Raw genomic sequence first — 110,404 nt, 5'->3', positions numbered from 1 at the left:
GAGAATGTGGATGTGAAGCCGACGTTAGCCGAACAGCTCGCCGAGGCCTTCGCCGCCGTCGCCCTCGTCTTCGTCGTCGCCTTCGTCTTCGGCTTCTTCCTCTTCGGCCTCGTCCTCGCCGCCTTCGTCGGCGGCCTCCTCGTCGGCTGCGCCGCCCGCTGCGGCACCGCCGCTACCGCCGGCGCCGCCCGCGGGGACGGCCGCGGCCGTCTCGACGGCTTCCTCGATGTCGACGTCCTCCAGCGCGGCGACGAGCGCCTTGACGCGGGATTCCTCGACGTCGACGCCCGCTGCCTCGAGGACGTCCGTCAGGTTGTCTTCGTTGATCTCTTCGTCGGTCTCGTGCAGGATGAGTGCTGCGTAAACGTATTCCATTGTGTGTCACCCGAACATGTCGCCGAGCGCGTCGCCGCCGTCCTCACCGTCGTCGGTGTCGTCGGCGTCGTCGGCCTCGGCATCGCTTTCGTCAGTCGCTTCCGATTCGTCGTCTGCGTCGTCTGCGTCCGCCTCGGCAGTCGCGTCTGCGGGCTCGCTACTCGAGCCAGCGGGCTCGCCCTCGACGCCGCGGAGCTCCTCGGGGAGGGCCTCCTCGTCGTCGATGACGGCCGCGAGCGCGCGGACCTGCGAGTCGGCCTTCGCCACGAGGTCGTCGGCGAGATCGGGGCTCTCCACGGCTGCGGAGACGCCCACGGACTTGGCCTCGCCGGCGGCCTTCGCGAGCATCGACGGCACCGTCTGGGCCGTCGGGTACTCGGCGTTGATCGAGAGGTTCTGGGCCGCCGCGACCGCGGACTTGACGTCCGCGCGGTAGTCCTCGACGTCGATGTCCAGCTCCTCCGGCGAGAACAGCACGCCGTCGGAGAAGACGCTGCGGAGGTCGAGGCCGACCTCCTTCGGCTCGATGCCGAGCTCGCTGAGGACGTTCGCCAGGTCCGCGGAGACCTCCTCGCCGGCCTCCAGGACCGTCGAGTCCTCGACGACCTGGATGGAGCCGCCCTCGATGCGGGCGTTCGCGCCGACCTGCTGGAGCTCGCCGACGAACGGCCCCGGGTCGACGCCGGTGTCACCCTCGGGGATGACGACGTCGTTGGGGGCGACCTCGCCGGCGTTGATCGGCGCCGGCGTCTTCGAGGCCTCCAGCTGCTGGTAGAGCCCGAAGGGGTTGTCGTTCGTGCCGATGAGGCCGACCTGGCCCTCGATGTGCTCGGTCAGGTCCTCGAGGCCCTCGTCGACCTCCTCCAGGGCCCGCTCCATGAGGGTGTTCCGCGAGACGCGCAGGGCTGCGGTGCCGTGCAGTTCGCGGCGCATGTCCTGCAGCTGGCGGCTCGGGATGCCCGTGACGTCGACGACGCCGACGGACTCGAAGCGCTCCAGGAAGTCGACGATGTCGGCGACCTCCTCTTGCTTCCACTCCGGGATGGTCTCGGTCTTCCGTTCGGATTCGGCTTCGGCGCTCATGCGGGCACCTCCACGGCCGGACCCATCGTCGTCTTCACGTACACCGCGTCGATGTTCTGGGGCCCCTTCTCGAGGTCCGTGAACAGGCGGCGCAGGATGACGTCGATGTTGTCCGAGATGTCGTCGGCCGACATGTCCTCGGCGCCGACGCGCGTGTGGAACGTCTTCCGGTCACGAGACCGGACCTGGACGGTGTTCTTCATGCGGTTGACCGTCTCGACGACGTCGTCGTCGGGCTGCAGGGGCGTCGGCATCTTCCCGCGGGGACCGAGGACGGTCCCGAGGTAGCGGCCGATGTCCTGCATCATGCTGGCCTCCGCGATGAAGAAGTTCGTCTCATCAGCGAGGTCTTTCGCCGCGTTGTCGTCGTCACCGAGGTCCTCGAGGTCGTCGCTGTCCAGCACGTCGTCGGCGACGTCCTGGGCGCGAATTGCGGTCTCGCCCTCGGCGAACACGACGATACGCGTGTCCTGGCCCGTACCCGACGGTAGGACGATACTCTCGTCTACCCGGTTGTTGGGGTCGTCTAGGTCTAGGTCGCGCAGATTGATCGCGAGGTCCACCGTCTCACGGAAGTTCCGCTCGGGGGCCTCCTCGATCGCGCGAGATACTGCTTCCTGTATCGAATCTGCCATCGTTCACCTCCGTAGTCGCAGCCACTGTGGGCTACTACGGTGTGAAACAGGCGGTGCCTGTCTCGTTTCCGACGAGGTGGATGACGCACTTAAGGCCGTCGAACCGGAGTGCACGCCCCAGACCGGTCACGGCGGCCCGCAGTTGTACTCGCAGCGCCCCCACTGCGTGTCGCTCTCGGGGAGCGGGCCGGAGACGTAGGGGACGTTGACGTGGGAGGGGTGGTCGGCGGTCCGCTGGACCTGGTAGGTGCCGACGACGTCGTCGAGGTCCTTCGCCAGGGGCGTCGCCCACGACGACGAGGTCCGGATGGCGAGTCTGAGGCGGTGGTCGGCCGGGAGCCTGGCGAACACCGGGTCCATCGTGATGTCGTAGCGCTCGACGACGCCGGGTTCGACGGGTTCCTCTTCGGCCCGCGTGAACCCGCGATACGGCCGGATCAGCTTCCCCTCGTCGGTCTCGACGCCGTCTGGAGTCTTCGCCTGCGGCGGGAAGTCGGGGCGGTAGCCGGGGTCGCTGTCCTCGGGATCGACGTACCAGGAGCGGTCCTCGTCGAGGCCGCGGAAGGAACCGAGCAGTTGGCCCTTCGAGATGAGCGTCGAACTCCCGTCGGGGGCGACGACGCTGAGGGTGGTGACCCAGGCGGTGTTCGTGTTCTGGGTGCTGGCGAAGAGACTCGCCGCGATGGGGCCCGCGATGTTCCGGTCGTCGCTGAACGGCGGCGTCGTGTACACGAGGGTGCCCGTCTCGAACCCGTGGTTGCTCTCGGTACACCGCGTGCTGGGCGCGAGCCCGAAGGTCCCCTCCTCGTTGGTGCCCTGGTTGCAGGGGTTGTGGAGCCGCCAGGGGAGCGGGTCGCTGGCTGTTTCTCTGCCGCCCGGCGTGGGGTTGAGGAGGCCGTCGTTGACCGAGTGCGGCGCCGTCCCGGTCCGGCCGGCCTGGAGGTAGTACGTCTCGACGAATCGATCGCCGTATTCCGGGAGCGGCCAGGTCTGGGCGTCGACCCACCGGTCGCCGAACACCTGGTAGAGGTGCAGGGGCGTGTCGGTTTCGTCGATACCGTTGCGTTCGCCCTTCAGGAAGCGGTCGAACCACTGCCGCGCCCACCCGAACTCCAGGTCGCCGAAGCTCGAACTGTGGAAGTACGGCCCCTGGACGCACTGGTAGCGGCCGGTCACGGGCTGGTCGGGATCCATCGGGGCGAACTGGTCGCGGTCGGCCCAGAGGTTCTGCAGTTGCGTGTACGGGAGGGTGTTGCCGGGCTGGAAGATGTCGTACCACCCCTGGATGGTGAACGCGGGGATGTCCTGGCCGACAACGTTCGGGAGGTCCGGCTCCCGGGAGCTCTCGAGGTCGCGGTAGGCCTGCTCGCCGCCGAGATGGGAGCCGATGATCGACGCCAGCGGCCCCTCGAAGGCGCCCTGGATGTGGTCCTGGTTGAGGTCGAGCCACTCGACGGTGTCCATCTCGTCGAGCGACAGCGCGCTGGCCGCCAGCGGCGACCCCGCGACGAGGCCCAGCCAGAACGTCGCGAAGACCGTATCGTACATCCCGCCGTTCCAGAGGACGTCGCGGTAGCCGTCGACCCCGGTGACGATGGGGAACAGCGCCTGCAGGGGCTGTTCGGGCCGGTCGACCCGTGCGACGCCCGTCGCGGCCATCCACTGGTTGAGCCCACGGTAGGAGACGCCGTAGAGGCCGACGTCGCCGGTCGTCTTCGCGTGGTCGTGCAGCCAGTAGACGAGTTCGCCGTAGTCCAGGCGCTCGCGGTCGTCGCCGAGCCTGAACTTCCCCTCGCTGCTGCCGGTGCCGCGGACCTCGAACTCGGCGCGGATGTACCCCGCCTCGACGAGCTGGTCGGTCCCGCGGGGCTTCGGCGGGCCGCTCACGGTATCGCTGCCGTTCCGATACGGTTCGAACGTCGCGACCGCCGGGAACTGGCCGTCTGCCTTGTCGCCGCTGCCGTCGTCGGGGAAGAAGAGTCGTCCCCTGATGGTCACGCCGTCGCTCATCTCGACGGACACTTCCTCGACGACCGGATCCGCGGCGACGGAATCGGCCGCCGCGAACGCCACCGACGTCGCCGCCGCTGCGCTGGCACCCTTCAGCAACGACCGCCGGCTCACACCGTTCGCGTCGTCGGGAGCACCTCGACCGTCACGACCACGTGGGTTGTTAGCCATCAACAATATTTTTCGAGACGATAGCGTATAGTTTCTGTGCCGCGTGCCCCGACATTGACGTCCAAAAATGGGTGCGGAGATGGGATTCCACGGTGCCGACCATCCGCCTTAGAAGAGTCTCGCTATCTCGTCCTAGGTGTCCGCCGAGGTGCCTGGAAACGGTGGTGCGTCTCAGCTAATCGAGAAATCGGTCCTGGACCTCCGGCGACGGCATCATGCAGGAGTCCTTCTTGCCGAAGATCCGATACCGGTTGTTCGCGACGACGTCGTAGGCGCTATCGCGGACGAGTTCCGGGACGGCCACGAGCGGGTACAGCGCCGAGTACGGCAGCCCGAGCCGCTTCGCCACGTGGAGGGCGGCCGTTGACTGAGTGTAGTAGTCGTCGCCGTCCACGAGGACGATGGAATCGATGTACTCTTCCGGCAACCCCAGTTCTGCCAGGAGGGTCTGGCCGGCGTCGGACTGCAGGGACGCGAACCGGAACTGCCCCTCCGGGTCACGCTCGATGATCCACTGGACCGACCCGGTACAGAGGTTGCAGACCCCGTCGAACAGCAGGACTGGCCGATCGGTCGGGACGTCGACCTCGGTTTCAGTCTCTGTTTCACCGGGGGCGTCGGACTGGCTGCTCACGCCTACAACTACTGGTCCTGAACGGATAGGTCCGACGGCTCCAGCACCCCGGCTGCACAGCTATCGGACGTAGTCGAGTGGCAAGCCGCAGAGAAATCGGTTCGGTGAGTTACGCCGCCGGCTCGGACTGCGCGAAGGTGTCGTCGAACTCGCCGTTGTCGAGCCGCTGGTTGAACGTGCGGGCGTCCTCGCCCTCGATGGTGACGCCGAGGGAGACGCAGGTGCCCGCGACCTCCTTGGCGGCGTTGCGGACGTCGTAGGCCAGCAGGTCCGGGAGCTTCTGTTCGGCGACGGTCTTCAGCTGCTCGGCGGACATGTCGGCGACGAAGTCCTCGTTGGGGACGCCGGAGCCGGTGTCGAAGCCGAGCTCGTCCTTGATGAGCGCGGCCGTCGGCGGGACACCGACGTCGATGCTGAACGAGCCGTCGTCGTCGTAGTCGACGGTGACCGGGACCTCCGTCCCGTCGAACGCCGCCGTCTGCTCGTTGATCTCGTTGACGACCGCCTGCACGTCCACCGGGGTCGGGCCGAGCTCCGGGCCGAGCGGCGGGCCGGGGTTGGCCTGGCCACCGGGGACGAGTACTTCGATAGTTCCAGCCATGTTGGATGGAATACGTTCGGCGGCTTTAAGCGTTTATAACGAGGCTGGCCCATGGTTGTCACCGACACGGGAATGCCATTATTCCAGTCTATGCTTTAAATACGATTACGAGACAGAATTTCAGTGTGGAGCAGACATACAAGTACCGAGTGTATCCTTCTGAAGCGGTAGCTAACGAAGCTCGGAGGCACATCGATATCTGTAGGCAGGTATATAATCACTCACTCGGTCAACATCGCGCTGCTCCCAATGATGAGAAGCCCTCGTACACTACCCTACAGAACCGTTTACCGACGTGGAAGAAACGATGGCCGGAATGCAGTGATGTGTACTCGAAAAGCCTCCAAATGGCTGTTCGGCGTCTGTTCAACAGCAGAAAGGCCCTCAGAGGGCTCCAGTCGAATGGCTATGGCGTTGGTGAGCTAAAATGGAAATCCCCGAGTGAATATAGCAGGTGAGTAGTCGTGCAACACAACGTCCTAACCACGGTGCGGGTTAAACTCCACTCGCTGACCAACAGGAAAGCCGACCTCCTTGACCGTGAGTATCAGGCATTCCAGAGCGAGGTTCACGGCGGAGACGCCGACCTCTACTCTGCGACTGCCCAACAAGCGTCGAAAGTCCAGCGGCAGAAAGACCCGAACCCTGACACCGAACAACCCGTCGTTCTTCGCAACGATGTGTTCGACGTGGCCTACGACGAGGATACCGTTCTTTCGTCGTGGTGGGTGAAAGTCCCGGTCTACGACCCCGAGCGCGGGCAGGGGAACTCCATCTGGTGTCCTGCCCACGTCCCACACAAAGACGAACAACTCGTTCGCGAGGGCGACATTCGGGACAGCGAACTGGTGCGCCGTAATGGTGACTGGTACGTCCATCTCGTCGTCAAGCGGTCTGTGACCGTTCAAGACGAGTACGACGACGTGCTGGCCATCGATATGGGTGCACGCTGGATCGCCACTTGCTCGTTCCTCTCCGACCGGAAAACCACCTTCTATGGCGAGGAAGTCCGTTGTATCCGCGAACACTACAAGCAACTTCGCAAGTCCATCGGGAAGGCAAAACCCCGACAGGGAACGCAGGTTGTCGAACGAATCGGTGACGCCGAAGCTCGAAAAATAGGCGACCGCCTCCACAAGATTGCACGACAAATCGTGGAGGATGCCGAGGAACGGAACGCGGTGATCGTCGTGGGTGATCTTGGTGGTATCCGTAAGGACAACGACAAGGGGCGGTACGTCAACGACAAGACCCACAAGATGCCGTTCGCCCGACTGCTCAACTACATTGAGTACAAAGCCCACGGCGCAGGCATCAACGTACAGTTGGTTGAAGAATACGACACGTCAAATACGTGCAATCGCTGTGCTTGCGATGGTGTCCGAGAGACGCAGGGACGCTTTGAGTGTCCCGTGTGTGGATTGGACGATAGCGCGGACAAGAACGGTGCGCTGAACATCGGCAAACGAGCCTTGGGCAAGTTCTCGAAACCACTGTCCAAGGTGGGGGCTGTACTGGCACAGCCCGAAACGCAGGTCATCGTCCAACGTGACGACGAACCTGCGAACCTCTCCGTTTCCGTGGGTTCCACCCCCAGTGGGGGAACCCCACGGCTTTAGCTGTGGGAGGATGTCAGGGCAGCGAGACGCCGTGGCGCGCGAGGAAGTCGCTGACCTCCTTGATCACGAGGGGGCTGCCGATGATGCGGGCCTTGCATCCCTCGTCGTGGACCGTCACCGTGAACTCCGACTCCAGTTCGCCGTGGATGGGGTCCAGCGTCTCCCACGGGAGCACAATCTGGGTGCTGTCACGGAAGCTGGAGGGGGTCGCCATCACCGTAGAGTTTCTTGTAAGGGGGTATTAAACTGTTGAAACCCTGTGTGCATATCAAACAACCGCAAGTAACCGGTCATGCATTTATGAGTAGCAGGCCGAAGAGCGCCGCCGCGATGATGAGGCCGCCGACCTGCCGGAAGCCGTAGTCAAAGATTGTCGAGAAGACGACGTGGAAGACGCCGACGAAAGCGAGGCCTACGCAGGCGATGTTGTAGGCGAGGCGCTTCTTCGAGTCCATAGATGACGTTGGTAGCGGCAGGTGATAACGGTCGGTGATTCGGTGTCTGTACTGCCTTGGCGCATTCCCGGCTCGATCTTCTCGGTCCTCCAGCCTCCCCGGAACTACAGAGAGTGGCTCATCCGCAAGAATACGCCCGGTAGATCGCTGTAGTTGGTGTCGAACGAGGCTATCAGGAAACCTGGATCGTGTAAGATGAGTATCGCCGCGAGAGCAGCGAGCGGTGACGGTAACCGGCGATATCCGCTATACAGAGGGCTGGGTTCAGTACCTCCTGTTCAGGGGCAAAAGACGGCAGTTTGCGGTGACAGCCGCGAGATGGGGTGGAAATGTACTACACCGACTCGCCCGCCTGCGGTTTTCAGCACCGGATACCACGGTTCGACGCTCGACGTCCGGATGGACGAATCCGGACGGAGACGACCTCTCGGCGACGGAAATAGCCGAACCGGGCGAATCAGCGGTTCGGTCAAACCTATTTAGAATCATAGATATCCGGTCTTCAGAGCCCGAGTATGAGGAACTACAGGGACGTGCCGTCCGGGGATTTCTGGTTTGGAGAGATATCACTCAGTATTCGTATGTGTATCATTCGCCGTCGGACGCATGGCCGTCAGTAGTGCTCTCCCGGGAGATTCGCACGCACCTGGATTCGGGTCGCAGGACTCGAGTATCTGGTGTCCGTTGCCGTGAGGTTCAGACCGCAGGTACAGTACTTCTTGCGGGCGAACAGTCGCTGTAGTTCATCGACGGGTATCTGGCCCAGCCTGTAGGGACTCTGGAGGGGTACCCGGGTGGCCGCCGAACGAGGACAACCGAACGGCTTTTTCGGCATCGGCGAATGGGTTCTCGTAATGGGGCTCAAAGAGGACATCGAGGCGATCGAAGAGGAGATCGCCGAGACGCCCTACAACAAGTCGACCGAACAGCACATCGGTCGGTTGAAGGCCAAGCTCTCGGAGAAGAAGGAGGAACTGGAGCGCCGGCAGTCCTCTGGCGGTGGGAGCGGTGGCTACGCCGTCGAGAAGCACGGCGACGCGACGGTCGCGCTCGTCGGGTTCCCCTCGGTCGGCAAGTCGACGCTCCTCAACGCCCTGACGAACGCCGAGAGCGAGACGGGCTCCTACGAGTTCACGACCCTCGACGTCAACCCCGGAATGCTGGAGTATCGCGGCGCGAACATCCAGCTGCTGGACGTCCCCGGGCTCATCGAGGGCGCCGCCGAGAACCGCGGCGGCGGGCAGGCTGTCCTCTCTGTCGTCCGAACTGCGGACCTCGTGTTGTTCGTGTTGTCGGCCTTCGAGATCGACCAGTACCAGCGGCTCTACGACGAACTCTACAAGAACAAGGTCCGGCTGGACGAGGAGCCCGTCCAGGTGAACATCCGCAAGAAGCACAAGGGCGGCATCAACCTCACGACTTCCGACCGGGTGAGCCTTGACGACGAGACGATCATGGGCGTCCTCCGGGAGTACGACTTCGTCAACGCCGACGTCACCATCCGCGAGGACCTCACTATCGACCAGCTGGTCGACTCCCTGCAGGACAACCGTGAGTACCTCCCCTCCGCGGTCTGTGTCAACAAGGTCGACCTCATCGAACCCGACTACATGGAGACGGTCAAGGAGAACCTCCGTGACCACGATATCGACCCAGAGGAGACCGTCTTCATCAGCGCCGAGGAGGAGAAGGGTCTCGAGTCGCTGAAGGAGACTATCTGGGAGCGACTGGGCCTGATCCGCATCTACATGGACAAGCCGGGCCGCGGCGTCGACCGCGAGGAGCCGCTCGTCCTCACCGAGGAGGACAACACCGTCGAGGACGCCCTCCAGAAGCTCGGCGGGAGCTTCGACGACCGGTTCCGGTTCGCTCGCGTGACCGGCCCCTCCGCGAAACACGACGAACAGCAGGTCGGCCGCGACCACGAACTGCAGGACGAGGACGTCCTCCGCATCGTCGCCCGGAAGTGACGATGCGGGCAAGGGGAGGCTCGTGACCTCGCCACGCCGTCGCCTGCTGGCCGTCCTCCTCGTGGGACTCTTGCCGTGGACCGTCGTCGTGCTGCAGGACGGCGCCAGTCTCGTCTTCTCGTTCGGCCTCGTGAATACGGGTCCGTTCAACGTCGTCCACCTCTACGACTACCTGTTCGTCTACACTGCAGGGCTTCCGCGCCGTCTTGAGGCCTGGCCGCTTGGGGTAGTACTCCACGCGGGCGCGCTCGCGTGCGCGGTGGGAAGTATATGGGGCTACGAGGACCCGCGGCTCACAGCCGGGTTGCTCTTCCTCGCTGGCATCGCGCACGCGCAGGTGGCCTACGGGCTGTATCAGGTCTACGGGAGCGCGGGCCCACTCGTGATTCCACTGGGTGCGCTAGCGACGTGGGTCGTCGTCTGGTGGTACTACTGGCCCCTCGTGAAGGAGCAGGGGCTGGTCGCTCGGGCAGGGTGAGCGGTCCACAGATTGAATTGACGTCATGCCTCCGACGTGGTCCCATCCTCGAAATCGGTCTTCTCGATAGATCCGGTGCGGAGAGAACGGCTCAAGAGAGTAACTGGGAGGCGGCGTCACCGACTGCCGGTGGTAGCAGGGTTTTCGTATGCGCCGCCCGTCGGTGCGGGTATGCAAGCGACGCTCGACCACACGATGATGCGCGTCCACGACCTCGCCGAGTCGATGGAGTGGTACACGGAGTACCTCGACTACGAGGAGAAGGGCCGCTGGGAGGCCGACACGTTCACGAACGTCTTCCTCGGCCCCGAGGACGTCCACGAGGAGGGCGCACTGCTCGAACTCACGTACAACCACGACGACCGCGAGTACACGATGGGCGACGCGTGGGGCCACATCGCCGTCCGCGTCGAGGATGTCTACGACGCCTACGAGGAACTGATGGACGCGGGCGTCGAGGACTACCGCGACCCCGACTCCTGTGGTGGATCGTACGCGTTCGTGAAGGACCCGGACGGCCACGAGGTCGAGATCGTCGAGAGGGACCACGGCGCGAAGTGGTCGCTCGACCACACGATGATCCGCGTCGAGGACGCCGACGAAGCGTTGGGCTTCTGGACCCGGAAGTTCGAGTACGAGCACACCGGCCGCTGGGAGTCGGATTCGTTCGCGAACTACTTCATGAAGCCCGAGGGGGCAGCTGAGGAGGCGATGTCGATGGAGTTGACCTACAACTACGACGGCCGCACCTACGAACTGGGGGATGCGTGGGGGCACGTCGCGGTGCGATGTACCGACCTGCAGGAGACCTGGGAGCAATTGCTGGAGCGCGGGGCGGAGGACTACCGCGACCCAGAGTCCTGTGACAACCGCTACGCGTTCACGAAGGACCAGGACAGCCACGAGATCGAGATTGTGACGCGATAGGGTTCAGGCGAGGGCTTCCGGGTGGAGTCGGTCGACGATCCCGTCGAAGTCGTCGTCGAAGCTGAGCACGGCATCGATATCGTGGGCCTGGACGAGGGCGATCGTCGTCGCGTCGGTGAAGCTGAGGTCGTGATCGGAGTATCGTTCGAAGACGTCGTGACTTCGATCGAGATACCGTTCATCGACGAAGAGTAGCTTGATTGGCGCGACACTCTCGACACCGATGATTCGGTTGCTGACTGTTTCCGCATCCTCAAAGGTTCCCATTCGATTTCGCACCAGTGTGACGGCCTCGTCGTGAACGTAATCACTTGTGTATAGCCTGCCGGACTCGCTGCCGCGTGTCTCCATAAGCGCTCGCGTGACGATGTCGTGCCGGCTGGCGTCTTCGTTCTGTTGGGCATAGAAACAGCCCGGTGGCGATGATCAGACTTGTTCAGACTGCTCTTCGTCGTCCAATACATCGTCGATATCCTCCTCCGCGACAGGATTGCCACTTGAGGAGGTGTCAGACAGGAATACCCCGATTTCTGCTTCGGAGAGCGCCACCCTATCGTCATGGAACGAATCGATCAGGTCGGCCCTCGTTTCGTGGGCAACGTCGATTATCCGGCCGAGGAGCTCCTATTGAGTCACTTTCTTGCTGGTCTCCAGTTCGATCTCGGCCTGGAGCCCCTCCAGCCGAGCTTTCTGTTCTTTAGCCACCTTCACAGAGGTCGACATAGCATCTAGTAGGGCTTTCTATGGGGTCTATCTCATCACACCACAGGATCTCAGGCGGCATATTGACGAATGAAAGTGGCCCGATGAGGAATCGACGCCGTCACGATGCGTCCGTCGAAAGTCGATGGGGCGTTGTAAGCTCTTATTTTCACCGTTCATTTCGAGTAGTCTGGTTTGTGATTAGACTTTCGTGACGAGGATGCAAATGAGTAACATTTACTAGAACGATGATAGGAAAGGAAATCTGTGTGCCAGCAGAGCGGTTTTTTCACCTCGAAAGCCGATCCGGTTGAACGGTATCTCATATATAGCAACAGCCGGATAACGCGGTATAGGGAGCCATTACGTACGGATGCTAGACGCTACGCACCTCAGCTAGTTTATATACGCAAGACCAGCGTCAGACGCGTGTGATACAATCACACATATGGCCTCTACCGCCTGTATTTCACCGAGGGAAACCGTCTCACGAAAGTCGACATCCCCACAAAGCATTTATAGGGAGCGATTGTTGTCTTGGGTGTACCCCTACCCATGGTGGCAGTACGGAGAATCTGTGTGGGCCGGACGACGCGCCCCACAGATCTCGACGCTCTGTCGCCGTTGCGGATGCAGAACAAACATGACACGAAACAATAACAAGCTGCGTGCGGCCTTCTTTGCCGCGCTGATGGTTCTCTGGGTCTTCTCAGGTGCCGTCGCGTTCGGTGGAAGTGCTGTTGCGCAAGGCAACTTGGACGACGCGAGTGACCAGGCCGATGATACCTGGGAAACTCAGTCCGGGAAGTGGCAGGGTCAGTCCCTGTACTTCGAACCGGCAGATGACCCGACAACGACTACTTACACCATCCGAGAATACGACTCTCAATCCTCGGAGCCCGTTGGACAGGCCGTCCGAAGGGTGGCCTTCAGTCAAACGGACGACACGAATGAGTACTATGCTCACATCGATACGAGTGATTTCGAGGGTGAGTATGTGATCACCAAGGATGGACGAAGTAACGAAGATGTTGTCGAAACTGGGGCCGACGGTGCTGAATCCGGCCTTAACACGGACGATACCAACGAGGCTATTGAGTTCCTCGTTCAGGATCTTGATGCATCCTGGTCGCCGGATGCTGTCTCCCAGGAGGGGACTTCCGAGCTTGAACTCAGCACTGGCCGTTCCGCTGAGCACAATCTCGAGATCTCCTCTGACAACCTGAGCGTCGGTCAGCTCCAGAATCTCTTCAACAACGCGGACTACGAGGAAACGGACGATGGCATCATCGTCCCGACCACCTCTGATGACCTGACGGCTAACGTCGGTCAGGCTGACATTGAACCTGGTGACTACGTCTTCAACGTTGATGTCACAGACACCTCCGCGAGCGACACCGCTACCCTCACCGTAGATGAGGATATCGACGCGGACGCTGACTTCACCCAGCCTGTCTTCGAAGAGGCTCGAGGTGACAACGCTACGATTTCCCTGGAATCCCAGGAACTCGAAACGTTCAATGTGACGGTTGGTAACTCGGACGACGTCTCGTACGAGGCCAATCTCGTCGTCTCTCCGAACGAGGACGGCGAGGTCGTCATTAACATGAACACCTACGAGGCCGGCGGCTGGAATGATGCCGCTCTGGAAGAGGTCTTCACTGCTGAAGAAGGTACGATTGAGACCGATCACCGAGCTACGGAACGTGTGGACGGTACGGAGAACCCCCTCGAGATGGGTCTCTACGATATCGTCGCCAGCAACCCTGCTGACAACGAAGAATACGACGTTGCTGCGCTGGACATTCAGGAGCGTTCGACCGACGGTCTGACGGTCCACACTGCACCTGATTACAGCGAACTTAGCTCGGCAGCTGAGATCCGAGAGGGTCAGGAAGACGGTAGTGTCACTGAATCCAGTGACATCGCGATGCAGGATGCGCTCCTCGTGGAGGTCGAAGCATCCGGTATCTACGGTCTGTTCGGTGCGCAGATGGATAATCCCGAGCAGTTCCTTGCTACCGAGAACGGACTCGACCTGACCATCGAGCAGACTAACCCTGGTACGAACCAGGCTCCCACTACTGTCAATCTCGAGGACTCGACGACGCGCGTCATTCAGGACGCGGACAACGACACGTTCTACGTGGCCATCGATACGGCTGGCCTGCAGCCGGACGGTGACATCAGTGAAGGTGACGAGTTCAACGCCTCCTTCGATGTCACGAGTGAATACGAGTACATCGAGAGCTCGGATGACGTTGAGTCGGTCAACGATGACTTCGGTCTCGTCGAGCGAAGCGCTGAGTTCGACACCGAGGGCGACGAGGTAGTCGTCTCGGCGTCCGAGAACGCAGAGATCTCCGGTGAGACGTCCGTCGCACCCGGTACGGAATTCAACATCCGTGCCCGAGCGACTGGTGAGAACCCGTTCCTCAAGACCGCTACCGCAACGGTCGGTGAAGACGGCACCTTCTCCGGTGAGTTCGACTTCTCGGACGTTGAGTCTGAGCAGGAGTTCCAGGTGACGATCCCCAACGAGAACTTCGACTCTGAGACGCCCGGTCGCGTCGGTGAAGCGGCACAGGCCTCCGTCTCCCTCAGCGACGTTGAAGCAGAGGGCGACGAGGTCAGCTCGGTCACTGTTGACAGCGTCGACGTCCCGCAGGGCGGCTTCGTGGCTATCCACGACTCCTCGCTCGAGGACGGCGCCGCCTTCGACAGCTACCTGGGCTCCAGCGAGTACCTCAGTGAGGGTGAGAACTCTGACGTCGAGGTTCAGCTGGACGAGCCGATCACGGAAGAGACGGACCTCTTCGCTGTGGTCTACCAGGACACCAACGACAACCAGGAGTTCGACTTCGTCGACTCCGAGGGTGACGACGACTCCGAGTACACGGACGAGGACGGGGAAGCTATCTCCGACTCCGCCTCCGTGACGTTCTCGGACGACACCAACAACGGCACGGAGACTCCGACCGGTACGGAGGAGGCTCCGGGCGGTGACGACACCGAGACCGCTACCGACGACAGTGGTAGCGACGACGGCGGAGAGGACCAGGCTGGCTTCGGCGCGGTCATCGCGCTGATCGCCCTCCTCGGTGCGGCGCTCCTCGCTGCCCGACGCAACGACTTCTAACTAACCGGAACCGGGCCGGTCTTCGCGGTTTGCGGTTCCATTCTTTCGCGTGCTATACCGAGAGCGACGCGACCGTCGACAGGTGTGCAGTCACACTGTTCGCCCGGCTGTCGTGGCGTCAATCCACTGACTGGACAACAAGACATATACTCGTCCTGCTGTAGAATTCGGTAATGAACGTCCCCGAATGGCTGACCGAGCCGGTGGTCATCCCGATCACCGATGTCCTCGCCTGGGTCGTCATCGGGGCCTTCCTCGCGGGCGCGCTAGCGGAGTGGACCGACCGCCGCGAGATTGCTCGCCGAACGACCGTCGGCGCGTGGTGGCTGTTCGCGCTGTTCTGGTTGCTGTTGATCCAGCACTTCGCGTTCGTCCATCGCAGCATCGTCGAGACGCTGCTGCTGTTCGTCGCCGTGCCTGGCTGTCTGTACGTTGGCTGGCTCCTCCTGCAGGGTCGTGACTCGCTGCTGGTGCTCTCACGCGGAATCGCGTATATGGGTCTCATCTACATGCCGTTCCTGATGTCGGCGTGGGCCCGCGGCCTGCTCATCGAGGTCGTCGCCCAGCAGTCGTACTTCTTCATCGACGCGCTCGGTTTCGACCGCATCACCCTCACAGAGGGGCAGGGCGAGCTGGGCGGCACGCTGACGAACACCTTCGACAATGACGTCGCGGGCGTCAACGACACCCGCGTCGTCTTCGCCTGTACGGGCATCGAGAGCATGGCGATGTTCGGGGGGCTCATCGCTGCGGTGCAAGCGCCGCTACGGCGCAAGGCTGTCGGCGTCGCTGTCTCCGTCGGCGTCATCTGGGTGCTCAACATCTTCCGGAACGTCTTCATCGCAGTGGCGAACGCCTACCAGTGGTTCACCGTCTCCTGGATCGAAGGCCCCGTGATAGCCGCCTTCGGGTTGTCTGATCCCGCGCGGGTGTCGTTCTTCTTCGCGGACCGAGTCCTCTCACAGAGCCTCGCCGTCGTCGCACTCGTCGGCGTCGCCTGGTTGATCTCGCGGTGGGTCCCAGAGATTCTCGACATCGCCGAGGAACTCCTCTACCTGCTCACCGGGAGTGAGGTCGAGCTCCGATCGAGAGCTCCGAGCGTCGAAGACCCCGACGCGACACACAGTGATTGAGTGATTACCAATCAGTAACTCAGGAAAGCCTGCACCGAGATGTCTACCGTGATGGAGAGAAACTCCAGTCGGAAGTGGTTTCCCCGCCGATGCCCGTAAACGATGGCTTCGATGCCGTCGAAGAAGATTTACACGAGAACGTCGAACGATTTTTCAAGAGGTACGAGACATGGCACGAAGTGAAAGACAGGAGCGTCCTGTGAGTGAGGGGGAGTTCGAATCGATGCCCGACCGCATCAGTGAACACTTCGACCGGATCCGTGATCTGCTGGAGCAGGAGGCAGACAACTCCGACGCCTGAAACCCGACCCTCAATTTAGCTAATACGGATAGCAATCCTTCACGTAATCTGAATACGATGAGGACAGTAACGACTCGTCTCTCGGAGGCCGACGCAGAGACGCTTGCAGAACTCGAGGCAGAATGGGATGTGGATCGCACGGTGGTCCTTCGACGTCTTATCCGAGATGGATTGGCTAACTGGCAGACCGAGCGGGCATTAGAGCAGCTTGCTGATTATAGCGTCTCGATTCGGAAAGCAGCCGAGACAGCCGACGTCTCGTACGTAGAGATGGTTACGCTCGCCGCCGAGGAAGGGATCGATGTTGGCTACAGCACCCAGGACCTGGAACGAGACCTCGATCGGATCTAGATGTACGTCGGCTTGTTCCAGAACATGTCGGTCGTCCGGTGGCCGTCGGTGTAGGCGTTCGGGTCGTCGCCGATTAGCCGCGTCACCCCGAAGCTGTGGGCCGTCGTCGTCGGCGTGTAATCGAGGAACGTGAGCAGGAGCGTGAGCTGTCCATCGTTCTCCCGCGTGACCGTCGCGAGCCCCGTGTAGGCGTGTTTGTGCCGCGAGTCGCGGACGTACGCACCGACGACCGGGATGGTCTGCTCGGCGGCTGGGACCGCGTGGAACGCCTCGAGGGAGCGGTAGACGAAGTCGTAGCAGAAGAAGCCCGCGTTCTCCCCCTCGAGAAGCGTCTCGAAGTCCGTCGGCTGGTCGAATGGCTCACGGAGCTCGACGGTCTTCCTGAGGACGTTGTCCTCGATGGCGCCCGCGACATACCGCGGGGCGTCGTAGAAGGTGTGCTCGCGGAAGGCGTCGACGAACCCGTAAGCCATCTCGCGTGGATCCGCTGGGTCGACGTCAGCGAACGCTTCGACGACCTTGGGAGAGACATCCCTGATTCGCGGGCCGCGGAGCGCCTCGACGGTCTCAGGGCGCGTTTCCGAGGCGGCTGCACGGTCGAAGAAGGTCTCGGCCTTCACGGGTTCGACGACGTGGTCCTCCGCCCAGAGCGTCGGGATGTCGGCGACCAGTCCGGCGAGAGTCCCCGACTCGATCCCCTGGTCCTGCTCCACCTGTTCGATCTCATCGGCATCTGCAGCCCACGACAGCGAGTCGTCGCTGACATCGAGTCGATCATCGTGGATGCCGACGGTCGTTCCGTCGAGTTGGAGCGTCCGGCCCTCGACCGGGCCGAGTCGCTCGTTGGCTTTCGCGGCCAGGTCCTGTTCGGTGAGGTTGGTCCCGGAGACTGTCCCGTAGCCGAGCATGACGTTGTCCACGGCGACGCCGCCGACGAGGGCTGCGGCCCCGCCGCCGGCGAGTCCGAGGAAGCGTCGCCGTCGCATATCCCGGCGTTGTCGGTCGGTCGGCAAAGCCTTTCTCCCTCGCTCACCGCCCCGAGTTCCCAGCTGTGGGGGCCGACAAGAACTTTACTCGACCAGTCCATCGGTCGAACAGACATCGATGCTCCCGTTCGACGTCCTGGCCGTGACGGACCCGCTAGCGTGGCTCCTCGTCGCGCTGTTCGGCGGCGGCGCTCTCGCCGAGCGGCGCTTCCCCGAGGCCGCACGCTACGTCGTCGGGGGCGGATGGGTGCTGTTCGCCGCCTTCTGGCTGCTGCTCGCGCCTCATTTCTTCTTCGCCCAGAACAGCTTCGTCGAGGCCATCCTCGCACTCGTCGGCGTCCCGGCCTGCATCTATGCCGGCTACCTCGTCGCGGGCGGCCGCGACTCGCTGTTCGTCCTCACGCGTGCAGTCGCCGTGATGGGCCTGATTTACCTGCCCGCAGAGACCATCCCGATCGTCCGCCAGGTGCTCGTCGAGCACGTCGCCAACCAGACCGCGACGACGATGGATCTCCTCGGTTACGAGCCGACCCGCCGACCGATCAGCGCCGACCGCGAAGCCTACGCCGGCTTCGACGCCGCGTTCTTCTTCCCGACCGCGGATCCCAGTCATGGCGGCATCGTCTACAACATCGTGATGGCCTGCACCGCACTGGGCAGTATGGCCATCTTCGCCGGCTGTATCGCCGCGGTCCGTGCGCCGTGGCGCCGGAAATTTAGGGCACTCGCCATCGCCATCCCGATCATCTACCTCCTCAACATCGTCCGGACGACGTTCATCGGACTGGCGTTCGGTCGCCAGTGGTTCGACGGCTGGTATGCGCCCTACCTGATGGACCTCTTCGGCGCCTCCGACCCCTACATGGTCTCCCACATCGTCGCCGAGGGCGTCATCAGCCAGACGCTCTCCGTCGTCGCGCTCGTCGGCATCGCGTGGTTCGTCATCCGGGAACTCCCGGAGCTGCTGGTCATCATCGACGACGTCGCGTTCATGGTCACCGGCGAGGAACGCGACACGGCCGCCGAGATCGGCCTGCTGCCGGACGTCGACATGGACGAGGAGGCGTCGGGCGAACCGACGCCAACCGACGACTGAGCTCATTGCAGGGTCGTCACTGGGTGCTCAGACCGGGAAGCCGCCCCAGCGCAGATACACCATATCGAGGATTAACAGTAGCTGAACAAGCCCCTGGACGCCGCCCAGCGCGGCATTCTGCTTGCCGATGGCCGCGATGGCCGACGAGTCCGGGTCGGCCGACTGCATCTCGCGGTACATCCGGATCTCGCCGGGCAACAGGAATCCGAACCCCTGGACGGAGAGGATGGTGACGAGCGCGAGCGCGACGACGACGCCCGGCGTCGTCGTCGAGATGCAGCGTGGAAACTTGCGAATTTTTGCCTTGGAAGGAAGCACATACGCTATAGTACACACCCCACTGACGATAGTGAGACCAGCTACCTAGTACGGAATCCCAGCCATTGGACCTGCGGATAAGCGCCACGATACTGGACAACCGCTATCTGGTGGTCGGGTCGGAATCCAATTCCTTCTGAGCATGGAGTAGCATTCCTTTCCACGTAAGCCCGTGGTGTTTCTTCGTCTCTCTCAGACTCTTGTATTGCGATTCGTCATCGAACTCTATCTTGACGTATTTCACAACTAATGTTACATCAATGTTACATTTATGAGTGCCGGTAGCCTAATGGGTAGTGTGTCCGAGACGGTGACCAAGACGCTACAGGCCACGCTCGCTACGCCCACCACGGGCAAAGAGCAACGCCTACAGCGGCTGTTGGATATCTACCGTCAAGCACTCCACGACGCCTTCGACAACGGGGCGGACACAATGTCTGCTGTCAATGAAGTTGTGACGCCCTACAAACTACCGTACCAAGCCAAAGATGCGCTCAAATCCTACGTCCCGAAACTATGTTCCACGTTCAATGCCGAGGAGTTGGACGAGGAGCATCCGATTAGACTCGTCAACCGGGCCGCGAAGTTTGACTACTCCGAAGAGCGCGAACACGGTTACGTCTGGCAAGTCCCGCAACCCGGTCGCGGGACGAACTTTTGGATCCCGCTTCGGATTAACCCGGAGCAGGAATCCTTATGGTTCGACCTGCTCTCCGAGGGTGCAAATGCGGGCGAACTCCGTCTACAGCGTCACCGCACGTCATGGGAGTTGCACGTCACCGTCGAATACTCGGTCGAGGGACCGACTGACTCGGACGATACTGACGAAACCCCTGTCGGCTTCGACATAGGCGAGAGCGCGTTGATCACGGGCTGTGCCCTCAAACGCGACGCGCCACGGAAACCCCTGCTCGTCAGCGGCAGTCGAGCGCAACAGCTTCGCAAAGAGATGTTCACTACACTTCGGCGGCTTCAGTCCCGAGATGCCGCCGAGTGGCGCTTGGACGAACGATTCAACCACTACCAAAACGCCCTCACAGATATTGTCGAGAAGGCGTCTCGACAAGCCATTGAGTATGCCCAGCAGTTCAAGAATCCGGTTATTGTCCTAGAAGACCTGTCGTACATCCGGGAACGGCTGGATTACGGCAAATTCATGAACCGGCGGCTTCATGCGTGGGCGTTCGCCCGGCTACAAGGCCGAATCGAAGACAAAGCAACCGAGGCAGGCATTCGCGTTGAGTACGTCAATGCGGCGTACACCTCGCAGACGTGCCATGCCTGTAACCGTCTCGGTCGGCGGAGTCAGCAAGCGGAGTTCGTGTGTTCGAACGACGACTGCCACGTATCGGGATTCCAAGCGGATATTAACGCGGCGGCGAATATCGCCAGTCGCGTCAACCCGTGGGGAGAGAGCGTCCGTTGGGAACCCGGACGCGATGACTCGCCACAGGACGGGTGCGCCTGTGACAGCGCCACAGTCCACTGAGAGACGAGTCCGAGAACCGGACAGATGACTCTCTCGGCGTATTCGGACTGAAACCTGCCACGCCGGATTCCCACTGTGTGGGGACCCCGCTGTTTACAGCGGGGAGGATGTCACGAAGATGTCGATGCCCGTCCAGAGCACCCCTGCCATGACGTGGACGTAGATGTGACCCTGGATGGACGAGACCGTCACCGCATAGCCCAGTGCTGCCAACGGTACCAGGATCACCGCCATCGCGAAGGCTGGATTCGCTCGCCGCCCCATACCCCCGATCGTCCCGCGAACCGTCTGCGTCGACATGGAGGGTCTGTATTTCGGTGATGAGTTACTGGTAACTATCGTCGCAACGGTCGTCGATGTGATTACAGCGGGTCCGGGAGGACCTCGTCGGCGGCCCCGCCGATCGAAGCCAGTGCGTCCCGCTCGATGACGTGCAGATCACCGGGGATGACGAGCAGGTGCAACGGGTCGCCGAACTCCCGCTCGCCCAGCGCCGACAAGGCGTCGGCGGCCACCACTGGGTCCGGACTCCCGGCCCTGGCCACGACGACTCCCACCGTATCGAGATCCTCGGCAAGGAGTCCGGCCGCGTAGTCGGCAGTCATGTACTCCTCGTGGTCAGGATCTGGTCCCTTCGGCCCAGTACCGACCTTGATGTCGAGATAGACGAGCGTGTGGAGGCCACGCTCGCGATTGTCCTCGATGGTATCGACGACGCTTCTCGGGACACCGTCAGCGCCGTGGGCATAGGGGAACGGCAACGTCGTCGCCTTCCCGAAGCGGTAGTTCTGGAGGCCGGTCAGCGACGCGGCGGCCGCCTCGGCGGTCGTCCCGTGGACGATTCGAGTGTCGATGCCTCGCTTTGCCGCACGGAGCCGGAGGTCGACGTGCGTCGTCGAGATCATCGTATCGCCAGCGGTCAGGAAGACGACGTCCTCGGACTCGGCGGCCTGGAGGATCGGGTCGGGCTCCTGCTCGACGCCTGCGCGGTCGCGGACCTCGATCTCGACGTCGTGGAACGCCTCGACGTCGTCGACGGTCGCACCGGCGAGCTTGCTGGTGTAGAACTCCGCGAAGACGCGGTCGGCCGCCTCGAGCGCGTCCCGACCCTCCAGGGTGATCGAGCGCTCGTCGTAGAGGCCGAGTCCGACGAAGGTGAGCATACCCGCTCTCGACGCGCCGCCGGGAAAAGCACCGCGTTCGGAATCGGCGGCAACGTACGCAGCGGAACGCCGACCGTCAGCCTTACCGCCCGGCCGCGCCGACTCCCCCCAATGTCGGTGCCCTGCGTCCGCGTTCCCCGCGAGGAGGGGGAGGCGACCCGAAAGCGACTCGCCGAGCGGGACGTCGTCTCGGACCTCCACGAGATCGACGTCGTCGACGGGGACATCTACATCCCGCTCGCTGCGGACGCCGACCTGGCAGCGCTCCGCGAGGAGTTTGAGGTCGTGGACCGCGAGGCGACCGAACGAGAGACACAGACCCTCCCCGAGGATATCCTCGGCTTCGAGCCGTCCTACGAGCGCCTCGGCGACATCGTCATCGTCGACGAAGACGACGCCGAACGGGCAACAGCCATCACCGACGCTCTGATCGCCTCAGACATCCCCGTGGAGACGGTCGTCAATCGCGCCTCGCCCATCGAGGGCGAACTCCGGGTCCGCGAGTGGGACGTCCTCGCCGGCGACGACACCGAAACCGTCCACCGCGAGTACGGCTGTGCGTTCGAACTCGACATCGAGCGCGTGTACTTCTCGCCGCGACTGGCCACCGAACGCCGCCGTGTCATAGAGCAGGTCGAGTCGGGCGAACAGTTCTTCGACATGTTCGCCGGCGTCGGGCCGTTCGTGATCCCCGCGGCGAAACGGGGCGCCGAGTGCGTCGGCGTCGACCTCAACGAGGCCGCCATCGAGTACCTCGAACGGAACGCCGAGCGGAACAAGGTGGGCAGCCGCGTGACGGCCATCCACGGTGACGTCCGTGAGGTCGAGGGCTACGACGACTGGGCCGACCGGATCGTGATGAACCTCCCCCACAGCGCCGACGAGTTCCTCGAGACCGCCGTCGAACTGGCCGGCGACGACAGCGTGCTCCACTACTACGACATCCAGCACGACTCCGACCCGTTCGGGCCGGGAGAGGCGGCAATCCGGGCTGCTGCCGAACCCGAGTACGACGTCTCGGTGGAGACCCAACGGGAGGTCAGATCCTACGCGCCGCACGAACTGAACGTCTGTCTGGACGTGCGACTGACGCGGTGACGAGTAGCGATACAGGCAACTAACAGAAGTAGGCCGGTTTACCATTCTGGCGGAGTTCATCACGGTTGGTCTCAATGATCTCCACGGACCGATGTCCCGATTCATATACGGTAGCGTGACGGTTGCAGTTGCTACTGGTGGGTGTCTAAGTTGAATGAAGGCGGTTTTATCAACTGATAGCTTCTACTCAGTCGTATGATTTCCAAGACGGTTGAGCGACCCTACGTGTCAGTCAGTCTTGCCGTCATAGCGGTCATCTTCTTGCTAATCGCAGTGGTGGGCTTCATTCGTGCGATTACCGGACAATATATCACGGGCTTTCGGACCACTATTGGATTCGCCCTGGCCGGAGTACTTCTCCTGGCGTCTGCCTTTGAGTTTCGTCCCAGAAGGTAGTGGTGGTTCGCTCCATACCAACGTCCGTTTCATCCGACTGTAGTCGTATCATATTCGCTCTCCGTTCGGCGGAGGTGCTTGGCGAGTACACGTAGAACCCTCGAAGGTACTTTGTACACGATTCGTACCGGACTGAATCCAGAAAGAATCGAATTCCGCTCGGCTGGCTGATTTTGTCACGTCTTCTAACACGCTGACTTAAGCGCCCGGGCATCTCTCGCAATGTCCAGTTAGTTGTAGATATTTTGTATTCGTTTGGACGCGTTTGCCAGAATCCCTTTTGTGGGGTTCGGGAAATGCTCGGTCAAGACAGAGCCGACGCGGCTGGGTGAACCACGAACCATGACAAACGAAACAACTGACAAACTACGAGCCCTCCTGCTCGCGGCGATCATGATCATCTCGGTCGTCGGTAGCAGCGCAGCTGCCGTCGGAACGATCGCTGCGGACGACGGGAGCCTCGTGGGCGAAACAGTCGACCAGACGACCAATACCGTCGACGACACGACCGATACTGTCGACGAGACCACCAGTACGATCGACGATTCGACCGGCACCCTCGACGGGACGACCGACACCGTCGATGATACGACCGATACCATCGACGACACCACGGATACGATCGACGACACGACGGAGTCGATTACCGATGATGGGAGCGATTCGACCTCGGCAGAGTCGACGGTCGACCCCACGACGGTCGTCGAACGGCTCGAGGGGCTGGAGGATCCGGATTCGCCGGTCGCCAGTGCACTCGCCGACGAACTGGAGAGTCCTGAAGAACTCGACCAACTCACCGACTCCGAACTGGTGAGTCTCCTCGCCGGTTTCGACGGCGTCTCGCCGGACGAGGCCGTCGAACTGGTCCACGGGAACATCACGGACGATTCCAGTGGCTTCGAACTCGAAGCCTCCGACGGCGCCGGCTACGAGGACCAGTTCCGTGATAGCGTAGAGGAGCAACAGCCCACTACGGAACCGGGGAACACCTCGCGTCTCTTCGAGGACTTCGACGGGCAGCTCCCTGAAGGGGCGGTCAGCGGCGACGACACCCTCCAGCTAGAAGCGGTCGGCGACGAACCGCTTCCCGATCAGTTCCGGCTCTACCTGACGATCGACGGCGACGACGTCGCCTTCGATACAGACCAGAATAATCTGGCTGATTTCGACGTCAAGGTCTACGGGAGCAACGTCGTCATGGAGGACGACGAGCTGGCGGGGTCCAACGACATCCGCGTCGACCAGGTCAGCGAGGACGTAGTGGCCCTCTCGTTCAACTTCGAGGATGGAACTAGCAATGTGACGACGCCGCCGGAAGCTGAGGGCGTCAGGATCACCAACCTCACCTTCGACGCCGCCGAGGTCGACGACACCTCGACCGACACCCTCCAGTGGAGCCTCACCGAGATTCGCGGCGACCGTACCTCTGGCAGCGCCGCCTACAACCTCGACGTCGTGAACTTCGATCCCGTCTTCGACTTCCACGACGAGTTCGGCGGCGAGAACGGTGCGCTGACCGCCGGCGCCGACAACCAGCGACTCTACGGCGCACAGAACGCTGCAGACCCGTCGGCCAACGAACGCGCCCAGAACGTCAGCGTCACGGTCAACGAGTCGAGTGAGTTCCCCGACCGCTTCACGTTCAACCTCTCGCTTTCGGACGGGTCCGGAATCACGTTCGCCGACAAACTGTCCGAGGAGGACGTCAACGTCACGTCGGCCGACGAGAACGTCACGACGGACGTCGTTCATCTCGGGTCGGATCGAATCGAGGTCGCGGTGCGTGGCTTCCAGGCGGACGATGGATCGGCATCCGACCTCGAAGGCCAGCTCCAAGGCGACGCCGACTTCACCGTCGAGGGGCTGCGCTTCGACGCGACGCCCGATGCGACCACGACGAACCTCACCTGGGAGATTGGCGGTGAGGAAGACAGCTACTCCATCGAACCCGAACGGCTGAACTTCGCGGTTACATCCGACGAACCCCTCCCGCGTGGCGCGGCGAACGCCGGGAACGTCTCCGTGACTGTCGACAACTCCGACACTCAATCGGGGTCGTTCTACGAAGCCGGCAACGAGATGCAGATCACCATCCCGGAGGCGTACAGCGACGACCTCTCGTTCGACCGGAGCGCGGCTATCCAGAGCGACGACGTCGAGAACGTGAGCATCACCGAGAACGAAATCGCCTTCACCGTCGGCCAGGACATCGGCAACGACGATGCGAGCATCGTTGAGTTCGTCGGTGACCAGTTCCAGAACCCGTACTTCGACGTGCCCGACGAGTTCACATCGGGCACCGAGATCGAGCTCTCCGGCATCCAGTTCAACGTCTCGGGAGTCGACGAGACGAAGGGTGAGGACGCTGAACTGACGAGCGGTCTGACGTTCCAGTACGAGAGTGGCCTCAACGGTGGCGACGAGATCACCGTCGAATCTGACGGAACACCGATCGAGACCCTCGTCCCGGCCGTGACCACTACCCCGGAAGGGCCCGCGGTGTTGTCCCCCAACGAGGACAACCAGTCGGCTTCTGTGCCGGTGAACGTCACCATCCAGGACACCGAGGGCGGACAGATCAACGCGACGGAAGACATCGTCGTCGGCATCGATGGTGCCGTCTCCTTCAACGACTCCCAGGAGCTCGCAACGAAGGGTAATATCCCCGTCAAGGACGTCACCGTCAACGACAACCAGATCGTCGTAGATGTCGACGAGTTCTTCCTCGATTCGACCACTGCGGGTGACTCACTCACCCTCTACAGCGAGGACGGCGACGGTATCGCGTTCGACGCTGCCGAGAGTGGCTCGGGAACGCTGACTGTCCAGACCAGTCCCGGTGATGAAGCGGTCGTCCAGACTACGGAGACCGAACTACTGGTGACTGACCAGGAGATGGTCGTCGACACCGACGCGATCTCCGCCGGTGTCGACACCAACGTGAGCGTCACCGTCGTCGATGAGAACGGTAACGCCGTCGACGATGGGACAGTCAGTGTTGACGGACCTGGAGTCAGTGACGAGAGCCAGACCAACGAGAACGGCGTCGCCGAGTTCACGCTCAACCCCGACGGCGCTGGAGAAATTACGTTCACCTACGAGGATGACACCGGTGAACCCATCGAACAGAAGAAGATTGATTCGACGGTTAGCATCGATGTCCAGCCACAGCGGGTGCCGGTCGACCAGGAGTCCTCGGTGACGGTCACGCTCAACGGTGCCGCCAACGAATCGCTTGAGGGGGTTACGCTTGACGTCGATGCCGATGAGGGAATCGGCTACAATGACGCCAAATCCGACGATGCGACAGACGAGGACGGTCAAGCCGAGCTCGTGTTCGAGCCGACCGACAACGACTCTCTGGCGACTATCAGCTTCACGACCCTCGAGACGAACGTGACGGTCGAAGCCAGCGAGACCGGTCTCGCTGTCGACACCGATTACGTCGAAGTCGGTGAGACCCAGCCTGTCGAAGTGACCGTGATCGGAGGTGCCTCGGATTCGGTTCCCGTGACCGCCTCCGGGAGCGCACTCGAGGATTCGGAGCAACAGGACATCGACGTCGGTGAGACCGGGACGTTCCAGGTGAGTCCCGAGTTCCGCGGCGAAATCAATTTCACACGAGACGACATCGAGAACGCATCGGAGACCGTCGAGACCGTCGACATGGAGGTCCCGGACGAAATCGATGTCGGCGAGACGACCAACGTCACGGTCGAGGTCTTCGAGGGCAGATCGCCTGCAGACGACCTCGAAACCGTCGAGGCGTCTGGAAACGCGAGTGACACCAATGAGAGTGTCCAGAACGGAGCGGCTACGCTCAGCCTTGCACCGGACGATGAAGGTTCGATCGAGGTCACGGCAACCGGAAACGGCTACGAGATCAACGATACCATCTCCGCGTCTCTTCCGAAGCTGGTCGTCGAACCGAACACTGTGACAGTCGGTAGTAAGACGAACGTCACCGTCACGATCGAAGAGGTCGACGACGACGTCGTCTCCAACGAGCCGATATCGGTCGAGGATCCGAACGGGATTCTCACCAACGACTCCGAGGTGCAGAGCGAGACGGGCACGGACGGTGAAGCCTACCTCACACTCGAGGCGACCGAAGCGGGCTCGGTCACGATCGATGCGCCCGATACGCAGGTCGAACCGGCCACGGTGACCTTCGAAGAGAACAGTTCCAACGAAAGCCCGCCCAGTGAGGGCGACGAGGAAGAAGAACCCGACACCGGTGGCGATACCGGAGGCGGTATCGGTGGCGGTGGTGGAGGCGGTGGCGGTGCTGCCCCCGTGCCATCCCCCGACTTCAACGTCACCGACGTCACCCTCGCCGTGAACGAGATCGAGTGTGGCGAGACGGTAGACGTCACCGTCACGGTCGCCAACGAGGGCGACGCCGACGGCGAGTACGACGTCCGCGTCAAGGCCAACACCGTCACCGTCGAGAACGAGACGGTCGGGGTCGCCGCGGGCGAGACGGTCGAGGTCACTATCCCGGTGACCTTCTACCACACCGGCAAGCGAACCATCTCGGTCGACGGCGTCAAGGGCGGCAAGCTCGTCGTCCAGAAGATCGAGCCCGAGGACGTCCCGGACTCGACCGTCGACGCGGACGCACAGCCGGTCGTCGACATGGACGACGACGTCAACGGGACGGTCGTCGAGTTCGACGAGAACGTCACCGTCGACGCGCTCGTCTTCCCGAACGCTTCGAACGGCACGGCGACGGTCGCCGACCTCGAGGAACTGCCGGCGAACCTCTCGGTGGCGCCCGGCGTGCTCGTCCAGGCGATGGAGATCACCGTCCCCGAGGAACTGGAGAACCAATCGGCGACGATCCGGCTGTCGCTGAGCGCCGAGCAGTACGACGGTGACCCCGACCGTATCCACCTGGCACGCTTCAACGACGACAGCTGGCAGGTACTCGAGCCGACGTCGGTCGAGGAGTCCGACGGCGAGCTCGTCTACGAGTTCCAGACCCCCGGGTTCTCGACCTTCGCGGTCTTCGCCCAGGAGCCAGACGACACCCAGTCGACGACAACGCAGTCGACAGCGACCGATACCGGAGGTGCTGCAGAAGAGGCCGGCATGGGCACCTTCAGTATCGTCGCGTTCGCGGTCGTCGCGGTGATCGCGGCGCTCCTGGCTGTCGCCGGCGCCAGGATCTACCGGCAGAACTAACGCTGGCCAGGCCTCTCGTTTTTGCCTTCCAGCGACTCGGGATTCAGCCCAGTTCGCAACCCTTATTGCGATTATCCTCCCAGTGTCGGATGCACTCCCCGCCGGCGTAGCTCAGCTGGCAGAGCGAATCCTTCGTAAGGATTAGGTCGAGGGTTCAAATCCCTCCGCCGGCTTTCATTTCTCGGTTTACAGATGGGCAGTGTGTTCCGTCTCCGATTATCTGTCATCAGCTATTTCCCCGCTGACAGTAACAGGGATGTAAATGGGTTCGGGGCCGGCCGATGACGAATCACAGGGAGTGACGATCCAGCCCTCTGCGGTCATCGGGCTGTTGATCGCGCTCGTCGTGCTCGGAGTCGGCGTGTTCTTTCCGACCCCCGACGGCGTCTCGCCGTCGGCACAGCGCGCGCTTGCCGTGTTCCTCACCGCGCTGATTCTCTGGCTCACCAGACCGCTGCCGTACGTCGTCTCCAGTATCTTCTGTGTCGTGCTCCTGTTCGGCCTGGGGACCGTCGATTCGTTCGCCGCGGCGGCGACCGGCTACACCTCCACACTCGTCTTCTTCCTCCTGCTGTTGCTGTTGCTCGCCAACACCATCTCCAGTGTCGGGCTGGACGTTCGACTGGCCGAGCGCCTCCTCGTCGCGGAGCGATCGCCCGCCCGGACCTTCCGCTCTATCGCGGGAAGCGTGCTGGCGCTGGCGCTCGTGATGCCCTCGGCGATGGCTCGTGCCGTCACGTTCATCCCCGTCGTCGAGCGCCTCACTACCAGGTTCGGGCCGAGCGAGGGGTTCGAACGCGGGTCGTACCTCCTCCTGGGACACGTCAACCCGATCGCCTCGATGGCCCTGATGACGGGCGGCGGGATGGCGCTCGTGACCTCCGAGATCGTCAACGAGTCCGTCCGGACGGTGACGTGGGTCGAGTGGGCCGTGATGATGCTCCCGCCGACGGTCGGCCTGTACGGACTCACGACGGTCGCTGCAGGCCTGTTCGCGGACATCGACGATGCGAAGCGGGCGGAGACGGTCGGGTCGCCTTCCACCGACGAAGAGCCGGAGCCGGTGACTCGCGATCAGTACATCGTCGGCGGGGTAACGGTCGGTGCCGTCCTCGGCTGGGTCGTCGGGTCGTTCGTCGGCTTGCCGACGATCGTCCCTGCAATCGTCGCCGTGGCGGTGCTCGCGCTCCCGGGCGTCGAGATCATCACGGCCGAGGACATCGCTGAGGTTAGCTGGGGCATAATCTTCCTCATCGGTGCGATGCTGTCGATCCTCGACGTGATGGAGGCGACGGGAGCGATCACCCTCGTCGTCGACATACTGACTCGATGGATTCCGTTCGCCGCCCTGACACAGTGGCAGGTCGTCCTCGCGTTGCTCACGATCGCAGTCGGCATCCGAATCCTGTTCTCGACCGGCTCGGCCGCTATCGTCGTGATACTGCCAATCGTTCTGGAGTTCGGCGGTGTGTTCGGCGTCGATCGGCTCCACCTCGCACTGTCCGTGCTGCTCGTGGTCGGTTCGACGACGATCCTGCCGTTCAACACGACCGCCGTCTTGGTCTCCATGGATCGGGGGCCGCTGTCTCATCACGACGTCGCCAGGTTCGGCGTCCTGACGATGCTGCTCTCCCTGGTCGTGGTCGCCGTCTCGTGGCTGGTCTACTGGCCGCTGGTCTCGTAGTCTCGGTCGTGAGACATATGTTCGAGCGGTCTGTACGAACGCGGAGTGAGTCGCCATCCTCCGTATCGAGTTCACCACGATGACGACCGGGATCATGGCGGAGCTAGCCAAGCGACTGCCGGCACTCCGGAGCATCGAACTCGATAACGCGTTCTACGTTGAGGACGGGGCCTGGATCGAATCGCTGACCATCGTCTCCGAGGAGCCCTTCGACCCTCAGGCGATTGTCGACGATATCTCCGGGGTGTCGCTGTACTACACCAGCGAGATCCCCACCGAATCGAGCGACGTGGAGATCCGCCGGATCACCGTCCTGGCGAAGGAGTCGTACCCGTTCATCCTCGGACTGGTCCTGCGACAGGAAGCCATCCCGAACCGAATTGTCCTCCAGAACGGGGTCTTCGAGGTCGTCGCGACGACGCGGGACTGGGACCAGTTCCGGTCGCTGGCCGACGAGATTCAGGCGACCCTCGGCGAGTTCGAACTGCTGTCGGTCACACAGGACGAGGAGCCGGGCGAGCTACTCGACAGCGGCCGACTGACCGAGGTCCTCGTCTCGAAGCTGACCACCGAACAGCTGGCGATACTGGAGATGGCCTACAATCACGGCTACTTCTCGGTCCCGCGGGAGATCTCGGAGACGGAACTGGCCGCCGAACTCGACATCGCGCAGTCGACGGTCAGCGAGCGGTTGCGAACTGCGGAAGGCGCGCTCCTCGAACTCATCTACGGGCCCCGCGAGTAGTGGCCGAGGCCGAGCACCTACTGGCCGTCTACTTATGAGTTGGTCCAACCGCTCTGCTGCCAGATTCCGCCCGGCCCTACTTAAAGTTCGATAGGTATCGCCCCGGATAGGGAATAGACCGATTCTATACAACCCAATATAGTGGGGCAGGATGGCACACCAGAACCAGGACTCGACCCGTGGTCCTTCTCCTCGGCTCACCCGCCGTCGCTACGTGGCGTCGGCGGCCGCGGTCGGCGCTGCTGCGCTGGCGGGGTGCAGCGGCGGCGACCGGAATGCCGAAGACCTCACCCCGGAGGTGCCGGAGGGGACGCCGGAGACGGTCGAAACGCAGTACTGGCGCGACTGGGAGACGATCGACGCGGAGTCACCGCCGCTCGACTACAGCGCGACGGCCGGGGCCGTCCTGGACCGACTGCCGGTCGAGTTCTCGCGGGAGGACGACCCCTGGATGCGCGAGCACGCGTTGATGGTGAAGCGAGGACTCAACGACCTGGGCATCAGCGTCGACTTCAACGATAGGCCGCTGAACCAGCTGTACGCCCAGAGCTGGTCGACCGCCGGCCTCGAGGCAGTCATCTCGATGAGCACCCACGGGCCGGACCCTCAGCGGGGACTCGACCCCAATCCCCTCCTGATGCGCAGAACCGAGGGGAACCTCTCGAACTACGATAACTACTACCACCCCGAGTTACAGGAACTGCTGATCGAACAGGCTCAGGAAACTGACCGGGAACGCCGAGAGGAACTGGTCGACCAGGCTCAGGAGATCTTCGCGGAGGACGTCGGCGCGCTCATCACGCTCTTCTCCGACATCGTCACGGCCGTGAACTCCGAGCGGTGGAGCGGCTACGTCCGGACGCCGGGGAACGGGCCCACGGGCGACTCCTTCCAGTGGACCGAGGTGAACCTGCAACCCGAGACCGACGACCGGACCTACGTCAAGGGCGTCACGACCTCGATGAACTCCCTGAACCTGCCCTGGGCGGCCGGCGGCGCCGAGGAGAAGCGCCTCTCGTTCATCTACGACGGGCTCTTCGACGCGACGCCCGATCTGGGCGTCGTCCCCGCGCTCGCGTCGGGCGGCGGCTTCGTCGACGACACGACCGTCGAGCTGTCGCTCCGGGAGGGCGTCGAGTGGCACGACGGCGAGCCGTTCACGGCCGAGGACGTGAAGTTCACCGTCGACTACTACCAGGAGTACTCGGCGTCGAGCCAGACGCCGTTCTACGAGCCGATCGACTCCGTCGAGGTCCTCGGCGACCACGAGGTCCGGTTCAACCTCACGAACCCCGACGCCTCGTTCATGACCCAGCGGGTGGTCCGCAGCGTCATCATCCCGAAGCACCGATGGGAGGACGTCGACTCCCCCTCACAGCACAACCCCGACCCCCCAGTCGGGACCGGTCCCTTCGTCTTCGAGAACTGGGAGCAGGGGACGCGCTTCGAGGCTTCGCGGAACGACGGCCACTGGATGTTCGACGACGAGTGGCGGGCCGACGTGCTGGGCGACCAGGCCGAGCGCGGCGACGGTATCGAGGGGGTCGTCTGGATCAACATCGGCAACATCGACGCCCTGCTCGGGTCGCTGGAGGGCGGCGAGATCGACGCCGTCGGCACGACGCTCTCGAACAGCCAGGCAGATCGGGCCTCCGATACCGACGGCATCGAGACCATCGTGACCGGGAACTTCGCGCCGCTCGATAACAAGCTGATGTTCTCCTGTCCGCTGGTCCGCGACAAGGAGTTCCGCGTGGCGCTCGCGAAGGCGATGAACTCCGAGCGGTTCGTCGACGAGGTCCTGCTGGGCCGCGGGACGGTCCCTACCGGTGAGAACCCGATCTCGGATCTGACCCAGTGGCACAACGACGACGTCACCCACTATGAGTACGACATCGAGGCGGCCCGGGCGATCCTCGAACGCGCCGGGTACACGTGGGACGACAACGACAACCTGCGGTTCCCGAACGGCGACGCCTGGGCGGCGTTCGTCGAGCGGATCCAGGACGGCAACCAGTACAAACGTCGTGACGAACTCGACCAGCCCGACTTCTCGTAACAGCAAGGTGCCAGCATGATTCCACACACAGCACGACACTCGACCCGCAGCAAACCGACGGCACGTACCGATGCAGGACCATCCCGGCCGATCCGTGAGGTGCGCCGATGAACCAGTTCCTGCGATTCCTGCTCAAGCGGATCGCCGTCTCCATCGGTCTGACGCTCGTGGCGGTCTCGGTCATCTTCGTCGTCCTCCGGCTCCTGCCGGGGAGCCCGTTCGAGGCCCTCGTGACCTCCGGGAACCTCAACCAGGAACAGATCGAGGAAATCCGGGCCATGTACGGCCTGAACAAACCGATGTGGCAGCAGTACCTCGACTACATCTGGAGCCTGCTGACATTCCAGTTCGGCTACTCCATCCTCCGGAGCCAGCCGGTCTGGGAGGTCCTCGAGCCCCGGCTCGTGAACACGCTCGTCCTGCTGGTGCCGGCGCTGGTGACGACGGCGATCCTGAGCTCTCTGCTCGGCATGTACGTCGGCTGGAACCGCGGGAGCACCCTCGAGAAGGCCAGCATCATCACGACGACGTTCCTGCGGTCGACGCCCGTGTTCATCACCGCCATCTTCTTCATCATCATCTTCGCGTACAACCTCGAACTCGTCCCCGCCTTCGGGATGCGGTCGGTGACGGCGACCCCGGACGGCTACCTCGATACCTTCCTCTCCCTGGACTTCGCCCACCACTACATCCTGCCGTTCACCATCGCGGTGTTGTACTTCAGCGGCGACTTCCTGTTGCTCGCCCGCAACGGCGTCGTCGAGAAGCGCGGCTCGGAGTTCCTCAAGCTGCACCGCGCCAAGGGCCTCACGGAGATGGAGCAGCTCGCCCGCGCCGGGCGGAATTCGATGCTACCCATCCTGACGTACTTCGCGCTCCGCCTCGGGATGATCTTCCAGGGGCTGATCCTCCTCGAGGTCGTCTTCGGCTGGCCCGGGATCGGCCGGGAGCTCGTCCTGGCGATCCAGCAGCAGGACTACCCGCTCGTCCAGGCCGCGGTGTTCATCATGGCGCTCGCGGTGATCATCGCGAACCTCCTCGCTGACGTCCTCTACGCGTACTTCGATCCGACCGTATCGACCAGCGGAGGTGGGACCGCATGAGCACCGAGACGGAGCAGCGATCAGCCATCTCCGAGCGCCTCCACAGCTGGGGCGGCTTCGTCGCCGACCAGTTCGCGTTCCTCCGACAGGACCGACTGGCGTTCGCCGGGCTCATCATCGTCGCGCTGTTCGTCCTGCTGGGTCTGTTCGGGCCGATGCTCGCCCCGCACGACCCCATCGAACACGACGTCCGCGGCGAAGACGGACAGATACTCCGGCTTGACCAGCCGTCCGGAGAGGCGGTGTTCGGCACGACCGCCTTCGGGAAGGACGTCCTGAGCCAGTTCCTCGCGGGCGCGCAGCCGACGTTCATCGTCGGACTGTTCGGCGGGGTCGGAACCGGGGTCATCGGCTTCCTCGTCGGGCTGGTCAGCGGCTACTACGGCGGCTGGGTCGACGAGGTGTTGATGCGGCTGACCGACCTGACGTTCTCGCTGCCGTTCATGCCGATGGCGCTGCTGTTGCTGACGTTCGTGACGCCGAGCGTCTGGCTGATCACGGCCATCATCGCGGGCTTCCTCTGGAAGATGCCCGCCCGTGTCGTCCGCTCGGAGGTCCTCTCGGTCCGGGAACGGACGTTCGTGAAGTCCGCGAAGGCCAGCGGCGCCAGCGACCTCCGGACGATGCTGTACCACGTCGCGCCGAACGTGCTGCCCATCGGCTTCCTGTACACCGCCTACGGCGTCGCCTGGGCCATCGCCGCGCAGGCCAGCCTCGCGTTCCTCGGCTTCGGCGACCCGACGATGACCAGCTGGGGTCGGATGCTCCGGCAGGTCTTCGAGTCCGGGAACATGCGGGTCGCCTGGTGGTGGGTCCTCCCGCCCGCCATCGGTATCGCCGCGATAACCACCTCGGTCTTCCTCATCGGGCGCGCCTACGAGGAGGTCGTCAACCCAGAGATCCGATCCGAACAATGACGCTACTCAACATCGAGAACCTGAAGGTCACGTACGCAACCGACGACGAGACGGTCCACGCGGTCAACGACGTCTCGTTCAGCATCGACGAGGGAGTGAACTACGGCCTCGCCGGCGAATCCGGCTCGGGGAAGTCCACCGTCGCCGAGGCCATCCTCGGGTTGCTTCCCGGGAACGGGACCGTCGAATCGGGCACCGTCGAGTTCGAGGGTCGCGACCTCACCGCCCTCTCCGAGGCGGAACGCCGGGACGTCCTCTGGGAGGACATCGCCTACATCCCCCAGAGCGCGATGGACTCGCTGGACCCGGTGATGTCGACCGGCGACCAGATCGCCCAGGCGATCCACACCCACCGGAACGTCACGGACTCGAAGGCCCGCGGGCGCGTCCGCGAACTGTTCGAGATGGTGGGCCTCGACCCCGACCGCATCGACGACTACCCACACGAGTTCTCCGGCGGGATGCGTCAGCGCGTCACGATCGCCATGGCGCTGGCGCTGGAGCCGGACCTCATCATCGCCGACGAGCCGACGACCGGCCTGGACGTTATCGTCCAGGACAAGATCATCGACAAGATCCTGGAGATCCAAGAGCGGATGGACAGCTCGCTTCTCCTCATCACCCACGAGATCGGCGTCATCGCGGAGACCTGCGACGAGCTGTCGATCCTCTACGGCGGGAAGGTGATGGAGCAGGGAAGCGTCGACAACGTGCTCGTCAACCCGACCAACCCCTACACGATGGGGCTGAAGAACTCCTTCCCGGAGATCGACGAGGGCGACGAGGATCCGGTTGCCATCCCTGGGTCGCCCCCGAATCTCAATCAGGAGCCCTCGGCTTGCGTCTTCAAGGACCGGTGTCCGTTCTCGACCGAGGAGTGCGAGGAGTCCCATCCACCTCTGCACGAACTGCCGAACCGGAATCACCGGTCGGCGTGCCACCACGTCGATCAGGCCGCGACGATGCGCGAGGAAGCGAAGAACCCCGAGACGTGGGACATCACCGACGACGGGGCGGGGGAGTCCGGTCGCGGTGAGGTCATCCTCGAGACGGACAATCTGGAGAAGTACTACGAGCAGAGCCAGTCGCTCATCGGGAAGTTCCGCGGCGAGTCCCCGGATTACGTGAAGGCCGTCGACGGCGTCTCGCTGTCGGTCCGTCGCTCCGAGGTGCTCGGCATCGCGGGGGAGAGCGGCTGTGGGAAGTCGACGCTCGGCGAGACGATCGCGCTCCTGGAGGAGCCGACGGGCGGCGAGATGGTCTTCGACGGCGAGTCGCACGACCACTACATGGACGGGAACCTCAAGGAGTTCCGCCGGAAGGTCCAGATCATCTTCCAGGACCCCTTCGACTCGCTGAACCCGCGACAGACGGTCCGCAAGCTGGTCGGCGAGCCGCTGACGATCCACGGCTACCGCACCGACGAGAAGGAACAGGCGATCATCGAGACTCTCGAGCGAGTGGGCCTGACGCCGGCCGAGCAGTTCCTCGACCAGTACCCCCACGAGCTCTCCGGCGGCCAGCGCCAGCGCGTCGCCGTCGCGAAGGCGCTCGTGCTGGACCCCGACTTCCTCATCTGCGACGAGCCGGCCTCGATGCTGGACGTCTCGCTGAAGGTCAACCTGCTGAACCTCCTGCGTCGGCTCGCCGATACCGAGGACATCGGGATCGTCTACATCTCCCACGACCTCGCGAGCCTGATGCAGGTCTCCGACCGGCTCGCCATCATGTACCTCGGCCGAATCATCGAGGAGGGCGACGTCGACCGCATCGCTGCCCAGCCGAAACACCCCTACACGTCCTCGCTGTTGGCGGCGGCGCCGGAGAAGGACCCCACCGCCGACCGGACCCGGGTGTTGCTCGAGGGCGAGCCTCCGGACCCGGTCGACCTGCCCTCCGGGTGTGCGTTCGCGCCGCGGTGTCCGAAGTCCGAAGAGAAGTGCTGGGGCGTCGAGCCCGGCCTCGACGAAGCCGGCGACCCCGACCACCGGGCGGCGTGTTACTTCCCGGACGACGAGACGGAATCGGCGGTGGCGAAGACGCCGCCGACGGACGAGACTGGACCCGAAATGCCGACCGACGTCGATTCGATGGGCGACTGACCGATGACGGCGACCAGCATCGGGATGGTGGGGATCGATGCTGGCTCGACGGCGCTCGTCGCCACCCTCGGCGTCGGCGCGCTCCTGGTGTTGCTCGTCCTGTCGGCGTTCTTCTCGTCGGCCGAGATCGCGATGTTCTCGCTGCCCCGACACCGGATCGAGGCGCTGGCCGAGGAAGGCGTGGACGGCGCCGAGACGGTCGAGGCGCTGAAATCCGACCCCCATCGGCTGCTCGTGACGATCCTCGTCGGGAACAATCTCGTCAACATCGCCATGTCGTCGCTGGCGACGGCTCTGCTCGCGATGTACCTCGCGCGCGGCCAAGCCGTCCTCGCGGCCACGTTCGGGGTCACCGCGGTCATCCTCCTGTTCGGCGAGAGCGCGCCGAAGTCCTACGCCATCGAGCACACGGAGTCGTGGGCGTTGACCGTCGCCCGACCACTCCGACTCTCCGGGTACGTCCTGCTGCCGCTCGTGGCCACGTTCGACCGGTTGACCCGCCTGGTCAATCGCGTGACCGGCGGCGGGTCGGCGGTCGGCGACCCGTACGTGACCCGCGAGGAGATACGGGAGGTGATACAGACGGGGGAGAGCGAGGGGGTGATCGATTCCGTGGAGCAACAACTGCTTCGAAGGGTGCTCCGGTTCGAGGCGACCATCGCCAAGGAACTGATGACGCCGCGACTCGACGTCACGGCGGTCCCCCGGACCGCGACGGTGGAAGAGACCGTATCGACGTGCGTCGACAGCGGTCACACCCGACTCCCGACGTACGACGGCGACCTCGATACCATCGTCGGCGTGATCGAACTGGGTGACATCGCCAACGCGCCGGCGGGTGACCGGATCGACCGGTTCGTCGCCGAGACCCTCACCGTCCCCGAGAGCAAGCCGGCCGACGAGCTCTTCCGGGAGATGCGGCGGCGGCGAATCGAACAGGTGGTCGTCGTCGACGAGTTCGGCACCATCGAGGGCCTCGTCACGACCGAGGATATCGTCGAGACGATCGTCGGTGAGATTCTGGACGCCCGGGAGTCGGAATCCCTCGAGGTCGTCGACGAGCGCACGGTCCGCGTCGACGGCACGGTGAACGTCGAGAGCGTCAACGAAGTCCTCGACGTCGACCTGCCGGAGGGTGAGGCCTACGAGACCGTCGCCGGCTTCATCTTCGATCGGTCCGGGCGGCTCGTCAGCGCCGGTGAGACGTTCGCCTACGAGGGCCACGAACTGACCGTCGAAGCGGTCGACACGACACGGATCGAGCGGGTGGAGATCACGAACACGGGAGCTACCAACTCGCAGTCCACCTCCTCGCTCGATACCGACGAATCCAGCGTGACCGTATCGTGATGGCCTGTAGTCACCCGTCTTCGTCGATGACCGTCACGACCGGTCGATCAGACTCGAGGAGCACGGACTGGGCGGTACTACCGAAGAGAGCCTTCCCCGCGGGTGACCGTTTCCGCCCGCCCACGACGATGTACTCCGCCTCCACGTCACGGGCGACGTCGATGATGGAGTCGACAGGATCGCCTACTTGTCCGACCGTCGATACCATCTCGAAGTTCGGTTCGTCGAGGGTCTCCATCACCACTTCATTGGCGACGTTCGCCGCGGCATCGGCTCGCTGTTCCTTGCTGTACCCCCGGAACTCGTCGACCTGCTCGACGGTCTTCTTCCGGGATTCGAAGGCCTCCTGCGTGACGACGTGGAGGACGTGCAGTTCCGTCTCGTACGCGGTCGCCAGGTCATAGCCGGTCTCGACGACTGGATCGCGTTCGTCGTCGCCGTCGACGGTCGCCAATATTGTCATATATTATTTAATACAATTTATTCTACATATATTCTCCGATTCCCGATCTCTCCGCTGGTCGTTTCGGCGGTCGCTGCTGAAGGCTATCCCGTCCTATCTCGCGGTCCAGGCACCTGCGTGGAAGCCTCTCTGACGACGGGGACGAGGCGGACCCGTAGCGCACGGTTACACCGTCGAATCAGTTCGGACTCAGAAGGGTAAGCTCCTACATCATCTAGGTCGGTGCCTCGATTCCATTTCCATTGAACCCCTAATTGCCTCCCCTCTCGTGACGTCTCCTCCAGCACAGTTGAACGGAGTTCTAACACCAGATTATCACAGATATAATAACGATGAGGGACCAAGAAGATTGAGTCGAATGACTGGACAGGAGTCGGACGCAAACGATCTCACTCGTCGCGCCCTCGCCCGTCGCGTTTCGCTCGCCGCCTCGGGGAGTGTGCTCCTCGCCGGCTGTACGACCGACGCCGACGACGACGAGACACCCACCCCGGAGCCGACGACCGACGAATCGCCGACGCCGGAGCCCACTACCGAGGAGTCCACACCCGACGAGACTCGAATCGCGGGCGTCCCGGTCGAGCGCCGCAGCTACGACCTCGCGGAGCTACCGTACGAACGTCGACCGCAGTTCTTCGGCGACTTCCGTCGTGACGAACCCGAGTGCCTCTACAGCGTCGAGCGTGTCCAGCGCGTCGACGACCTTCAGGAGGCGACCGTCGGCGACCAGACCGGTCACTTCCCGTTGCGGTCGGCGCGGTGGCTCCTCCGGCTCCTCCATTGCTATCGCGTCTCCGGCGACGAGGGATACCTCGACCGCGCCGAGGAGATGTCGGAAGCGTTCCTCGAGGACGCCGTGACCGACGAGGCCGGCACACCCTACTTCCCCTATCGGGTGGACAAGGGCGGTTCGAGCACGCAACTGGAGGCCCCGTGGTTCTCGGGGATGGTCCAGGGCGTAGCGCTCTCGGCGTACACGTACTTCCACGAACTGACCGGCGAGGACCGGCACCGGGAGAACGCCGACCGCGTCTTCCGGAGCTTCACGACGCTCGACCGCCACACCGACGGTCCGTGGACGAGCATGGTCGACGACGGCTACTACTGGATCGAGGAGTACCCGGCCGATCCACCCACGCACGTGCTGAACGGGTACTGCGTCGGGCTGTGGGGTGTCTACGACTACTGGCTGCATACTCGATCTGCTGAGAGTCGCGCGGTCCTCGAAGCCTCCCTGACGACGCTCGAGGACACTATGGAGAAGTTCCGCGTCCCGGGCGAGGTCAGCTACTACGGCCTCGACAGCTACAACTGGTACGAGAACGGTGAGGAGGCCTACAGCGAGGCCTACCGCGGCAACCAGTTCTATCACGACATCCACATCGCCCAACTGGACAAACTCCACCAGATCTCGAACGAGGACTACTTCGGGGAGATGCAGGATACGTTCGTAGCGGACAGTCCCCCCGAGGAAGAAGACGAAGACGAGGAATAGGGATCCACCTGCCCGATTCTCGGTTCCAGTCAGAAACCGATCCAGAGACTGCTCAGAGCTCTTTGACCATACAGGTCGCAGACGTGGGACAGAGGTCTCGGAACTCTGTCGTCCCTCGGATCTCGGACGGTGCAGCGTCACGGTCGATCCTCTCGTACCCCCGTCGCCGGAAGAAGTCCTCGGCGGTCGTCGTCAGCAGATATAGCGTATCGACGCCGGCAGCCTTCGCACGCTCTTCCAGTTCGTCACACAGCGTCGATCCCAGTCCCTGGCCCCGGGCCGACTCGTCGACGACGAGCGACCTGAGTAGCCCGACCGATTCGTACAGTTCGAGGCCGCCCGCCCCGACCACGGTGTTCTCCGAGCGCGCGGCGACGAATCGCCCCAGTCCGTCCCGGACGTCCGCTGTGGGAAGGTCGTTCTCGGTCAGGAGGGTCTCTATCCGATCGAGTTCCTCGTCCGTGGCCGGCTGGAAGGTGATCGAGGTGTCGGTCATAGACTCGTATTCTCGGAACGATTGTCGAATCAGGTGGTCGGCTTCTCGGCTTCGATCGTCGCCGAGACGACGTAGTCACTCAGGTCGCGTTCCTCGTCCCACTCGCGGATGAACGACTCGCTGTCGGACTTCGAGTCGATGGCGACGTCGATGAACCCCGCCTCTGACAGCATCGACTCGAGGTCCGGTATCGACGAGGCACCACCGACGCAGGCCGCCACCGACTCCGGGTCTGCCTGGAGGTCGAACGGTAACTCTGCGGTCAGGACGACGTCCGAGATGGCGAGTCGGCCGCCCGGCCGCAGGACACGGTAAGCCTCGCGGAACACCTGCGGCTTGTCGGGCGAGAGGTTGACGACGCAGTTCGAGATGATCACGTCGACGGACGCGTCGGCGACGGGCAGGTGCTCGATCTCGCCGAGCCGGAACTCGACGTTCGAGGCGTCGTTCTCCGCGGCGTTCTCGCGGGCCTTCTCGACCATCGCCGGCGTCATGTCGACACCGACGACGCGTCCATCGTCGCCGACCTCCTGGGCGGCCAGGAAGCAGTCGAAGCCGGCGCCCGCCCCGAGGTCAAGGACCACATCGCCCGCCTCGAGACTGGCGATGGCCGTCGGATTGCCACAGCCCAGCCCCAGGTTCGCCCCAGAGGCGACGGCAGCTACGTCCTCGGCCGCGTAACCCCGTTCCAGGGCTGCCTCGTCAGACGACTCACAGCTATCCTGTCCACCACCGCAACATGTCGATCCCTCGGCGGCGATGGTGCCGTACCGTTCCCGGACGGCGGCGCGCTGTTCCGCGGCGTCGAGTCCCGGTTCCACCCCGGCGGACGTCGACTCGTCAGTCATCGGTCATCGCCCTCGTCTCGTCGAGCACGCTCAGGACCCGTTCGGCTCGCGGCGTCGTGGAGTAGTAGCGCCACCGGCCCTCCTTGCGACGCTCGACAAGTCCCGCCCCGAAGAGCCGGGAGAGCGCCTGACTGACGGCACCCTGGCTCACGCCGAGCGACGGTTCGAGCTCGCAGACGCAGATCTCGTCGTCGGCCCCCGCGATGAGGCGCAGCGCCTCGTAGCGCGTGTCGTTGCCCAGCGTCGTGAGCAACTGGACGTCGTTGGCTAGCTCCTCCTCGGTCAACCCGTGGTCGGCGGAACAGCACGCATCGGACCTGGCGGGGCCGGAACCGCTCGAATCGGCGTCGCTTGCGTTCTCGGACATCTTAGATAGTGCTAATATTAGCACCTTCGAATATAGTTGTTTCGGCGATTGAGAACACAGTACGTGTCGTATCGGGGCAGGGTGACCATCCCTCCCAGGCTGTCTAGTAGAACACGAGGGCCTGGTTCTCAGCGATCGAACAGTCCGTGGAAACTGAAAGCAACCCCCTACCCGTTACACAACTATTACTTGCACCCACCGCTCCGGCGTACCTAGACACATGGGAGAAATCAGAAACAGGTTGTTGGTTGGTAGCGTGCTCTTCGTCGTCGCCATCGTCGCGGTACAGTTCGCAGGCGTCGCGGCAGCCGGGCACGGTTCGCCGGCGAACTTCACCGTCTACCCGGAGACCACCGAGGATCGGAGCCCCTCCACGACCACCGGGAACTACGTGATGAGCTCGGCGGGCGCCGACGCCTTCGATAGCGAACGCGGGCTCAAGTACGTCGACTTCTACTGGATCGAGAGCGACCAGGCGAGCTTCACGGGCTGTAACCCGGACAACGCCCGGACGTTCGGCATCGACCGGGGGAACAACAACACCGGCACCCAGACCGACGTCGACCTGCTCGAGCACATGAAGAACTACAACGTGGGCGACAACCGGATCACCCTCGAACTCTTCGACGAAGGGGACTTCGGCGGTGACCCGATCAACCTCAACGCCCCCGACGCGACGATCGCCGTCCTCGCGGACTGCGTCGAGAACACCGGCGACCCCGGCTGGTACCAGTTTCAGGGATACGTGAACGGGACCACGTACGACGACAGCTACGAGGAGGTCTACCTGGACTCCCACTACTTCTGGATCGGCGACTTCGAGTCGGAAGCGGGGGCCCGTGAGGAACTCGGACCGCCGCCGTCGGAAGATGGACCGAGCGACGGAAACGGCGATAGTGACGGGAGTACTGGAGAGGGAACCACCGAACAGGAGGCGACGCCGACTCGCACCGACGATTCCTCTGACGAGAATGGTGACGATGGGGCGGAATCGACGTCCGAGGAGGGAAGCTCACAAACCGGAACGCCTGCACCCACGTCGACGGACGCAGTGAACGACGAGGGGAGTGACGGTGGGAGTACCGCGGAGGATTCGACCGCCGACGGTCAGGATGCGGGAGCGAACAGCGCCGGAGCGAACGGCCAGTCCACCCCGACGCCGGGTGACGGGCCGGGCTTCGGGGCACTCGTCACCGTGTTCGCACTGCTGTCGGCGGCGCTGCTGACTCGTCGGTGGTAACGCTCTGAAAACACCGAATTCTGGTGGCGACTCCCGCTTCTCAGCCGCTCGACTCCGCGGTGCGGAGAAGCGCCGACAGCATCTTCGATTCGGCCTTGCGGAGGTGCTCGTCGACAGTCGAGGGGGCACACTCCAGGGTCTCTGCCAGGTCGCTCTGGTTGACCTGTCGCGGGATGTCGTAGTAGCCCATGTCCACGGCCGTCTCGAAGACCTCGCGCTGGCGGTCGGTCAGCATCGACAGCATGTCCCGGGTTCCCGGTGAGTACTGGCCGACCTGCTGGATGGAGATGTTGATGTCGTCCGGGACGGCCTTCAGGGCCTCGCGGAGCATGTCGTGGGTGCCGACGATGGTGACGAGGACGCCGCCGCGGTCGGTGAACTCGATCGGCGTGTCGATGATGAGCGCGAACTCGTAGCACAGCGCCATCAGCGTCCCGGCGGGCTCGCCGGGGTGGACATGGAGGTAGAGGTGGAAGGTGTTCTCGGCCTCCACCTTGAGGATATCGTAGCTGATGACGTAGTCGTTGGCTTCGACGGACTCCACGACGGCGTTGCGGTCGCCCGCGAGCCGGTAGAGCAACACGCCCGTCCCGTCGCCGAAGGCGTCGATGTGGAGCAGTGCCTCCCGTTCGACCCCGCCGAGGGTGGCCAGCTCCGCGTCGACCGGGTGAATCCCGTTGTGGTCCGACGTCAGGACGAGGTCGAAGTATCGCATGCGCTGTTCTACACCGGTGTATTGCATCGACCGGGGTAATCGTTTGGGTCCCCCGGGTATTTTCAACACCTGTTACAACAGGGAAACCGTTTATAAGAAGTGCGGGCGAGGCGGCCGTATGCGCAAGGTCGCCATCGACGACGTCGACGTCGAACGGAGTCCCCTCGGGGTCCACAGCGTCCGCAAACCCGTCTCGGACGCGCTGGGCACCGAGCACTTCGCGATGAACTACTTCGAACTGAAACCCGGCGAGTCGTTCTCCGGGGGCCTCCACACCCACCACGACCAGGAGGAGGTCTTCTACGTCCTGGAGGGCGAGGCGACCTTCGACGTCGCGGACGAACCGAGTTCCGAGGCCACCGAGCCGGTCACCGTCTCCGCCGGCGAGGTGATCCGGTTCCCGCCGGGGCAGTACCAGGAGGGGTACAACGACGACGAGGAGGAGTCGGTCGTCGGCTTCGCCTTCGGCGCGCCGTCCTCGAAGCACGACTGGGAGTCCATCGAGTCGGTGCTGCACTGCAGCGAGTGCGGCGAGGAGACCGGCCACGGCCTCTCGCTGACCGACGAGAACCGCTTCGAGTTCACCTGCCAGGAGTGCGGCAACGAGGTCACGTTCTGAACCAGTCGCTGGCCGGGACGAGCGCCTAGTTTTCGCGCCGGAAGGAAAGATACTTTGAACTTCGTGTGGGGAGTGTACGTATGCCACGTTGTCGCAACTGCGAGACGTTCGTGACGGACAACTACGTGCGCGTCTTCGCGCCGCAGGGCATGGAGACGGTCCGCGTCTGCCCGAACTGCGAGGACAAGTTGAGGGACGGCGCGGAGGTCCGCGAGGCCCGGTCGACGCGACAGAACTGATCAGTCGTCGCAATCGGCCGCCGCGGCCGCGGCCTCGTCGGCGAGGAACCGTTCTCCCCGCTCGGTGACCGCGTAGATGGACTCCCCACTGATCGGTTCGACCAGCCCGTGGTCGACGAGCGCCTCGACGCGCCGCTCGACGTATCCCAGGTGCATCCCCAGTCGGTTCGCGATGAGCGGCACGTAATCTGGCGGGTGCTCCTCGAGGTATCGCAGGATGCGCTCGTCTGCCGGATGCGTCCACTCTGGGCTGGCTGCCATCGATTGTCCCTCCGGCAATATATGCGACGTGGTACCACATAACAGTATTGGTTGAGCTGTTACCGGATAGATACGTCCGGGAGGCGAGTGGTAGCAGCGTCGGCGCTACGAACGAGTCGGCGAGGAGTGTCTGGCCGGCGGGGTTCGGAGCCGCTCGACGAGTTCGGATTCCGAAACGGGGTGGGCGGTCGGCGGCGCATCGACGCCATCGAGCGCGAACAGGGGGTCGCAGTCGCGGGCCAACGCCCGGTTCGCCTCGTCGAGTGGCCCGGCGATCACCGTCGCGTCGGCAGCCGCGACCAGCTCGGCGACCCGACTCCGTCGGTCGTCCGAAACGGTGTCGAACGGCGGCGCGGTGACGACCTCGCTCGCGACGCTGTGGGCCGTCGCGGCCGCGACGTCGCCCTCCGGGAGCACGCCGACGGTCACCTCGATGCCGGCGTCGACCAGCCGGCCGATCACTCGGGCCGCGGCCTCCCCGCGACCGAAGACGTGGACGCGTCGATCGCCCGGGGGCGCGTCGGACAGCGGCGTCACGGCCCGCGTCCCCGTCACGGGGTTCGTCGTCACCGCCGCGCGGACGTCGAAGGCGGTCTCGACGTGGCCGGCCGTCAGCACGTCTTCTGGAGGACCGGCGGCCAGCACCCGGCCGTCCGAGAGCAGCGCGACGGCGTCGCAGAACCGCGCCGCCAGCTCCAGGTCGTGGATGGCCGCGACGACCGCCTTGCCCTCGGCGGCGAGCTCGCGGGCCAGCGACAGCGTCCGGATCTGGTGGTTCACGTCGAGGCTCGCCGTCGGCTCGTCGAGCAGGAGGACGGGCGTCTCCTGGGCGAGCGCCCGCGCGAGGACGACACGTTGACGCTCACCGCCCGAGAGGTCGCCGACCGACCGCTCGGCGAACCGCGCGGTGTCTGTCCGTTCCATGGCCCCCCGGACGGCCTCGCGGTCGGCGACCGTCGTCGACGAGAACCGCGACCGGTGCGGCGTCCGACCCATCGCGACGACGTCCTCGACGTCGAAGTCGAAGGCCAGCGCCGTCTCCTGGGGGACGGTCGCGACCCGGCGGCCGATCTCCCGGGCCGACAGCGACGCCACGTCCGCCCCATCCACGGTGACGCGACCGCTCGTCGGCGCCAGCAGGCCGTTACAGGTCCGCAGCAGGGTCGTCTTCCCGGCGCCGTTCGGGCCGACCAGCGCGAGGAACTGCCCCTCCTCGGCGGTCAGCGAAACTTCCTCGAGGACGGTCGACCCGCCGAGGTCGACGCGGACCCCGTCGACGTCGATCACAGCGCGTGCACCTCCCGGTCGACCAGCAGGTACAGGAAGAACGGCGCGCCCAGCGCGGCGGTGACGATGCCGACCGGCATCTCGGCGGCCCCCGAGCGGGCGACGGTGTCGGTCGCCACGAGGAAGACCGAACCGGCGAGCGCGCTGGTCGGCAGGAGGATGCGGTGGTCGGGACCGACGACCAGCCGCATCGCGTGGGGGACGATGAGGCCGACGAAGCCGATGACGCCCGAGACGGCGACGGCCGCCGCGGTGACGACGCTGGAGGCCGCCAGCAGGATGCGTTTGGTACGCTCGACCTCGATACCCAGGGTGTGGGCGTCCTCCTCCCCGAGCAGCAGGACGTTCAGGTCGCGGGCGTACGCGCACAGGAGGACGAAGAAGACGGCGACCACCGGGAGGGCGAGCCAGACTTTCGGCCACGTGCTGTCGTGGAGGTGGCCCATCAGCCAGTAGACGGCCCGCTGGAGGGTCTCGCCGGCGTGCAGCAGCATGTACGAGATGACGGCCCCCAGGAACGTCTGGACGGCGACGCCCGCAAGCAGCAGCGTCGCCACGGGCGTCCGCCCGCCCTCCGTGGCGATCAGGTAGACGCCGAATGCGGTCACCAGCGCGCCGACGAAGGCGAACGCCGGCAGCCCGAAGCCCGCCGACAGCGGTAGCGCCGCCCCGAAGACGATGAAGGCGACCGCGCCGACCGCGGCGCCCGTCGAGACGCCGATGATCGATGGGTCGGCCATCGGATTGCGGAAGAACCCCTGCATGACGGTGCCGGCGAGCGCGAGCGCGAAGCCGACGATGGCGCCGAGCAGGATGCGCGGCAGCCGGACGGTGCGGACGATGGCCTCGCTGGTCGCCGGCACTTCGAAGTCGAACGGGCGAACCCAGGAGATTCCACTCCGCGTCGGCAGCGGCAGCGCGACACCGTTCAGCGCCGCCATCACGACCTCGAGGGGACCGATGTCGGCCGGCCCGACCATCGCGCTGCCGACGGCGACGGCGACGAGCAGCGCGACGAGGGTCGTCGACCACGCGACCGTCCGACGGAGGACCATGATACAAGCATGGTTGGTTTAGCCAAATACTTATTGTATACGCTTCTTGGCGTGAACGATGCGCAAGCTCCGAGCCACACTGATCGCGACCCTGCTGGTCGTGTCCCTCTGCGGTATCGCGGTGACCCCCGCGACCGCGAGCCACGACGGCGGGACCGACTGTTCGTTCCCCGTGTCGGTCACCGACGGCACCGGGAGTGAGGTGACGCTGAACGAATCCGCGGAGACCGTCGTCGCTGCCGACGCGGCCTCGGCCCAGACGTTCTGGGAGATCGGCGCCGCGGACCGCGTCGTCGGCATGCCGGTCCGCGACTACACCCAGTACCTGAACGGCTCCCAGAACCGGACCGACGTCATCTCCGACGACGGGATGGGCCTCGACGTCGAGACCATCATCGAACTCGACGCCGACCTCGTCGTCGTCCCGAACTACGCGAGCGACGAGACCGTCCAGCAGCTCCGGGACGCCGACCAGACCGTCTACCGCTCGCCCTTCGAGTCGTCCTTCGAGGACATCTACGCGAAGACCGAACTGTACGGCCACTTCGTCGGCGACTGCGAGGCGGGCGCGACGACCGCCCAGGAGACCCGCGAGGAGGTCGAGACCATCCGCAACGCGACCGCGGACCGCGACAGTCCGGACGTCCTCTACTACTTCTTCGGCACGGCCGCGGGCAACGGGACGTTCATCGACGACATCGTCGAGACCGCCGGCGGGAACAACGTCGCCGCCGAGGCCGGCATCGAGCAGTACGGCGAGATCTCCGACGAGGTGATCTTAGAGCAGGACCCCGAGTGGATCGTCACCACCGACGAGGACGGCGCCTTCGACGCGGAGGCGGAGCCGTTCCCGAGCACGAGCGCCGTCGAGAACGACCAGGTGTTGCGCGTCGACGCGAACCTCGTCAGCCAGGCCGCCCCGCGCGTCGTCGAACCGCTCCGGACGATGGCCGAGACGTTCCACCCCGAGGCCTTCGCCGAGCAGAACGCGACCGCGACGCCCGACGAGACCGGCAAGTCGACGCCCGGCGGCGACGACGGCAGCGACGGTGACGGCGCCGGCTTCGGCGTCGGCGTCGCCGCGGCCGCGCTGGCGGCCGCCGCGCTGCTGGCCCGCCGACAGTAACCCGCAACCGCCCTCTTTTTAGGCCGGCGTCGCGCACGCTCGCGTATGGTCGAGAACGTCATCTGGCCCGCCTATCTCGACGCCGAGTGCTCCCGCCGCGAGGGTCGCCGCGTCCCCCAGGACCTCGCGGTGCCGGAGCCCACCGTCGACGAGATCGCCCAGGCGGTCCAGCAGGTCGGCTACGACGCCGTCATCGAGCGCGACAAGACGTATCCACGAGAGTACGAGGAGCGCGGCCGCGTCGTCGTCAAGGGCGCCGAGGACGCCAGCAAGTCCGACCTGCTCGGCGCCGTCGCCGCGTACGTCACCGCCCTCCGCGAATGAAGCGCGTCGGCGAGGTCGTCAGGACCGCCCAGGGGCTCGCGGTCGTCCGCTGTCCCGACGAGGAGCACCCGGACGTCGGCGACCGCGTCGTCGACCAGGACCTCGACGACGTCGGGGAGGTCGTCGACGTCTTCGGTCCCGTCGACCGTCCCTACGTGGCCGTCTCCCCCGCCGACGGCGTCGTCCTCCCCAACCTCCTCGGGAAAAAGCTCTACGCGCGGTGACGCCCCGCGGTCCCGCCCCCCGATAGAAAAACAGGACTGGACGTCGTAGCTTCTCACATGGCGCTGTCGCTGTCAAGCTCAGCGTTCGAGGACGGAGGACCGATCCCCGACGAGTACGGCTACGAGGAGCGCAACGTCAACCCGCCGCTGGAGATCGAGGGCGTCCCGCCGACCGCCGAGTCGCTGGCGCTGATCGTCGACGACCCCGACGCGGTCGACCCGGCCGGGAAGGTGTGGGACCACTGGGTCGTCTGGAACGTCGACACCGACCACCAGCAGATCCCGGAGGACTGGGACGCCGACGACGCGGTCGAAGGGCGCAACGACTACGGCGAACAGGGGTACGGCGGCCCGAACCCGCCGGACGGCGAGCACACCTACCGGTTCGAACTGTACGCCCTGGACCGAACGCTCGACGTCGACGAGGAGACGAACGCCGAAACCCTCCGAGACACGATGGACGACTTCGTCCTCGCGGAGGCGACCCTCGAGGGAACGTACGCCCCCTGACTCGCCACCGGGACCGGCCGGACCATCGGGGGCATCGGCGAGACCACAACGCCCAAACGACCGCCCCCGGAACCGTGGGGTATGAATCGGGCGTACGCCGCCGTCGCCGCCACCGTCGGACTCTTCCTGCTCGTCCAGGTGGGCGCGCTCGCGCTCGTCCAGCCGTTCATGGACGCCGGCTACCAGACCGTCGAGGACCCCTCCGACCCGACGAACAGCGTCGTCTACGTCGGCGCCATCCTCGTCGCGACGGCGTTCATGCTCGTCGCGATGCGATTCGGCGTCGACCAGCTGCTCCAGGGGCTCGTCATCTTCGCGTCGGTGTTCCTGTCGTTCTACGTCTTCTCGGTGATCGTCCCGGACGTCGTCTCCGTCGCCGGCGTGAACGTCGTGGCGGTCCTGGCGGCGCTCGGCCTCGGCGTCGGCCTGCTCGTCTACCCCGAGTGGTACGTCATCGACGCGGCCGGCGTGGTGATGGGCGCCGGCGCGGCCGGCCTCTTCGGCATCAGCTTCGGCCTCCTGCCGGCCATCGTCCTCCTCGTCGTCCTCGCCGTCTACGACGCGGTCTCGGTGTACGGCACCGAACACATGCTGACGCTGGCCTCCGGGGTGATGGACCTCAAGCTCCCGGTCGTCCTCGTCGTTCCGCTCACCGCGTCGTACTCGTTCATCGAGGACGAAGGCCCGGAGACACTCGCAGAGGAGGAAGACGGGACCGAAGCCGACGACGCTGCAGCCCCGGAAGACCCCGGTCCCGCGGCTCCCGAGGAACCCGACGGCCAGACGCCGGACGGGGACGCGCCCGAGCCCTTCGAGCGCGACTCGTTCTTCATCGGGCTCGGCGACGCCGTCATGCCGACCATCCTCGTCGCGTCGGCGGCGTTCTTCCGGCCCGGCGACGTCCGGGTGGCCTACATAGAGGGCGTCGCGCTGACGGTGCCGGCGCTCGGTGCGATGGTCGGGACCATCGTCGGCCTCCTGATCCTGATGTGGATGGTGATGAAGGGGCGGGCCCACGCCGGCCTGCCGCTGCTCAACGGCGGCGCAATCGCGGGGTACCTGCTCGGCTCGATCTACGTGGGCGTCGCCCTCGTCGAGGCCGTCGGCCTGGCCCCCTACCTCTGATCACTCGCCGGTCAACGCTTCACTGCCCGGCGCGAACTCGAGGGGGCGACCCAGACCCTGTTCTTCCGCCCGGCGATAGAGGTTCCAGGCGGCGGCGACCGTCTCGATGCCCGTTCCCCCGCTGTCGAACACCGTCACCTCGTCGTCGCTCGTGCGGCCGGCCTCGTGGCCGGCGACCACCTCGCCCAGCTCGGCGTGGACGTGGTCCTCGTCGACGAGCCCGTCGTCGAGCGCCGCGAGGAACGCCCCCGCGTCCTGGAAGGCGCGCTCCCGGAGGTCCGGGACGTACGTCGACCGGGCGACCGTCTCCGGGGGAATCTCCTGCTTCCCGCGGTCGTACTGGCCCATCGCCGTGACGTGGGCGTCGTCCGGGAGGTCCGCGTCGTCGAAGACCGGGTCCTCGGCCTTCGTCGCCGTGACGACGACGTCGGCCTCCTCGAGGGCCTCGGCCGCGGACTCGACTGCCGAGACGTCAGCGTCGAGCCGGTCGTCGAAGTCGGCGGCGAAGGATTCGCGGCTCTCGCGGGTCGGCGAGAAGACACGGACCGTCTCGAAGTCCCGCACCGTGGCGGTGGCCTTCAGCTGGCCGCGGGCCTGGGCTCCGGAGCCGATCATCGCGAGCGTGGTCGCGTCCTCCCGGGCGAGCGCGTCGACGCCGACCGCGCCGGCCGCGCCGGTCTTGAAGGGGTTCATCGACGCGCCGTCGAGCAGCGCCTCCATCCGGCCGGACTCGGCGTCGAACAGCGGCAGCGCGAAGTGGACGTCGCCGTCGCCGAAGCCCGCCGCGTAGGTGTACCCGCCCATGCCGCCGACCTCCGGGAGGATCGCGAGGTAGCCAGTGCACATGCCCGGCGGGTCGGCGCTGACGAGTTTGGTCCGTGGCTCGGCGGACCCGTCGTTGCCGTGGCTCTCGTAGCCGTCGCGGACCCACTCGACGTACTCGGCGGGGGTCGCGAGGTCCGATAGCTCGTCGCTCTGCAGGAACAGGACGTCCGTCATAGGAAGGGGTTCGGATGCGGTGCGCTTAGTGCTGCGGGTGTGCTGGCGTGACGTTCAGTCGGCCGTGAATCCGGTCGTCGAGGAGGAGTCGCTGGACTGCTGTGCGTTCGCGTCCGCGGGCGTCGGCGAGACGGGGGCGTTCACGAACATGGCGTGGCCCATCAGGCCGAGGGTGACGACGGAGGCGAGCGGGATCGAGACAGACAACGACATCCCGGCGACGAAGAGGAGTGCGGTCAGGCCGGCGAGTGAAAGCGGGATGAGCCCCAGGACGACGTCGTAATAACCAGTCATAATACATTACAGTCTATGAGGAATAACCATATAAGTGTTTCCCAAACGGGCTGGATACTGTATCTGCCATTGATGAGTTGGTCCTGAATGGTAAACGAGAGCTATCTCTATAACTTATGACGTGGTTAGGGGCCCGAAAAGTGCGGTGATATCGGCTCAGAATCGGATTCTCAAACCCACTTATCAGTAACCGTTCGATTCAGTCGCGGCCACGTCGTAATTCCTCCTGCGCATACTCGTTTCGAGAACTGAGTTCAGCGACCGAAGTCCGTCCGTTTATCCCGACACCGCGAGAAGCCGCGGGCAATGAGTGGCGACTCGTCGTCCGTCGACTACGCGGGCCGCGCACGCGACGCCCTCGGCTTCTCGCGGTGGTGGCAGATTCTCGCCGCGGCGGCGATGATGGCCGCCGTCAGCCCCTACCAGTACGTCTGGTCGTCGATCGAGGGTCCGCTGGCCGAGAGCCTGGAGATCTCGCTGCCGGCGCTCGGCGCCGTCTTCTCCTTCTACGTCGTCTTCCAGTCGCTCTCGCAGTTCCCCGCTGGCTGGTGGCGCGACCGCTCCGGGCCGCGCTACCTGACGTTCCTCGCGGCGATCCTCGCGGGCGGCGGCTACCTCGGCCTCGCGTACGCGACGTCGATCTGGCAGCTGTACGTCCTCTACTCGGTCGGCGCCGTCGGCGTCGGCATCGTCTACACCGTCGCCGTCAACACCGCCGTCAAGTGGTTCCCCGACCGGAGCGGCCTGACGACCGGCATCGGGACGATGGCCTTCGCCGCCGGCAGCACGCTCGTCGTCCCCTACGTCCGCGCGAACGCCACCGTCGGCGGATACCAGGACGTCCTCCGGAACATGGGCCTCGGCATCCTCATCGTCCTCCTCCTCGGGACGGTCGTCCTCCGGGACCCGCCGAGCGAGTGGCTCGCCCGCGAAAACGGCGCCGAGGAGGACGACTCCGACCTCGCCGCCTCCCTCCGCGGTCGCGCGTACAAGACGACCGAGGTGCTCCGGACCTGGCAGTTCTGGCTGCTCTACGCCATGTTCGTCGCCATCGCGGGCGCCGACCTCCTCGTCATCGCCAACGTCGTCCGCTTCGCCGAGGCGTTCGGCTTCGCCGCGGTCGTCGCCACCGCCTCCGCGACGCTGCTCCCGCTGGCCGCCGGCGTCTCCCGGCTCGTCCTCGGCGAGGTCTCGGACCGCTACCCCCGCAAGTACGTCATGGCCGGGTCGTTCCTCCTGGCGGGGGTGTTCCGGTTCGGGCTCATCGCCGCCGGCGAGACCGACGCCGAGATCGCCTTCGTCGGGCTGGTGATGGCGGCGATGTTCTTCTCCTCGCCGCTGTACGTCTACTTCCCGGCGATGCTGGCCGACTACTACGGCGCGGAGTTCTCCTCGAGCAACTACGCCGTCCTCTACACCGCGAAGGTCGGCGGCGGCGTCATCGCCGGCACCGTCGCCGGCTTCCTCGTCGCCGGCTTCGGCTGGGTGTCGACGTTCGCGCTGGGCGGCGGCCTCGCCGTCGCCGCGGGGCTGGCCGCCCTCGTCCTCCGGCCGCCCGCCGGGTCCGGCATGGGCGACGCCGACCCGGACGCCGCCGGCTGACGGTCCGGGGTGTCGGTCCGTCCCACGGACGCCCGAATCCGCAAGGACTTGAAGGGGTGGCGCCGAACGGTCGCGCATGCCAGAGCAGTCGTTCCTCGAACAGCGCCTCGACGCGAGCACGTGGCCCATCGCCGTCGGGGACCTCGTGGCCCTGCTGGCGTTCCTGTTCGTGGGGACTCTCGAGCACAGCACCGTCGAAGAGATACAGGCCGAACCATCACTCTACCTGATCGTCGCCGGGCCGTTCGTCCTCGGCTGGCTGATCTGTGCGCCCCTGATCGGCGCCTACTCCCCGGGCGGCGGCTCCGCGCCGAACTCCTCGATCCCGCTGGCGATCCGGTCGTGGATCCCGGCGGTGCTGATCGCGCTCGTGATCCGCGTCGTCGCCCTCCCCGCCCGCGGCGCCGAACCGGTCTTCGCCGCCATCATGCTGGTCGGCGGCGCCGTCGTGCTGGCGATCTGGCGCTTCCTCTACTTCCAGATCGCGTAGATTCCGACCACCCCCGGCCGCGTTCGACCCGGGTACTACTTCTTGACGCCGACGACGGTCATCTCGAAGCCGTACTCGACGGGCCTGGCGTCCAGCCCTGCAGCGTCGACGGCCTCCAGTAGCTCCGCCGCGGTGTAGAACTGCGAATCGAAGCCGAAGAGGGGTTCGGCCCGCTCGACCAGCCGACCGCGGCGCGTCGAGCGGTCGAACTCCCTGACGACGAGGACGCCGCCCGGCGCGAGGACGCGCGCCATCTCCGAGAGGCAGCGCGCGTGGTCGGGGAAGTGGTGGAGGGCATCCACCACCAGCACGGCGTCGACCGACCCGTCGACCAGCGGCAGATCGGCCGCGCTGCCCTGGACCGTCTCCAGCCCCTTCCGGCGGGCCCGTTCGAGCATCCCGCGGGCCGGGTCCAGGACCGTCGCGTCGACCTCCCGGGCGGCCCGTCCCGACCCGCCGCCCACCTCGACGATGCGCTCGACGTCGCGGTCGGCGCAGTACAGTCCCTTCCGGAGCGCGACGGCGTCGGCCGACGGCATCAACAGGTCGTAGGCCGGGGCGAAGGCGTCGAAGGCGCGGACGTCCCAGTCCATACCCGGGCTACGAGCGTCGAACCTAACACCGTTGCCCCGCAAGCGTCGGCATGGAGATCGAGGTCCTGGGGTGGCCCCCGGACGGGCCGACGCTCCGGCTGGACTACCGCCGGTTCAGCTACGCCGGCAAGTTCGTCATGTCGAACACGGGGAAGGCGGTCGTCCGGGAGCCCAATGCGGCCACCGACTCGGAGTGGGACGACGCCGTGCTCGCGGCCGTCGCCTTCAACGAGGACCGGACCGACCCGTCGACGCTGTGGCTCCGATACGTGACCGTCAGGGACGACCTTCGGGGCGAGGGGCTCGGCCCGCGACTCTGCCGGTTCGTATCCGATCGGGCGGCCGAACGGGGCTACGACCGCGTCCGGATCGGCGTCAACAACCCTTACGCCTACGAGGCGCTCTACCGGGCCGGCTTCGCGTTCACCGGCGAGGATACGGGCGTCGCGGAACTCGTCCTGGAGCGGCCGACCTCGCAGGTCGCCCCCGACCGCTCCGCCGAGACCTACCAGGCCGGCCTCGACCGCTACCGGGAACGGGACCTCTCCGACGCCGAGGTCGCGTTCCTGGCCCGGAAGACTGGGTCGGAGCCGCCGACGGCAGCCGCGGCGGACCCGGAGCGCTGACCGCCCGCGCCGTCGGGCACCGGCGGTTTCAAGCCGCCGGACCGCATACCGCCGCCGATGGGAAACGCGGACCTCCGGCAACTGGCTGTCCTCGAGCCCAAGCCCTTCGGGGAGCTGGCCGGCTCGACCGTCGCCATCGACGCGCACAACTGGCTGTACCGCTACCTCACGACGACCGTCCGGTTCACCCGCTCGGAGGTGTACACGACCGCCGACGGCGAGGAGGTCGCCAACCTCGTCGGCGTCGTCCAGGGGCTCCCGAAGTTCCTCGAGAACGACATCACGCCGGTCTTCGTCTTCGACGGCGGCGTCACGGAGCTGAAGGACGACGAGGTCGAGTCACGCCGGGAACAGCGGCAGTCCTACGAGGAACAGCTCGAGGAGGCCCGCGAGCGCGACGACGCCGACGCCGCGGAGATCGCGACGCTGGACTCCCGGACCCAGCGCCTCACCGAGACCATCGTCGACACGACCCGCGAACTGCTGGAACTGCTCGACGTGCCGGTGGTGAAGGCGCCCGCGGAGGGGGAAGCCCAGGCCGCCTACATGGCCAGACGGGGCGATGCCGACTACGCCGGCTCGGAGGACTACGACACGCTGCTGCTCGGCGCGCCGTTCACGCTCCGCCAACTCACGAGCAAAGGGAATCCAGAGTGCATGGACTTCGAGGCGACCCTCGAGGAGCACGACCTCACCTGGGAGGAACTGGTCGACGCGGCCATCCTCGTCGGCACCGACTTCAACGAGGGCATCTCCGGGGTCGGCCCGAAGACCGCGGTGAAGCTCATCCACGAGCACGGCGACCTCTGGGGCGCCCTGGACGCCCGCGAGGAGTCCATCCCCCACGCCGACCGCATCCGGAACCTGTTTCTCGACCCGGCGGTCACCGACGACTACGACTACGACACCGACATCGACCCGGACATGGACGCGGCCCGGCGCTACGTCACCGAGGAGTGGGAGGTGCCGGCCGACGAGGTCGAGCGCGGCTTCGAACGCATCGAGGACGCCGTCGTCCAGACCGGGCTGGACCGCTGGACCTGACGGCCCGCTTCGCGCGGTACGATTCTCGGGGAGTGGGGAGGGACGTCGACGTGCTCAGTCGTCGACGACCTCGGCACCGAAGTGGTTCCACGGCTGGGCGTAGTTGTTGCGGACGTACTCGGTCTCTCTGATCTCCAGGCCGGCGCGGACGACGGAGTCGTGGATGTCGGTCATGTGCTCGGTGTCCCTCGCGACGGCCTCGATGATCACGTTCTGCCGGCCGTCGAGCAACTCGTGGACGTTGACGACGCCGTCGACCTCCAGGGCGGCCTTCGAGAGCCGCTCGCGCTCGTCGACGTCGGTCTGGCAGAGGTAGAGGACGTGCAGGTCGTAGCCGGCCCTCGCGTAGTTCACGTGCGGAGAGTACCCCTCGATGACGCCGGCGGCTTCCATGTCGTTGATCCGGTTGCGGACGGTGCTGGCGGAGACGCCGACCGCCTCGCCCATGTCCTCGATGGTCGCGTCCCGGGCGTTCTCCTGGAGCGCGTGCAGGATACCCCGGTCGACGTCGTCGAGTTCGTACTGTTCCACGGGCGTGGATACGCCCTCCAGCCCCAAATGTAGTTCCGTTGGCATGACCGGCGGTCCTGTCGTGGAGAAGGATACTCTTTTGGCGCCACAACGCGCGTATCCGGCATCGAGATGCGCTGGAAGATACGCGCCGTCGTCGTCGCGATACTCGTCCTCTCGGCCGTCGCCTTGGCCCACGGTGCCGCCACCGCGCCGCGGACGGCCAGCGCCGACACGGTCCCCGAACCCGAACCGCGCGACAACGTGACCGTCGTGACGGAGTCCGCGAAGTACGGCACGCTCATCGCCTGGAACCCCGACGGGTCCGTGCTGTACTACGAGGACGAACACACGAAGTACTACGATGTCGACCCCGTGGCGAACGAGTCGATGACCGTCGAGTACGCAGCGACGGAGACCATCCACACGGAGGGGCCGACCTGCTCGTCGCCACCCTGCACCCGGAACATCGTCGAGCGGGCGAACCTCTCGACCGGCGAGGTCGAGGAGGTGTACGCTCGCTACGACGCCGAGGAGCTCGCCGCCGAGTGGCACGACCACGACCGGGTCGACGAGAATCACATCGTGATCGCCGACATGATCGACGACCAGGTGTTCCTCGTCGACACCGAGACCCAGATCGTCGAGTGGCTCTGGGACGCCCAGGCCGACTTCCCGGTCGAAGAGGCCGGCGACTTCCCCGACGACTGGGCGCACCTCAACGACGTCGAGGTGCTCGAGGACGGCCGCGTGATGGTCAGCCTCCGCAACCAGGACCAGGTCGTCTTCCTCGACCGGGAGACCGGTCTGATCGAGAACCAGACGCTCGGCAGCGAGAACGACTACGGGACGCTCCACGAGCAGCACAACCCCGATTACATCCCCGAAGAACGCGGCGGCCCGGCGGTGCTCGTCGCCGACTCCGAGAACGGCCGCATCGTCGAGTACCAGCGCGACGGCGACGAGTGGACGCAGTCCTGGGAGTGGTCGGACGACCGGATGCAGTGGCCGCGCGACGCCGACCGGCTCCCGAACGGCAACACGCTGGTCGCCGACACCCACGGCAAGCGCGTCGCCGAGATCGCACCGAACGGCTCCGTCGCGTGGTCCGTGCCGGTCACCCACCCCTACGACGCCGAGCGCCTCGGGACCGGCGGGGGGAGCTCTTCCGGGCAGAGCGCCACCGAACTCGATCTGGAATCCCGGACCGGCGACGCCGAGAACGAAGAGGGCGGCTTCAACCCGATCTCGGCGTTCGTCGGCGGGGTGAAGTCGCTGTTCCCCTCCAGGCTCGTCAACGGCGTCATCTACATCTCGCCGGTCTGGATGGGTCGCCCGCAGTTCCTCGCCGCGGGCGCGTCGCTGGTCTCCCTCCTCGTGCTGGCCGGGCTGGAACTCCGCTGGCGCTTCCCCGACGTCGAGGTCCGGTCGCCGTTCTACCGCGATCGGGAGTGAGCGACCGCCGTCACCACTCGATCCGGCTCGCCGCGCCGGCGTCTTCGGCCGCCTGGTCGAGGAGGTCTTCCGGCTCCACCTTCAGCAACCCCTCGAGCTTGCCGCTCGTCTCCGGGTGCTCCGGGACGAGCCGGTTGCAGCCCGCGGGGATCGCCGCCTCCGCGTAGGTGCCGAGGTCGCGGGCCCGTGCGGTGATGTCCGGCTTGTCCATCGACAGCAGCGGCCGGTGGACCGGGAGGTCGACCGCGGCGGAGGTCACCCGGAGGTTCAGCGCGGTCTGGCTGGACTTCTGGCCGAGCGCCTCGCCCGTGACGATGCCCGCGGCGTCCGCCCGCCGGGCGATCTCCTCGGCGACGGCGAAGAAGTACCGCCGCACGGAGAGCATCCGCCCGCGGTCGACGTTCTCGACGACGTACGCCAGCGTCTCGCCGCCGTCGACGACGTAGGGCCGGAGGTCCTGGTTCGGCGCGCGCTCGGCGAGGTGTTCGCAGGCGGCGATGGCGCGGGCGCGGTGGTCGACGCCGCCGTAGTCCCCGAGGTCGACGTACACCGGGACGACCGGCGAGCCGCGGCGCATCGCCTCGAAGGCGGCGACCGGCGAGTCGATGCCGCCGGAGACGAGCGCGACGAGCGGCGCCTGGGTCCCGACCGGAAGCCCGCCCGGCCCCTCGCGGCGCTCGTCGAAGACGTAGGCGGTGTCCGGCCGGACGTCCGCCTCGAAGGTGACGTCCGGGTCGTCGAGGTCGACGCCGGCGTCGACCGCCCGGCCGACCGCGGCACCGCCCTCCCGCTCCAGTTCCGGACTCGTGAACGGGTAATCGTCGCGCGCCCGCGAGGCGCGCACGGCGTAGGTGTCGAATCCCCCGTCCCGCGCCTCGGCTAACTCGACCAGCGCCTCGTAGATGCGCTCGGTCTCGGGGACGACCTCCCGGGCCGGGCTGGCGGAGACGACGCCGGGCAGCGCGGCCGCGGCGTCGGCCGCCGCCTCGGCGTCGTTCGCGTGGACGACGAGGCGGCCGTCGGTCCGCTCGACGCTCCCCGAGACGTCGCGGTCCTCGAGCGCCGCGGCGACGTTCCCGCGCAGCCGCTCCTCCATCCGCCGGCGCACCGACCGCCCCTTGGTCCCGAGCTCCCCGTACCGGACGACGACGCAATCCATGCCCGCCACTCGTCGCCCGAGCGGTAAATACTCGCCTCTCGACGGTCGCCGCCCCCACGCATTTCAGTCGGCCGGCCGAACCGACGGTATGGTCAGACTCTCCACCGGCGTCATCCTCGCCGGCGTGGTACTGTTGTTCGTCCCGATCCCGCCGATCGCCACCATCCTCGGCGTGCTCACCATCGTCGCCGGCGTCGCCCTTCGGGTCTTCGGCGACTCGTAGCCCCGACCGCGAGCGCGACGACCGCGGCGGCGCGTTTTTACGGTCGGCCGACCCACCGACCGGTATGGACCCAGCAGACGTCGAGGAGCTCATCGAAGCCGAGATCGAGGACTGCGAGGCGACCGTCAGGCGCGCCCGCGGCGACCACGACGACGACCACCTGCAGGCGACCGTCGTCTCGCCGGCCTTCGAGGGCCTCCCGCTCGTCCAGCAGCACGACCTCGTCTACGACGCCCTCGGCGACGCGATGACCACGGACATCCACGCGCTGGAACTGACGACGCGGACGCCGGAAGAGCACGCCGGCGAGTGATTGCGTGTCCGGCCGGCCCGCCGCAGCGCCAACGAACTAAGTTCCCCGCGACCGACGTCCCGGTATGAAGCGCGTACTCCTGGCGGTCGACTCGGACGAGGAACGGGCGCGGCGGGCGGCGGAGGGCGTCGCGTCGATGCCGGGCGCCCCCGACGACCTGGCCGTGACGGTCCTCAACGTCTTCGAGGAGTTCAGCGTCGCCGACGAGGCCGGACAGGTCCGCTCGAAGGACCTCTACGACGAGGACGACTTCCCCGACAGCGCCGTCGCCGCGCGCGACCTGCTGGAGGCCGAGGGCATCGACGTCGAACTCCGGCGGGAGCACGGCGACCCCGCCGAGCGCATCCTCGCGGCCGCCGCGAACGAGGACGCCGCGGTCGTGGCGATGGCCGGCCGAAAGCGCTCCCCCGCGGGGAAGGCGCTCTTCGGCAGCGTCACGCAGTCGGTCATCCTCGACGCCGACCGGCCGGTGCTCGTCGTCCCCTCCGGGTGACGGCGCCGGATACCCGCGGGTCCCCGCGACGGCGGGGCGAAATCTCCCGTTTTCGATGAACTTTACGTCCCCCGGAGCGACGCTCGGAGTATGACCGACGACGAGCAGGACTACCGGATCGAACGCGACAGCCTCGGCGAGATGCAGGTCCCCGAAGAGGCCTACTGGGGCGCCCAGACCCAGCGGGCCCTCCAGAACTTCCCCATCTCCGATATCACCTTCCAGCGGCGGTTCGTCCGCGCGCTCGGCATCGTGAAGAAGTCGGCTGCGAAGGCGAACCTCGAGCTCGGCCTCCTGGAGGAGGACAAGGCCGACGCCATCGTCGAAGCCGCTGACGAGGTCATCGCCGGCAACCACGACCGCCACTTCCCGGTCGACGTCTTCCAGACCGGCTCGGGGACCTCCTCGAACATGAACGCCAACGAGGTCATCGCCAACCGCGCGACCGAGATCTACGGCGGTGAAGTCGGCACGCGGGAGATTCACCCCAACGACCACGTCAACTACGGGCAGTCGTCCAACGACGTCGTCCCGACGGCGATGCACGTCGCCTCCCTCGAGGCCGTCGAGAAGGACGTCATCCCGGCGCTGAACACGCTGGCCGACGAGCTCGAGGCCAAGGAACAGGAGTTCGACGACGTCGTCAAGACCGGTCGCACCCACCTCCAGGACGCGACGCCGGTCCGCCTCGGCCAGGAGTTCGGCGGCTACCGCACCCAGGTCGAGAAGGGGATCAAGCGCGTCGCCTCCACGCGCGAGCACCTCGGCGAACTCGCGCTCGGCGGCACCGCCGTCGGCACCGGCCTGAACACCCACCCCGAGTTCCCCGGCCTCGCCGCGCAGTTCATCTCCAGCGAGACCGGACTGGAGTTCCGCGAGGCGGACAACCACTTCGAGGCCCAGGCCGCCCACGACGCGATGAACGAGGCCCACGGCGCCCTCCGGACGGTGGCGGGCTCGATGAACAAGATCGCCAACGACCTCCGTCTGCTGGCCTCCGGCCCCCGGAACGGGCTCGGGGAGATCGAACAGCCCGAGAACCAGCCCGGCAGCTCCATCATGCCCGGGAAGATCAACCCGGTCATCGCCGAGTCGGTCAACCAGGTCCACAAGCAGGTCGTCGGCAACGACGCCGCCGTCTCGGCCGGCGCCGCCCGCGGCGAACTCGACCTCAACCTCTACAAGCCCGTCCTCGCGCACAACTTCCTGCAGAGCGCGAAGCTCATCTCGAACGCCGCCGAGGTGTTCGGCGAGCGGTTCGTCGGCAAACTCGAGGCCAACGCCGACCACTGCCGCAAGCAGGTCGACCAGTCGATGGCCCTCGCGACCGCGCTCAACCCGGCGATCGGCTACGACAAGGCCTCGAAGGTCGCAAAGCAGGCGCTCGAGGACAACAAGACCGTCAGAGAGGTCGCCGTCGACGAGGGCTACCTCTCCGAGGAAGAGGCCGACGAGGTGCTCGACCCGCGGGCGATGACCGAGCGGGTCATCCTCGGCGACGACTAGCGGGCGGTACCGGACCGCGTTCGACCGTTACTTCTCGGGCAGCGGGATCTCCTTGCGCCGCTCCCGGAACTCCGCGATGACCGTGTCCGCGTTGGCGCGCGTCTCGCCGACGGCCGCGCCGATCAGGCCGCCGATGGCGCCGCCCGTGCTGGCGGCGTTGCGGCTGACGAGGCCGCCGATGCCGGCGCCGATGCCGGCGCCGATGGCTGCGTACCGTGCTCGACCGAGAACGCGCTGGATTCGTTCACGCATACGTGGACGGACGAGCGTCTGGCGGATAAACGTACTCCCTCCGGGCGCATTGACCGACGGCGACGTGCTCCGATCAGACCGTCCCGGCGCTGTCCTGCGGTTCTGGCGTGAGTCGGCCAGCACAGCTTTATGCGAGTCCTCCACACACGGATAAACCCTTCGTCGATTATTCTCCGGCTGAAAACGCTCTCGCAGGGTTATGTGTACCGAGTACTTTGTGGTTGATATGGCGATGGAGACTCCCACCACGTCCGACGCGTCGGAGAACAGTCAGTCAGTCACGGTCCAGCAGCTCCAGGCGGAGCTGCGGGGTAGCAGTTCCGACGACGAGTCCGCGACAGCGATCGCCGACATCGTCGCCGACGTCGAGGCCGGCCTCTTCGACGGCGATGCGTTCACCTTCGACGAGGAGCACGTCAAGTCCTCGCTCGACGAACTGCTCGTGACGCTCGTCGCCGTCCGGTCGGCCGACACCCACGGCAAGCAGCTGCTCGACGACCTCGCAGAGGAGTTCGACACCATCCTCAGCCCCGGGACGGTGTACCCGCGGCTGCACGGCCTCTGCGACGCCGACGTCCTCGAGCAGCGCGAGCTCGTCAAGACGAAGGAGTACACCATCGACGACCTCGAGACCGCCCGCGAAAACGTCGCCGACGCCGCCCGCCAGCACCTCGCCCTCGGGATGGTCCTCCACGCGGCCCTCCAGAAGGGCGACTTCGCGTAGGTCGGATTCCGGACCGATTCGTCGGGAGTCTCCGACTCCGGCGGTCGTCCCCGGCCGCGACGGCCCAGCCTCGCGGCGCCGCGGGGATGGTGTCTTTTTTGGCGTTCCCCCCCGGACCGACTCGTAATGAGCCACGACTACGAGGACCTCGGTCTCGTCGCCGGGCTGGAGATCCACCAGCAGCTCGACACCGAGACCAAGCTCTTCTGTAACTGCCCGACGGAGCGCCGGGAACCCGAGGAGTCCGTCCGGTCGTTCACCCGGTACCTCCACCCGACGAAGTCCGAACTGGGAGAGATCGACGAGGCGGCCCTCGAGGAGTCCCGGGTCGACCGCGAGTTCGAGTACCTCGCCTTCGACACCACCTGCCTCGTCGAGGAGGACGACGAACCGCCCCACCGTCTCGACGAGGAGGCCATGGAGACCGCCATGGAGATCGCCTCGCTGCTGGACTGCGAGGTCGTCGACCAGGCGCAGGTCATGCGGAAGATCGTCGTCGACGGCTCCAACACCACCGGCTTCCAGCGGTCGTCGCTGATCGCCACCGACGGCGAGATCGAGACCGACGACGGCCCGGTCGGCATCGCCGATATGCTGCTGGAGGAGGAGTCCGCGGCTCGCATCGAGGAGACGGACGCGGGTGTCACCTACGGGCTCGACCGCCTCGGCATCCCGCTCGTCGAGATCGGCACCAAGCCCGACATCCGCTCGCCCGAGCAGGCCCGCGAAGCCGCCGAGCGCATCGGTATGCTCCTGCGCTCGACCGGCAAGGTCAAGCGCGGCCTCGGCACCATCCGCCAGGACGTCAACGTCTCCATCGCGGAGGGTGCCCGCGTCGAGATGAAGGGCGTCCAGAGCCTCGACGACATCGACGACCTCGTCCGCAACGAGGTCGACCGGCAGGTCGAACTCCTCGAGATCGCCGAGGAGCTCCAGGCGCGTGACGCCGCGGTCGCCGACCCCCGGGGCGTCAGTGAGGTCTTCGCTGACACCGACAGCGGCGTCATCGCCGGCGCGGAGGCGGTGACCGCGGTCCGACTGGAGGGCTTCGACGGCCTCGTCGGCCGGGAGATCCAGCCCGACCGCCGCCTCGGCACCGAGCTCTCCGACCACGCCAAGCGCCACGGCGCCGGCGGCATCTTCCACACCGACGAGCTGCCGGCCTACGGCGTCACCGAGGCCGAGGTCGAGTCGCTGCGCGACGCCGTCGGCGCCGACGAGGAGGACGCGGTCGCGCTCGTCGCCGCCGACAGCGAGGTCGCCGAGGGGGCCATCGAGGCCGTCGCCGAACGGGCCGAAGTCGCCATCGAGGACGTGCCGGAGGAGACCCGTGGCGCCAACGAGGACGGTACCTCACGGTACCTCCGGCCGCTACCCGGCGCCGCGCGGATGTACCCCGAGACCGACGTCCCGCCGGTCGAGCCTGACCTCGCCGACGTCGAGACGCCCGAACTCCTGACCGAGAAGGTCGAGCGCTACCAGGCGGAGTACGACCTGGACGCGGGCCTCGCCGAGCAGGTGGCCTACGGGCGCTTCATGCCGACCTTCGAGGAGGCGGTCGCCCGCGGCATCGACCCGACCACCGCGGCCGGGACCCTCGAGTCGACGGTCACCGAGCTCCGCCGGGACGACGTCCCCGTCGGGAACCTCACCGAGGCTCACCTGCTGGGCGTGCTCGAACTCGTCGAGGACGGCGACCTCGCGAAGGAGGGCATCGGCCCGGTGCTGACGGAACTCGCGGAGGACCCGACGCTGTCGGCCGAGGAGGGCGTCGAGGCGGCCGGCCTCTCGGGCGTCGACCGCGAGGCCGTCCGCGAGGCCGTCGTCGAGGTCGTCGAGCGGAACGAAGCGCAGGTCGCCGAGGAGGGGATGGGCGCCTTCTCGGGGCTCATGGGCGAGGCCATGGGCGCGCTCCGCGGCAAGGCCGACGGCGAGGTCGTCTCCGAGGTGCTGCGCGAGGAGATCGGCAAGCGGAGCTAGCTATCAGAAATTCGATTATTCAAGTGTTCGGACGATCCTGGTTCCGTATCCGGGCAGCAGACATAACCGTCTGCGGAACGTATATTATCTATGATAGATCAGTCGGTCGCGGACGTGATGATGGAGTCTGTGCGGACGGTCACGGCGGAGACGACGGCGAGCGACGTGGCCCGGCTGTTCGCCGACCACGACATCGGCTCGGCGGTCGTCGTCGACCCGGGGAGCGGCGAGTTGCTCGGCATCGTCACCGAGTCCGACGTGATGCACCAGGTCGCCATCGACGCCGACGTCGCGACCGTCGCCGTGGGCTCGTTCATGTCCGAGCACCTCGTCACGATCGACAGTTCGGAGTCGATCCACGAGGCGGCCGCGATGATGAAGGAGCACTCGATCCGTCGGCTACCGGTCGTCGACGACGGGGCGCTCGTCGGAATCCTGACGACGACGAACCTCACCCACTACCTCCCGCGGTTGCGGAACGCGGTCCTCAGGACGCGCGGCGAACTGGTCGGGCAGTAGGGATCTGGCGGCGGCCGGCGATTAGTTTTCTTCTCTGCTGTCCGGTTCGTCGTCAGGCCGGGGTATCTCTCCGGTCGCCCGCATCGCCCCGCGACGGAGCACGCCGCGCAACGTCCGGGCCTCCCGGCCGGTCGGGTGCGCCCGGGCGAGGAGGCGCCGGAACAGCCGGTTCGTCTTCGGGATTTTCTCCTCGGGGTGGCCGACGTCGCGGAGGTAGTCGTCGAACGTCTCGTAGAGCCCCTCGAGTTCGTGTTCGTTCGCTCGCTCGTGGGCCTCGTCGGGATGCTGGGTCTCCGAGACGGTCAGCTCCCGAAGCTCGTACAGGACGATCGTCGCGGCCTGCGCGAGGTTGAGGACCGGGTAGTCGCCGCTGGCGGGGATCGAGCAGACGCGGTCGAGCCGCTCGAGCTCCTCGTTGGCCAGGCCGACGCTCTCGCGGCCGAAGACGATGCAGACGTCCGCCTCGAGGTCCCGGAGCTCGTCGGGTAGCTCCGCGGGCCGGACGAACGGGTAGCGGACGTGCTTGGTCGCGTCCTCGTTGGTGATCGCGGTGCAGGCGACGGTGTAGAAGTTCTCGACGAGGTACTCGAAGTCGACCGTCGTCGCGTTCGGGAGGACGTCCTCGCGGGCGTGGCCGGCGAAGCCGTAGGCCTCGCCCTCCGGGTCGAGTTCGGGCGGGTCGACGAGGTAGAGGTCCGTCAGCCCGAAGTTCTTCATCGACCGGGCGATGGTGCCGACGTTGCCGGGCGTCTCGGCGCCGACGACGGCGACTGCGATCTGCGGCATCTTACGTCACGTCGGAGTAGTCGGTCCCGAGGACGTCGAGGTCCTCGTCGTCGAGGTCCTCCAGGGCCTCCTCCAGTTCGGGGACGTTCTCGCCCATGTCGGGGGCCGGCACCCGGTCGGGTTCGGTGTCGACGTGGTCCATCCCGCCGTAGCCCTCCGGCGCCCGGTTGCCGGCGGCGAACCACTCGTGGAAGACGTCTGCGAAGTGGGACTCGCCCTTCTCGCGGCTGCCGCCGTCCTCGCGGAACCAGTAGAGGAAGTCGGGTTCGTGCTCCGGGCAGAGCAGCACCTCGGAGAGCGGTTCGCCGTAGACGATGCGGGCGACGTTGCAGTCGGCCTTCGACTCCGAGAGGAGGTAACAGCAGTCGCACGGTTCGCCGGCGACGACGCGGAGCCGGATGAGCCGCTCCCGCGTCTCCTCGCTCATCTCCTCGAGCGGCCGGATCTGGTCGTCCTCGTCGAAGACCTCCTCCTCGTCGAAGCGCCACCCCCGCAGCGCGATAGAGACCTTTCCCATGTGGCGGGGTTGGTATCCGGCCGGTATAAGCGCGTTCGTCCGCGGCCGCCGGCCGGTCGGGGGTCAGTCCGCGGAGGCAACCGGTGGCCGCTCGGCCTGTTCGCGGAGCAGCCGCATCGTCACCGGGACGAAGTGCTCGGACCCGTCGAGGGCGACGAACAGGAGCGTCTCGTCGCTCCAGCACATGACGACGTGGCCGTTCTCGAAGGAGCGGGTCGTGAACTGGAGTTCGCCGAGCGGCTCGAAGTCCGACTCCCGGGCGGGGCTGCCGAGGTACTCGAAGACCAGGCTCTCGAAGATGCGGTCCTGGGTCTCCCGGCTGTACTCCCGTTCGACGTCGGGCCGCATGTAGCGGACCTCGTACTCGCCGCTCTCGACGTCGCCCACCGCGGCGGTCCGGAGCGCACCACCGAGCTCCGACTGGAGCTCCCCCACGTCCAGGTGTTCGTCGATGGGCATGCGTGTCCGCCGGGACGAGACGGTCCGGCTTGTATGCACGGACCGGTTCGGCGCTCGAAACGCGGCTGCCGATACCGGACGGCTTTACCCACCGCGGTCCCAGAGGCGGGGTATGCGAACGGTAGACGCCGCCGGGCTCGCCATCGGCGACGACCACCCGCCGCGGATCATGGGCGTCCTGAACGTCTCCGCGGAGTCCCCCTACGACCCGAGCGTCTTCGACGACCCCGGCGAGGCCGCCGCCTACGTCGATGAGGAGCTGATCGACGAGGGCGCCGACATCGTCGACGTCGGTCTGGAGTCGGCGAACAAGCGCTTCGAGGTGCTGTCCGCCGAGGGCGAACTCGACCGCCTGGAGACCGCCGTCGAGGCGATGGAGTCGACCGCCGGCGACGCCGTCTGGTCCATCGAGACCCGCTACCACGAGGTCGCCGAGGCCGCGCTGGACGCCGGCTTCGACATGGTCAACGACATCTGCGGCTTCGCGGACCCCGAGATGCCCCGCGTCTGCGCGGACTACGACGTGGCGGTCGCGAAGATGGCCTCGCCGCCGGACCTGGAGCGCCCCGGCGCAGTCGAGGCGGTCGACGACATCTACGACGCCCTCGAACTGAACGGCTTCACCGACAAGACGATCCTCGACCCGGCCTTCGGCGGCTGGTCGGAGGCCAAGACACTCGAGGACGACCGCGAGACGTTCCGCCGGCTCCGGGAGTTCCGCGGCTACGGCCGCCCGCTGCTCGTCTCCATCAACCGGAAGAACTTCCTCCGGGAGATCGCCGGCCGCTCGACCGAGGCCGCCCTCCCGGTCTCGCTGGCGGCCACCTCGATGGCCGTCGAGCGCGGCGCCCACGTCGTCCGCACCCACGACGTCGCTGAGACCCGCGACGCGGCACTCGTCGGCCACGAGTTCACCCGCGACCGCCTCCGGGACGCCGACGCGGGCGTCGAGGAACTCGACGTGACGACCGACGCCGAGTTCGCCCGCCACCTCCACCGCGTGACCGGCGACGCGGGCGACGCCGACAGCGCCGTCGTGACCCACGCCGTCGAACTCCGGCTGTCCGAGCAGGCGACGGCGCACGTCGAGGAACTCGCCAGTGAGACGGACGTACGTGTGTTCCGCGGCGACAGCGCGCTGCTCGTCGGGACGGCCGAAGGGTTCCGGGCGCTCCGGGAGTCGGCGACCCCGGAACACCCGACCGTCGACCGCGCGCTGGCGCGAGTCTGCGACGACCTCGCGTAGTCTGACGACCGGCGTACGGGCGGCGTACGTCACGGGAAAACTTATGGCGAATCGACCGGAAGCCCCGACTGGAAGCCCGGGGGGCACATCTGGGTAGGGGTACCTTGGTGCGCTCTGGGCCCAGTCTTCACGTCTTATAGTGGCTATGCAATACCAGGACTGGCGACCGGCGTACGGGGCGATACTGGCCGATCTCGGCTACGACCGGGCGGCCGACGAGCGGTCGCGGGACGTACTGGCGGCGTTGCTGGCCGACGAGACGCCGCTCGGTCTCGAGGACCTCCGGTTCTCGGGGACCGTCGCCGTCTGCGGCGCCGCTCCGACGCTGGCCGGCGACCTCGACGCTGCGCGAGCGGCTGACACCGTCGTCGCCGCCTCGACGGCCGTGGACGTCCTGCGGGACGCCGGGGTCGCCGTCGACTGCATGGTGACCGACCTCGACAAGAACCCCGACACCGCCCGTGGACTGACCGAGGCGGGAACGCCCGTCGCGGTCCACGCCCACGGCGACAACGTTGACGCGGTCCGCGAGGTCGTCCCGACGTTCGACGCCGACGCCGTCCTCCCGACGACCCAGGCCGAGCCGACCCCGCCGGTCGCCAACCCCGGCGGCTTCACCGACGGCGACCGGGCGGCGTTCCTCGCCGACGCCTGCGGCGCCGACCGTCTCGTCTTCCCGGGCTGGCAGTTCGACGACTCCTCGGTGGGCCCAGAGAAGGCACGGAAGCTGCTGTGGGCCGAGCGCCTGCTCCGCTGGCTCGAGGTCCGGCGCGAGGAACGGTTCGCCCTCCTCGACGGCCGCCGGGACCGCATCGAACTCCCCTGGCTGTAGCGGCGTCGCTCGACGGCGTGCGCTTTATAGCCGGGCCCGTCGAACCGGGCGACCGGATGGCACACACCTCGGCGCAGGCCCACCGCATCGAGTTCGACATCCCGTGGCCTCCGCACACCGCGTACGCCTACCTCGTTCCTGCCGCCGAACCGGTGCTGATCGACGCCGGGACGCCGGGCGAGGACGGCTGGGCCGCCCTCGTCGACGGCCTCGCCGAAGCCGGGTACGACCCCGAGGACGTCGATCACCTCCTTGTCACCCACCCGCACACCGACCACGACGGCCAGGCCGCAGAACTGGTCGACGTCGCCGACCCGACGGTGTACGCCCCAGTGGGCGTCCGCGAGCGGCTCGCCCGCGACTCCGACGACCTCGCGGCGGCAGTGCGGGCGAACGCGACCGAGGTCGGGCTGCCGGACGTCGACGTCGCCGTCGAGGAGTCGGTCGACTCGCTACACCGGAACCGCTCGTGTCTACCGCCCGAGGAGATCGACGTCGACCTCCCGTTCGGCGACCGCTTCGCCGCCGGCGAGGTGACGTTCGAACCGATCCACGTTCCGGGCCACCAGATCGACCAGGCGGCGTATCTCGCCGACGGCCAGCTCTTCGCCGGCGACGCCCTGGTCGAACCGTTCCGCCCGGCGGCGCTCCACACCGGCTTCGACCGCGGCTGCTACGACTGCGTCGACGCCTTCTACGAGGGCCTCGACCGGCTGGCCGGCTACGACGTCGACCGCGTCCACCCGGGGCACGGCCCGGTGTTCGAGGACGCCGCCGGCGCGATCGAGCGGGCGCGGGCGGACCTCGACGCGCTCGTCGAGGACGTCGAATCGACGCTGTCGGACATCGGCGAGGCGACGGCCTACGGGGTGACCGACGAACGGATCGACGACCCCCGGCGGATGCAGTTCTCCGTCTTCGAGTCCCTCGGCGCGCTGGCCCGGCTGGAACGCCAGGGCGAGATCGACTCGCGGCTCGACGGGGACGTCCGCCGTTACGTCGCCTGACCGACCGCCGGCTGGACGCCACCTCGACGGGAGAAAAGCATATTACGATTCCGCGGGGAACGACGGCCATGCCCTCCGAATCGGATACGGCGCGCGGCTGTGAGAAGTGCGGGAACACCGAGACCGAGGTCGGTACGATCTCGACGACCGGCGGCGGCCTGAGCAAGATGTTCGACATCCAGACGAACAGCTTCAAGGTCGTCTCCTGTACGAACTGCGGCTACTCGGAGCTCTACCGGGACACCACGCCCGGGTCGAGCGACATCGTCGACGTCTTCCTCGGATGACGTCCGGCGCGGTCGTCCTCGTCCTGATCGCGTGCGTCGCGTTCCCGCTCGTGCTCTACGCCGCGGTCCGGGCCGAACACGGCCAGCGGGAGACGATGGACCGCCAGGAGGCCGAGCGGGCCGCTCGTCGCGACACCGACGACGAGCGCTGACGAGAACGTCGGCCAGGGAACGCTACGGCAGCAGGACGACCTTCCCGCTGGACTTGCGGTCCTCGATGAACTGGTGGGCCTCCGCGGCCTCTTCGAGGTCGAAGGTGTGGCCCACCTGCACCTCGAGGGTGCCGTCGCCCAGCAGCTGGGTCAGCTCCGGGACCGCACCCATGACCTTCATCGGCTTCTGGTCGATAGCGCGGCCGAGGTGGTAGCCGATGACGCGCTTGTTGCCGAACAGGAGGTCCGCGGTGTTCGGCCGCCCGGGTTCGCCGCCGGCGGCGCCGTAGGAGACCATCCGGCCGAACGACGCGAGCGCGTCGAGGCTACGGTCGGTCGTGTCGCTGCCGATGCCGTCCAGCACGAGGTCGACGCCCGCTCCGTCGGTGATCTCGTCGACCCGGTCGACGAAGTCCTCCTCGGTGTAGCGGATGCCGTGGTCCATCCCGAGGTCGGCGGCCATCTCGAGCTTCTCCTCGGTCGAGGCGGTGCCGACGACCTCCGCGCCGGCCTCGTCGGCCAGCTGGACGGCGGCGCTGCCGACGCCGCCTGCCGCGGCGTGAATCAGGACCGTCTCGCCCTCCTCGATTTCGCCCCACTCGTGGAGGCAGTTGTGGGCGGTGAGCCACTGGACCGGGAAGCCGGCGGCCTCCTCGTAGCTCATGTCGCCGGGAACGTCGAGCAGCCCACGGGCGTCCGCGATCGCGTACTCGGCGTAACCCCCGCCGTTGACGAGCGAGACGACCTCCTCTCCCTCGTCGCGGTCGACGCCGTCGCCGGTCTCGGCGATGGTGCCCGCGACCTCCATGCCGGGGACGTACGGCGGCTCCGGGCCGCCCTGGTAGTGGCCGCGGCGCTGCATGATGTCCGCGAAGTTGATGCCGGCGGCCTCGACGTCGATCAGCACCTGCCCCTCGCGGGGCTCGGGTCGGTCCGTCTCCGATACGTCCAGGACGTCGGCGTCGCCGAACTCGGTGATCTCGGCTGCTCGCATGGTCATGCCGTGACGTGGAGTCGCCTTCCTTATCAACGTTAACCCTTGAATCGGTTCATACGACAAACTGTTAAGCTCCTGGCCGAACCGGGTCGATTCGACCGATGCAACGTCAAGCGCCGAACAACAGGACCGTAACGAGCGACGCGATCGCTGTCCAAGCGAGGACGAAGGTGGTGTAAACGTACCGGCTCGCTCGCCGACGCTCCGAATCCGCGTCCTGGTACTGCAGAACCTGGACGGGGACTGCCAGCGAGCCGCCGACGAGGACGTTCCGGGCCAGCGTCCACCAAATCGCGTCGACCCGCCAGACGTCAGCCGCGGCCACCGCGATCCACGCGGACGCCAGCAACCCGACGCCGCCTAGCGCCATCGGGGTCAGGTGTTGCCGACGCCCGAACCGATCGGACGGGATGAACCCGGCGTCCACCCGTCTCGCCAACGGGTATGCACATCCCGACGCGGCGAGACCGGTGAGCAGTCCCACGACGAAGACGACCGGTGAGACGCCGAGCAGGATGTCGAGAACCCCGATCGCTTCCTCGTGACCTCCTGTCGGCGTTTCGACCATCGCCGAGATGTCCACCGACCATCACATAAACGTTCGGCCGGGGGTGACGAGTTAAACATCCTCCCTGCGACGCGGACACCTTTAAGCGGGTCCGCTCTCCCTGTGGAGGTATGACGTACGACTGCTCGTTCCTCTCGGACCTCGACCTTGACGGGGAGGTCTCCTTCGACGACTCGGCTCGCGAGAGCCACGCCGCCGACTGGGTCGCCCAGGAGGCCGGCCTCGGCGTGACGCCCGACGCCGTCGTCTGGCCGGCCTCGACCGCCGACGTCGCGACGGTCCTCGAGGCGGCCAACGACCGCGAGGTGCCGGTGACGCCATACGCCGCCGGCACGTCGATGGAGGGCAACGCCGTCCCGCTGTTCAAGGGGATCAGCCTGGACATGACGAAGATGGACGACGTCCTGGACGTCCGCCCCGACGACTTCCAGATCGACGTCGAACCCGGCGTGATGGGCAACGTCGTCGACGAGACGGCCGCCGAGCACGGCATGTTCTTCCCGCCGATGCCGTCGTCGGCCAACCTCTCGACCATCGGCGGCATGATCGTCAACGACGCTTCCGGCCAGAAGACCGTCAAGTACGGCGAGGTCGGCGACTGGGTGCTGGAACTGGAGGTCGTCCTCGCCGACGGCACCGTCATCGAGACCGGCAGCAAGGCCGTCAAGACCTCTTCGGGGTACAACCTCAAGGACGTCATCGTCGGCAGCGAGGGCACCCTCGGCGTCGTCACGCGCGCCACCCTGGAACTGGAGGGGCTCCCCGAGCAGATCAAGGGCGGCCGCGCGGTCTTCGAGTCGATGGACGACGCCGCTGAGGCGGTCTTCGACGTCGTCCGCTCCGGCGTCGACGTCGCGAAGATCGAGCTCATCGACCCGCTGGCCGCGGAGATGGCCAACCGCTACTTCGACACCGGGCTCCCGGACGGCTCGATGATCTTCTTCGAGTTCCACGCCAACCACAACGTCGACGAGGAGATCGACTTCTTCCGGACCATCGTCGACTCCCACGACGTCGCGGAGTTCGAGATCGCCGACGAGGAGCGGATGGACGAACTCTGGCGCGCCCGCGACGAACTCGCCTTCGCCGTCCAGCAGTACGACCCCGACCTCGAGCCGCGGCACCCCGGCGACGTCACCGTCCCCATCAGCCGGTACCCCGACATCATCCGCTACGCGAAGGACCTCGGCGAGGAGCACGACGTCCTGCTACCCTGCTTCGGCCACGCCGGCGACGGCAACGTCCACTACACGGTGCTCGTCGACCCCGACGACGAGGAGATGGTCGAGACCGCCGAGGAGATCTACGACTCGATCGTCGAGAAGGCCATCTCGTGGGGCGGGACCGCCACCGGCGAGCACGGCATCGGCATGGGGAAACAGAAGTTCCTCGAACTGGAGCACGGCGAGGGCGGGGTCCAGGCGATGCGCGCGCTGAAGGCCGCCTTCGACCCGAAGGACATTCTCAACCCCGGGAAGATGTTCCCCGAGACGGAGGCGGAGGGCGGGCGGGTGGAACTCCCGTCGGGCGTTCGCTCCGCCGAGCGGGACTGACCGGGAGTTCGCGGTCCAGCGTTCCCTCGAACCGATATTTCGACGGCACTACCGTCACATAAACCGCCTCCCATGAGACGGTAAACCGATTTGCTGGTATGCCCGTCATTCCCTCCCATGAGTGCCCACCTGGACGAGGAGCACGAGATGATCCGGAGTTCGCTGCGGGAGTTCCTGGAGGAGGAGATCCAGCCGGACCTGCCGGAGGCCGACCGGGAGGCGATGAGCAAGGACGAGGCCATCCAGTACCAGCAGATGCTCGGCGAACTGGGCATCGGTCCGGGCTCCGTCGAGGGCGAGGGCTTCGACGACCCGCTGACCTACGCAGTCACCTCCGAGGAGATATCGCGCATCTGGCCGTCGCTGAACGTGACGCTGAACATGTCGTTCCCGACGATCTTCGCCCGGTACGCCGGCGAGGAGACCCAGGACGCACTGCGCGACAGGCTCGACGAGGGGTCCTGCATCGGCTGCATGGCCGTCACCGAACCGGACGGCGGCTCCGACACGGCCCACCCCGGGACGACGGCGACGAAGGACGGCGACGAGTACGTCATCGACGGCGAGAAGACGTGGGTCTCGAACGCGCCCATCGCCGACATGGCGCTGGTCGTCGCCTACGACGAGGACGCCGAGCAGCGCGACTTCTTCATCGTCGACACCGTCACCAACGACGTCGAGACCCGAGAGCTGCACAAGCTCGGCTGGAAGGGTTCTCCGACCGGTCAGATCTTCTTCGACGAGGTCCGGGTTCCCGAGGACAACAAGCTGATGAACGCGGTGACGAAGATGATCGCCTCCGGAGAGTCCGACATCACCGACAACGAGATGTTCCAGAACCAGAACCCGCTGAACGCGATGTTCGCGTACATGCGGACCGGGATGGCGGCGATGTCGGTCGGCATCATGCAGGCGGCCTACGAGGCGGCCCTCGACTACTCGAAGGACCGGGAGGTCTTCGGCGGCCCCATCGGCGGTCACCAGCTCGTCCAGGAGAAGCTCTACGAGATCCGCGCCGGCCTCGAGACCGGGCGGCTGCTCACCTACGAGGCCGCCCGGAAGGTCGCGGCCGGCGACGACGAGGCCCGGATGTACTCCTCGCTGGCGAAGGGGTGGGTCTGCGAGAAGTCCGTCGACGTCGCCGACGTGGCCCTGCAGGTCTACGGCGGCAACGGCCTCTCGAAGGACTACCCCCTCGAGCGCTACTACCGCGACGCCCGCACGATGACCATCCCGGACGGCACCACCGACATCCAGCAGCTCGTCGTCGGCAAGGAGCTGACGGGCATCGCCGCGTACAAGTAGCGACGGGCGACTGGACCTTCATCCGGTCCGCCCTGGTCGGGACCCTATACGCGTCGGCCGTGGATTTTTGCTCGTCGCCGACCGAGTCGACCCATGGACGACCGGGAACTCTCCTTCGCCGCGTCGGCGATCCGCGACGCCGACTCCGTCGTCGCGTTGACCGGCGCCGGCGTCTCCACCGCCTCCGGCATCCCCGACTTCCGCTCCGAGGACGGCCTCTGGACCGAGTACGACCCGAACGACTTCCACGTCAGGCGCTTCCGCTCGGACCCCGAGGGGTTCTGGGCCGAGCGCGTCGAACTCGTCGAGGAGCTGTTCGGCGGCGGCGTCGAGCCGAACGCCGCCCACGAGGCGCTCGCCGACCTGGAGGCCGCCGGCCACCTCGACACGCTCGTCACCCAGAACGTCGACGGCCTCCACCAGTCGGCCGGCAACTCGGACCCCATCGAGATCCACGGCAACGGTCGCCGCGTGGTCTGTACGGGCTGTCGCCGCCGGTTCGAGGCCGACCCGGTCTTCGACCGCGTGCGCGACGGCGAGGTGCCGCCGACCTGCGAGCACTGCGGGGAGGTGCTGAAGCCGGACGTCGTCCTCTTCGGGGAACAGCTCCCCGACGAGGCGCTGTTCCGGGCGCACTCGGCCGCGGAGAGCGCCGACGCCTTCCTCGCGGTCGGCTCGTCGCTCACCGTCGAACCGGCCGCGTCGCTGCCGCGGAAGGCCGCCGAGAGCGGCGCGACCCTGATCGTCGTCAACCTCGACCGGACCGCCGTCTCGGACCGCGCCGAGTACGACTTCCGCGAGGACGTCACCGAGGCGCTGCCGGCGCTCGTCGACGCCGTCGAGGACTGACCGACGCGACCCTTTTTGCCCCTCCGCTCCGTGTTGACGGTCGCCATGGACTACAAGGTCATCGACCTCGACGACGTACCGGTCACGGACCTCTCGGAGATCGAGGGGGTGCCGCCGGACCTGGACATCAAGCCCGTCGGCGACCAGCTCGGCCTCTCCGAGATGCGCGCGACCGTCTGGTACTTCGAACCGGGCGAGGAGATCCAGTACCACGCCCACAGCGAGCAGGAGGAGCTGTACTTCGTCGTCCAGGGAGAGTTCTCGCTGAAGCTCGGCCGCTCCGGCGAGGCGGAGTACGTCGACGCCGACGAGGGCTCGTTCTGGGTCGCCAAACCCGAGATCGGCCACGGACACCGCTACGTCGGCGACGACCAGGGGATCGTCCTCTCCGTGGGCGCGCCGCCGGTCGAGGACCCGGGGCTCGACCCCCACGAACTGGACGACTGACCGGGACGCGGCGCTACTCGGATTCGGCGACGCCCGGCGTCCGATACTCCCGGTGCTCGGCGACCGCGGTGACCAGGATGAACAGCGCGACCGCGACGGCGCCGAGGAGCGTCGAGTCGTCCGCGTCGGCCCGGTCCAGCGTGCGGTGGCCCCAGAACAGGTCGGCCCAGCGGGTGTAGTGGAAGGCGTAGACGGCGTCGCTGTCGACGAGCTTCGCGGCGTCGGGGAGCATCGCCCAGCCGCCCCCGAGGAGCGCCCACACCCGCGGGTAGCGGACGTCGGGGACCGCGAGGGTCTCGAGGAGCGTCGTCAGGGTCGCCCCGACGGCGAAGTGGGTGATTCCCTGGGCCACGGTTCAGAACTCGACGTCGACCTCCGACGACGAGTCGGCGTCGCCGTAGGTCGTCTCCAGGTACTCGAAGATGCGGGCCGACTGGCTCATCGAGACGCCGTACTCCTCGTCGACGATGGCCGGGACCTGCCGCTGGCCGGTGATCGCCTTGACCTCGTTGCGCTTGGAGTGGAGCCCCTCGACCCAGACGCTGTCGTACTCGACGTCGAGTTCGTCGAGCTTGTCGGTGACGAACTCGCAGTAGGGACACCCCTCCAGCCTGTAGTACGTGACGGACATACCCACGCCTACGCGGGCGGCGCCAATAAATACCCGCAGCCGCCGGGGACGGGGCGTTTAAGTCGCCGGCCGACGGGTGTGACGGTATGCCACCCGCAGTCGGCGACGACGCGCCCGCGTTCGAGGCACTGCTGTGCGACGGCGAGACGTTCCGGCCGACGGCGCTGCACGACGCGCTCGGCGACCGCGGCGCCGTCCTCGTCTTCGACGGCTTCGTCTTCTCGGCCATCGCGCAGAACTGGTGGTTCCGCTACGAGCACGCCGGCTGGGACGACTTCGACGGCTTCCCCGTCTACGGCGTCGTCCGGGACGGACCGTACTCCATCAACGAGTTCCTCCGGCAGCTCGACAGCCCCTTCTCCATCTTCTCGGACCTCAACGCCGACGCGGCCGACGCCTACGGCCTCCTCGTCGAACGCGAGGGGATGGCCGGCACGAAGACCGCCCGCCGCGCCGTCTTCGTCCTCGACGACGAGGGGACGGTCCGGTACGCCTGGGACACCGACGAGTGGATCTACCCGGTGCCGCGCGAGGAGGTCGAGTCGGCCGTCGGCGACCTCTGATTCAGTGCTGATGTGCGCCGTCTAGCTACCGGCGTGGAGATTAATCGGTAACTATCTGGGTGGTAGCTGGCTCATACTGATGTGGGTCGTGTGCCACGTGCTGTTCACACCGTGGTGGGTGTGGCACCATGACAGGAGACGAGACACACGACCGGAGTCGTACTGCCTCCGTCGAGTCGAACCGGCGACTGGCGTGGACGGACGCGGAGCGGCCGCCGGTCCTCGGCGCTTACGACGCCGTCAAGGGGACGGACGCGTTCATCCTCGCCGCCGTCGACCGCGACGACGCCTGGCTCGCCGTCGAGGTCGGCGGTGAACGGACCCTCGAGGAGTGGCGGTGACGTGCTGGGGTTCGTAACGAGGCTCGTCGGCGACGGCGCGAGTTCGGACGACGGCGCCGACGCGGAGTCGGCCGGGGACGGACGGCAGCAGACTCGCCTCTACGAGTGTCCCGACTGCGAGTCGGTCTACCTCTCGACGGACCTGGCGACGTGCGAGTCCTGCAACACCGGCGTCGAACGAGTCCCGTCGGAGCACGACCTCGCGTTCGGAACGGAGGAGGCCGGCAATGGCTAGCGACGGGACTCCAGGAGTCGCTGCGCCGGTTCGCTGGCGAGTGCCCTGATGCCGGCCCGCGAGACGGCGTCGCGGGCCCGCCCTTTGACGGCGCCGCCGACGAGGCTCCCGAGCAGCGACAGCCGGCCGACGTAGTAGGCCGGGGCGGGACTGTCGGCCGACGCGGCCTCGAGGATCGTCTCGGCGACGCGCTCCGGGGCGTTGATCCCCGGACCGCCGCACTCGACCGCCGGCGTGTCGTCGAGCACCCGGTAGAGGTCGTCGTAGGCGCTCGAGTGGTCGTAGCTCGTCACCTCCTCGAGGACGCGGTCGTAGAAGTCGGTGGCGACGGCACCGGGGAGCACCAGGACCACGTCGACGCCGGTCCCCGTCACCTCCTGTCGGAGCGCGTCGGTAATCGAGTGCAGCGCGTACTTCGAGCCGGTGTAGACGCCCAGGCCGGGCCCGGTGACGCCGCGGAACCCGCCGCCGACGTTGACGACGGTGCCGCGACCCTCCTCCCGCATCCGGGGCAGGACGGCGTGGATCAGCCGGAGCGGCCCGAACGTGTTGACCTCGAACTGGCGGACGACCTTCTCCATCGGGACGTCCTCGACGGGGCCGAACTGCCCGTAGCCGGCGTTGTTGACGAGGCAGTCGAGCCCTCCCTGCTCGTCGAAGACCCGGTCGACAGTCGTTTCGATGGTCTCCGGGTCGGTGACGTCGAGGGCCGCGGTGTGACAGCCCCGCGCCGCGAGGTCCTCCAGGTCGGTCGGGTCTCGCGCCGTGGCGTATACCTCCCAGCCGTCCTCGCAGAACGCCCCTGCGGTCGCGCGCCCGATGCCCGACGAACAACCGGTGACGAGTGCGGTCGCGTCCATACCGACCCGACGGCCGCCAGACTGGTAAGAGTGGGCGACCGTCCTCCCCGTTCAGTTCCCTGCGTCCTCGTACTGCTCGTGCCAGGAGCCGAGCTGTTTGCTGACGGCGCCCGTCGTGCTCCCGACGTTGAGCAACTGGTAGCCGTCGTCGACCTTCGCGCGGACGTCGTCCATCCCGAAGGTGAGGCCGCCGACCGCCACGTCGTTCTCCAGGCCGGTCGTCCGGACGGTCTCGACGGCTTCCTCGACCGGGTCGGCGTCCACCTCGCCGGGACGGCCCATCGACACCGACAGGTCGTTCGGGCCGACGAAGACGAAGCCGAGTTCCGGGACCGAGACGATCTCCTCGATGTTCTCGACGGCCCGCTCCGTCTCGACGGTGACGCCGACCAGCACCTCTTCGTCCTCGGTGGCCGGATACGAGTCGCCGGCGCCGCCCCACCGGCTCGCCCGCGGCGCGGCCAGGCCGCGCCGACCGGGCCCGTCGTCGTACTCGAACCGCGCGGCTTCAACGGCCGTCCGGACCTCCTCGGCCGTCTCGACGCGGGAGACGAACACGTTCCGCGCGCCCACGTCCAGGACCTTCCGGACCGTCGCCGGGTCGCTGGAGGGCACCCGGACGAGGAGCTCGGTGTCGACCGCGTCGGCGGCCCGCAGGAGGTCCTCCAGGCGCTCGCCGTCCATCGGGCTCGGCCCGCCGTGCTCGAGGTCGATCCAGACGAAGTCGAATCCCATCCCGCCGACCAGTTCCACGAGCTTCGGGCTGTAGACGCCGTCGATGACGCCGAAGGCGACGTCGCCGTTCTCGACGGTCCGCCGGAGCCGGTTCTGCTGGAGTTCGGATGTCACACCGAATCTTCGGTCGCCAGCCGGAAGAAGGCCGGCGTCGCTACGACTCGACGGTCCGCTCGAACAGCGGCCGGGTCAGCCGCTCGACGCGGAACGTCCGTTCGCCGTTCTCGTAGACCGACGGCGACGGCGCCTCGCGGTAGCGGTACACCTCGATCTGCTGGCGGTCGCCCTCCAGCCCCCGCGAGGTGGCCGGCGCGAACGTCACCACGTCGACGATCGGGTGGCGCTCCCAGTCGGTCGCCGCCAGCTCCGCGCGGACGGGCCGCGGCCACGGCGGCGACGCGGGTCGGAGTCGGCTCACGGCTCCGTTACGGCAGGCCGAGCTCCTTCGCGATGGTGTTCAGCTGGATCTCGTCGGTCCCCTCGACGATGCGGAGGATGCGGGCGGTCTGCAGTTCGTCCATGAACGGGTTGTCTTCCGCGAGGCCGTTGCCGCCGTGGACCTGCACGACGTCGTCGGCGATATCGAAGAGCACGTTCGACGCGAGGTACTTGACGATGGAGGACTCCTCGATGGCCTGCTCGCCGTTGTCCATGAGCCACGCCAGCCGGAGGCCCGCCGCGTCGGCGGCGAAGGCGTTCGCCCGGCCCCGCGCCAGCTTGTGGGAGATGCCCTGGAACTTGCCGATGGGACGGCCGAAGGCCTCCCGGTCGTTGGCGTACTCGACGCCGCGGTCGATGAGGAACTCGGCGTGGCCGAGTGCCCGCGCGCCGATCTCGAGGCGACCCAGCGACAGGAACTCCATGGCGTCGTAGAAGGCGCCGTCCTCCGTGCCGAGCATGCGGTCGTCGGGGACGCGGACGTCGTCGAGGACGATCTCGCCCTGCATACCGGTCATCCCGACGGCGTTGTTCATCGAGGCGATCTCGTACTCGTCGGCCTCGACGATGAAACAGGAGATGCCGCCGTACCGGCCCATCTCGTCGATGGGCGACGTCCGGGCGAACACCTGCACGAAGTCGGCGTACGGCGCGTTGGTGATCCACTGCTTCTGGCCGTTCAGCACCCACTCGTCGCCGTCCTTCTCGGCGGTCGTCGACATGTTCGGCGAGTCGGAGCCGACGCCGGGTTCGGTCTGTGCGAACGCCGTCGACTTCTCGCCGCGGACGCAGGGCAGCAGGTACTCCTCGACCTGGTCGCCCTCGGCCTGCGCAAGCAGCGGCTTCGGGCCCTCCGGGCCGGCCAGGACGTACTCGGTGATGCCCGGTCCCTTCGAGGCGACGTGTTTGACGGCGCGGTACCAGGTGACGTTCGAGACGCCCTCGCCGCTGACCTCCTCGGGGAGGTTCATCGCGTAGAAGCCGGCGTCGGCGCTCTTCTTCCGGACCTCCTGGATCGCCTCCAGCACCTCCGGGACGAGTCGCCCGTCGTCCTCGTGGCGCTTCCGGGGGTTCGACCACGTCTCGCCCAGCTCGTCCTCGATCGGCTGGACCTCCTGTTCGATGAACTCGTCGAGGCTCGAGAGGATGAGGTTGGTCTCCTCGTCGGTCTCGAAGTTCACGCCGGTGGAGGCCGCGTCCTGGGTTGCCATAGAATGTCATGCACCCAGCCGCCCTTAATAACTGTGCGAGTCCTCCACGGCTGCTTTAAGAGCACCCGACTCCGGCGCCGTCACGTAAACTCCGGGCCGCGTCCCGGCGGTTTCGTCGGGTGTTAAGTACCCGCACGCACACCGCCGAGGTATGCGACTCGATGGCGTTCGCGTGCTCGACCTCACGCGACTGCTCCCCGGCCCGTACGCGACGCAGCTGCTCGCCGACGCCGGCGCCGACGTGGTGAAAGTGGAGGACACCGGCGCGGGCGACTACGCGAGACACATGCCCCCGACGACCGACGAGGGCGTCGGCGCCGTCTTCGACGCCGTCAACCGCGGCAAGCGAAGCGTCGCCCTCGACCTCAAGAGCGACGCCGGCCAGGAGGCGTTCTACGAACTCGTCGCCGACGCCGACGTCGTCATCGAGAGCTTCCGGCCCGGCGTCACCGAACGGCTCGGCGTCGACTACGAAACGCTCACCGAGTACCGCGAGGACCTCGTCTACTGCTCGCTGACCGGCTACGGCCAGGAGGGCCCCCACGCCGACCGCGTCGGCCACGACCTCAACTACATCGGCCTCGCCGGGCTGCTCGACATGACCCGCGACGACGACGACGAGAAACCGCGAACCCCCGGCTACCAGATCGCCGACATGGCCGGCGGGCTGCTCGCCGCGTTCTCGGTGTGCTCGGCGCTGCTCTCTCGGGAACTCGGCAACTCCGGCGGCGAGTACCTCGACGTCGCGCTCACCGACGCCGTCGTCTCCTTCTCGCAGGCGATAGCTCCCGAGGCGCTGCGCGGCGAGGACCCTCGCCCCGGCGAGACCGCGCTCACCGGCGAGTATCCCTGGTACGACGTCTACGAGGCCAAGGACGGCCAGTACGTCACCCTCGGCGCCCTCGAGCCGCAGTTCTGGGCCGCGTTCTGCGAGGCCGTCGACCGCCCCGACCTCGCGGGCAAGCACATGACCGGGGACCCTGCCGAGCGGCAGGCCGTCCGCGAGGAACTGGAGGAACTCTTCGCGGAGCGGACCCGCGACGAGTGGGCCGAGGCGATGGCCGACGTGGACGCCGCCGTCGACGGCGTCTACCGGCCGGCGGAGACGTTCGACCACCCGCAGATCGAGGCCCGCGGCTACGTCGAACGTCCCGAGGACGGCTCCCCGCGTGTCGGGTTCCCGCTCTGCGGGTCCGACGTACCGGATGCTGGCGCCATCGACCCGCCGGGACACGGGGAACACACCGACGAACTCCTGCGAGACGCCGGACTGGACGACGAGTCCATCGACCGGCTCCGCGACGAAGGCGCGATCAACTGACGCCGGCGCCGACGAGGTCGACCAGCGCGTGGCGTTTCAGCAACGCGAAGCCGACGAAGACCACGACGAACCCGGCGACGGAGAGGAGGCCGATGGTCTCGTCGAGCAGGAAGACCCCGGCGACGGTCGCCACGACCGGGACGAGGTAGGCCACGAGGCTCGTCTCGAAGGCGCCGCGCTCCTCGAGGAACGTGAAGTAGATGAGGAACGCCAGCGCCGTCGAGAAGACGCCCAGGTAGACGACGGCGCCGACGGCGGTCGACGACAGCGCGCTCGCTCCGGGCAGCTCGCCGGCGCCGAGGCTGAAGGCGTGCAGGAGGAGTCCGCCGACGAGCATCGACCAGCCGGTCAGCGCGACCCGTTCCATGGTGGGGCCGGCCCGCTGGACGATGACGCCGCCGAGGGAGACCAGGACCACCTGGCCGACGATGATGAGTCGGCCGACGGTGTCGCCGGCCAGCAGGTTGTTCGGGTCGGGCTGGACGATGAGCCCGACGCCGAGGAAGCCGAGGCCGGCGCCGACCGCGCCGACCGCCGAGAGACGCTCGCCGAGCAGTGCGAGCGCCCACAGCGCGGTGAGGATCGGGACGAGCGCCTGCAGGATCGCGGCGACGCCGCTGGGGACGGTCTGCTGGCCGATGAACAGCAGCCCGTTGCCGGCGATGAGGAACGCGCCGCCCCCGAGGATGGCCGAGACGTTGTTCCACCCGACCGGCCGCCAGGTGTCGGTCGTCGCGACGGCGTAGCCCAGGAGGAGCACGGCGGCGACGTCGTAGCGGAACGCCGCGAACAGCAGCGGCGGGAGGTACTCGAGGCCGACGGAGATGGCCGGGAAGGAGAGGCCCCACATCACGGCGAGGGCGGCGAACATCGTGGCGGCGTAGGCCCTGGACACGTCATCGGTGTTGCCGCGTTGCCGTGATATCCCTGCCGTTTCCGGAACTGCGTACAGGCGACCCGCTAATTCGACGAGCCGTGGGTCGCGCTCGCGGCTCGCTTCCGCTCACCGCTCGCATCGAGGTGACTCCGCCACCTCGCTACCGCCTCGGCGGCCCGTCGGTGGCTGCTCAGAGCACGGGCTGTCTGGTCGGGTTATCGTACTTAAGAAGCCGGGTCAGGTCCAGAAACCGCGCGACCGGAGGGAGCGCGGTCCGCGGCGACGAGGCCGCAGGCCGAGTCGCCGTAGCGTTCGGAAATCGCCCTTGGCGATTTCCGCAGCCCATCAGAAGTGCTTCGCACTTCTGAGGACGCCCGACGACTAACGCGGCGCGAACAAAGTGAGCGCCGCGGCACGGAGGATGGCGCGCATATTTTCCCCAAGCTTTTGCCGGGCGGCCGAAGGCCGCCCGTGCAAAAAGTGGGTGCTCAGTCGTGGACGAGCACGTCGATGACGTCGGTGCCGCTCGACTCCAGGGCCTCCTCGTAGACGTCGGGGAACGCCTCGGGCGTCTCGACGAGGTGGCCGCGGGCGCCGTGGCTCTCGGCGTTCTTCGGGATGTCGACGTGGGGGTCGAAGTCCATCCCCACGAAGTCGTAGTCCGCTTCCTCCCCGCCGAGCATCTTCAGCGTGTTGTTCTTGAGGATCCGGTAGTTGCGGTTGTCGGAGACGACGACCGTCAGGTCGAGGTCGTGCCGGGCGGCGGAGTAGATGGAGTGGGGGTAGTAGAGGTACGAGCCGTCGCCGACGTAGCCGACGACGGTCCGGGGGTCGTCCTGGATGGACTCGGCGAAGGCGGCGCCGACGGCCGCCGGGAGGCCGTAGCCGAGACCGCCGCCCTTGTTCGAGAGGTACTGCTCCTTGTCGAACGGGAAGCGGGTGAGCATCGCGAACTTGGAGGTGACCCCCTCGTCGACGATGTAGACCTCGTCGTCGACCTCGATCATGTTGTCGACGAGTTCGGCCTTCGAGGAGCGCTCGTCGCCCTCGGGTTTCTCGTCCTCGCCGATGTCCTGCATCGTCCCCGCCAGCGACTGCTTCATTGTCTGGACGTAGTCGGCACGGGCTTCCTGCTCCTCGTCGTCCAGGCGGTCGTCGACGCGCTCGGCGATCTCGCCCATCACGTGGCCGGGGTCGCCGACGACGGCGGCGTCGGCGGGGTGGTTCTTCCCGACCTCCCAGGGGTCGCTGGAGATCTGGATGGTCGTCGTGTCCTCGTCGACGAGCGGGTTCTCGTGGCGGAGCAGCGTCGTGTTCGTGGAGGTGCCGACCAGCGCCAGCGTGTCGGTGTCCATCATCATCGAGGCCAGCCCCTCGTCGGCGGCCATGAAGGAGATCCAGTGGTCGTGTTCCGTGGGGTAGTTCACCTCGCTGGCGAGGATCTCGCCGTGGACGCGCGCGCCGGCAGCCTCGGCCAGTTCGATGGCGGCGTCGACGGCCTGCTTGCCGGCGCGGGCGACGTGGTCGCCCAGCACCAGCACGGGCTGGTCGGCCTCGACGAAGTAGTCGGCGGCGGCCTCGATCTGCTGGGGGTCGCCGCGGCCGGCGTCCGGGATCGGGCCGAGGCGTTCGGGCGTGCGGTCGGTCTCGGTCTGCATCACGTCCGCCGGAAGCGCGAGGAAGACGGGACCGGTCGGCGGCGTCAGCGCGACACGGAACGCCCGGCGTAGCAGCATCGGCAGCGAGTCGACGTGGGTGACTTCCGCGGACATCTTGCAGAACTGGTCGACGAGTCGCTCGAGATCGCCGGTCAGGATGGGCTCCTCGTGCCGGAAGTCCAGTTCGTGGTTGCCGGCGGTGACGACGACCGGGGCGCCGCCGTACATCGCGCCGAAGACGTTGCCGAGCCCGTGGGCGAGGCCGGGCGTGACGTGGAGGTTGACGACGCCGACGGGGTTGACGTCGGGGTCGTCGTCGGCGTGGTAGCGGCGGGTGGAGGCGTAGCCGGCGGCCATCCCCGTGGCGACGTCCTCCTGGAGGCCGAGGACGTACTCCAGGTCGCTGTGGGAGAGCGCGTTCATGATGGGCAGCTCCGTCGTCCCGGGATTGCCGAAGACGTGCTGGACGCCGTACTGCTCGAGTGCGTCGACGAAGAGATCCGCTCCCGTGTAGGAATTTGCCATGGCTCTTCCTGTCGTTGCCACCGATAAATAGTTCATCCCTTCGGCGACCGGCCCTCAGGGAAGTGGGCGACGGGACGCTAGTCGCCGACCTGCGTCGACGCCCCGCCGATCTCCGTCTCGGCGACGAAGCTCCCGTAGATCAGCGCCGCCCCGAGGACGACTGCGGCGGCCACCTGCAGGCCGAAGTGGACGACGCTGCCGAACATCGCGCCGAAGGCCAGCACGACGTAGCCGGCCCGCCAGTGGTACGCCAGGTCGTGGGCGCCGTCGTAGCCGACCATGGCCACGATTAGTCCGATCGTCCCAGACAGGACCAGCGGGAACTGGATGAGCGTGTCCGGGACCGACCAGTAGATGAGGCTGTCGTTCGCCACGAAGGCGTAGGGGATGACGAACCCGGGGGCCCCGAGCCGGAGCGCCTGCACGCAGGAGCGCGTGAAGCTGGTGTCGGCGATGCGGGAGCCGACGGCCACCGAGATGGCGACCGGCGGCGTGATCGCCGACAGCATCGCGAAGTAGAAGACGAACATGTGGGTCGCGATGTCCGGAACGCCCATCTCGATGACGCCCGGGGCGACCAGGATGACCACCAGGATGTAGGCCGCGGGCGTCGGCATCCCCAGTCCGAAGAGCACCGACGCGACCATCGCCAGCAGCAGGACGACGATCAGCGAGCCGCCGCCGAGGCTGATGATGAGCGTCCCGACCCGCTGGGTGAGGCCGGTCCCCTCCAGCAACTGGACGATGAGGCCCATCGCGGCGAGGACGCCGATGAGCGGCGCCATGTCGACGCCGCCCTGCCGGAGTCCGTCGACGGTCTGGGCGGCGGTCGTCTTCGCCGACTCCGCGGAGATCCCCCGGGAGTAGGCGTTCCTGATGGCGACGACGCCGACGATGGTGAAGATGGAGTACATCCCCGCCGTCATCGGCGAGTACCGCAGCCAGATGAGCGTGTACAGCAGGACGCAGAGCGGGATGAGGAAGTGCGCCCCCTCCGCGAGCATCCGCCACTCGAAGGAGTCGAGGTCCTCGGAGATCCAGCCGTGCTTGAGCACGGTGTAGTGGACGCCGACCCCGACGCTGAGGTAGAACAGCATCGCGGGGATGGTGCCGGCCTGGATGATGTCGACGTACGGGACGTCGAGCAGGTCGGCCATGATGAAGGCGGCGACGCCCATCACGGGCGGGAGCATCTGTCCGCCGGCCGAGGCGACCGCCTCGATGGCGGCCGCGAAGTCGTCCTGGACGCCCTGCTCCTTCAGCATCGGGATGGTGAAGCTCCCCGTCGTGGCCGTGTTCGCCGCCGCGCTCCCGGTGATCGAGCCCATGATCATGCTCGCCACGACGGCGATCTGGACGACGCCCGTCCGGAGGCTGGTCCCGAGTTCGCTCCCGACGTCGAGGACGAAGTCCATCAGCCCGAACGCCTTCGCGATGCCGGCGAACATGATGAAGATGGCGACCCACGTCGCGCCGATCCGCATCAGCGTCTCGTGGTAGACGCCGGTGATCTCGATGGCGCCGGTCCGGGAGATCTGCTGCCACGTGAAGCCGGTGTGCCGGAGCGCGCCCGGCATCTCGGGGCCGACGAGCGAGTGGGAGTACAGGACAGACAGCACCGCGAACGCCGCGATGACGTTCCCGAAGGCCCGCCGCGTCGAGTCGATGGCCAGCACGATGAGGACGACGCCGACGTAGTAGTCGACCTGGGTGTGGCCCTGCAGGAAGACGTCCTCCATGAGCCGCTCGAAGTGGTAGTGGACGTAGCCCGTCGCGGCGAGGGCCAGCAGCGCCAGGGCGACGGCCACGAACGGGTCGATCCGCGCGTACCCGTCCCGGACGCGGTCGAGCGCCGACCTGGAGCCTGCCGGGGTGTGGGGCGGCCAGTTGTCGGCGTCGAACCGCTCGCTCGCGTAGTGGAGGTAGAAGAGCGCCAGACCGATCCCCAGGAAGATGTTCATGTACGCCTCCACCTGGTCGAACGTCGGGAGGTTGAACACCAGCGTGGTCGCGTACCCGACGGTGAACAGCGTCAGCGAGACGCCCAGCAGCGACACGATGGCGTCGAGCACCGACTTCGGACCCGCGTCGTCCGCGAACCGGGTGGTTACGGACATCGAGTGTCAGTCGAAGACGTATCCCAGTGCGTGTTCGAGCGCCGGTGCCGTCCCCGAACCGCTCGGCGTGGGCGAGATGGAACTCCCGGACTCGATGTCCGCGAGCGTCTCCCAGCCCTCGTTGGCCGTACAGAAGAACCACGGGAGGTCGTAGAAGTGCATGACCTGGGTCATCTCGAAGTTCAGGTTGTCGTACGGCTCGTTGCCGTCACGGACGTCCTGGGCCGACCAGTTCTGGATGTAGACGCTCTCGGCCTCCTCGTTGTTCAGCGCGCCCATGTTGGCCTCGGTGCCGGGGCTGGTCTGGGCCTCGACGAACACCTCGTCGGTGTTCTCGTTGACCACGGCGGCCATCCCCTGGTTCGCCGCGTAGGCGGAGGTCGTCGACCCGGACGTCCGCATCCGGAACTGCGCCTCGCCGTCCTGGGAGCCGCCGACCTGCTCGTCGGGTTCGTCGGCGCGCTCGAATTCGTCGCTCCAGAGGCCGTTCTCCTGGTAGAAGTCGGCAGCCGCCGGGTGGAACGGGACCCCATCGTACATGTTCTCGAGCCAGAACTCCTCGTTCTCGAGGCGCTCGAGGACGGCGCTGTACTCGCCCAGCTGGTCGCGGTTCTCGTACAGCGTCGTCATGAACTCGTAGACCGTGTCGTAGTCGAGGTCGTTCCGCGTGACGAAGTTGTACGCGAAGGTCGGACAGTGGACCTCGTCCGGGATGTACGCCGCGTTCTCGAGTTCCTCGCCGGGGAACGACTGGACGAGTAGCCGGTCGTCGCCCTCCCAGTCCTCGAGGACGTCGTCCGGGACGCCGAGGATGCGGAGGTCGACCTGGGCCATCATGTCCTGCAACCAGCCGGGCGCGATCTGGAAGTTGAGGTAGGTCCCGACGCCGACGTCCAGGCGACCCTCGTTCATCGCGCTGCCCTGTTCGCCGTAGCCGACGCTGACGCGCTCGTATTCGTCGCTACCGCCGTCGTCACCGTTGCCACCGCCGGAGCAGCCGGCGAGGGCGAGCGCCCCGACTCCGGTGCCGGTCGCCGTCAGGAAGCGTCGACGCGTCGTCCCGCGCAGTGGCTGGTTACCTGCCATGTCCGCCAAGAGATGCCCAGGGATAATGAATGCCGCGCCAATCATCAACTTCAGTACCGTTCATCCGAGTTTGTATTTCTCCCGACAGACCGGGTGGAAAGAACAGATCCAGGGCCGACGCGCCGGGGCCCTGGTGGCGCGTACCGGAACGGTCAGGGCGCCAGCGCCCGGACCGTCGACTCGATCTGGTCGAGGTCGGCACCGCGCGGGAACGACACGGAGACGGCCTCGATGCCGTCGACGTCGGTGAACCGCTCGAAGTGCTCGCGGGCCTCCTCCGGGGTCCCCCAGACGGCCAGTTGCTCGAGCAGGTCGTCGGGCAGCGCCGCGATCGCGGCCTGCTTGTCACCGCCCTGCCACTTGTCGTGGATCTCGTGGGCGACCTCCTCGTGGCCCTGCCGGGCGAGGTTGTCCCGGTAGTAGGTGCCCATCCCACCGACGTAGAAGGCCGAGTGCTGCTTGACGAGCTGCTTGGCCTCCTCGGCGTCCTCCAGGGCACAGCAGGTCAGCGAGAGGGTGACGCGCTGCTCGGAGCGGTCGCGGTCGCCCATCTCGGAGCCGCGCTCGAAGTCCTCCAGGCGGTCCCGGAGCCCGTCGCGGGTGAGCATCAGCGCGTGCCAGCCGTCGGCGAACCGGCCGGCGAGTTCGACGGCCTTCGGGCCCATCCCGGCGGTCTCGACGGACGGGACCGGGTCCGGCGGGTCGCAGCGCAGCCGAAACCCCTCGAGGTCGAAGTACTCGCCGTCGTAGTCGACGGGCTCCCCCGAGAGGACCTGCTTGACGACGTCGACGGTCTCGCGGGTCCGGCGGAGCGGGTTCCCGAAGTCCACGCCGTGCCAGTTCTCGATGACGATGGGGCCCGAGGGGCCGAGCCCGAGCCGGAAGCGGCCGTCGGCGACCTCCTGGAGCGTCGCGGCGGTCTGGCCGATGAGCGCCGGCGACCGCGAGTACACCGGCATGATGGAGGTCCCGATGTCGATGTCCTCGGTCCCGTGGGCGATGCTGGTCAGCGTCGTCACCGCGTCGCGGCCCCAGGTCTCCGGGAGCCACGCGGTGTCGTAGCCGAGTTCCTCGCCCAGTCGCGCCTGCTCGACGAGCGCGTCGACGCTCGGCTGGGCCGCGACGGGGAGGAAGACGTCTCGTTCGGTCATGGTCGGATCACAGGTTCGAGTCCTCCAGCGGGGGGACGCCCTGGGCGACGATGGTCTCGCCGACGACGTACGAGGAGGCGTCGCTCGCGAGGAACTGGACGATGTCGGCGATCTCCTCGGGCAGGCCCATCTCCTTGGCGATGTCGCTTCGCTCGACGTTCGCGGGGTCGATGCCCATCTGGGAGGCGACGCCGGCGGTCCCGACCAGCCCCGGCGCGATGCAGTTGACCTTGATGTCGTCCTCGGCGTACTCGGCTGACAGCGACGTCGTGAGGTTCACGACCGCCGCCTTCGCGGCGCCGTAGTGGCTCATGTACCTGGAGCCCATCGTCCCCGCGACGGAGGCGAAGTTGACGATGCTGCCGCCGTCGCCCTGCTCCTGCATCTGCTGGCCGGCGACCTGCGAGCAGTGGAACGTGCCGTGGAGGTTGATGTCCACGATGGTCTTCCAGCCGTTCTCGGAGATGTCGTCGAAGCCGGCCATGAAGGAGGCGCCGGCGTTGTTGATCATCGCGTCGACGCCGCCGAACTCCTCGACGGTCGCCTCGACGAGCGCCTCCACCGAGTCGCGCTCGCGGACGTCGCACTCGACGGCGATGGCCTCGCCGGGCGCGTCGCCGGCGTTGATGTCCTCGGCGACCTCCTCGATCTCCTCCGGGGACCGCGAGGTGACCACGACGTTCGCGCCGTCGTCGGCGAACCGCCGGGCCGTCACCTCGCCGATGCCCTGGCTGGAGCCGGTGATGATGGCCGTCTGCCCGTCGACGCTGAACTGGTCTAGCATCGGTCCTCCCGCGCCGTGTGCGCGCTCGTGCGTGTCGCTGTCATGTGACGCGAGTACGTTCCGCTGCTACCTTAATAAAGGTAAGAGTTCGACGGGGTCGCTGAACAATGGTAAGTCGCGGGCGCTTGTGGGGAAACGAATATTTAAACGGAACCGCGGCGAACTTCCGGCAGATGGAACTCCGGAACAGTGTGGACGACGTCCACCGGCTCGAGTTCGAGGTGGACTGGCGACCGGGACACGTCGCCTGCTACCTCGTCGACGGCCCCGAGCCGATCCTCGTCGACGCCGCGCTCCCCGACCACGACGCCGCGCTCCGCGACGCCCTCGCCGAACACGACTACGAACCCAGCGACGTCGAACACCTGCTGGTCACCCACCCGCACGTCGACCACGTCGGCCAGGTCCCCACCATACTCGAGGCGGGCGACCCGACCGTCTACGCGCCCGCCGGCGTCCGCGAGCGGTTCGCCCGCGACCCCGAGGGCCTCGAGTCGCGGGTCCGCCGGAACTGCGAGGCGGCCGGCTTCCCCGACGAGCAACTCGAGATGGCCGTCGAGATGGCCGTCGAGTCGCTCGAACGGGACTCCGCGCTGCTCCCGCCGGATGACGTCGACGTCTGGATCGAACCCGGCGACACGACGACGATCGGTCACGTCGAGATCGGCGCGGTCCACGCGCCCGGCCACCAGGCCGACCACCTCTGCTACCCGACCGAACTCGGCGGCGAGTCGGTCCTGCTGGCCGGCGACATGGGCATCCAGCCCTTCCGTCCCGTCGTCATGCACGACGGCCTCGACGACGGCCACCGCGAGGCCTTCGAGGCCTTCTACACCGCGCTGGACCGCCTTGACGACGTGGACGTCGACCGCGTCTACCCGGGGCACGGTCCCGTCCACGACGACCTCGCCGGCGCCGTCGAGCGCCACCGCGAGAGCCTGGACGACCGCCTCGAGAACGTGACCGACCTCGTCGAGGACGGCTACTCGACGGTCCCCGGCGTCGCCATGGCGCTGGCCGGCGACCGGGACGTCAAGTACCTCATCCCCGAGACGATGAGTGCGCTGGCGCACCTCGAGGAGACCGGCGCGGTCGGAAGCGAGATGCGCGACGGCGTCCGCTTCTACGAGGCATGAGCGAGGGCGACCCCGACCGCGCCTACGACGCCGTCCTCTGGGACATCGGCGGCGTCATCGTCGAACTGAAGTCCGTCCGGGAGGGGTACGCGACCTTCGTCGCCGAACTCGCCGACGAACACGACCTCGACCCCGAGGCGGCGCTCGACACCTGGAAGTCGACCCTCGGCGAGCACTTCAAGGGCCGCGAGGGAACCGAGTACCGGACCGCACGCGAGGGCTACGAGAAGGCCACCACCGCGCTGTTCGACGGCGATCCGCCTGACGACTGGGAGGCTACCTTCGCCGAGGCGACAGACGCCACGCTCCGCGCCGAGGACGGCGCCGTCGAGACCATCCGGGCGCTCGACGAGGCGGGGCTCAAACTGGCCATCGTCTCCGACATCGACACCCGCGAGGCCGAGAACATGCTCGAGACCTTCGGCGTCCGCGAGCGCTTCGACCACGTCACCACCTCCGAGGACGTCGGCCACACCAAGCCCGACGCGCGGATGTTCCGCGACGCCCTGGACGCCCTCGACGTCGATCCCGAGCGCGCGCTGATGGTCGGGGACCGCCACTCCCACGACGTCGCCGGCGCCGCCGACCTCGGCATCGGGACCGTCGGCTACGGCGAGGACGGCCGGGGACCCGAGGCCGACTACGAGATCGACGACCTGCGCGAGCTGCTCGACGTCGTCGGCGTCGTTCGATAACCGCCGAGAACGCCGTTCTCGCCCGCCCTACTAAACGACCCTCCCATCACCGTCCCAATCCTTATAGCGAAACCCGGAGATTACCCCCTTGCAATGGACTTCGGACTTGACGACAAGACCGCCCTCGTCACCGGCGGTGCCGGACGTATCGGGAGCGAAGACTGCCGCGTACTCGCCCAGGAGGGCGCCGACGTCGTCGTCCTCGACGTCGCCCTCGACAAGGCGGAGAACGTCGTCGACGAACTCGAGGAGGACTACGACGCGACCGCCCACGCCGTCGAGTGCGACCTCACCGACCGCGCCGACGTCTCCGACACCGTCGCCGCCCTCGAGGAGGAGACCGGCGGCATCGACATCCTCGTGAACAACGCCGGGATGGTCGACGCCCGCGACAAGGTCGAGGACTTCGACGACGACATCTGGGACCGCGACATCGCCGTCAACCTCACCGGCGCCTACAACATCACCCAGGAGGTCTATCCCCACATGAAGGAGCGGGAGTGGGGCCGCATCATCAACATGTCCTCGATGGCCGGCTGGCAGGGCGGCTTCGGCCAGCTCTCGTACTCCGCGACGAAGGCCGCGCTCATCGGCTTCGGCAAGACGCTCGCCCTCGAGGGCGCCCAGCACGGCGTCACCTCGAACGTCATCGCTCCCAGCATCGTCGTCGGCCAGCTCGCCGACCTCCCCATCGACCAGCTCGAGCAGGTCGACGAGCACTTCGCCCGGATCGCGAAGGCCACCCCGATGCGCAAGCTCGGCAAGGAGGAGGACGTCTCCAATCTCGTCGCCTACCTCGCCTCCGAGCAGTCCAACTACATCACCGGCCAGGTCATCGGCGTCACCGGCGGCATCGACCTCTTCAGTTTCTAGAACCTCCACTTTTTGCACGCTCGGCGCGGCTCCGCCGCGCCTCGCGGCAAAAACGTGGGTGTAAATAGGCGCGCCCTCCTCCAGCCGCTGGCCCTCACTCCGTTCGGGCCAGCGTTAGTCGTCGGGCGTCCTCAGAAGTGCGAAGCACTTCTGACGGGCTGCGGAAATCGCCAAGGGCGATTTCCGAACGCTACGGCGGCTCGCTGCTCACGGCTCGCTCCGCTCGCCGTTCGCATTCCCGTGGCGCTCACTTCGTTCGCGCCACGCATCGCTCGCCGTCGATTACCGCGCTCGCTCTGCTCGCGCGGATGCTTTGGTCCGTGATTCCGGTTCCGCGACAGTCAGATGGAGAATCGATGCGAACGTGTTTGTATCAGGTCCACGTCGGTAGAATATACGATGACTGTCGTCGGCCATCCCGCCCACGGGTTCCTCCCGGTCTCGGCGCTGTTCTTCGCCCACGTCTTCGTGGCCCTGCTGCCCGGGATCGCCGTCTGGTACGTCACGTCGATGCCGCTACTGTCGATCCTCGTGTTCGTCGTGGCTGCGCTCCTCCTCGCTCCGCCGCTGCTCCCCTGGTACCGTCGGCTCCAGCCACGGCACGCGTCAGTCGAGGAGGACAGGTAACGGCGCGGTACCGGTGGCGCCCCCTGCGCCCTCCCATCGCAGGGAAAACCACCAAACCCCTTCTCCGCGAGGTGGTGGCCATGAGCGTACTCGACCGCTTCAGGCTCGACGACGACGTGGTACTGATCACTGGCGCGGCCTCGGGCATCGGCAAGGCCTACGCGGAGGCCTGTGCCGACGCCGGCGCCGACCTCGCGCTGGCGGACGTCGACCACGAGGGTGTCCGGGAGGTCGCCGACGAACTCGACGCGGAGACGCTCCCCCTGGAGGTCGACGTCTCCGAGCACGAGCAGGTCCAGGAGATGGTCGAGACGGCGACGGACGAACTCGGCGGGCTGGACGTCGTCTTCGCGAACGCCGGCATCGGGCGCCTGAGCCTGCCGATCGACCGGTACCCGGTCGAGGAGTGGGACGACGTGATGGACGTCAACCTCGACGGCGTCTTCTACACCATCCGCGAGGCCGCGGCGGCGATGGACGACGGCGGCAGCATCGTCGCGACGGCGTCGGTGCTCAGCGAGGTGGCCTCCGACTGGCCGGGCGTCGCCGCCTACGTCGCCTCGAAGGGCGGCGTCCGACAGCTCGTCAAGCAGGCTGCCGCGGACCTCGGCGACGACGACATCCGCGTCAACGCCATCGCGCCGGGCTGGACGCACACCGGCATCGGCGGCGGCGCCTTCCGGAAGGACTCGGGGCTCGACGAGATGCACGACCAGATGGCCGACGAGACGATCCTCGGGCGCCTGGGGGACCCGGACGACCTGAAGGGGATCGCCGTCTTCCTCGCCAGCGACGCCTCCGCCTACTGTACGGGCAGCGTCTTCACTGTCGACGGCGGCTGGACGGCGACGTGACGGTCGGGGCGCCGCTCAGCTGACGGCCGGCATCCGACAGCTGTTCGGGGAGAAGGCCAGCCTGGCGCACCCGACGTACGGCACCCGGTACCTGGCGGTGCCGGTGACCCACTGCGGTTTCACCGGCGGCGCGATGCCGCTGGCCTGGTCGTAGTAGGCGTTGTTGTCGCCCTTCGTGACGAAGCCGGCGTGTGGGGCCGGACAGTTCCGCAGTTCCTCGCAACTGTCCGCGTCGAGGTACTGCTCGTTGGCCCGGTCGTACCAGTTCTCCCCCGGCTCGACCCAGAATCTGACCCGGTGGATGATCGGGGGGCCGTTCCGTCCCGGGGCATCGTAGACGACGACCGTCCCCGGTTTGCCGAAGGCCCGGTGGCCCTGGTCCGCGCCCGACGCGTGGGTGACGATGCCCGTCCCGCGGAACGACTCCTCGGGGGCGAAGCGGTCGGGTTCGGTCACGAACACCATGTCGCCCTTCTGCATGTTCGGCTGCATGCTGCCGCTCTCGATGGCGACCAGCGGCGGCCAGACGCCGCTAACGAGGAACACCGCCACGCCGATGGCCGCCACGAGGAGGAGACTCGAGACGACGTCCCGGACCACGTATCCGGCGCTGCTCGAGGAGTCCGGTTCGCCGATCCGCGACGGGGGCGGACCCCTCTCGTCGTCGTCCATGTGCGGAGTTGGTATTTCAGCCGTATTGAAATTACCCGTCTCGGGGCTGAATCGCCGCCTTCTAGTCACCAATCGGAAACCATCGGGTAACAACTTGTCGTGTCAGGATCGCTCAATGCCGCGTCGTGGACGTCATCCCTGACGCCTTCGCGGGAGGCTGTGGACGTCGGCGTCGAACACCCCAACAGCAGCCCCACGGGCGCCACGAGCAGTCCCAGAACACCCGGCGGTCAGAAAGTACTGTGGGAAATCGACGAGGACGAAGTACGCCGCCACAGCGACCGAGGCCAGCATCCTCGCTCCCAGGGCGTTGGCCACTCGGTCGACTGGGCCCCCGAACGGGCCCGCCTGACGTTGGAGGCGATAAAGACGACGGCGGTCGCGGAGTCTAACCATGAATCTCCTTCTAGAGCACGCACAAAAGAACCGACCCTCGGTGGGTTCGGGAGCGGTCGAGGTGTCCGTCAGAAGGTCGGCAGGTTCTCCAGTTCGTCGGTGTGCTCCTCGGCGCCCTCGAAGGCGTCGCGGGCGATGACGCGCTGGTGGACCTCGTCGGCGCCGTCGACGATGCGGAAGGCGCGGACGCCCTCGTAGAAGTCCGCCAGCGGGAGGTCCCGGGAGATGCCGGAGCCGCCGGTACACTGGATAGCGAGGTCGATGGCCTCCTGGCAGACGTTCGCGGTGAAGACCTTCGACATCGAGACCGGGACGCGGGCCTGCTCGCCGCGGGCGATCTCCTCGGCGGCGTGTCTGACCATCGTCCGGGCGGCGTGGAGTTCGGTCTCCTTGTCGGCGATGTCGTAGCGGAGCGACTGCTTGTCCGACAGCGAGGTGCCGAAGGACTCCCGCTCGGACATGTACGCCTTCGCGATGGTGAGCGCCCGACGGGCCATCCCGGAGAAGCGCATGCAGTGGGTCAGGCGAGCGGGGCCGAGGCGCTGCTGGGCAATCGCGAAGCCGGCGTTCTCGGAGCCCAGCAGGTTCTCCTCGGGGACGCGGACGTCGTCGAACCGGAACTCGGCGTGGCCGTGGCCGTCCATGTCGGGGCCGAGGTGGGGGATGTCGCGGACCATCTCGACGCCGTCGGCGTCGGTCGGGACGAGGATGATGGAGGCGCCCTGGTAGGGGTGGGCGTCGGGGTCGGTGACCGCCATCAGGAGGATGACGTCGGCGTGGCTGCCCTGCGTCGTCCACCACTTGTGGCCGTCGATGACCCACTCGTCGCCGTCCTTCTCGGCGGTCGTCTTCAGCATCTTCGGGTCGGAGCCGGCGCCGTCGCGGGGCTCGGTCATGCCGAACGCCGAGCGGATCTCGCCGGCGACGAGCGGCTCGAGCCACTCCTCCTTCTGTTCCTCGCTGCCGACGAGCTCGAGGGTGTGCATGTTCCCCTCGTCGGGCGCGTCGACGCGCATCGCCGAGGCGCCGAGCAGCGAGCGGCCGGCCTCCTCGAACAGCGGGAGGACGTCGCTGAGGTCCATCCCCATGCCGCCGTGCTCCTCGTCGATCTGGGGGCAGTAGATATCGCGGTCGCGGGCCTCCTCTCGGAGGTCCTCGATGACGTCCTCTCCGACCGGGCCCTGGCCGAGGTGTTCGCGTTCCGTCGGGATGACGACCTCGTCGACGAACTCGCGGGCGCGGTCTGCGAGCTCCTTCGCCTCGGGGGAGTCGTGGTACTCCATGGCGTACCTATCTGGACACAACATTGTAAAAGGACCGGGAGCGGAACTGTCGACTGGTACACACGACCGGGCTCCCTCGCTCCGATACATGTCCGACATGCGAGGGGTGGCGGCAGTTATTTGGGTCAGCGTCGCACACTTCGTCTTACAATGTTAGTAAGCCTCGCGGGTGAGGACGGATGACCGACGCGGATTCCGAGTACTTCGAGCGCATCGTCGACGAGGACTCGCTCCGCTCGTATCTGGAGGCCGAACTCGGCACCGTCGAGGAGTACGACGTCCGGCACCACCAGGAGGGCCACTCCAACGAGACCCTCTTCGTCACCTGGGGGGACCGCGAACTCGTCGTCCGCCGGCCGCCCCCGGGGGACATCGCCGAGAACGCCCACGACGTCCTCAGGGAGTACCGGGTCATCGACGCCCTCCAGGAGACGAACGTCAGGGTTCCCACGACGGTGCTGGCCTGCGACGACCACGACGTCATCGGCAGCGACTTCTACGCGATGGAGCGCCAGGAGGGCGACGTGCTCCGGGACGAGGAACCCGACCGCTTCGCCGACCCCGAGTCCCGCGAACGGATCGGCCACGAGATGGTCGACCGCCTCGTCGAGATCCACGAGGTCGACTACGAGGCCGTCGGGCTGGAGGAGGGCGACTTCGGCTACCCGCCGGAGTTCACCCAGCGGCAGGTCCGCCGCTGGTCCGAACAGCTGACGTGGGCCTTCGAGGTCACCGCCGAGGAGCGGGAGGTCGAGACGCTCTACGACGTCATGGAGTGGCTCTACGACAACGTCCCGGAGGACGACGAGTACCCGAACACGCTCGTCCACGGCGACTACAAGCTCGACAACGTCATGTTCGCGCCGTCGGACGACCCCGAGATCGCGGCTATCTTCGACTGGGAGATGTCGACGCTCGGCGACCCCTTCACGGACCTCGGGTGGATGCTCTCCTACTGGAGCGAGGAGAAGGACCCGGAGCCGCCGACGCAGTCGCTGGCCTCGGAGTTCATGACCCGCGAGGGGTACCCGTCGCGCCGGGACCTCGTCGAGCGCTACGAGGAGAAGACCGGCTACGAGTTCGACAACTGGCGGTTCTACTGGGTGCTCGCGGTGTACAAGCTCGCCGGCCTCGGCGAGATGTTCTTCCGCCGGTACCTCGAGGGCAACTCCGACGACCCGATGTACCCGAAGATGCGGGAGGGCGTCCCCGCACTGGCCGAACGGGCACAGATGATCATCGACGGGGAGATGGAGCTGTAGGCGCGACCACCCCTCCACCGGCCGGGACCGGACGCCGTCCCGCGGAGGGACCACCTGACCCGCCCGTTCAGAAAGCCGATATATCTCCCGCAGCTTCTGGTCACTACGCTCTTTGAAATACTCGCCCAACTAGCAAGTTCGATGGGGACCACTACGGCGGTTCGAGAGATCGTGCACGTCGCCCGCGACCGGGAGCTCACGTTCATGGCGGCGGCGATCACGTACTACGCCCTGGCGTCGATCGTCCCGCTGTTGCTGCTCTCGCTGGCACTCGGGACGCTGATCGGCGGCGACGCGTACATCGAATCGCTCATCCAAGACCGGCTCGGTTCGGCGCTCTCAGAGAGCGGTCAGGAAGTCCTCCTCGGCCTCCTGACCGGCATCCAGGGGCAGGTCGGCGCGAGCGTCGTCGGTATCGTCGTGGCGTTCTGGAGCGGCTCGAAGGTGTTCCGGGGACTCGACATCGCGTTCTCCAACGTCTACGACCACGAGGCCGAACCGGGACTGCTCAGACAGCTCCTCGACGCGGCGGTCGTCATCGGGCTCCTCGTCGTCGCCATCGGCGCGATGATCGCGGTCAGCATCCTCGTCTCCGTCGTCGACGTACCGGTCGCCAACCCGGGCCTGGTGGGCTCGGCGCTCCTGTTCGTGACCCTGGTCGTCGTCCTCCTCCCATTGTACTACGTCCTGCCGCCGGTCGAGGAGACCGTCCGCGGCGTGCTCCCGGGGGCGCTCCTGGCCGCCGTCGGGTTCATCGTCCTGCAGGTCCTCTTCGTCGTCTACGCCAGCAACGCGGGTCAGTACAAGGCGCTCGGAATCCTCGGCGCCCTCCTCCTCTTCGTCACCTGGCTCTACTTCGGGAGCGTGGTCCTCCTCGTCGGCGCCGCGGCGAACTACGCGACCGGCCGCTAGCCCGTCACCGTCTCCCAAACGCATAACCCCGCGCCGGAACAGGTGGAGGCATGCGAGTCGCAGCCTTCACCGACTTCGGCGACGGCGACGCGGTCGAGATCCAGGAACGCGACGACCCCGAGCCCGGCCCCGGCGAGGCCGTCGTCGACGTCGAGGCCTGCTCGATCAACCGCCACGACCTCTGGATACTGCAGGGCGACTCCGCGATGGTGACCGGGGGCGCCCTGCCGTTCGTCTCCGGGCTCGACGCGGCCGGCTACGTCAGCGAGGTCGGCGAGGACGTCCGCGGCGTCGAGGCGGGCGACCGCGTCCTGCTCTGTCCCAACCAGACCTGCGGGACCTGCGAGTTCTGCCGCGAGGGGCCGGAGACGCTCTGCGAGCAGTTCATGCTCTACCACGGCGCCCTCGCCGAGCGGGCGTCGGTCGACGCCAGCCGGCTGATTCCCCTGCCGGACGGCGTGGACTTCCGGGAGGCCGCCGCGCTGCCGACCGCCTACCTCACCGCCTGGCGGATGCTGAAGGTCGCCGACGTCGGGCCGACGGACCTCGTGTTCGTCCCCGGCGCCACCGGCGGCGTCGGCGTCGCCGCCGTGCAGCTCGCCGCCGTCCGGGGCGCCGACGCCATCGGCACCTCGACCTCGGAACGCAAGCTCGACCGGCTGTCGGAGCTCGGCTGCGAGCACACCATCCGGTCGGCGGACACCGACGAGCTGGTCCGGGAGGTCCGGTCGATCGGCTCGCCGGACGCCGTCGTCAACCACCTCGCCGGCGACTTCACGCAGGTCGGCCTCGAGGTGATGAAACGCGGCGGGACGATGGTCATCTGCGGCCGGACGGCCGGCCCCACCTCGGAGTTCAAGGTCGCGCCGTTCTTCCTCCGGCACGAGCGCATCGTCGGGTCGACGATGGGCACCCAGCCGGAACTGGAGACGCTCGTCGACCTCCTCGCCGACGGCGCCTTCGAGCCGCCGGTCGGGGAGACGTACTCACTGGAGGAGACCGGCCGGGCGTTCGACGACATGAGCGAGCGCGACGCCTTCGGGAAACTCGTCGTCGAGCCCGATCGGTGACCGGGACCGCCGGCCCGGATTCGGGGCCTGGGTAAACCGCAGGCTTCTATAGGGATCCGTCACGTCGTCGGCCACATGCCATCCCCGGCCGCCGTCTGGTACGTCGTCCTCCTGGCCGGGATGCTCGTCTCGCTCGCCACGCTCTACTACCTCGCCCAGCCGCACGGCCGCTGGGGACGGCTGGCGCGGCGACGGCTCCTGCTGGGGTTGCCCTGGGGCACGCTGGTCGCCTGCGCCGGTGTCGCCGCGTTCTACCTGTTCGTCCAGGACGGCCTCGCGAATCCCACCGACCCGGTCGTCGTGCCGTTCCGCGCGTGGAGCTACTTCTACCCGACCGGCATCCTCACGGCGGGCTTCGCCCACGCCGGCCTGGGTCACCTCACGGGCAACCTCCTCGGCGCGCTCGTGTTCGGCACGGTCGCCGAGTACGCCTGGGGACACTTCCCCCGGGAGCGTGGCAGCGCCTCGTTCTCGTCGCTCCGCACCAACCCGATCGTCCGCGCCGCCGCGTGGGGCGTCGGCCTCTTCGTGGCCGCAATCCTCACGGCGGCGTTCGCGCTCGGCCCGGTCGTCGGGTTCTCCGGCGTCGTGTTCGCGCTCGTCGGCTTCGCGCTGGTCCGCTACCCGGTGGCGACCGTCGTCGCGATCCTCGTCAGCCGGATCGTCTCGCAGGTGTTCAGCGCCGTCCAGCAGCCCGTCTTCCAGCAGATCGCCAGCGAGTCCTTCTCGCGGCCCTGGTGGGCGAACGTCGCGGTCCAGGGCCACGCCCTCGGGCTCTTCCTGGGGATCGTCGCGAGCGTCGCGCTGCTGTACCGCCGCGACGTCCGCCCGAAGGCCAGCCACGTCTGGTTCGCCGCCCTGGCCTTCACCATCGACCGGGGCCTGTGGGCCATCTACACAATCGAGAGCAGCGACACCTACACGCTGTTCCGCGCGCTGGGGACGGCGCTGGTGTTCCTCCTCGCGGCGCTCGTCGCGGGCGGCGCCGTCGCTACGCCGCGGGACCTCGTCTCGAGGATCGACCTCTCGCGGCGCGAGGCGGCCTACGGACTGCTCGTGTGCGTCCTGCTGGCGCTGTCGCTGGTCGGCGTCTGGTTCAACCTCTTCGTCGTCGACGACGCGCGGGCGGGACTGGCGGAGGCCGAACCCACTGAGGTCGGCGACTACACCGTCTTCTACGCCGAGGAGGTGGAGAACCAGTTCATCCCGGCGACGCCCATCACCGGCGAGAACGGGAGCGACCGGGTCAACGCCAGCGGCGTCATCGTGGTCTCCGAGGAGCGGAACATCTGGTGGGAGGAGGTATCGAAGCGGCAGCTGGCGTCCCGTGGCGACGTGACCGTCCGGCTCGGCGGCCTCACCTGGAACGCGGACGTCCGCGCGTCGCGGACGACGTGGTCGCTCGCCGGCGGGAACTCGACGTACAACGTCCGTCTGGGCCGGGCGACGGCAGAGACGAGACCGGTCGTCTACCGGGCCGAGCGAGCCAGCGCCGACGTCCGCATCGACGGCCGGAACGTCTCGATCGAGCCGGAGGGCAACGGCTTCGACGTTATCGTCTCGAGGGAGAACGAAACGCTCGACCGCCAGTCCGTCCCGGTCGACGGGAACGCGGCGACCGTCGGCGGCGTCGAGTTCGAGCGGGACGGTCGCGACTTCTTCGCCGAGCGCAACGAGACGCGGATCAGGGTCGCCCGGCGGTCGGACTGAGGTCTACCGCCACTCGATGCGGAAGACCTCGGTGTCGATGGACCGCGACTCGTCCTCGTGGTGGTCGAACTGCCGGGGGAGGTCGAACTCAGCGGCGAAGGCGTGGGTCACCTCGCCGCCCTCGTCGTCGGCGAAGGACTCGACGAACGCCTCGCTGCCGGCGTTGTGGACGGAGTAGGAGACGTCGGCGATGTCGACGGCGGTCTCGAGGAAGGCGCGGTCGGCACCCTCGTTGCCGGACTGGGCGCCGAACGGCGGGTTCATCAGCACCGTCACCGGGTCGTCGGGACATAGCGGCGCCCGCGTCGCGTCGGCGCGGACCCACGAGACGTCGGTCCGGGCGGCGACCCGCCGTTCGTTCTCCCGGGCGGTCGACAGCGGCGCCGGGTCGACGTCGACGCCGACGACGCGGTCGGGGCCGCGCAACGCCGCGCCGAGCGCCAGCATCCCGGTGCCGCAGCCCAGGTCGACGACCGTCCGGTCCTCGACGTCGCCCTGGAGGTCCGAGACGTGGACGATGTGGGCCGCCAGGTCCGGCGGCGTGTGGTACTGCTCCAGCGGCGCCCGCGGGTCCTCGAACCCGGCGACGACTGCCAGTTCCTGCGCCAGCCGGCGACGCGTCGACCCCGCGTTCCCCTCTGTCATCGGCCTGCAATACTTGCCAGACATGCTTATAGGTTGGTGTATGCGAGCGGGTTATCGGCCCCGACCGGGGAGTTATCCGCCCTCCCGCGTACGTCGAGAGTATGCCCGACCGCGAACTCGACCCGCAGGCAGCCGCCGTCCTGGAGGCCGTCGAATCCGTCCCAGTGCCGCCGACCTACGAGTTGTCGGTCGAGAGCGCCCGCGAGCGCCTCGCCGCCTTCTTCGGGGACCAGTCTGCTGCCCCGGTCGCCGCCGTCGAGGAATTCTCCATCCCCGGTCCCGACGAGTCCATCGACGTCCGGCTGTACCTCCCCGAGCGGACCGACCCGCCGCTGGTCGTCTTCTACCACGGCGGCGGGTGGGTCCTCGGCGGCCTCGACTCCTACGACCCGCTCTGCCGCGCGCTCGCGAACGCCGGCGACGTGGCCGTCCTCTCCGTCGACTACCGGCTCGCGCCCGAACACCCGTTCCCGGCGGGCTTCGAGGACGCTTACGCCGCGGCGGTCTGGGCGACGAAGAACGCAGGCCGGATGAACTGCGACCCGGACCGCGTGGCCGTGGCCGGCGACAGCGCCGGCGGCAACCTCGCGGCGGCGGTCACCATCGCCGCCCGCGACCGCAACGGCCCCGCCATCGACGCGCAGGCGCTGCTCTATCCGGCGGTGGCCGCCCCCGGCATCCACGCCTTCGAGAGCCAGGTCGAGAACGCCGAGGGGTACTTCCTCGAGCGGGACAGCGTCGCGTGGTTCTACGAGCGCTACCTCGACGACGCCGCGGACCGCCGGAACGCCTACGTCGCGCCGCTGCTCGCACGCGACGTCTCGGGGCTGCCGCCCGCGACGGTCGTCACCGCCGGGTTCGACCCGCTCCGCGACGAGGGGGAGGCCTACGCCGACCGGCTGGCCGAGGCCGGCGTCGCGGTCCGCCGCGAGTCGTACCCGGGCATGATCCACGGCTTCGCCAGCATGCTCGACGACCTCGACCGCGCCGACGACGCCGTCGCGGCGGTCGCCGACGGCCTCGCGGCGACGTTCGGGGACTGACGCGCTGAAACACGCGGAAGCTTCTTTCCACCCCGGGGTATAGCCCCCTGCCATGGACTGTCCCCGGTGTGACGGCCGACTGGAACGGTACGCCCTGGGCGGCCGCGAGGCGGTCTCCTGCGACCGCTGCGGCTACATCGGAGTGCCCGTCGAACACCGGGGCGAGCTGCGCGACGGGGAGTCGTGGGACGACGCCATCACGCGGTTCAACGAGGTCGGACGCGTCAGCGCCGGGACCGTCGAGACGAGCGACGCCCCGACGCCCGAGTTCGACGACGCGGGCGACGATCCGCAGCCGACGGTCGTCCGCGTGTCGTCGCCGGCGTCGGACCTGACCGTCGAAGCCGGGCAGAACACCGCCATCGACGGCGACGCTATCGAGGACGGCGCAACCGATGCAGGAGACGGCGTCGCCTGCGACGTCTGTGGGAAGCGGTTCGACGCGGTCGCCCAGCTCAACGGTCACATGGCCGTCCACTCGGGCGAAGAATAGGGAGAATCGCGGGGTCGGGCGGCCGGCGACGGCCGCGGCGTCGTCGCGTCAGTCCTCGGCGGCTTCCTCTGCTTCCTCGCCGGCGTCGGCGGAGCCGGCCTCGTCCTCCTCCTCGGTCCGGGAGGCGACGAGCGCGCCGCGGGCGACGCTGTAGAGGGGTTCGTCGGCCTTCCGGACGTCGCTGATCGAGAACGGGATGTCGGCCTTCTCGAGGCGCTCCTGGAAGAGCTTCTCGAAGCCCGGCGGGCTGGAGGTGCCGCCGGTGACGACGACAGGCACGTCGAGACCCTCCTCGACGTCCTCGTCGTTGACCTCGCGGGCGATGTTCTCGATGACGTAGTCCAGGAGGTTGTCGTAGTAGATGGACAGCGCCCCCTCGACGCCGCCGGCGTCGGTCGTGAAGTCCAGCCGGAACTCGTCCTCCTTGATGGAGGTGACCTTGTCGACGCTGTTGCCGGTCGCCGTCGCGGTCTGCTCGTCGATCCAGTCGCCGCCGCGGGCGACGGAGAACGTCATGACCGGGACCGCGTAGTACGACAGGCAGACGTTCGTCATGCCGGCGCCGAAGGAGACGCCCAGTCCCGTGAAGTTGTGGTCGGCCAGCTCCGAGTAGATGACCGCCATGCCCTCGTTGATGGGCTCGGGGTCGTAGCCGACGTCCCCGAGGAACGACTCGAGGGTCTTCTGGTGGTACAGCGTCGACAGGTCCGAGTCGATGGGGTCGGCCGGCGTCGAGAAGTAGATCCGCTCGTTGGGCCGGGCCGGCTCGCCGACGACCTGCTCGATGATGAGCTTGATCATCGGGATGGCGGACTGCTCCTCCGAGGAGAGGATGCCGTGCTTCATCGGCCGGCGGGTCTCCTCGTTGAAGATGTTCGCGAAGTTCAGGGCGTCGTCGCCGACGACGTACACCTGGTCGTCCTTGCGGATGTGGAGGACGTCCGAGCGGCTCAGCATGCGCTCGGCCATGTCGCTGTACTCGATCTCGACGAACGAGTTCCGCTGCGATACGAAGACCGTTTCGTTGCCTTCCTGCTTGGCCGAGACGAGGTTCATCGTCCCGACGTCGATGCCGCGTGCCATACCTTACCGGCTGCTTGGCGTCTAATAAAAGTACCCCCAGGTACACGTTCTGTACGAGGGATAAACGGTCCGCTCAGCGCCCGACGAGGTCCTTCAGTCGACCGACCAGTCCGTCGGGGTCGGCCTCGGCGTCCTTCCGCTGCTGCTCTCTCAGTTGCTTCAGCGCGTCGGCCTGGTCGTCGACGCCGCTGCCGCTGTCGGTGCGCTGCTCGCCGCCCTTCATTCCCTTCAGCGCGGACAGCTGGTCGTCGACGCTCTTCGAGCGGTGGACCTTCGCCTTCGACTGGTCGAAGTTGTGCCCGTCGAGGTCGGCGTCGGGGTTGATCGACAGCCGCTCGGTCTCGACCTTCTCGACGCCGCCCCACGACATCTCCGTCCCCGACATCGCCTCGTCGATGTCCCGCTGGACCTGCGCCGCCGTCACCTCGGGGTCGTCGCCGCCCTGTTCCTCCTCGGCCCCGGCGGCCGCCGCGGGACCGCCGCCTACCCGCTCGATGTGGTAGCCGACGAGCGCCGAGCCGGTCGCCGCCAGCAGGCTGATCAGGCCGACGGCGTAGACGCTGACGCCCTGCAGGCTGTAGTCCGCCCCGTAGTTCCAGTTGCTCGGGTACACTGAGACGAAGAAGCCGATGGCGACGACGGTGATCGCCAGCCCGCCCAGGGCGACGTAGACGGCCCGACGGTCCGCCGGCAGCAACACGACGACGGAGACCAGGAGGACCGGCAGTCCCAGCGCGCCGCCGGCGAAGGCGATCTCCCGGAGCCAGAACGCCTCGCCGGCTATGACGCCGCGCTCGATGGCGAACAGCAGCAGCCCCGCGAGGCCGAGCCCCAGCCCGGCGAAGAACAGCGCGAACCCGAGGTAGACGTCCGTCCGGCTGTCCGGTTCGCCGATGTACGCCCGGTAGACGTCGACGAGTCGGTCGGTTCCGCGGTTCGATTCGGAGGTCGACATGGGGTCCCCTTTAGAGCGGGGGCCTATGACTGTTGGGCCTGAAGTGATTCAGTGAGTGCGTCGCCCCGGTCGAGGGCGAGTTCGGCCCACTCGGCGGCGCCGGCGTACATGAGGTGCATCCGGGCGAGCGCCCTCGTATTCAGGCCGTCGCCTCTCGAGTAGTGGTCCGCCGACTCCAGCATCTGGGCGGCTCTGCGCGCCAGGTACCGCTGGATGGGCGTCCCGTCGGCGACCCGCTCGACCGACTCGACCGCCCGTCGTTTCTCCGTGAGGAGCCGCGACGTCGGAAACTCCGGCCCGTCGAGGAGCGGTTTCGTCCGGTCGATCGCCGCCGTGACCGACTCGTACTCCACCAGCAACTGCTGGGCCCTGAACAGGCCGTGGAGGCGGCGACCGTTCTCGCGGTGCTCCGAGAGCTGCGAGCGGAACCGGCCCGTGCGATGACCCACGTTCGACCGGATCTCCTCGAAGTAGTCCGCGACCGTCTCCTCCTCGCGAGCGCTCCGCTCCTCGTCGGGGAACTGCTCGGCGACTGTGGCCAGTTCGTCCGCAAGGTCGTCCAGTTCGGCGTCGATCGCCGGTCGGAGCGACCGCTCGTCCGGGTCGGTGGCGGTCTCGATGTACCGCTCGGCGTCGTCGCGGCGGCGGCGATGCACTTCGAGGGAGCGATAGACCGAGGCGAGTTGATCGACGCGCCGCTGGGCGTCGCCGTCCGAACCCCGCTCGTCGTCGAGGAAGTCGTCGACGTGGTCGAGGCTGTCGGCCATCTCGAGGGCGCGTTCCGCCGCGAAGGCCGTGGGGAGGACCTCCTCGACCGGTCGGGCGATCCGGTACTCGAAGCCGTCGAGGAGGGCGTCGGTCGCCTCGCGTTCGGCTTCGACCGCCGAGCGCAGGGCGGTCGCGTCGAGCGTGCCGCGTTCGGCTCGCAGGTAGCCGTCGGCCCTGGCGAGGTCCCGGACGATGCGCCGGAGGAGGTGGACCCCCTCCTCGGACGGCCCCGTCTCGCGGGCGGACTCGAGTCGGTCGTCCGCCCGCTCGAGAACGTCATCCTGGAGTCGGTTCCGGTCCCTTTCGCCCGACGAGCCGTCCGTCGACTCGAGCAACTCCTCGACCGAATCACGGAGCGTCTCGACGTGGTCGACGGCGGCGGCCCAGTGGGCGTCGGAGACGCGTATGGCCGACGGGACCGACGGCGCGTCGATCGCCATCGCCTCGCGGACGATCTCCTGGTCGGTCCGGGGGACCTCGACCGGGGTGACAGTCTCCCGGCTGGCCCGGGCGGACCGTTCGTTACAGCCGGCGACGCCGGCGAGTGCGGCCGCGCCGAGGAGGAACCGGCGGCGTGTGGAGGGCATCGTCACATGGAATCGGGGCGTGGAATATACGTCTTCGGGTCAGTTCCGGTCGGCGTCGTCGTCGAAACCGGTCGTCCACCCGTCGTCGGCGGTCCCGTCCGTATCGCTGTTCGCCGTCGACGAGGAGCCGTCGTCCCACGAAGAGCCCCACTCGTCGGTATCACCAGTTCGGGCCGTCGTACCCCTCGACGCTCCGCCAGAGACTGACTCGACCCCTCTCGACCGGCCGCTGGAGCGGGACCCGTCGCTCCTGTACTCCAGGTACCAGGCGCCGATGGCCATGCAGCCGAGGACGAATCCGACGAGACCGCCGAGGATCGGGACGCCGGCGGTGAAGGCGGAGATTACGACGGCTATCAGCAGCGCCGCCCCCCGGTCGTCGACGAGGGCGCGCCCGAAGGCGATGTACCCCAGCACGCCGATCACGGCCATCGCGATCAACATGGGGACCGCGAGGAGGAGCCCGATGCCGGTGATCGCCAGGAGGACGATGCCGATCACCGCCGCGACGAAGATCCCGAGGCCGAACAGGAACGTCTCACCGGGGTCCTCGACGATACGGTCGGTGGTCCGCTCGGTGTAATCCGGTGCGAGCGCGAGCATGAGTCCGCCGACGATCACCGTGAATATCGCGCTCGTAATCGCCTGGGCGGTCAGTGACAGCCCCGTTTCGGGCGTCGTAGCGGAGGGGGCCTGCTGGGCGGCGACCGGAGCGGCGAACAGCAGGAGCGCGCCCGCTATCGTGCCGAGAACTACGTGTTCGAGGCGCCTGGGGCTGTAGCGCAGTGGAGGGCTGGGCATACGATGACCTCTGAAATGGGGTGGAAGAAAGTTCCTGTGGTTACCAGGTACCGTGGAAGGTGTCGAACTCCAGGTTCTCTAGCGGCTCCTCGCCGATGGCGATGCGGTACTCCTGGGGGGTGAGCATCGGCTTCTTGAACTGCGGGCCGTCGTCGGTCGTGATGCGCGGACAGCCCGTGTTGACGTAGGCGTCCAGCCCGAAGTTCGTCAGGCGGTCCGGCGTCACCTCGTCCATCGTGATGAGGTAGGCGTCGTCGTTCTCCGCGACGATCTCCTCGGCGATCTCCCAGCGGCCCTGGCCGATCTTCGTACAGAAGATGACGCCCCACTCCTCGGCGTCCATCGCCTTGTGGACGGAGGCGTAGCGCTGCTTGAGGAACTTCTCGGTGTCCGCGATGTGGACGGAGTTGTTCACCGGGTCGGCGATGACGACCGTCTTGTCGGGGTGCTCCATCGCCAGGCCGAGCGGGTGGAACTTCCCGCCGCCGACGTAGAGGATCTGGTCGGCGTCGACGTCCGCGGAGGCGTAGTTGCAGCCGAGGACCTGGCCCTCGTTGGTCAACCGCTCGTCGCCGCGGCGCGTCTCGACGGCGTAGCCGCGCTCCTCGAGCCACGCGCGCATCTCCTCGAACTTGTTCATGTGCTGGGCCGTCGTCACGAGGCCGACGCGGTCGTCCTCCTCGGGCGACGTCAGCTCGTCGAGGGCCTCCGCCATGATCGGCGTGACCTCGACGTTGGAGAACAGCGGGACGTAGATGATCTTCTCGGACTCCTTCATCGGCGAGTGGCCGAAGTGGACGAAGACGTCCGTCCGCCGCATCAGGTAGGTGTCGAGGTCGCAGGCGCCGTAGCAGGGCTGCCCCGAGATCATCACGTTCACGTCGTCTGGCAGCTCCGAACGGAGGTCGTCGGCGACGCGCGGGCCGCGGCGCTTCAGTCCCTCCGGGAACTGCAGACCGACCGTGGTGGCGTCGCGCTCCTCGACCGCCTCGACTATGCGGTCGAGTTCGTAGTCCCACGTCCGGTCGTGCTTCAGCGACAGCCCGGTGTTCCGGAGGTCTCCCTCCGTGTACCCGGGGTCCGATTCCTGGCTCATTGCGAGTCGCTTGTCCGTCCGTCCGTAAAACGTGCGTGCTTCGCGTCGTGCCCAGTTCGGACTGCAGCGAATCGACGAGCAGCCAGCAACCGCCAGGCGCCCTCGATCCGGTCTATAGCCGAACCGACGGGTGGCGAGGAGTTAACGACCGGATAAACGAGTAGAAAAAACTCGAAATGAGTTGGTAATAAACAGGTAACTAACTGGAAACGGCTGCGAGGGTGGAGTATGATGGAACGGGGGGTGCGGACGGCAGCCGTAGTCGTAGCCCTGGCGCTGACGCTATCGCTGGGCTTCGCGGGGTTCGTCGTCGCCGACGACGATCGGGGGCACGGCAACGACTGCGACGGCCACGACGAGGACAATCCAGGTCGTAGCGATGGCGTCGACGAGAACTCGAAGAACCACGGCGGTGCGAACTGCGACGACGATGGCGACGGTCGAAACGACGA

General features: G+C 66.9%; 118 protein-coding genes, 1 tRNA gene and 1 pseudogene (1 of these 120 only partly in view). 68 read left to right on the top strand and 52 right to left on the bottom strand.

Translation table 11 applies throughout. The annotated features are described in order from the left end of the window. Positions 1–24: 24 nt before the first annotated feature. The 6 genes from rpl12p to HWV07_RS03335 all read right to left on the bottom strand — a co-directional run bounded on the left by rpl12p (position 25) and on the right by HWV07_RS03335 (position 5,509). Positions 25–375, bottom strand: coding sequence for a 50S ribosomal protein P1 (rpl12p, locus tag HWV07_RS03360; RefSeq protein WP_178332943.1), 351 nt, complete (start codon positions 373–375; stop codon positions 25–27). Between the two features lie 6 nt (positions 376–381). Then, positions 382–1,458, bottom strand: a complete 1,077-nt coding sequence (locus HWV07_RS03355; RefSeq protein ID WP_178332942.1) for a 50S ribosomal protein L10 — start codon at positions 1,456–1,458, stop codon at positions 382–384. After that, entirely contained in the window at positions 1,455–2,093 is a 639-nt protein-coding gene (locus tag HWV07_RS03350; RefSeq protein ID WP_178332941.1) for a 50S ribosomal protein L1, read from the bottom strand. The genes HWV07_RS03355 and HWV07_RS03350 overlap by 4 nt, the downstream gene beginning before the upstream one ends. A 126-nt stretch (positions 2,094–2,219) precedes the next feature. Then, positions 2,220–4,274, bottom strand: coding sequence for a CocE/NonD family hydrolase (locus HWV07_RS03345; RefSeq protein WP_178332940.1), 2,055 nt, complete (start codon positions 4,272–4,274; stop codon positions 2,220–2,222). A 175-nt stretch (positions 4,275–4,449) separates the two neighbouring features. Continuing rightward, positions 4,450–4,908 carry a thiol-disulfide oxidoreductase DCC family protein gene (locus tag HWV07_RS03340; RefSeq protein ID WP_178332939.1) on the bottom strand — a complete coding sequence of 153 codons (459 nt, stop codon included), beginning with the start codon at positions 4,906–4,908 and terminating at the stop codon, positions 4,450–4,452. Positions 4,909–5,017: 109 nt separating this feature from the next. Further along, a complete protein-coding gene (locus HWV07_RS03335; RefSeq protein WP_178332938.1) occupies positions 5,018–5,509 on the bottom strand; it encodes a 50S ribosomal protein L11 in 492 nt (163 codons plus the stop codon). Positions 5,510–5,634: 125 nt separating this feature from the next. Between HWV07_RS03335 and HWV07_RS20065 the strand changes: the two genes are divergently transcribed. Both HWV07_RS20065 and HWV07_RS03325 read left to right on the top strand, forming a co-directional pair. After that, on the top strand, positions 5,635–5,967 hold the full coding sequence (locus HWV07_RS20065; RefSeq protein WP_178332937.1) for a helix-turn-helix domain-containing protein: 333 nt from the start codon (positions 5,635–5,637) through the stop codon (positions 5,965–5,967). A gap of 6 nt (positions 5,968–5,973) precedes the next feature. Beyond that, positions 5,974–7,128: an RNA-guided endonuclease TnpB family protein gene (locus tag HWV07_RS03325; protein WP_178332936.1), complete on the top strand. Its 1,155-nt coding sequence runs from the start codon at positions 5,974–5,976 to the stop codon at positions 7,126–7,128. A gap of 13 nt (positions 7,129–7,141) precedes the next feature. Here the strand turns inward: HWV07_RS03325 and HWV07_RS03320 are convergent, their stop codons facing one another. Together HWV07_RS03320 and HWV07_RS03315 are read right to left on the bottom strand one after the other, a co-directional pair. After that, the gene (locus HWV07_RS03320; protein WP_178332935.1) at positions 7,142–7,342 is read right to left on the bottom strand and encodes a VNG_1110C family protein; all 201 of its coding nucleotides are present in this window, start codon (positions 7,340–7,342) and stop codon (positions 7,142–7,144) included. A gap of 76 nt (positions 7,343–7,418) precedes the next feature. After that, positions 7,419–7,583, bottom strand: coding sequence for a hypothetical protein (locus HWV07_RS03315; RefSeq protein WP_178332934.1), 165 nt, complete (start codon positions 7,581–7,583; stop codon positions 7,419–7,421). Positions 7,584–8,437: 854 nt separating this feature from the next. On the opposite strand from HWV07_RS03315, the gene HWV07_RS03310 reads away from it, so the two are divergent. The 3 genes from HWV07_RS03310 (at position 8,438) to HWV07_RS03300 (ending at position 10,958) form a co-directional block, all read left to right on the top strand. After that, positions 8,438–9,553, top strand: coding sequence for an OBG GTPase family GTP-binding protein (locus HWV07_RS03310; RefSeq protein WP_178332933.1), 1,116 nt, complete (start codon positions 8,438–8,440; stop codon positions 9,551–9,553). A gap of 22 nt (positions 9,554–9,575) precedes the next feature. Further along, the gene (locus HWV07_RS03305) at positions 9,576–10,031 is read left to right on the top strand and encodes a TIGR04206 family protein (protein ID WP_178332932.1); all 456 of its coding nucleotides are present in this window, start codon (positions 9,576–9,578) and stop codon (positions 10,029–10,031) included. A 171-nt stretch (positions 10,032–10,202) separates the two neighbouring features. After that, positions 10,203–10,958 carry a VOC family protein gene (locus HWV07_RS03300; RefSeq protein ID WP_178332931.1) on the top strand — a complete coding sequence of 252 codons (756 nt, stop codon included), beginning with the start codon at positions 10,203–10,205 and terminating at the stop codon, positions 10,956–10,958. 3 nt (positions 10,959–10,961) lie between these two features. On the opposite strand, the gene HWV07_RS03295 is transcribed toward HWV07_RS03300, so the two are convergent. Next, complete coding sequence (locus tag HWV07_RS03295; RefSeq protein ID WP_178332930.1) at positions 10,962–11,309, bottom strand: type II toxin-antitoxin system VapC family toxin; 348 nt, start codon at positions 11,307–11,309, stop codon at positions 10,962–10,964. Positions 11,310–12,303: 994 nt separating this feature from the next. Between HWV07_RS03295 and HWV07_RS03285 the strand changes: the two genes are divergently transcribed. From HWV07_RS03285 to HWV07_RS03275, 5 genes are all read left to right on the top strand, one after another. Further along, positions 12,304–14,799 (top strand): DUF7282 domain-containing protein, encoded by a 2,496-nt coding sequence (locus tag HWV07_RS03285; RefSeq protein ID WP_178335973.1) that lies wholly within the window; start codon positions 12,304–12,306, stop codon positions 14,797–14,799. Between the two features lie 173 nt (positions 14,800–14,972). Then, complete coding sequence (gene artA, locus HWV07_RS03280) at positions 14,973–15,932, top strand: archaeosortase A (RefSeq protein ID WP_211694206.1); 960 nt, start codon at positions 14,973–14,975, stop codon at positions 15,930–15,932. 74 nt (positions 15,933–16,006) lie between these two features. Next, positions 16,007–16,135: a hypothetical protein gene (locus tag HWV07_RS20060; protein WP_425487816.1), complete on the top strand. Its 129-nt coding sequence runs from the start codon at positions 16,007–16,009 to the stop codon at positions 16,133–16,135. Next, a complete protein-coding gene (locus tag HWV07_RS19890) occupies positions 16,102–16,233 on the top strand; it encodes a hypothetical protein (RefSeq protein WP_281362329.1) in 132 nt (43 codons plus the stop codon). Before HWV07_RS20060 ends, HWV07_RS19890 begins: the two co-directional genes overlap by 34 nt. A gap of 57 nt (positions 16,234–16,290) precedes the next feature. Next, the gene (locus HWV07_RS03275; RefSeq protein WP_178332929.1) at positions 16,291–16,584 is read left to right on the top strand and encodes a hypothetical protein; all 294 of its coding nucleotides are present in this window, start codon (positions 16,291–16,293) and stop codon (positions 16,582–16,584) included. Here HWV07_RS03275 and HWV07_RS03270 read toward each other — a convergent pair. Continuing rightward, entirely contained in the window at positions 16,581–17,570 is a 990-nt protein-coding gene (locus HWV07_RS03270) for a hypothetical protein (protein WP_178332928.1), read from the bottom strand. The two genes, HWV07_RS03275 and HWV07_RS03270, sit on opposite strands and share 4 nt — an antisense overlap. Positions 17,571–17,688: 118 nt before the next feature. Between HWV07_RS03270 and artA (HWV07_RS03265) the strand changes: the two genes are divergently transcribed. Then, a complete protein-coding gene (artA, locus tag HWV07_RS03265) occupies positions 17,689–18,666 on the top strand; it encodes an archaeosortase A (RefSeq protein WP_178332927.1) in 978 nt (325 codons plus the stop codon). 27 nt (positions 18,667–18,693) lie between these two features. Here artA (HWV07_RS03265) and HWV07_RS03260 read toward each other — a convergent pair. Further along, a pseudogene (locus HWV07_RS03260) lies at positions 18,694–18,933 on the bottom strand (hypothetical protein); the annotation flags it as partial. 349 nt (positions 18,934–19,282) lie between these two features. Here HWV07_RS03260 and HWV07_RS03255 point away from each other — a divergent pair. Further along, positions 19,283–20,473, top strand: a complete 1,191-nt coding sequence (locus HWV07_RS03255; protein WP_178332926.1) for an RNA-guided endonuclease TnpB family protein — start codon at positions 19,283–19,285, stop codon at positions 20,471–20,473. A 93-nt stretch (positions 20,474–20,566) separates the two neighbouring features. On the opposite strand, the gene HWV07_RS03250 is transcribed toward HWV07_RS03255, so the two are convergent. Beyond that, entirely contained in the window at positions 20,567–20,773 is a 207-nt protein-coding gene (locus HWV07_RS03250; protein ID WP_246279821.1) for a hypothetical protein, read from the bottom strand. 62 nt (positions 20,774–20,835) lie between these two features. After that, positions 20,836–21,636, bottom strand: coding sequence for a diphthine synthase (dph5, locus tag HWV07_RS03245; RefSeq protein WP_178332925.1), 801 nt, complete (start codon positions 21,634–21,636; stop codon positions 20,836–20,838). 111 nt (positions 21,637–21,747) lie between these two features. On the opposite strand from dph5, the gene HWV07_RS03240 reads away from it, so the two are divergent. The 10 genes from HWV07_RS03240 to HWV07_RS03195 all read left to right on the top strand — a co-directional run bounded on the left by HWV07_RS03240 (position 21,748) and on the right by HWV07_RS03195 (position 38,277). Next, positions 21,748–22,734: a class I SAM-dependent methyltransferase gene (locus HWV07_RS03240; protein WP_178332924.1), complete on the top strand. Its 987-nt coding sequence runs from the start codon at positions 21,748–21,750 to the stop codon at positions 22,732–22,734. Between the two features lie 738 nt (positions 22,735–23,472). Beyond that, a complete protein-coding gene (locus HWV07_RS03235) occupies positions 23,473–28,317 on the top strand; it encodes a PGF-pre-PGF domain-containing protein (RefSeq protein WP_178335971.1) in 4,845 nt (1,614 codons plus the stop codon). Positions 28,318–28,417: 100 nt separating this feature from the next. Continuing rightward, positions 28,418–28,490 (top strand) — tRNA-Thr (locus tag HWV07_RS03230). An 89-nt stretch (positions 28,491–28,579) separates the two neighbouring features. Beyond that, entirely contained in the window at positions 28,580–30,001 is a 1,422-nt protein-coding gene (locus HWV07_RS03225; RefSeq protein ID WP_178332923.1) for an SLC13 family permease, read from the top strand. Positions 30,002–30,095: 94 nt separating this feature from the next. Further along, positions 30,096–30,746: a helix-turn-helix domain-containing protein gene (locus HWV07_RS03220; protein ID WP_178335970.1), complete on the top strand. Its 651-nt coding sequence runs from the start codon at positions 30,096–30,098 to the stop codon at positions 30,744–30,746. Between the two features lie 151 nt (positions 30,747–30,897). After that, positions 30,898–32,805: an ABC transporter substrate-binding protein gene (locus HWV07_RS03215; RefSeq protein WP_178332922.1), complete on the top strand. Its 1,908-nt coding sequence runs from the start codon at positions 30,898–30,900 to the stop codon at positions 32,803–32,805. Between the two features lie 107 nt (positions 32,806–32,912). After that, positions 32,913–33,908, top strand: coding sequence for an ABC transporter permease (locus HWV07_RS03210; RefSeq protein WP_178332921.1), 996 nt, complete (start codon positions 32,913–32,915; stop codon positions 33,906–33,908). After that, positions 33,905–34,825 (top strand): ABC transporter permease, encoded by a 921-nt coding sequence (locus HWV07_RS03205; protein ID WP_178332920.1) that lies wholly within the window; start codon positions 33,905–33,907, stop codon positions 34,823–34,825. Before HWV07_RS03210 ends, HWV07_RS03205 begins: the two co-directional genes overlap by 4 nt. After that, on the top strand, positions 34,822–36,927 hold the full coding sequence (locus HWV07_RS03200) for a dipeptide ABC transporter ATP-binding protein (RefSeq protein ID WP_178332919.1): 2,106 nt from the start codon (positions 34,822–34,824) through the stop codon (positions 36,925–36,927). The genes HWV07_RS03205 and HWV07_RS03200 overlap by 4 nt, the downstream gene beginning before the upstream one ends. Positions 36,928–36,930: 3 nt before the next feature. Then, positions 36,931–38,277 carry a hemolysin family protein gene (locus HWV07_RS03195; protein WP_178332918.1) on the top strand — a complete coding sequence of 449 codons (1,347 nt, stop codon included), beginning with the start codon at positions 36,931–36,933 and terminating at the stop codon, positions 38,275–38,277. A 10-nt stretch (positions 38,278–38,287) separates the two neighbouring features. Here the strand turns inward: HWV07_RS03195 and HWV07_RS03190 are convergent, their stop codons facing one another. Then, positions 38,288–38,740: a universal stress protein gene (locus tag HWV07_RS03190; RefSeq protein WP_178332917.1), complete on the bottom strand. Its 453-nt coding sequence runs from the start codon at positions 38,738–38,740 to the stop codon at positions 38,288–38,290. Between the two features lie 358 nt (positions 38,741–39,098). On the opposite strand from HWV07_RS03190, the gene HWV07_RS03185 reads away from it, so the two are divergent. Continuing rightward, complete coding sequence (locus HWV07_RS03185; RefSeq protein WP_178332916.1) at positions 39,099–40,235, top strand: D-glucuronyl C5-epimerase family protein; 1,137 nt, start codon at positions 39,099–39,101, stop codon at positions 40,233–40,235. 52 nt (positions 40,236–40,287) lie between these two features. On the opposite strand, the gene arsN2 is transcribed toward HWV07_RS03185, so the two are convergent. Genes arsN2 through HWV07_RS03170 form a run of 3 tightly spaced genes read right to left on the bottom strand, consistent with a single transcriptional unit; the run spans position 40,288 to position 41,946 of the window. Further along, positions 40,288–40,731 carry an arsenic resistance N-acetyltransferase ArsN2 gene (gene arsN2 / locus HWV07_RS03180; RefSeq protein ID WP_178332915.1) on the bottom strand — a complete coding sequence of 148 codons (444 nt, stop codon included), beginning with the start codon at positions 40,729–40,731 and terminating at the stop codon, positions 40,288–40,290. Positions 40,732–40,760: 29 nt separating this feature from the next. Then, complete coding sequence (gene arsM, locus HWV07_RS03175) at positions 40,761–41,579, bottom strand: arsenite methyltransferase (protein ID WP_178332914.1); 819 nt, start codon at positions 41,577–41,579, stop codon at positions 40,761–40,763. Continuing rightward, entirely contained in the window at positions 41,572–41,946 is a 375-nt protein-coding gene (locus HWV07_RS03170) for an ArsR/SmtB family transcription factor (RefSeq protein ID WP_178332913.1), read from the bottom strand. Before HWV07_RS03170 ends, arsM begins: the two co-directional genes overlap by 8 nt. A gap of 256 nt (positions 41,947–42,202) precedes the next feature. On the opposite strand from HWV07_RS03170, the gene HWV07_RS03165 reads away from it, so the two are divergent. Next, positions 42,203–43,186 (top strand): PGF-CTERM sorting domain-containing protein, encoded by a 984-nt coding sequence (locus HWV07_RS03165; protein WP_178332912.1) that lies wholly within the window; start codon positions 42,203–42,205, stop codon positions 43,184–43,186. 40 nt (positions 43,187–43,226) lie between these two features. On the opposite strand, the gene HWV07_RS03160 is transcribed toward HWV07_RS03165, so the two are convergent. Continuing rightward, complete coding sequence (locus HWV07_RS03160; protein ID WP_178332911.1) at positions 43,227–43,901, bottom strand: helix-turn-helix domain-containing protein; 675 nt, start codon at positions 43,899–43,901, stop codon at positions 43,227–43,229. 118 nt (positions 43,902–44,019) lie between these two features. Between HWV07_RS03160 and HWV07_RS03155 the strand changes: the two genes are divergently transcribed. Both HWV07_RS03155 and HWV07_RS03150 read left to right on the top strand, forming a co-directional pair. Then, positions 44,020–44,520: a cupin domain-containing protein gene (locus HWV07_RS03155; protein ID WP_178332910.1), complete on the top strand. Its 501-nt coding sequence runs from the start codon at positions 44,020–44,022 to the stop codon at positions 44,518–44,520. Between the two features lie 80 nt (positions 44,521–44,600). Continuing rightward, positions 44,601–44,759 carry a DUF7563 family protein gene (locus HWV07_RS03150; protein ID WP_178332909.1) on the top strand — a complete coding sequence of 53 codons (159 nt, stop codon included), beginning with the start codon at positions 44,601–44,603 and terminating at the stop codon, positions 44,757–44,759. Here the strand turns inward: HWV07_RS03150 and HWV07_RS03145 are convergent, their stop codons facing one another. The 3 genes from HWV07_RS03145 to btuC all read right to left on the bottom strand — a co-directional run bounded on the left by HWV07_RS03145 (position 44,760) and on the right by btuC (position 47,365). Beyond that, on the bottom strand, positions 44,760–45,020 hold the full coding sequence (locus HWV07_RS03145; protein ID WP_178332908.1) for a MarR family transcriptional regulator: 261 nt from the start codon (positions 45,018–45,020) through the stop codon (positions 44,760–44,762). 105 nt (positions 45,021–45,125) lie between these two features. After that, complete coding sequence (locus tag HWV07_RS03140) at positions 45,126–46,307, bottom strand: heme ABC transporter ATP-binding protein (RefSeq protein ID WP_178332907.1); 1,182 nt, start codon at positions 46,305–46,307, stop codon at positions 45,126–45,128. Beyond that, a complete protein-coding gene (gene btuC / locus HWV07_RS03135; protein ID WP_425487815.1) occupies positions 46,304–47,365 on the bottom strand; it encodes a vitamin B12 ABC transporter permease BtuC in 1,062 nt (353 codons plus the stop codon). Before btuC ends, HWV07_RS03140 begins: the two co-directional genes overlap by 4 nt. Positions 47,366–47,420: 55 nt before the next feature. Here btuC and HWV07_RS03130 point away from each other — a divergent pair, with 55 nt between their 5' ends. From HWV07_RS03130 to HWV07_RS03110, 5 genes are all read left to right on the top strand, one after another. After that, positions 47,421–48,488: a PGF-CTERM-anchored ABC transporter substrate-binding protein gene (locus HWV07_RS03130; protein ID WP_178332905.1), complete on the top strand. Its 1,068-nt coding sequence runs from the start codon at positions 47,421–47,423 to the stop codon at positions 48,486–48,488. Positions 48,489–48,533: 45 nt separating this feature from the next. Then, positions 48,534–48,812 (top strand): signal recognition particle subunit SRP19, encoded by a 279-nt coding sequence (srp19, locus tag HWV07_RS03125; protein WP_178332904.1) that lies wholly within the window; start codon positions 48,534–48,536, stop codon positions 48,810–48,812. Then, on the top strand, positions 48,809–49,036 hold the full coding sequence (locus HWV07_RS03120) for an H/ACA ribonucleoprotein complex subunit GAR1 (RefSeq protein WP_178332903.1): 228 nt from the start codon (positions 48,809–48,811) through the stop codon (positions 49,034–49,036). Before srp19 ends, HWV07_RS03120 begins: the two co-directional genes overlap by 4 nt. Before the next feature lie 57 nt (positions 49,037–49,093). After that, entirely contained in the window at positions 49,094–49,546 is a 453-nt protein-coding gene (locus HWV07_RS03115) for a YbhB/YbcL family Raf kinase inhibitor-like protein (RefSeq protein WP_178332902.1), read from the top strand. 81 nt (positions 49,547–49,627) lie between these two features. Beyond that, a complete protein-coding gene (locus HWV07_RS03110; protein ID WP_178332901.1) occupies positions 49,628–50,671 on the top strand; it encodes a presenilin family intramembrane aspartyl protease PSH in 1,044 nt (347 codons plus the stop codon). On the opposite strand, the gene HWV07_RS03105 is transcribed toward HWV07_RS03110, so the two are convergent. Both HWV07_RS03105 and HWV07_RS03100 read right to left on the bottom strand, forming a co-directional pair. Further along, entirely contained in the window at positions 50,672–51,670 is a 999-nt protein-coding gene (locus HWV07_RS03105) for an ornithine cyclodeaminase family protein (protein ID WP_178332900.1), read from the bottom strand. It abuts the gene before it with no gap. Positions 51,671–51,724: 54 nt separating this feature from the next. Beyond that, entirely contained in the window at positions 51,725–51,964 is a 240-nt protein-coding gene (locus HWV07_RS03100; protein ID WP_178332899.1) for a DUF8015 family protein, read from the bottom strand. 306 nt (positions 51,965–52,270) lie between these two features. Between HWV07_RS03100 and HWV07_RS03095 the strand changes: the two genes are divergently transcribed. Next, complete coding sequence (locus tag HWV07_RS03095; RefSeq protein WP_178332898.1) at positions 52,271–53,566, top strand: MFS transporter; 1,296 nt, start codon at positions 52,271–52,273, stop codon at positions 53,564–53,566. Between the two features lie 76 nt (positions 53,567–53,642). Beyond that, on the top strand, positions 53,643–54,056 hold the full coding sequence (locus HWV07_RS03090; RefSeq protein ID WP_178332897.1) for a DUF3054 domain-containing protein: 414 nt from the start codon (positions 53,643–53,645) through the stop codon (positions 54,054–54,056). Positions 54,057–54,091: 35 nt separating this feature from the next. Here the strand turns inward: HWV07_RS03090 and HWV07_RS03085 are convergent, their stop codons facing one another. After that, positions 54,092–54,649: a class I SAM-dependent methyltransferase gene (locus tag HWV07_RS03085; RefSeq protein ID WP_178332896.1), complete on the bottom strand. Its 558-nt coding sequence runs from the start codon at positions 54,647–54,649 to the stop codon at positions 54,092–54,094. Between the two features lie 50 nt (positions 54,650–54,699). On the opposite strand from HWV07_RS03085, the gene HWV07_RS03080 reads away from it, so the two are divergent. Next, positions 54,700–55,275, top strand: coding sequence for a GNAT family N-acetyltransferase (locus HWV07_RS03080; RefSeq protein WP_178332895.1), 576 nt, complete (start codon positions 54,700–54,702; stop codon positions 55,273–55,275). A gap of 57 nt (positions 55,276–55,332) precedes the next feature. Continuing rightward, a complete protein-coding gene (gene fen / locus HWV07_RS03075) occupies positions 55,333–56,319 on the top strand; it encodes a flap endonuclease-1 (protein ID WP_178332894.1) in 987 nt (328 codons plus the stop codon). 54 nt (positions 56,320–56,373) lie between these two features. Here fen and HWV07_RS03070 read toward each other — a convergent pair whose 3' ends face one another. Further along, on the bottom strand, positions 56,374–56,850 hold the full coding sequence (locus HWV07_RS03070; protein WP_246279819.1) for an Lrp/AsnC family transcriptional regulator: 477 nt from the start codon (positions 56,848–56,850) through the stop codon (positions 56,374–56,376). Positions 56,851–56,961: 111 nt separating this feature from the next. Here HWV07_RS03070 and HWV07_RS03065 point away from each other — a divergent pair, with 111 nt between their 5' ends. Then, a complete protein-coding gene (locus HWV07_RS03065) occupies positions 56,962–58,284 on the top strand; it encodes an arylsulfotransferase family protein (protein WP_178332892.1) in 1,323 nt (440 codons plus the stop codon). Between the two features lie 10 nt (positions 58,285–58,294). Here HWV07_RS03065 and HWV07_RS03060 read toward each other — a convergent pair whose 3' ends face one another. Further along, positions 58,295–59,443 carry a tRNA sulfurtransferase gene (locus tag HWV07_RS03060; protein WP_178332891.1) on the bottom strand — a complete coding sequence of 383 codons (1,149 nt, stop codon included), beginning with the start codon at positions 59,441–59,443 and terminating at the stop codon, positions 58,295–58,297. An 88-nt stretch (positions 59,444–59,531) separates the two neighbouring features. Between HWV07_RS03060 and HWV07_RS03055 the strand changes: the two genes are divergently transcribed. The 4 genes from HWV07_RS03055 to HWV07_RS03040 all read left to right on the top strand — a co-directional run bounded on the left by HWV07_RS03055 (position 59,532) and on the right by HWV07_RS03040 (position 61,978). Then, positions 59,532–59,666 (top strand): transporter, encoded by a 135-nt coding sequence (locus HWV07_RS03055; protein WP_178332890.1) that lies wholly within the window; start codon positions 59,532–59,534, stop codon positions 59,664–59,666. A gap of 64 nt (positions 59,667–59,730) precedes the next feature. Then, positions 59,731–59,979, top strand: coding sequence for a BolA family protein (locus tag HWV07_RS03050; RefSeq protein ID WP_178332889.1), 249 nt, complete (start codon positions 59,731–59,733; stop codon positions 59,977–59,979). Between the two features lie 64 nt (positions 59,980–60,043). Next, positions 60,044–60,472, top strand: a complete 429-nt coding sequence (locus tag HWV07_RS03045) for a universal stress protein (protein WP_178332888.1) — start codon at positions 60,044–60,046, stop codon at positions 60,470–60,472. A gap of 90 nt (positions 60,473–60,562) precedes the next feature. Then, the gene (locus tag HWV07_RS03040; protein WP_178332887.1) at positions 60,563–61,978 is read left to right on the top strand and encodes a class II fumarate hydratase; all 1,416 of its coding nucleotides are present in this window, start codon (positions 60,563–60,565) and stop codon (positions 61,976–61,978) included. 27 nt (positions 61,979–62,005) lie between these two features. Here the strand turns inward: HWV07_RS03040 and HWV07_RS03035 are convergent, their stop codons facing one another. Beyond that, a complete protein-coding gene (locus tag HWV07_RS03035; RefSeq protein WP_178332886.1) occupies positions 62,006–62,230 on the bottom strand; it encodes a hypothetical protein in 225 nt (74 codons plus the stop codon). 226 nt (positions 62,231–62,456) lie between these two features. Between HWV07_RS03035 and HWV07_RS03030 the strand changes: the two genes are divergently transcribed. The 3 genes from HWV07_RS03030 to HWV07_RS03020 all read left to right on the top strand — a co-directional run bounded on the left by HWV07_RS03030 (position 62,457) and on the right by HWV07_RS03020 (position 65,453). Further along, positions 62,457–62,954 (top strand): helix-turn-helix domain-containing protein, encoded by a 498-nt coding sequence (locus tag HWV07_RS03030; protein ID WP_178332885.1) that lies wholly within the window; start codon positions 62,457–62,459, stop codon positions 62,952–62,954. 126 nt (positions 62,955–63,080) lie between these two features. Continuing rightward, on the top strand, positions 63,081–64,934 hold the full coding sequence (gene gatE, locus HWV07_RS03025) for a Glu-tRNA(Gln) amidotransferase subunit GatE (protein WP_178332884.1): 1,854 nt from the start codon (positions 63,081–63,083) through the stop codon (positions 64,932–64,934). Positions 64,935–65,024: 90 nt separating this feature from the next. Continuing rightward, positions 65,025–65,453 carry a CBS domain-containing protein gene (locus HWV07_RS03020; protein WP_211694205.1) on the top strand — a complete coding sequence of 143 codons (429 nt, stop codon included), beginning with the start codon at positions 65,025–65,027 and terminating at the stop codon, positions 65,451–65,453. 21 nt (positions 65,454–65,474) lie between these two features. Here HWV07_RS03020 and HWV07_RS03015 read toward each other — a convergent pair whose 3' ends face one another. The 3 genes from HWV07_RS03015 to HWV07_RS03005 form a co-directional block, all read right to left on the bottom strand. After that, positions 65,475–66,239: an RNA methyltransferase gene (locus HWV07_RS03015; protein WP_178332883.1), complete on the bottom strand. Its 765-nt coding sequence runs from the start codon at positions 66,237–66,239 to the stop codon at positions 65,475–65,477. 1 nt (position 66,240) lies between these two features. After that, the gene (locus tag HWV07_RS03010; RefSeq protein WP_178332882.1) at positions 66,241–66,756 is read right to left on the bottom strand and encodes a DUF8114 family protein; all 516 of its coding nucleotides are present in this window, start codon (positions 66,754–66,756) and stop codon (positions 66,241–66,243) included. Between the two features lie 63 nt (positions 66,757–66,819). Continuing rightward, positions 66,820–67,215, bottom strand: a complete 396-nt coding sequence (locus tag HWV07_RS03005) for a DUF7522 family protein (RefSeq protein WP_178332881.1) — start codon at positions 67,213–67,215, stop codon at positions 66,820–66,822. 112 nt (positions 67,216–67,327) lie between these two features. Here HWV07_RS03005 and folP point away from each other — a divergent pair, with 112 nt between their 5' ends. The 5 genes from folP (at position 67,328) to HWV07_RS02980 (ending at position 70,739) form a co-directional block, all read left to right on the top strand. Continuing rightward, a complete protein-coding gene (folP, locus tag HWV07_RS03000; RefSeq protein ID WP_178332880.1) occupies positions 67,328–68,461 on the top strand; it encodes a dihydropteroate synthase in 1,134 nt (377 codons plus the stop codon). 145 nt (positions 68,462–68,606) lie between these two features. After that, on the top strand, positions 68,607–69,293 hold the full coding sequence (locus HWV07_RS02995; protein WP_178332879.1) for a 6-hydroxymethylpterin diphosphokinase MptE-like protein: 687 nt from the start codon (positions 68,607–68,609) through the stop codon (positions 69,291–69,293). A gap of 56 nt (positions 69,294–69,349) precedes the next feature. After that, positions 69,350–70,300 (top strand): MBL fold metallo-hydrolase, encoded by a 951-nt coding sequence (locus tag HWV07_RS02990; RefSeq protein WP_178332878.1) that lies wholly within the window; start codon positions 69,350–69,352, stop codon positions 70,298–70,300. Between the two features lie 68 nt (positions 70,301–70,368). Continuing rightward, the gene (locus HWV07_RS02985) at positions 70,369–70,587 is read left to right on the top strand and encodes a zinc ribbon domain-containing protein (protein WP_178332877.1); all 219 of its coding nucleotides are present in this window, start codon (positions 70,369–70,371) and stop codon (positions 70,585–70,587) included. Continuing rightward, a complete protein-coding gene (locus tag HWV07_RS02980; protein ID WP_178332876.1) occupies positions 70,584–70,739 on the top strand; it encodes a DUF8143 family protein in 156 nt (51 codons plus the stop codon). Before HWV07_RS02985 ends, HWV07_RS02980 begins: the two co-directional genes overlap by 4 nt. A gap of 22 nt (positions 70,740–70,761) precedes the next feature. Here HWV07_RS02980 and HWV07_RS02975 read toward each other — a convergent pair whose 3' ends face one another. Together HWV07_RS02975 and HWV07_RS02970 are read right to left on the bottom strand one after the other, a co-directional pair. Next, positions 70,762–71,733 carry a quinone oxidoreductase family protein gene (locus tag HWV07_RS02975; protein WP_178335968.1) on the bottom strand — a complete coding sequence of 324 codons (972 nt, stop codon included), beginning with the start codon at positions 71,731–71,733 and terminating at the stop codon, positions 70,762–70,764. Positions 71,734–71,845: 112 nt separating this feature from the next. Then, the gene (locus HWV07_RS02970; RefSeq protein ID WP_178332875.1) at positions 71,846–72,304 is read right to left on the bottom strand and encodes a hypothetical protein; all 459 of its coding nucleotides are present in this window, start codon (positions 72,302–72,304) and stop codon (positions 71,846–71,848) included. Positions 72,305–72,414: 110 nt separating this feature from the next. On the opposite strand from HWV07_RS02970, the gene HWV07_RS02965 reads away from it, so the two are divergent. The 4 genes from HWV07_RS02965 to HWV07_RS02950 all read left to right on the top strand — a co-directional run bounded on the left by HWV07_RS02965 (position 72,415) and on the right by HWV07_RS02950 (position 76,458). Further along, positions 72,415–73,857, top strand: a complete 1,443-nt coding sequence (locus HWV07_RS02965) for an FAD-binding oxidoreductase (RefSeq protein ID WP_178332874.1) — start codon at positions 72,415–72,417, stop codon at positions 73,855–73,857. A 117-nt stretch (positions 73,858–73,974) separates the two neighbouring features. After that, complete coding sequence (locus HWV07_RS02960; RefSeq protein ID WP_178332873.1) at positions 73,975–75,162, top strand: acyl-CoA dehydrogenase family protein; 1,188 nt, start codon at positions 73,975–73,977, stop codon at positions 75,160–75,162. Between the two features lie 93 nt (positions 75,163–75,255). After that, entirely contained in the window at positions 75,256–76,011 is a 756-nt protein-coding gene (locus tag HWV07_RS02955; RefSeq protein WP_178332872.1) for an SIR2 family NAD-dependent protein deacylase, read from the top strand. A gap of 45 nt (positions 76,012–76,056) precedes the next feature. Then, entirely contained in the window at positions 76,057–76,458 is a 402-nt protein-coding gene (locus HWV07_RS02950; protein ID WP_178332871.1) for a cupin domain-containing protein, read from the top strand. 13 nt (positions 76,459–76,471) lie between these two features. Here HWV07_RS02950 and HWV07_RS02945 read toward each other — a convergent pair whose 3' ends face one another. Next, positions 76,472–76,810 (bottom strand): hypothetical protein, encoded by a 339-nt coding sequence (locus tag HWV07_RS02945; RefSeq protein WP_178332870.1) that lies wholly within the window; start codon positions 76,808–76,810, stop codon positions 76,472–76,474. Positions 76,811–76,813: 3 nt separating this feature from the next. Then, entirely contained in the window at positions 76,814–77,089 is a 276-nt protein-coding gene (locus tag HWV07_RS02940) for a glutaredoxin family protein (RefSeq protein ID WP_178332869.1), read from the bottom strand. Between the two features lie 86 nt (positions 77,090–77,175). Here HWV07_RS02940 and HWV07_RS02935 point away from each other — a divergent pair, with 86 nt between their 5' ends. The 3 genes from HWV07_RS02935 to HWV07_RS02925 all read left to right on the top strand — a co-directional run bounded on the left by HWV07_RS02935 (position 77,176) and on the right by HWV07_RS02925 (position 78,228). Further along, the gene (locus HWV07_RS02935; RefSeq protein ID WP_178332868.1) at positions 77,176–77,652 is read left to right on the top strand and encodes a peroxiredoxin family protein; all 477 of its coding nucleotides are present in this window, start codon (positions 77,176–77,178) and stop codon (positions 77,650–77,652) included. A 128-nt stretch (positions 77,653–77,780) separates the two neighbouring features. Next, on the top strand, positions 77,781–77,993 hold the full coding sequence (locus HWV07_RS02930; protein ID WP_178332867.1) for a DUF7556 family protein: 213 nt from the start codon (positions 77,781–77,783) through the stop codon (positions 77,991–77,993). A gap of 1 nt (position 77,994) precedes the next feature. Continuing rightward, positions 77,995–78,228, top strand: a complete 234-nt coding sequence (locus HWV07_RS02925; protein WP_178332866.1) for a hypothetical protein — start codon at positions 77,995–77,997, stop codon at positions 78,226–78,228. Here the strand turns inward: HWV07_RS02925 and HWV07_RS02920 are convergent. From HWV07_RS02920 to HWV07_RS02905, 4 genes are read right to left on the bottom strand one after another with little or no spacing between them, the layout of a single operon-like run. Next, positions 78,225–79,088 carry an SDR family oxidoreductase gene (locus tag HWV07_RS02920; RefSeq protein WP_178332865.1) on the bottom strand — a complete coding sequence of 288 codons (864 nt, stop codon included), beginning with the start codon at positions 79,086–79,088 and terminating at the stop codon, positions 78,225–78,227. The two genes, HWV07_RS02925 and HWV07_RS02920, sit on opposite strands and share 4 nt — an antisense overlap. A gap of 51 nt (positions 79,089–79,139) precedes the next feature. Next, positions 79,140–79,937 (bottom strand): HpcH/HpaI aldolase family protein, encoded by a 798-nt coding sequence (locus HWV07_RS02915; RefSeq protein ID WP_178332864.1) that lies wholly within the window; start codon positions 79,935–79,937, stop codon positions 79,140–79,142. Positions 79,938–79,977: 40 nt separating this feature from the next. Further along, on the bottom strand, positions 79,978–80,241 hold the full coding sequence (locus tag HWV07_RS02910; protein ID WP_178332863.1) for a hypothetical protein: 264 nt from the start codon (positions 80,239–80,241) through the stop codon (positions 79,978–79,980). 7 nt (positions 80,242–80,248) lie between these two features. Continuing rightward, complete coding sequence (locus tag HWV07_RS02905; RefSeq protein ID WP_178332862.1) at positions 80,249–81,472, bottom strand: acyl-CoA dehydrogenase family protein; 1,224 nt, start codon at positions 81,470–81,472, stop codon at positions 80,249–80,251. A gap of 151 nt (positions 81,473–81,623) precedes the next feature. On the opposite strand from HWV07_RS02905, the gene HWV07_RS02900 reads away from it, so the two are divergent. Next, positions 81,624–82,793 (top strand): CaiB/BaiF CoA transferase family protein, encoded by a 1,170-nt coding sequence (locus HWV07_RS02900; RefSeq protein WP_178332861.1) that lies wholly within the window; start codon positions 81,624–81,626, stop codon positions 82,791–82,793. Here the strand turns inward: HWV07_RS02900 and HWV07_RS02895 are convergent. The 6 genes from HWV07_RS02895 to HWV07_RS02870 form a co-directional block, all read right to left on the bottom strand. Beyond that, complete coding sequence (locus HWV07_RS02895; RefSeq protein WP_246279818.1) at positions 82,786–83,688, bottom strand: DMT family transporter; 903 nt, start codon at positions 83,686–83,688, stop codon at positions 82,786–82,788. The two genes, HWV07_RS02900 and HWV07_RS02895, sit on opposite strands and share 8 nt — an antisense overlap. A gap of 470 nt (positions 83,689–84,158) precedes the next feature. After that, on the bottom strand, positions 84,159–85,853 hold the full coding sequence (locus HWV07_RS02890; RefSeq protein WP_178332860.1) for a thiamine pyrophosphate-binding protein: 1,695 nt from the start codon (positions 85,851–85,853) through the stop codon (positions 84,159–84,161). Between the two features lie 77 nt (positions 85,854–85,930). Beyond that, positions 85,931–87,970, bottom strand: coding sequence for a TRAP transporter permease (locus HWV07_RS02885; RefSeq protein ID WP_178332859.1), 2,040 nt, complete (start codon positions 87,968–87,970; stop codon positions 85,931–85,933). Positions 87,971–87,976: 6 nt separating this feature from the next. Next, a complete protein-coding gene (locus tag HWV07_RS19710) occupies positions 87,977–89,056 on the bottom strand; it encodes a TAXI family TRAP transporter solute-binding subunit (RefSeq protein ID WP_246279817.1) in 1,080 nt (359 codons plus the stop codon). A gap of 152 nt (positions 89,057–89,208) precedes the next feature. Continuing rightward, positions 89,209–90,207: a TIGR04024 family LLM class F420-dependent oxidoreductase gene (locus HWV07_RS02875; protein WP_178332857.1), complete on the bottom strand. Its 999-nt coding sequence runs from the start codon at positions 90,205–90,207 to the stop codon at positions 89,209–89,211. Between the two features lie 7 nt (positions 90,208–90,214). Continuing rightward, positions 90,215–90,991: an SDR family NAD(P)-dependent oxidoreductase gene (locus HWV07_RS02870; RefSeq protein WP_178332856.1), complete on the bottom strand. Its 777-nt coding sequence runs from the start codon at positions 90,989–90,991 to the stop codon at positions 90,215–90,217. Positions 90,992–91,164: 173 nt separating this feature from the next. Between HWV07_RS02870 and HWV07_RS02865 the strand changes: the two genes are divergently transcribed. From HWV07_RS02865 to HWV07_RS02845, 5 genes are all read left to right on the top strand, one after another. After that, positions 91,165–92,127, top strand: a complete 963-nt coding sequence (locus HWV07_RS02865) for an MBL fold metallo-hydrolase (RefSeq protein WP_178332855.1) — start codon at positions 91,165–91,167, stop codon at positions 92,125–92,127. Further along, a complete protein-coding gene (locus tag HWV07_RS02860) occupies positions 92,124–92,822 on the top strand; it encodes an HAD family hydrolase (protein ID WP_178332854.1) in 699 nt (232 codons plus the stop codon). Before HWV07_RS02865 ends, HWV07_RS02860 begins: the two co-directional genes overlap by 4 nt. Positions 92,823–92,915: 93 nt before the next feature. After that, entirely contained in the window at positions 92,916–93,695 is a 780-nt protein-coding gene (locus HWV07_RS02855; RefSeq protein ID WP_178332853.1) for an SDR family NAD(P)-dependent oxidoreductase, read from the top strand. Between the two features lie 399 nt (positions 93,696–94,094). After that, positions 94,095–94,322, top strand: a complete 228-nt coding sequence (locus HWV07_RS02850) for a hypothetical protein (RefSeq protein WP_178332852.1) — start codon at positions 94,095–94,097, stop codon at positions 94,320–94,322. 80 nt (positions 94,323–94,402) lie between these two features. Continuing rightward, positions 94,403–95,176: an SDR family NAD(P)-dependent oxidoreductase gene (locus HWV07_RS02845; protein ID WP_178332851.1), complete on the top strand. Its 774-nt coding sequence runs from the start codon at positions 94,403–94,405 to the stop codon at positions 95,174–95,176. Between the two features lie 15 nt (positions 95,177–95,191). Here the strand turns inward: HWV07_RS02845 and HWV07_RS02840 are convergent, their stop codons facing one another. Beyond that, positions 95,192–95,848, bottom strand: a complete 657-nt coding sequence (locus HWV07_RS02840; protein ID WP_178332850.1) for a S24/S26 family peptidase — start codon at positions 95,846–95,848, stop codon at positions 95,192–95,194. A gap of 464 nt (positions 95,849–96,312) precedes the next feature. Next, entirely contained in the window at positions 96,313–97,527 is a 1,215-nt protein-coding gene (locus HWV07_RS02835) for an acyl-CoA dehydrogenase family protein (RefSeq protein WP_178332849.1), read from the bottom strand. Positions 97,528–97,706: 179 nt separating this feature from the next. On the opposite strand from HWV07_RS02835, the gene HWV07_RS02830 reads away from it, so the two are divergent. From HWV07_RS02830 to HWV07_RS02815, 4 genes are all read left to right on the top strand, one after another. After that, on the top strand, positions 97,707–98,789 hold the full coding sequence (locus tag HWV07_RS02830; protein ID WP_178332848.1) for a phosphotransferase family protein: 1,083 nt from the start codon (positions 97,707–97,709) through the stop codon (positions 98,787–98,789). A gap of 141 nt (positions 98,790–98,930) precedes the next feature. Beyond that, positions 98,931–99,701 carry a YihY/virulence factor BrkB family protein gene (locus HWV07_RS02825; protein WP_178332847.1) on the top strand — a complete coding sequence of 257 codons (771 nt, stop codon included), beginning with the start codon at positions 98,931–98,933 and terminating at the stop codon, positions 99,699–99,701. 50 nt (positions 99,702–99,751) lie between these two features. Further along, entirely contained in the window at positions 99,752–100,771 is a 1,020-nt protein-coding gene (locus HWV07_RS02820; protein ID WP_178332846.1) for a quinone oxidoreductase family protein, read from the top strand. Positions 100,772–100,846: 75 nt separating this feature from the next. After that, on the top strand, positions 100,847–102,481 hold the full coding sequence (locus HWV07_RS02815) for a rhomboid family intramembrane serine protease (protein WP_178332845.1): 1,635 nt from the start codon (positions 100,847–100,849) through the stop codon (positions 102,479–102,481). A gap of 3 nt (positions 102,482–102,484) precedes the next feature. On the opposite strand, the gene HWV07_RS02810 is transcribed toward HWV07_RS02815, so the two are convergent. Then, the gene (locus HWV07_RS02810; protein ID WP_178332844.1) at positions 102,485–103,126 is read right to left on the bottom strand and encodes an METTL5 family protein; all 642 of its coding nucleotides are present in this window, start codon (positions 103,124–103,126) and stop codon (positions 102,485–102,487) included. 101 nt (positions 103,127–103,227) lie between these two features. Here HWV07_RS02810 and HWV07_RS02805 point away from each other — a divergent pair, with 101 nt between their 5' ends. Continuing rightward, entirely contained in the window at positions 103,228–104,169 is a 942-nt protein-coding gene (locus HWV07_RS02805) for an alpha/beta hydrolase (RefSeq protein ID WP_178332843.1), read from the top strand. 52 nt (positions 104,170–104,221) lie between these two features. Then, entirely contained in the window at positions 104,222–104,662 is a 441-nt protein-coding gene (locus HWV07_RS02800) for a C2H2-type zinc finger protein (RefSeq protein WP_178332842.1), read from the top strand. A gap of 48 nt (positions 104,663–104,710) precedes the next feature. On the opposite strand, the gene HWV07_RS02795 is transcribed toward HWV07_RS02800, so the two are convergent. The 5 genes from HWV07_RS02795 to dph2 form a co-directional block, all read right to left on the bottom strand. After that, complete coding sequence (locus HWV07_RS02795) at positions 104,711–105,745, bottom strand: disk-shape morphogenesis protein volactin (RefSeq protein WP_178332841.1); 1,035 nt, start codon at positions 105,743–105,745, stop codon at positions 104,711–104,713. Between the two features lie 73 nt (positions 105,746–105,818). Continuing rightward, positions 105,819–106,700, bottom strand: coding sequence for a cell division protein CdpA domain-containing protein (locus tag HWV07_RS02790; protein WP_178332840.1), 882 nt, complete (start codon positions 106,698–106,700; stop codon positions 105,819–105,821). A gap of 23 nt (positions 106,701–106,723) precedes the next feature. Continuing rightward, positions 106,724–108,055, bottom strand: coding sequence for an FUSC family protein (locus HWV07_RS02785; RefSeq protein ID WP_178332839.1), 1,332 nt, complete (start codon positions 108,053–108,055; stop codon positions 106,724–106,726). Positions 108,056–108,094: 39 nt separating this feature from the next. Further along, on the bottom strand, positions 108,095–108,856 hold the full coding sequence (locus HWV07_RS02780; protein ID WP_178332838.1) for a DUF8173 domain-containing protein: 762 nt from the start codon (positions 108,854–108,856) through the stop codon (positions 108,095–108,097). A gap of 40 nt (positions 108,857–108,896) precedes the next feature. Beyond that, complete coding sequence (dph2, locus tag HWV07_RS02775; protein WP_178332837.1) at positions 108,897–109,952, bottom strand: diphthamide biosynthesis enzyme Dph2; 1,056 nt, start codon at positions 109,950–109,952, stop codon at positions 108,897–108,899. Positions 109,953–110,180: 228 nt separating this feature from the next. On the opposite strand from dph2, the gene HWV07_RS02770 reads away from it, so the two are divergent. After that, a protein-coding gene (locus HWV07_RS02770) for a midas domain-containing protein (RefSeq protein WP_178332836.1) crosses the window boundary here: on the top strand, positions 110,181–110,404 show its beginning. It continues 880 nt past the right edge of the window; 224 of the gene's 1,104 nt are visible here — the first part of the coding sequence; its start codon is at positions 110,181–110,183; its stop codon lies beyond the right edge, outside the window.

It is taken from the genome of Natronomonas salina (assembly GCF_013391105.1).
Classification (GTDB): domain Archaea; phylum Halobacteriota; class Halobacteria; order Halobacteriales; family Haloarculaceae; genus Natronomonas; species Natronomonas salina.
The sequence above is the reverse complement of the archived record's forward strand: the minus strand, read 5'-3'. Positions and strand labels throughout refer to the sequence as shown.

Bases quoted from the DNA above. Each gene is read 5' to 3' on its own strand.
- HWV07_RS03225 (WP_178332923.1), top strand. From the start codon at position 28,580: ATGGGTTCGGGGCCGGCCGATGACGAATCACAGGGAGTGACGATCCAG.
- HWV07_RS03035 (WP_178332886.1), bottom strand. From the start codon at position 62,230: ATGCGTGAACGAATCCAGCGCGTTCTCGGTCGAGCACGGTACGCAGCC.
- HWV07_RS03150 (WP_178332909.1), top strand. From the start codon at position 44,601: ATGCCACGTTGTCGCAACTGCGAGACGTTCGTGACGGACAACTACGTG.
- HWV07_RS02835 (WP_178332849.1), bottom strand. From the start codon at position 97,527: ATGGAGTACCACGACTCCCCCGAGGCGAAGGAGCTCGCAGACCGCGCC.
- HWV07_RS02830 (WP_178332848.1), top strand. From the start codon at position 97,707: ATGACCGACGCGGATTCCGAGTACTTCGAGCGCATCGTCGACGAGGAC.
- gatE (WP_178332884.1), top strand. From the start codon at position 63,081: ATGAGCCACGACTACGAGGACCTCGGTCTCGTCGCCGGGCTGGAGATC.
- HWV07_RS03055 (WP_178332890.1), top strand. From the start codon at position 59,532: ATGGTCAGACTCTCCACCGGCGTCATCCTCGCCGGCGTGGTACTGTTG.
- HWV07_RS02870 (WP_178332856.1), bottom strand. From the start codon at position 90,991: ATGCTAGACCAGTTCAGCGTCGACGGGCAGACGGCCATCATCACCGGC.
- HWV07_RS03020 (WP_211694205.1), top strand. From the start codon at position 65,025: ATGATAGATCAGTCGGTCGCGGACGTGATGATGGAGTCTGTGCGGACG.
- HWV07_RS03250 (WP_246279821.1), bottom strand. From the start codon at position 20,773: ATGTCGACGCAGACGGTTCGCGGGACGATCGGGGGTATGGGGCGGCGA.
- HWV07_RS03145 (WP_178332908.1), bottom strand. From the start codon at position 45,020: ATGGCAGCCAGCCCAGAGTGGACGCATCCGGCAGACGAGCGCATCCTG.
- HWV07_RS03045 (WP_178332888.1), top strand. From the start codon at position 60,044: ATGAAGCGCGTACTCCTGGCGGTCGACTCGGACGAGGAACGGGCGCGG.
- HWV07_RS03105 (WP_178332900.1), bottom strand. From the start codon at position 51,670: ATGACGGACGTCCTGTTCCTGCAGAGCGACGAGCTATCGGACCTCGCG.
- arsN2 (WP_178332915.1), bottom strand. From the start codon at position 40,731: ATGACCGACACCTCGATCACCTTCCAGCCGGCCACGGACGAGGAACTC.
- HWV07_RS02840 (WP_178332850.1), bottom strand. From the start codon at position 95,848: ATGGACGACGACGAGAGGGGTCCGCCCCCGTCGCGGATCGGCGAACCG.
- HWV07_RS03115 (WP_178332902.1), top strand. From the start codon at position 49,094: ATGGCGCTGTCGCTGTCAAGCTCAGCGTTCGAGGACGGAGGACCGATC.
- HWV07_RS03300 (WP_178332931.1), top strand. From the start codon at position 10,203: ATGCAAGCGACGCTCGACCACACGATGATGCGCGTCCACGACCTCGCC.
- HWV07_RS02785 (WP_178332839.1), bottom strand. From the start codon at position 108,055: ATGCCCTCCACACGCCGCCGGTTCCTCCTCGGCGCGGCCGCACTCGCC.
- HWV07_RS02890 (WP_178332860.1), bottom strand. From the start codon at position 85,853: ATGGCAAATTCCTACACGGGAGCGGATCTCTTCGTCGACGCACTCGAG.
- HWV07_RS02935 (WP_178332868.1), top strand. From the start codon at position 77,176: ATGCCACCCGCAGTCGGCGACGACGCGCCCGCGTTCGAGGCACTGCTG.
- HWV07_RS02800 (WP_178332842.1), top strand. From the start codon at position 104,222: ATGGACTGTCCCCGGTGTGACGGCCGACTGGAACGGTACGCCCTGGGC.
- HWV07_RS02900 (WP_178332861.1), top strand. From the start codon at position 81,624: ATGCGACTCGATGGCGTTCGCGTGCTCGACCTCACGCGACTGCTCCCC.
- HWV07_RS03065 (WP_178332892.1), top strand. From the start codon at position 56,962: ATGCGCTGGAAGATACGCGCCGTCGTCGTCGCGATACTCGTCCTCTCG.
- HWV07_RS02885 (WP_178332859.1), bottom strand. From the start codon at position 87,970: ATGTCCGTAACCACCCGGTTCGCGGACGACGCGGGTCCGAAGTCGGTG.
- HWV07_RS02860 (WP_178332854.1), top strand. From the start codon at position 92,124: ATGAGCGAGGGCGACCCCGACCGCGCCTACGACGCCGTCCTCTGGGAC.
- folP (WP_178332880.1), top strand. From the start codon at position 67,328: ATGCGAACGGTAGACGCCGCCGGGCTCGCCATCGGCGACGACCACCCG.
- HWV07_RS03050 (WP_178332889.1), top strand. From the start codon at position 59,731: ATGGACCCAGCAGACGTCGAGGAGCTCATCGAAGCCGAGATCGAGGAC.
- srp19 (WP_178332904.1), top strand. From the start codon at position 48,534: ATGGTCGAGAACGTCATCTGGCCCGCCTATCTCGACGCCGAGTGCTCC.
- HWV07_RS02990 (WP_178332878.1), top strand. From the start codon at position 69,350: ATGGCACACACCTCGGCGCAGGCCCACCGCATCGAGTTCGACATCCCG.
- HWV07_RS03235 (WP_178335971.1), top strand. From the start codon at position 23,473: ATGACAAACGAAACAACTGACAAACTACGAGCCCTCCTGCTCGCGGCG.
- HWV07_RS03095 (WP_178332898.1), top strand. From the start codon at position 52,271: ATGAGTGGCGACTCGTCGTCCGTCGACTACGCGGGCCGCGCACGCGAC.
- HWV07_RS03315 (WP_178332934.1), bottom strand. From the start codon at position 7,583: ATGGACTCGAAGAAGCGCCTCGCCTACAACATCGCCTGCGTAGGCCTC.
- HWV07_RS02810 (WP_178332844.1), bottom strand. From the start codon at position 103,126: ATGACAGAGGGGAACGCGGGGTCGACGCGTCGCCGGCTGGCGCAGGAA.
- HWV07_RS03015 (WP_178332883.1), bottom strand. From the start codon at position 66,239: ATGCCGCAGATCGCAGTCGCCGTCGTCGGCGCCGAGACGCCCGGCAAC.
- rpl12p (WP_178332943.1), bottom strand. From the start codon at position 375: ATGGAATACGTTTACGCAGCACTCATCCTGCACGAGACCGACGAAGAG.
- HWV07_RS03345 (WP_178332940.1), bottom strand. From the start codon at position 4,274: ATGGCTAACAACCCACGTGGTCGTGACGGTCGAGGTGCTCCCGACGAC.
- HWV07_RS02865 (WP_178332855.1), top strand. From the start codon at position 91,165: ATGGAACTCCGGAACAGTGTGGACGACGTCCACCGGCTCGAGTTCGAG.
- HWV07_RS03210 (WP_178332921.1), top strand. From the start codon at position 32,913: ATGAACCAGTTCCTGCGATTCCTGCTCAAGCGGATCGCCGTCTCCATC.
- HWV07_RS03155 (WP_178332910.1), top strand. From the start codon at position 44,020: ATGCGCAAGGTCGCCATCGACGACGTCGACGTCGAACGGAGTCCCCTC.
- HWV07_RS02975 (WP_178335968.1), bottom strand. From the start codon at position 71,733: ATGCGAGCAGCCGAGATCACCGAGTTCGGCGACGCCGACGTCCTGGAC.
- HWV07_RS03190 (WP_178332917.1), bottom strand. From the start codon at position 38,740: ATGACAATATTGGCGACCGTCGACGGCGACGACGAACGCGATCCAGTC.
- HWV07_RS02940 (WP_178332869.1), bottom strand. From the start codon at position 77,089: ATGTCCGTCACGTACTACAGGCTGGAGGGGTGTCCCTACTGCGAGTTC.
- HWV07_RS03185 (WP_178332916.1), top strand. From the start codon at position 39,099: ATGACTGGACAGGAGTCGGACGCAAACGATCTCACTCGTCGCGCCCTC.
- HWV07_RS03005 (WP_178332881.1), bottom strand. From the start codon at position 67,215: ATGCCCATCGACGAACACCTGGACGTGGGGGAGCTCCAGTCGGAGCTC.
- HWV07_RS03195 (WP_178332918.1), top strand. From the start codon at position 36,931: ATGACGGCGACCAGCATCGGGATGGTGGGGATCGATGCTGGCTCGACG.
- HWV07_RS03270 (WP_178332928.1), bottom strand. From the start codon at position 17,570: ATGCGACGGCGACGCTTCCTCGGACTCGCCGGCGGCGGGGCCGCAGCC.
- artA (WP_178332927.1), top strand. From the start codon at position 17,689: ATGCTCCCGTTCGACGTCCTGGCCGTGACGGACCCGCTAGCGTGGCTC.
- HWV07_RS02795 (WP_178332841.1), bottom strand. From the start codon at position 105,745: ATGGCACGCGGCATCGACGTCGGGACGATGAACCTCGTCTCGGCCAAG.
- HWV07_RS03240 (WP_178332924.1), top strand. From the start codon at position 21,748: ATGTCGGTGCCCTGCGTCCGCGTTCCCCGCGAGGAGGGGGAGGCGACC.
- HWV07_RS03215 (WP_178332922.1), top strand. From the start codon at position 30,898: ATGGCACACCAGAACCAGGACTCGACCCGTGGTCCTTCTCCTCGGCTC.
- HWV07_RS02930 (WP_178332867.1), top strand. From the start codon at position 77,781: ATGACAGGAGACGAGACACACGACCGGAGTCGTACTGCCTCCGTCGAG.
- HWV07_RS03350 (WP_178332941.1), bottom strand. From the start codon at position 2,093: ATGGCAGATTCGATACAGGAAGCAGTATCTCGCGCGATCGAGGAGGCC.
- HWV07_RS03130 (WP_178332905.1), top strand. From the start codon at position 47,421: ATGCGCAAGCTCCGAGCCACACTGATCGCGACCCTGCTGGTCGTGTCC.
- HWV07_RS03200 (WP_178332919.1), top strand. From the start codon at position 34,822: ATGACGCTACTCAACATCGAGAACCTGAAGGTCACGTACGCAACCGAC.
- HWV07_RS02960 (WP_178332873.1), top strand. From the start codon at position 73,975: ATGAGTGCCCACCTGGACGAGGAGCACGAGATGATCCGGAGTTCGCTG.
- HWV07_RS03100 (WP_178332899.1), bottom strand. From the start codon at position 51,964: ATGACTGGTTATTACGACGTCGTCCTGGGGCTCATCCCGCTTTCACTC.
- HWV07_RS02920 (WP_178332865.1), bottom strand. From the start codon at position 79,088: ATGGACGCGACCGCACTCGTCACCGGTTGTTCGTCGGGCATCGGGCGC.
- HWV07_RS02790 (WP_178332840.1), bottom strand. From the start codon at position 106,700: ATGTCGACCTCCGAATCGAACCGCGGAACCGACCGACTCGTCGACGTC.
- HWV07_RS02955 (WP_178332872.1), top strand. From the start codon at position 75,256: ATGGACGACCGGGAACTCTCCTTCGCCGCGTCGGCGATCCGCGACGCC.
- HWV07_RS03090 (WP_178332897.1), top strand. From the start codon at position 53,643: ATGCCAGAGCAGTCGTTCCTCGAACAGCGCCTCGACGCGAGCACGTGG.
- HWV07_RS02965 (WP_178332874.1), top strand. From the start codon at position 72,415: ATGACGTACGACTGCTCGTTCCTCTCGGACCTCGACCTTGACGGGGAG.
- HWV07_RS03010 (WP_178332882.1), bottom strand. From the start codon at position 66,756: ATGGGAAAGGTCTCTATCGCGCTGCGGGGGTGGCGCTTCGACGAGGAG.
- HWV07_RS19890 (WP_281362329.1), top strand. From the start codon at position 16,102: ATGGCACGAAGTGAAAGACAGGAGCGTCCTGTGAGTGAGGGGGAGTTC.
- HWV07_RS03320 (WP_178332935.1), bottom strand. From the start codon at position 7,342: ATGGCGACCCCCTCCAGCTTCCGTGACAGCACCCAGATTGTGCTCCCG.
- HWV07_RS02845 (WP_178332851.1), top strand. From the start codon at position 94,403: ATGAGCGTACTCGACCGCTTCAGGCTCGACGACGACGTGGTACTGATC.
- HWV07_RS03355 (WP_178332942.1), bottom strand. From the start codon at position 1,458: ATGAGCGCCGAAGCCGAATCCGAACGGAAGACCGAGACCATCCCGGAG.
- HWV07_RS19710 (WP_246279817.1), bottom strand. From the start codon at position 89,056: ATGGCAGGTAACCAGCCACTGCGCGGGACGACGCGTCGACGCTTCCTG.
- HWV07_RS02805 (WP_178332843.1), top strand. From the start codon at position 103,228: ATGCCCGACCGCGAACTCGACCCGCAGGCAGCCGCCGTCCTGGAGGCC.
- HWV07_RS03040 (WP_178332887.1), top strand. From the start codon at position 60,563: ATGACCGACGACGAGCAGGACTACCGGATCGAACGCGACAGCCTCGGC.
- HWV07_RS02970 (WP_178332875.1), bottom strand. From the start codon at position 72,304: ATGGTCGAAACGCCGACAGGAGGTCACGAGGAAGCGATCGGGGTTCTC.
- HWV07_RS03170 (WP_178332913.1), bottom strand. From the start codon at position 41,946: ATGTCCGAGAACGCAAGCGACGCCGATTCGAGCGGTTCCGGCCCCGCC.
- HWV07_RS03030 (WP_178332885.1), top strand. From the start codon at position 62,457: ATGGCGATGGAGACTCCCACCACGTCCGACGCGTCGGAGAACAGTCAG.
- HWV07_RS03310 (WP_178332933.1), top strand. From the start codon at position 8,438: ATGGGGCTCAAAGAGGACATCGAGGCGATCGAAGAGGAGATCGCCGAG.
- HWV07_RS02825 (WP_178332847.1), top strand. From the start codon at position 98,931: ATGGGGACCACTACGGCGGTTCGAGAGATCGTGCACGTCGCCCGCGAC.
- arsM (WP_178332914.1), bottom strand. From the start codon at position 41,579: ATGACTGACGAGTCGACGTCCGCCGGGGTGGAACCGGGACTCGACGCC.
- HWV07_RS02995 (WP_178332879.1), top strand. From the start codon at position 68,607: ATGCAATACCAGGACTGGCGACCGGCGTACGGGGCGATACTGGCCGAT.
- HWV07_RS02980 (WP_178332876.1), top strand. From the start codon at position 70,584: ATGACGTCCGGCGCGGTCGTCCTCGTCCTGATCGCGTGCGTCGCGTTC.
- HWV07_RS03205 (WP_178332920.1), top strand. From the start codon at position 33,905: ATGAGCACCGAGACGGAGCAGCGATCAGCCATCTCCGAGCGCCTCCAC.
- HWV07_RS02780 (WP_178332838.1), bottom strand. From the start codon at position 108,856: ATGCCCAGCCCTCCACTGCGCTACAGCCCCAGGCGCCTCGAACACGTA.
- HWV07_RS02850 (WP_178332852.1), top strand. From the start codon at position 94,095: ATGACTGTCGTCGGCCATCCCGCCCACGGGTTCCTCCCGGTCTCGGCG.
- dph5 (WP_178332925.1), bottom strand. From the start codon at position 21,636: ATGCTCACCTTCGTCGGACTCGGCCTCTACGACGAGCGCTCGATCACC.
- HWV07_RS02815 (WP_178332845.1), top strand. From the start codon at position 100,847: ATGCCATCCCCGGCCGCCGTCTGGTACGTCGTCCTCCTGGCCGGGATG.
- HWV07_RS03110 (WP_178332901.1), top strand. From the start codon at position 49,628: ATGAATCGGGCGTACGCCGCCGTCGCCGCCACCGTCGGACTCTTCCTG.
- HWV07_RS03285 (WP_178335973.1), top strand. From the start codon at position 12,304: ATGACACGAAACAATAACAAGCTGCGTGCGGCCTTCTTTGCCGCGCTG.
- dph2 (WP_178332837.1), bottom strand. From the start codon at position 109,952: ATGAGCCAGGAATCGGACCCCGGGTACACGGAGGGAGACCTCCGGAAC.
- HWV07_RS02905 (WP_178332862.1), bottom strand. From the start codon at position 81,472: ATGGCAACCCAGGACGCGGCCTCCACCGGCGTGAACTTCGAGACCGAC.
- HWV07_RS03085 (WP_178332896.1), bottom strand. From the start codon at position 54,649: ATGGACTGGGACGTCCGCGCCTTCGACGCCTTCGCCCCGGCCTACGAC.
- HWV07_RS03335 (WP_178332938.1), bottom strand. From the start codon at position 5,509: ATGGCTGGAACTATCGAAGTACTCGTCCCCGGTGGCCAGGCCAACCCC.
- HWV07_RS02875 (WP_178332857.1), bottom strand. From the start codon at position 90,207: ATGACCGAACGAGACGTCTTCCTCCCCGTCGCGGCCCAGCCGAGCGTC.
- HWV07_RS02950 (WP_178332871.1), top strand. From the start codon at position 76,057: ATGGACTACAAGGTCATCGACCTCGACGACGTACCGGTCACGGACCTC.
- HWV07_RS03295 (WP_178332930.1), bottom strand. From the start codon at position 11,309: ATGGAGACACGCGGCAGCGAGTCCGGCAGGCTATACACAAGTGATTAC.
- HWV07_RS02985 (WP_178332877.1), top strand. From the start codon at position 70,369: ATGCCCTCCGAATCGGATACGGCGCGCGGCTGTGAGAAGTGCGGGAAC.
- HWV07_RS03160 (WP_178332911.1), bottom strand. From the start codon at position 43,901: ATGCGATACTTCGACCTCGTCCTGACGTCGGACCACAACGGGATTCAC.
- HWV07_RS03080 (WP_178332895.1), top strand. From the start codon at position 54,700: ATGGAGATCGAGGTCCTGGGGTGGCCCCCGGACGGGCCGACGCTCCGG.
- HWV07_RS03220 (WP_178335970.1), top strand. From the start codon at position 30,096: ATGGCGGAGCTAGCCAAGCGACTGCCGGCACTCCGGAGCATCGAACTC.
- HWV07_RS03120 (WP_178332903.1), top strand. From the start codon at position 48,809: ATGAAGCGCGTCGGCGAGGTCGTCAGGACCGCCCAGGGGCTCGCGGTC.
- fen (WP_178332894.1), top strand. From the start codon at position 55,333: ATGGGAAACGCGGACCTCCGGCAACTGGCTGTCCTCGAGCCCAAGCCC.
- HWV07_RS03060 (WP_178332891.1), bottom strand. From the start codon at position 59,443: ATGGATTGCGTCGTCGTCCGGTACGGGGAGCTCGGGACCAAGGGGCGG.
- HWV07_RS03275 (WP_178332929.1), top strand. From the start codon at position 16,291: ATGAGGACAGTAACGACTCGTCTCTCGGAGGCCGACGCAGAGACGCTT.
- artA (WP_211694206.1), top strand. From the start codon at position 14,973: ATGAACGTCCCCGAATGGCTGACCGAGCCGGTGGTCATCCCGATCACC.
- HWV07_RS02820 (WP_178332846.1), top strand. From the start codon at position 99,752: ATGCGAGTCGCAGCCTTCACCGACTTCGGCGACGGCGACGCGGTCGAG.
- HWV07_RS02855 (WP_178332853.1), top strand. From the start codon at position 92,916: ATGGACTTCGGACTTGACGACAAGACCGCCCTCGTCACCGGCGGTGCC.